The sequence below is a fragment of the Acetobacter conturbans genome (genome assembly GCF_011516755.1).
Lineage (GTDB): Bacteria > Pseudomonadota > Alphaproteobacteria > Acetobacterales > Acetobacteraceae > Acetobacter > Acetobacter conturbans.
This window is the reverse complement of the sequence record NZ_WOSY01000006.1, coordinates 1-115343: the sequence shown is the minus strand read 5'-3', so window position 1 is coordinate 115343 and position 115343 is coordinate 1. Positions and strand designations below refer to the sequence as shown.

At 58.4% G+C, this 115343-nt stretch carries 84 protein-coding genes (1 of these 84 running past the window's edge); 50 read left to right on the top strand and 34 right to left on the bottom strand.

Annotation, left to right across the window (positions count from 1 at the left end; all coding sequences use genetic code 11):
* A protein-coding gene (adhP, locus tag GOB81_RS07975) for an alcohol dehydrogenase AdhP (protein WP_173569860.1) crosses the window boundary here: on the top strand, nucleotides 1-978 show its 3' portion. Its footprint begins 51 nt before the window's first position; the window shows 978 of its 1029 coding nt (coding positions 52-1029); its start codon lies beyond the left edge, outside the window; the stop codon is at nucleotides 976-978.
* A gap of 66 nt (nucleotides 979-1044) precedes the next feature.
* Complete coding sequence (locus GOB81_RS07970) at nucleotides 1045-2436, top strand: NAD-dependent succinate-semialdehyde dehydrogenase (protein ID WP_173569859.1); 1392 nt, start codon at nucleotides 1045-1047, stop codon at nucleotides 2434-2436.
* A 291-nt stretch (nucleotides 2437-2727) separates the two neighbouring features.
* Here the strand turns inward: GOB81_RS07970 and GOB81_RS07965 are convergent, their stop codons facing one another.
* Both GOB81_RS07965 and GOB81_RS07960 read right to left on the bottom strand, forming a co-directional pair.
* A complete protein-coding gene (locus GOB81_RS07965; protein WP_173569858.1) occupies nucleotides 2728-5295 on the bottom strand; it encodes an HWE histidine kinase domain-containing protein in 2568 nt (855 codons plus the stop codon).
* The gene (locus tag GOB81_RS07960) at nucleotides 5292-5873 is read right to left on the bottom strand and encodes a biliverdin-producing heme oxygenase (RefSeq protein WP_173569857.1); all 582 of its coding nucleotides are present in this window, start codon (nucleotides 5871-5873) and stop codon (nucleotides 5292-5294) included. Before GOB81_RS07960 ends, GOB81_RS07965 begins: the two co-directional genes overlap by 4 nt.
* A 192-nt stretch (nucleotides 5874-6065) precedes the next feature.
* On the opposite strand from GOB81_RS07960, the gene GOB81_RS07955 reads away from it, so the two are divergent.
* The 4 genes from GOB81_RS07955 (at nucleotide 6066) to GOB81_RS07940 (ending at nucleotide 10754) form a co-directional block, all read left to right on the top strand.
* Nucleotides 6066-8183, top strand: a complete 2118-nt coding sequence (locus GOB81_RS07955) for a glycosyltransferase N-terminal domain-containing protein (protein ID WP_173569856.1) — start codon at nucleotides 6066-6068, stop codon at nucleotides 8181-8183.
* Nucleotides 8176-9186 carry a tetraacyldisaccharide 4'-kinase gene (gene lpxK / locus GOB81_RS07950; protein WP_173569855.1) on the top strand — a complete coding sequence of 337 codons (1011 nt, stop codon included), beginning with the start codon at nucleotides 8176-8178 and terminating at the stop codon, nucleotides 9184-9186. The genes GOB81_RS07955 and lpxK overlap by 8 nt, the downstream gene beginning before the upstream one ends.
* Nucleotides 9187-9188: 2 nt before the next feature.
* A complete protein-coding gene (locus GOB81_RS07945; RefSeq protein ID WP_242010134.1) occupies nucleotides 9189-10127 on the top strand; it encodes a lysophospholipid acyltransferase family protein in 939 nt (312 codons plus the stop codon).
* A gap of 264 nt (nucleotides 10128-10391) precedes the next feature.
* Nucleotides 10392-10754, top strand: a complete 363-nt coding sequence (locus tag GOB81_RS07940) for a hypothetical protein (protein WP_173569854.1) — start codon at nucleotides 10392-10394, stop codon at nucleotides 10752-10754.
* Nucleotides 10755-10958: 204 nt separating this feature from the next.
* On the opposite strand, the gene GOB81_RS07935 is transcribed toward GOB81_RS07940, so the two are convergent.
* Nucleotides 10959-13397, bottom strand: coding sequence for a TonB-dependent receptor (locus tag GOB81_RS07935; protein ID WP_173569853.1), 2439 nt, complete (start codon nucleotides 13395-13397; stop codon nucleotides 10959-10961).
* Nucleotides 13398-13686: 289 nt separating this feature from the next.
* A complete protein-coding gene (locus GOB81_RS07930; RefSeq protein WP_173569852.1) occupies nucleotides 13687-15111 on the bottom strand; it encodes a penicillin-binding protein activator in 1425 nt (474 codons plus the stop codon).
* Here GOB81_RS07930 and rsmI point away from each other — a divergent pair.
* The 3 genes from rsmI (at nucleotide 15099) to fumC (ending at nucleotide 18350) form a co-directional block, all read left to right on the top strand.
* Nucleotides 15099-16136, top strand: a complete 1038-nt coding sequence (gene rsmI / locus GOB81_RS07925; RefSeq protein WP_173569851.1) for a 16S rRNA (cytidine(1402)-2'-O)-methyltransferase — start codon at nucleotides 15099-15101, stop codon at nucleotides 16134-16136. The two genes, GOB81_RS07930 and rsmI, sit on opposite strands and share 13 nt — an antisense overlap.
* A gap of 115 nt (nucleotides 16137-16251) precedes the next feature.
* The gene (locus GOB81_RS07920; protein ID WP_173569850.1) at nucleotides 16252-16803 is read left to right on the top strand and encodes an HdeD family acid-resistance protein; all 552 of its coding nucleotides are present in this window, start codon (nucleotides 16252-16254) and stop codon (nucleotides 16801-16803) included.
* Nucleotides 16804-16904: 101 nt separating this feature from the next.
* Complete coding sequence (fumC, locus tag GOB81_RS07915; RefSeq protein ID WP_173569849.1) at nucleotides 16905-18350, top strand: class II fumarate hydratase; 1446 nt, start codon at nucleotides 16905-16907, stop codon at nucleotides 18348-18350.
* A gap of 313 nt (nucleotides 18351-18663) precedes the next feature.
* Here the strand turns inward: fumC and GOB81_RS07910 are convergent, their stop codons facing one another.
* Together GOB81_RS07910 and GOB81_RS07905 are read right to left on the bottom strand one after the other, a co-directional pair.
* Nucleotides 18664-20904, bottom strand: coding sequence for a Hint domain-containing protein (locus GOB81_RS07910; protein ID WP_173569848.1), 2241 nt, complete (start codon nucleotides 20902-20904; stop codon nucleotides 18664-18666).
* A 274-nt stretch (nucleotides 20905-21178) separates the two neighbouring features.
* Complete coding sequence (locus GOB81_RS07905; RefSeq protein WP_173569847.1) at nucleotides 21179-23563, bottom strand: glucose/quinate/shikimate family membrane-bound PQQ-dependent dehydrogenase; 2385 nt, start codon at nucleotides 23561-23563, stop codon at nucleotides 21179-21181.
* A 172-nt stretch (nucleotides 23564-23735) separates the two neighbouring features.
* Between GOB81_RS07905 and GOB81_RS07900 the strand changes: the two genes are divergently transcribed.
* From GOB81_RS07900 to GOB81_RS07855, 10 genes are all read left to right on the top strand, one after another.
* Nucleotides 23736-25022 carry an MFS transporter gene (locus GOB81_RS07900; protein WP_173569846.1) on the top strand — a complete coding sequence of 429 codons (1287 nt, stop codon included), beginning with the start codon at nucleotides 23736-23738 and terminating at the stop codon, nucleotides 25020-25022.
* 94 nt (nucleotides 25023-25116) lie between these two features.
* Nucleotides 25117-25806 (top strand): Fe2+-dependent dioxygenase, encoded by a 690-nt coding sequence (locus GOB81_RS07895; RefSeq protein ID WP_173569845.1) that lies wholly within the window; start codon nucleotides 25117-25119, stop codon nucleotides 25804-25806.
* A gap of 206 nt (nucleotides 25807-26012) precedes the next feature.
* Nucleotides 26013-28073 (top strand): AsmA family protein, encoded by a 2061-nt coding sequence (locus GOB81_RS07890; protein WP_173569844.1) that lies wholly within the window; start codon nucleotides 26013-26015, stop codon nucleotides 28071-28073.
* A gap of 89 nt (nucleotides 28074-28162) precedes the next feature.
* On the top strand, nucleotides 28163-29572 hold the full coding sequence (locus GOB81_RS07885; RefSeq protein WP_173569843.1) for a sugar porter family MFS transporter: 1410 nt from the start codon (nucleotides 28163-28165) through the stop codon (nucleotides 29570-29572).
* A 630-nt stretch (nucleotides 29573-30202) separates the two neighbouring features.
* Nucleotides 30203-31600: a replication-associated recombination protein A gene (locus GOB81_RS07880; RefSeq protein WP_173569842.1), complete on the top strand. Its 1398-nt coding sequence runs from the start codon at nucleotides 30203-30205 to the stop codon at nucleotides 31598-31600.
* Nucleotides 31601-31610: 10 nt separating this feature from the next.
* Complete coding sequence (locus GOB81_RS07875; RefSeq protein WP_173569841.1) at nucleotides 31611-32585, top strand: RluA family pseudouridine synthase; 975 nt, start codon at nucleotides 31611-31613, stop codon at nucleotides 32583-32585.
* 2 nt (nucleotides 32586-32587) lie between these two features.
* Complete coding sequence (locus GOB81_RS07870) at nucleotides 32588-34753, top strand: AsmA family protein (protein WP_242010132.1); 2166 nt, start codon at nucleotides 32588-32590, stop codon at nucleotides 34751-34753.
* Entirely contained in the window at nucleotides 34750-35505 is a 756-nt protein-coding gene (locus GOB81_RS07865; protein ID WP_173569839.1) for an ATP12 family chaperone protein, read from the top strand. Before GOB81_RS07870 ends, GOB81_RS07865 begins: the two co-directional genes overlap by 4 nt.
* 171 nt (nucleotides 35506-35676) lie before the next feature.
* Nucleotides 35677-35844 carry a hypothetical protein gene (locus GOB81_RS07860; RefSeq protein ID WP_173569789.1) on the top strand — a complete coding sequence of 56 codons (168 nt, stop codon included), beginning with the start codon at nucleotides 35677-35679 and terminating at the stop codon, nucleotides 35842-35844.
* A gap of 218 nt (nucleotides 35845-36062) precedes the next feature.
* Nucleotides 36063-37409 (top strand): hypothetical protein, encoded by a 1347-nt coding sequence (locus GOB81_RS07855; protein WP_173569838.1) that lies wholly within the window; start codon nucleotides 36063-36065, stop codon nucleotides 37407-37409.
* A gap of 13 nt (nucleotides 37410-37422) precedes the next feature.
* Here GOB81_RS07855 and uvrB read toward each other — a convergent pair whose 3' ends face one another.
* Together uvrB and GOB81_RS07845 are read right to left on the bottom strand one after the other, a co-directional pair.
* Nucleotides 37423-39624, bottom strand: coding sequence for an excinuclease ABC subunit UvrB (uvrB, locus tag GOB81_RS07850; protein WP_173569837.1), 2202 nt, complete (start codon nucleotides 39622-39624; stop codon nucleotides 37423-37425).
* 96 nt (nucleotides 39625-39720) lie between these two features.
* Entirely contained in the window at nucleotides 39721-42558 is a 2838-nt protein-coding gene (locus GOB81_RS07845) for an Rne/Rng family ribonuclease (protein WP_173569836.1), read from the bottom strand.
* Between the two features lie 539 nt (nucleotides 42559-43097).
* Between GOB81_RS07845 and GOB81_RS07840 the strand changes: the two genes are divergently transcribed.
* Nucleotides 43098-44045: an N-acetylmuramoyl-L-alanine amidase family protein gene (locus GOB81_RS07840; RefSeq protein ID WP_173569835.1), complete on the top strand. Its 948-nt coding sequence runs from the start codon at nucleotides 43098-43100 to the stop codon at nucleotides 44043-44045.
* A gap of 46 nt (nucleotides 44046-44091) precedes the next feature.
* The gene (locus tag GOB81_RS07835; RefSeq protein WP_173569834.1) at nucleotides 44092-44562 is read left to right on the top strand and encodes a DUF3465 domain-containing protein; all 471 of its coding nucleotides are present in this window, start codon (nucleotides 44092-44094) and stop codon (nucleotides 44560-44562) included.
* Nucleotides 44563-44595: 33 nt separating this feature from the next.
* On the opposite strand, the gene GOB81_RS07830 is transcribed toward GOB81_RS07835, so the two are convergent.
* Both GOB81_RS07830 and GOB81_RS07825 read right to left on the bottom strand, forming a co-directional pair.
* Nucleotides 44596-45099 carry a DUF2721 domain-containing protein gene (locus tag GOB81_RS07830; RefSeq protein WP_173569977.1) on the bottom strand — a complete coding sequence of 168 codons (504 nt, stop codon included), beginning with the start codon at nucleotides 45097-45099 and terminating at the stop codon, nucleotides 44596-44598.
* Between the two features lie 168 nt (nucleotides 45100-45267).
* Complete coding sequence (locus tag GOB81_RS07825; protein WP_173569976.1) at nucleotides 45268-46617, bottom strand: carbohydrate porin; 1350 nt, start codon at nucleotides 46615-46617, stop codon at nucleotides 45268-45270.
* A gap of 701 nt (nucleotides 46618-47318) precedes the next feature.
* Here GOB81_RS07825 and GOB81_RS07820 point away from each other — a divergent pair.
* From GOB81_RS07820 to GOB81_RS07810, 3 genes are read left to right on the top strand one after another with little or no spacing between them, the layout of a single operon-like run.
* Entirely contained in the window at nucleotides 47319-48245 is a 927-nt protein-coding gene (locus GOB81_RS07820) for an MBL fold metallo-hydrolase (protein ID WP_173569833.1), read from the top strand.
* 41 nt (nucleotides 48246-48286) lie between these two features.
* Entirely contained in the window at nucleotides 48287-49969 is a 1683-nt protein-coding gene (locus GOB81_RS07815; protein ID WP_338421334.1) for a TIGR01244 family sulfur transferase, read from the top strand.
* Between the two features lies 1 nt (nucleotide 49970).
* Entirely contained in the window at nucleotides 49971-50753 is a 783-nt protein-coding gene (locus tag GOB81_RS07810; RefSeq protein ID WP_173569832.1) for a sulfite exporter TauE/SafE family protein, read from the top strand.
* 11 nt (nucleotides 50754-50764) lie between these two features.
* Here GOB81_RS07810 and GOB81_RS07805 read toward each other — a convergent pair whose 3' ends face one another.
* On the bottom strand, nucleotides 50765-50986 hold the full coding sequence (locus GOB81_RS07805) for a hypothetical protein (RefSeq protein ID WP_173569831.1): 222 nt from the start codon (nucleotides 50984-50986) through the stop codon (nucleotides 50765-50767).
* A gap of 493 nt (nucleotides 50987-51479) precedes the next feature.
* On the opposite strand from GOB81_RS07805, the gene GOB81_RS07800 reads away from it, so the two are divergent.
* Nucleotides 51480-51926: a DUF4167 domain-containing protein gene (locus GOB81_RS07800; protein ID WP_173569830.1), complete on the top strand. Its 447-nt coding sequence runs from the start codon at nucleotides 51480-51482 to the stop codon at nucleotides 51924-51926.
* Between the two features lie 250 nt (nucleotides 51927-52176).
* Here GOB81_RS07800 and GOB81_RS07795 read toward each other — a convergent pair whose 3' ends face one another.
* Nucleotides 52177-53262: a glycosyltransferase family 2 protein gene (locus GOB81_RS07795; protein ID WP_173569829.1), complete on the bottom strand. Its 1086-nt coding sequence runs from the start codon at nucleotides 53260-53262 to the stop codon at nucleotides 52177-52179.
* Nucleotides 53263-53566: 304 nt separating this feature from the next.
* Between GOB81_RS07795 and dld the strand changes: the two genes are divergently transcribed.
* Nucleotides 53567-55282 carry a D-lactate dehydrogenase gene (gene dld, locus GOB81_RS07790; RefSeq protein WP_173569828.1) on the top strand — a complete coding sequence of 572 codons (1716 nt, stop codon included), beginning with the start codon at nucleotides 53567-53569 and terminating at the stop codon, nucleotides 55280-55282.
* Between the two features lie 630 nt (nucleotides 55283-55912).
* Here the strand turns inward: dld and GOB81_RS07785 are convergent.
* Together GOB81_RS07785 and GOB81_RS07780 are read right to left on the bottom strand one after the other, a co-directional pair.
* On the bottom strand, nucleotides 55913-60118 hold the full coding sequence (locus GOB81_RS07785; RefSeq protein ID WP_173569827.1) for a translocation/assembly module TamB domain-containing protein: 4206 nt from the start codon (nucleotides 60116-60118) through the stop codon (nucleotides 55913-55915).
* Complete coding sequence (locus GOB81_RS07780) at nucleotides 60118-62094, bottom strand: autotransporter assembly complex protein TamA (RefSeq protein WP_173569826.1); 1977 nt, start codon at nucleotides 62092-62094, stop codon at nucleotides 60118-60120. Before GOB81_RS07780 ends, GOB81_RS07785 begins: the two co-directional genes overlap by 1 nt.
* Before the next feature lie 249 nt (nucleotides 62095-62343).
* Here GOB81_RS07780 and GOB81_RS07775 point away from each other — a divergent pair, with 249 nt between their 5' ends.
* From GOB81_RS07775 to GOB81_RS07755, 5 genes are all read left to right on the top strand, one after another.
* Nucleotides 62344-63435 carry a lysophospholipid acyltransferase family protein gene (locus GOB81_RS07775; protein WP_173569825.1) on the top strand — a complete coding sequence of 364 codons (1092 nt, stop codon included), beginning with the start codon at nucleotides 62344-62346 and terminating at the stop codon, nucleotides 63433-63435.
* 289 nt (nucleotides 63436-63724) lie between these two features.
* Nucleotides 63725-65065, top strand: coding sequence for a tRNA (N6-isopentenyl adenosine(37)-C2)-methylthiotransferase MiaB (gene miaB, locus GOB81_RS07770; RefSeq protein WP_242010139.1), 1341 nt, complete (start codon nucleotides 63725-63727; stop codon nucleotides 65063-65065).
* The gene (locus GOB81_RS07765) at nucleotides 65050-66210 is read left to right on the top strand and encodes a PhoH family protein (protein WP_408736913.1); all 1161 of its coding nucleotides are present in this window, start codon (nucleotides 65050-65052) and stop codon (nucleotides 66208-66210) included. Before miaB ends, GOB81_RS07765 begins: the two co-directional genes overlap by 16 nt.
* Nucleotides 66191-66784, top strand: coding sequence for an rRNA maturation RNase YbeY (gene ybeY / locus GOB81_RS07760; protein WP_173569823.1), 594 nt, complete (start codon nucleotides 66191-66193; stop codon nucleotides 66782-66784). The genes GOB81_RS07765 and ybeY overlap by 20 nt, the downstream gene beginning before the upstream one ends.
* Nucleotides 66781-67716 carry a hemolysin family protein gene (locus GOB81_RS07755; RefSeq protein WP_173569822.1) on the top strand — a complete coding sequence of 312 codons (936 nt, stop codon included), beginning with the start codon at nucleotides 66781-66783 and terminating at the stop codon, nucleotides 67714-67716. The genes ybeY and GOB81_RS07755 overlap by 4 nt, the downstream gene beginning before the upstream one ends.
* Nucleotides 67717-67847: 131 nt before the next feature.
* Here the strand turns inward: GOB81_RS07755 and GOB81_RS07750 are convergent, their stop codons facing one another.
* From GOB81_RS07750 to mutM, 8 genes are all read right to left on the bottom strand, one after another.
* Nucleotides 67848-68510: a hypothetical protein gene (locus GOB81_RS07750; RefSeq protein ID WP_173569821.1), complete on the bottom strand. Its 663-nt coding sequence runs from the start codon at nucleotides 68508-68510 to the stop codon at nucleotides 67848-67850.
* 139 nt (nucleotides 68511-68649) lie between these two features.
* Nucleotides 68650-68994 carry a hypothetical protein gene (locus GOB81_RS07745; RefSeq protein WP_173569973.1) on the bottom strand — a complete coding sequence of 115 codons (345 nt, stop codon included), beginning with the start codon at nucleotides 68992-68994 and terminating at the stop codon, nucleotides 68650-68652.
* Nucleotides 68995-69066: 72 nt separating this feature from the next.
* A complete protein-coding gene (gene gyrB / locus GOB81_RS07740) occupies nucleotides 69067-71511 on the bottom strand; it encodes a DNA topoisomerase (ATP-hydrolyzing) subunit B (protein WP_173569820.1) in 2445 nt (814 codons plus the stop codon).
* 153 nt (nucleotides 71512-71664) lie between these two features.
* Nucleotides 71665-72810 carry a DNA replication/repair protein RecF gene (gene recF / locus GOB81_RS07735; protein WP_408736914.1) on the bottom strand — a complete coding sequence of 382 codons (1146 nt, stop codon included), beginning with the start codon at nucleotides 72808-72810 and terminating at the stop codon, nucleotides 71665-71667.
* Between the two features lie 2 nt (nucleotides 72811-72812).
* Nucleotides 72813-73937: a DNA polymerase III subunit beta gene (dnaN, locus tag GOB81_RS07730; protein WP_173569819.1), complete on the bottom strand. Its 1125-nt coding sequence runs from the start codon at nucleotides 73935-73937 to the stop codon at nucleotides 72813-72815.
* Nucleotides 73938-74091: 154 nt separating this feature from the next.
* Nucleotides 74092-75513, bottom strand: a complete 1422-nt coding sequence (gene dnaA / locus GOB81_RS07725; RefSeq protein ID WP_173569818.1) for a chromosomal replication initiator protein DnaA — start codon at nucleotides 75511-75513, stop codon at nucleotides 74092-74094.
* Between the two features lie 478 nt (nucleotides 75514-75991).
* A complete protein-coding gene (rpsT, locus tag GOB81_RS07720; RefSeq protein ID WP_173569817.1) occupies nucleotides 75992-76261 on the bottom strand; it encodes a 30S ribosomal protein S20 in 270 nt (89 codons plus the stop codon).
* 105 nt (nucleotides 76262-76366) lie between these two features.
* Nucleotides 76367-77287, bottom strand: coding sequence for a bifunctional DNA-formamidopyrimidine glycosylase/DNA-(apurinic or apyrimidinic site) lyase (gene mutM, locus GOB81_RS07715; RefSeq protein ID WP_173569971.1), 921 nt, complete (start codon nucleotides 77285-77287; stop codon nucleotides 76367-76369).
* A gap of 28 nt (nucleotides 77288-77315) precedes the next feature.
* On the opposite strand from mutM, the gene GOB81_RS07710 reads away from it, so the two are divergent.
* From GOB81_RS07710 to GOB81_RS07690, 5 genes are all read left to right on the top strand, one after another.
* A complete protein-coding gene (locus tag GOB81_RS07710) occupies nucleotides 77316-78110 on the top strand; it encodes a class I SAM-dependent methyltransferase (RefSeq protein WP_173569816.1) in 795 nt (264 codons plus the stop codon).
* 3 nt (nucleotides 78111-78113) lie between these two features.
* Nucleotides 78114-79496, top strand: coding sequence for a bifunctional phosphopantothenoylcysteine decarboxylase/phosphopantothenate synthase (locus tag GOB81_RS07705; RefSeq protein WP_173569815.1), 1383 nt, complete (start codon nucleotides 78114-78116; stop codon nucleotides 79494-79496).
* Nucleotides 79497-79533: 37 nt separating this feature from the next.
* The gene (gene dut / locus GOB81_RS07700) at nucleotides 79534-79989 is read left to right on the top strand and encodes a dUTP diphosphatase (protein WP_173569814.1); all 456 of its coding nucleotides are present in this window, start codon (nucleotides 79534-79536) and stop codon (nucleotides 79987-79989) included.
* Between the two features lie 66 nt (nucleotides 79990-80055).
* Nucleotides 80056-81795 carry an ABC transporter permease subunit gene (locus GOB81_RS07695; protein WP_173569813.1) on the top strand — a complete coding sequence of 580 codons (1740 nt, stop codon included), beginning with the start codon at nucleotides 80056-80058 and terminating at the stop codon, nucleotides 81793-81795.
* A gap of 78 nt (nucleotides 81796-81873) precedes the next feature.
* Nucleotides 81874-83277 carry an ABC transporter ATP-binding protein gene (locus GOB81_RS07690; RefSeq protein ID WP_242010130.1) on the top strand — a complete coding sequence of 468 codons (1404 nt, stop codon included), beginning with the start codon at nucleotides 81874-81876 and terminating at the stop codon, nucleotides 83275-83277.
* A gap of 69 nt (nucleotides 83278-83346) precedes the next feature.
* Here the strand turns inward: GOB81_RS07690 and GOB81_RS07685 are convergent, their stop codons facing one another.
* The 4 genes from GOB81_RS07685 to GOB81_RS07670 all read right to left on the bottom strand — a co-directional run bounded on the left by GOB81_RS07685 (nucleotide 83347) and on the right by GOB81_RS07670 (nucleotide 90360).
* A complete protein-coding gene (locus tag GOB81_RS07685) occupies nucleotides 83347-84144 on the bottom strand; it encodes a class I SAM-dependent methyltransferase (protein ID WP_173569812.1) in 798 nt (265 codons plus the stop codon).
* Between the two features lie 126 nt (nucleotides 84145-84270).
* Complete coding sequence (locus tag GOB81_RS07680; RefSeq protein WP_173569811.1) at nucleotides 84271-86988, bottom strand: M16 family metallopeptidase; 2718 nt, start codon at nucleotides 86986-86988, stop codon at nucleotides 84271-84273.
* A gap of 133 nt (nucleotides 86989-87121) precedes the next feature.
* On the bottom strand, nucleotides 87122-87952 hold the full coding sequence (locus tag GOB81_RS07675; RefSeq protein WP_173569810.1) for an SDR family NAD(P)-dependent oxidoreductase: 831 nt from the start codon (nucleotides 87950-87952) through the stop codon (nucleotides 87122-87124).
* A gap of 47 nt (nucleotides 87953-87999) precedes the next feature.
* The gene (locus GOB81_RS07670) at nucleotides 88000-90360 is read right to left on the bottom strand and encodes a DUF3772 domain-containing protein (RefSeq protein ID WP_242010129.1); all 2361 of its coding nucleotides are present in this window, start codon (nucleotides 90358-90360) and stop codon (nucleotides 88000-88002) included.
* Nucleotides 90361-90668: 308 nt separating this feature from the next.
* Here GOB81_RS07670 and GOB81_RS07665 point away from each other — a divergent pair, with 308 nt between their 5' ends.
* On the top strand, nucleotides 90669-92600 hold the full coding sequence (locus GOB81_RS07665) for an OPT family oligopeptide transporter (protein WP_173569809.1): 1932 nt from the start codon (nucleotides 90669-90671) through the stop codon (nucleotides 92598-92600).
* Between the two features lie 12 nt (nucleotides 92601-92612).
* Here the strand turns inward: GOB81_RS07665 and GOB81_RS07660 are convergent, their stop codons facing one another.
* Complete coding sequence (locus tag GOB81_RS07660; RefSeq protein ID WP_173569808.1) at nucleotides 92613-93209, bottom strand: TadE/TadG family type IV pilus assembly protein; 597 nt, start codon at nucleotides 93207-93209, stop codon at nucleotides 92613-92615.
* Nucleotides 93206-93808 carry a TadE/TadG family type IV pilus assembly protein gene (locus tag GOB81_RS07655; RefSeq protein ID WP_242010128.1) on the bottom strand — a complete coding sequence of 201 codons (603 nt, stop codon included), beginning with the start codon at nucleotides 93806-93808 and terminating at the stop codon, nucleotides 93206-93208. Before GOB81_RS07655 ends, GOB81_RS07660 begins: the two co-directional genes overlap by 4 nt.
* A gap of 245 nt (nucleotides 93809-94053) precedes the next feature.
* On the opposite strand from GOB81_RS07655, the gene GOB81_RS07650 reads away from it, so the two are divergent.
* The 3 genes from GOB81_RS07650 to GOB81_RS07640 all read left to right on the top strand — a co-directional run bounded on the left by GOB81_RS07650 (nucleotide 94054) and on the right by GOB81_RS07640 (nucleotide 97192).
* Entirely contained in the window at nucleotides 94054-96420 is a 2367-nt protein-coding gene (locus tag GOB81_RS07650) for a heavy metal translocating P-type ATPase (protein WP_173569807.1), read from the top strand.
* 81 nt (nucleotides 96421-96501) lie between these two features.
* The gene (locus GOB81_RS07645) at nucleotides 96502-96711 is read left to right on the top strand and encodes a heavy-metal-associated domain-containing protein (protein ID WP_173569806.1); all 210 of its coding nucleotides are present in this window, start codon (nucleotides 96502-96504) and stop codon (nucleotides 96709-96711) included.
* 205 nt (nucleotides 96712-96916) lie between these two features.
* On the top strand, nucleotides 96917-97192 hold the full coding sequence (locus GOB81_RS07640) for a hypothetical protein (RefSeq protein ID WP_173569805.1): 276 nt from the start codon (nucleotides 96917-96919) through the stop codon (nucleotides 97190-97192).
* 8 nt (nucleotides 97193-97200) lie between these two features.
* Here the strand turns inward: GOB81_RS07640 and GOB81_RS07635 are convergent, their stop codons facing one another.
* The gene (locus GOB81_RS07635) at nucleotides 97201-97746 is read right to left on the bottom strand and encodes an HNH endonuclease (protein WP_173569968.1); all 546 of its coding nucleotides are present in this window, start codon (nucleotides 97744-97746) and stop codon (nucleotides 97201-97203) included.
* A gap of 216 nt (nucleotides 97747-97962) precedes the next feature.
* Here GOB81_RS07635 and gluQRS point away from each other — a divergent pair, with 216 nt between their 5' ends.
* The 4 genes from gluQRS to GOB81_RS07615 all read left to right on the top strand — a co-directional run bounded on the left by gluQRS (nucleotide 97963) and on the right by GOB81_RS07615 (nucleotide 102932).
* Nucleotides 97963-98841 (top strand): tRNA glutamyl-Q(34) synthetase GluQRS, encoded by an 879-nt coding sequence (gluQRS, locus tag GOB81_RS07630; protein WP_173569804.1) that lies wholly within the window; start codon nucleotides 97963-97965, stop codon nucleotides 98839-98841.
* A gap of 111 nt (nucleotides 98842-98952) precedes the next feature.
* Nucleotides 98953-100257 (top strand): glycoside hydrolase family 68 protein, encoded by a 1305-nt coding sequence (locus GOB81_RS07625; RefSeq protein WP_173569803.1) that lies wholly within the window; start codon nucleotides 98953-98955, stop codon nucleotides 100255-100257.
* Nucleotides 100258-100503: 246 nt separating this feature from the next.
* Complete coding sequence (locus GOB81_RS07620; RefSeq protein ID WP_173569802.1) at nucleotides 100504-101706, top strand: pyridoxal phosphate-dependent aminotransferase; 1203 nt, start codon at nucleotides 100504-100506, stop codon at nucleotides 101704-101706.
* Nucleotides 101707-101723: 17 nt separating this feature from the next.
* Nucleotides 101724-102932: a pyridoxal phosphate-dependent aminotransferase gene (locus GOB81_RS07615; RefSeq protein WP_173569801.1), complete on the top strand. Its 1209-nt coding sequence runs from the start codon at nucleotides 101724-101726 to the stop codon at nucleotides 102930-102932.
* Here GOB81_RS07615 and GOB81_RS07610 read toward each other — a convergent pair.
* Nucleotides 102921-103769 (bottom strand): 2OG-Fe(II) oxygenase, encoded by an 849-nt coding sequence (locus GOB81_RS07610; protein ID WP_173569800.1) that lies wholly within the window; start codon nucleotides 103767-103769, stop codon nucleotides 102921-102923. The genes GOB81_RS07615 and GOB81_RS07610 overlap by 12 nt on opposite strands.
* 196 nt (nucleotides 103770-103965) lie before the next feature.
* On the opposite strand from GOB81_RS07610, the gene GOB81_RS07605 reads away from it, so the two are divergent.
* A complete protein-coding gene (locus GOB81_RS07605) occupies nucleotides 103966-105648 on the top strand; it encodes a M3 family oligoendopeptidase (RefSeq protein WP_173569799.1) in 1683 nt (560 codons plus the stop codon).
* 60 nt (nucleotides 105649-105708) lie between these two features.
* Here GOB81_RS07605 and GOB81_RS07600 read toward each other — a convergent pair whose 3' ends face one another.
* From GOB81_RS07600 to rpsD, 4 genes are all read right to left on the bottom strand, one after another.
* Nucleotides 105709-106509 (bottom strand): DUF3108 domain-containing protein, encoded by an 801-nt coding sequence (locus tag GOB81_RS07600; protein ID WP_173569798.1) that lies wholly within the window; start codon nucleotides 106507-106509, stop codon nucleotides 105709-105711.
* Between the two features lie 132 nt (nucleotides 106510-106641).
* Nucleotides 106642-107445, bottom strand: a complete 804-nt coding sequence (locus GOB81_RS07595; RefSeq protein WP_173569797.1) for an IclR family transcriptional regulator — start codon at nucleotides 107443-107445, stop codon at nucleotides 106642-106644.
* A 164-nt stretch (nucleotides 107446-107609) separates the two neighbouring features.
* Nucleotides 107610-109172, bottom strand: coding sequence for a peptide chain release factor 3 (locus tag GOB81_RS07590; RefSeq protein WP_173569796.1), 1563 nt, complete (start codon nucleotides 109170-109172; stop codon nucleotides 107610-107612).
* A gap of 116 nt (nucleotides 109173-109288) precedes the next feature.
* Nucleotides 109289-109906, bottom strand: a complete 618-nt coding sequence (gene rpsD, locus GOB81_RS07585; protein ID WP_173569795.1) for a 30S ribosomal protein S4 — start codon at nucleotides 109904-109906, stop codon at nucleotides 109289-109291.
* Between the two features lie 391 nt (nucleotides 109907-110297).
* Between rpsD and GOB81_RS07580 the strand changes: the two genes are divergently transcribed.
* The 5 genes from GOB81_RS07580 to GOB81_RS07560 all read left to right on the top strand — a co-directional run bounded on the left by GOB81_RS07580 (nucleotide 110298) and on the right by GOB81_RS07560 (nucleotide 115012).
* Nucleotides 110298-111224 carry a LysR family transcriptional regulator gene (locus tag GOB81_RS07580; RefSeq protein ID WP_173569794.1) on the top strand — a complete coding sequence of 309 codons (927 nt, stop codon included), beginning with the start codon at nucleotides 110298-110300 and terminating at the stop codon, nucleotides 111222-111224.
* A gap of 197 nt (nucleotides 111225-111421) precedes the next feature.
* Entirely contained in the window at nucleotides 111422-111856 is a 435-nt protein-coding gene (locus GOB81_RS07575; protein ID WP_173569793.1) for a flagellar biosynthesis repressor FlbT, read from the top strand.
* Nucleotides 111857-111928: 72 nt separating this feature from the next.
* A complete protein-coding gene (locus GOB81_RS07570) occupies nucleotides 111929-112849 on the top strand; it encodes a flagellin N-terminal helical domain-containing protein (protein ID WP_173569792.1) in 921 nt (306 codons plus the stop codon).
* A gap of 51 nt (nucleotides 112850-112900) precedes the next feature.
* Nucleotides 112901-114619: a hypothetical protein gene (locus tag GOB81_RS07565; protein ID WP_173569791.1), complete on the top strand. Its 1719-nt coding sequence runs from the start codon at nucleotides 112901-112903 to the stop codon at nucleotides 114617-114619.
* Nucleotides 114620-114622: 3 nt separating this feature from the next.
* The gene (locus GOB81_RS07560) at nucleotides 114623-115012 is read left to right on the top strand and encodes a flagellar biosynthesis regulator FlaF (protein ID WP_173569790.1); all 390 of its coding nucleotides are present in this window, start codon (nucleotides 114623-114625) and stop codon (nucleotides 115010-115012) included.
* Nucleotides 115013-115343: the final 331 nt, after the last annotated feature.

The following is a 115343-nucleotide window of genomic DNA, read 5'->3' as shown; positions in this document are numbered from 1 at the left end:
ACGATTGAGGAACTCGATATCCCCACCATCAACCAGAATCAGATTCTGGTGAAGATGGATGCCTGTGGCGTGTGCCACACCGACCTGCACGCCGTGCGCGGTGACTGGCCGACCAAGCCGACGCTCCCCTTCATCCCCGGCCATGAAGGTGTCGGACATGTGGTGCAGGTCGGCAGCAACGTGAACTGGGTCAAGGAAGGCGACTATGTTGGCGTGCCGTTCCTTTACTCTGCCTGCGGTCACTGTGAGCATTGTCTTGGTGGCTGGGAAACGCTGTGTGAGAAGCAGGAAGACACGGGTTATTCCGTCAATGGCTGCTTTGCCGAGTATGTAGTGGCGGACCCGAACTACATCGCCCATATCCCCAAAGGCGCCGATCCGCTTCAGATCGCGCCGGTGCTCTGCGCTGGCCTCACGGTCTACAAGGCCCTGAAAATGACCAACACGAAGCCGGGTGACTGGGTGGCGGTCTCCGGTGTCGGTGGGCTTGGCCAGATGGCGATGCAATATGGTGTCGCCATGGGCAAGAACATGATTGCCGTGGATATTGACGACGCGAAACTGGCCACGGCCAAGGAACTGGGCGCGGCGCTGACCGTTAATGCCAGGAACACGGACCCGGCTGCTTTCGTGCAGAAAGAAGTGGGAGGCGCTCAGGGTGTGGTTGTCACTGCTGTTTCCCGTATCGCCTTTTCACAGGCTATGGGCTATGCACGACGCGGCGGAACAATCGTTCTCAATGGCCTGCCACCGGGAGATTTCCCTGTGTCGATCTTCGACATGGTCATGAATGGAACGACAATCCGAGGATCAATCGTGGGCACACGGCTCGACATGATCGAGGCGTTGTCCTTCTTTGCTGAGGGAAAGGTGAGGTCGGTTGTGAAGGCGGACAAGCTGGAAAATATCAACCGCATTTTCGACGATCTGGAGAACGGTCGCATCGACGGTCGCGTCGTTCTCGATTTCCGGAAGTGAGACCTGCCGCGCCTTCCGGGGCGCGGCACCCTCGTTGCCCGGCATTAAAAGAAAAGGAATCTGGACATGGCTTATGCAACGGTAAATCCGTTCAACAATGAACAGATAAAGGTGTTCCCGAACACGACGGACGCCGAAATCGACACAGCACTCGACACCGCGCATTCCGCGTTCCTGTCATGGCGCACCACGTCCTTCGCTGAACGCGCCAAAGTGATGCAGAAGGCCGCTGACCTCCTGCGCGCCAATCTGGACGAATACTCGAAGCTGCTCACCCTTGAGATGGGCAAGCTGTTCTCCGAGGCGAAAGCCGAGACGGAGCTGTCTGCCGCGATCTTCGAATATTACGCGAAGAACGCCGAGGGGCTTCTGAAGGCGGAAGACCTGCCGGTCGCCAGCAAGGATGAAGGCCGCGCGAAGATCATCCACCAGCCGCTGGGTGTTCTCCTTGCCGTCGAGCCGTGGAACTTCCCGTTCTATCAGGTCGCCCGTATCGTTGCCCCGCAGATTTCCGCCGGCAACACGGTTGTCCTGAAGCACGCCTCCAACGTGCCGCAGTGTGCCGCCGCCATGGACAAGCTGATGACGGATGCCGGGCTCCCGAAGGGAGGCTTCCAGAACCTGTATCCGTCCCACGATCAGGTCTCGCGCATCCTTGCCGATCACCGCGTGCGTGGCCTCGCGCTGACAGGTTCCGAAGGCGCAGGCGCCCGTCTGGCATCCGAAGCCGGTCAGGCTCTGAAGAAGTGCACGATGGAACTGGGTGGCGCGGATGCGTTCATCGTTCTGGAAGATGCCGACCTCGAAAAGGCAGTAAAGTGGGCCGTGTTCGGTCGTCACTGGAATGCCGGTCAGGTCTGTGTGTCCTCCAAGCGCATGATCGTCGTGGACGCCGTCTATGAGGAGTTCGTGAAGCGCTACCGTGAAGGCGTTGCCAAGCTGAAGATGGGCGATCCGATGGATGCCGCCACGACGCTGGCTCCCCTGTCTTCCCAGAAGGCTGCCGACGACCTCAAGAAGCAGGTCGAAGGCGCTGTGGCAGCCGGTGCGAAAGCGGAAGAGATCCCGCTTGAAATGCCGAACAACGGTGCGTTCTTCCGTCCGGTCATCCTGACTGAACTGAAAGACAACAACCCGGCGATGCGCGAAGAGTTCTTCGGCCCGGTCACGCTGCTGTTCCGCGTGAAAGACGAAGCTGACGCGATCCGCGCTGCTAACGACAGCCCGTATGGCCTCGGTGGTTCCGTCTTCACGAAGGACGAGGCCCGTGGTGTCCGCGTGGCTGAGAAGATCGAGACCGGCATGGTCTACATCAACCATCCGACGATGGTGAAGGCTGACCTGCCGTTCGGTGGCGTCCTCCGTTCCGGCTTCGGTCGTGAACTGATCGGCCTCGGTATCAAGGAATTCGTCAATCACAAGCTGATCGACGTCGTGGATATCGACGCACCGTTCTAAGGATCGTCTCGAAGGGTGGGGAGAATGCTCCCTGCCCGTCTCGGGCTAAAGTCCGGTTTTCCTTGAAGGGAAGACCGGACTTTTTCTTTTGGTGGCCTGTATTCTTTACAAACGGCACCACATGAAAACGGCTCGCGACCCCATCTCATCGGGGAAGCTGGGTCTTTTTGATCTCTGTTCATTAAAAATTGTGCGACGACATCTGCATGCTCTTGTTGCAGAGGGGGGAAAGAAGCCGCTCGCTCTGTCCGCTTGGAAAAATACACCGGCTTTTGAAAGCCGCAGCGGACTTTAATTGCCGCAGCCCGAAGAGATCGCAAGTGCCTTTAGAATATCTTTTATTTCATAAGGCTTTTTGATGATTTCAGCCTCAGGGAATGACTGATTTATTTCCGGGTCGTTGTCATATCCCGTTGTAAAAACGAATGGCACACCGCGATCCGCAAGCAGACGGGCAACAGGCGCAGATGTCTCGCCACCGATATCAATGTCGAGAATGGCAACATCCACAAGATATCGTTCGAGGATTTCACATGCCTGTGCGATTGAAGAGGCCGTATAAACATGTGCCGCCTTTTTCTCGGACAAAGCCTGCTCAACGTCGAGAGCGATCAGGAATTCATCTTCCAGAAGAAGAACTGTCTTCCCGGCTAAAGTCTTTTCAGCCTCCATGCCGATGGCAGTGATGCCCTTTCTGGACCCCGCATCAGAAAACTCTGAAAACGTCGCGCCAGCCGGCTGCTCCGGCAGGGTGATTTCAAGCCTGATTCCCTCAGGTAGAAAGTGCCTTACAGCCTTGCCGCCAAGATTGTGAGTGACCGCTCTGTCGAGCAGGAGGCTACCAAATCCCGCCTGCTTTGGAACCACCACTTCAGGGCCACCTTTTTCTTCCCAGAGAATATTCCACGACGCACTCTGGGATTCATAGGCCCACTTCACCGTAAGGCACCCGTGACTTGTGGAGAGCGCCCCATATTTGGCCGCGTTGGTTGCCAGTTCATGAAACAGCAATGCCAGAAACGTCAGGGCGCGCCGGGAGAGGATAAACGACGGTCCTTCCAGCACGATGCTGTTGGCGCTCGTCTCATAGGGGGCCAGTTCAGCCTGCAACAGATCCTTCAGTGTCGTTTCAGCTTTCGCGACCAGAGCCACGTCATGGGCGGTGGCAAGCGAACTGATGCGCCCCTGCAGGGAGCGGCTGTACTCAACCGCGCTGTCACACGCGGTCGGTTCCCGCGCCACAAGCGTCTGCACAATCGCAAGAATATTCTTGACCCGATGATTGAGCTCGTCATTCAGAATACGCTGAAGCTCTTCCGATCGTGTCCGTTCCCGCAGGATGCGCTGATGGGTCACGGCCATGATTTCCATCAGGGTCGATCGAATCTGTCCGGCCAGTTCCAGATCTTCCGGGGTCCACTCAAGGCAGTGGTTGCGCACCTCTTCCTTCCACAGATCAAAGCTGCGGCGTGGTGTAAGGCGAACGCCATGCGGTCCCGTACTGTAGGTCTTTTTGGGATCCCCTCCCCACAGAACAGTCTGGATGACTTCCTGACGGAAAATGACCAGATAATCGTTGCCCTGAGGCCACATGGGAACGACCAGCGCTCCGGCGATCCCCGACATCCGCCCCGCCAGGACAGGACAGTCCTTCAGCAGATGGTCGCTGCACCACATGTCATCGTTACCGTTTTTCTTCACTACCGACAGCAGATCGACAACAGCCGCTTCGTTTAAAGTCTGGCCTTTGGGCGTCCAGTGGCCTTCCATCCAGACACCGCCTCCGTCGCATTCAATGACGGTCAGAAGTTCCTGCACCCTCTCCTGAATGTAAGACGGGCCGTTCTCTTCGGTGGCCTTTCGCAGAAAATGGGACAGAAACAGATGCGTATTCTGTGTGAGATGCAGCCGTCGTGATCGTATGAGCGCGACAAGCTGGAGGGCAAGCATCTCTCCCACCATCTTCGCCATGACGCGTTCAGCCATGGCGGGTTTCTTGACCTCATAATGATGAAAAGCGATCAGCCCCCACAACTCCCCATCGACGACCAGAGAGAGAGACATGGAGGCCCGCACGCCCATATTCGTCAGATACTCGCAATGAATGGGCGAAACCGCCCGGAGATGCATGAACGTCATGTCCAGGGGAAGCAGGCCATCCTGCTGAACCAGCGGCACGGGAGCGAAAGTCGCGTCGGTGATCACGCGAATCAGGGATCTTTTGTAAAGTTCCCGCGCCTGACTTGGAATATCACCACTTGGAAAATGCTGCCCCAGAAAGCTCTCCAGCCCTTCGCGTCGGTCTTCGACGATGACTTTCCCCGACCAGTCCGGCGAAAAACGGTAGATCATCACCCGGTCGTAACCGAAGGCCTGCCGCATGACTGGCGCAGTGGCGCGGAGCAATCCGAGGATGTCGGCAGGATTGCGGATGGTCTCCACGATCCGGCGCTGATTTGCCAGAACGCTCGTGTGAAGCGCCGACGGCATGGCATCCTCGCACTCGACAATCAGCTCATCACCGGAATAATGGACCACGATATCCCGGCGAAAACCCGTCATCAGTTCCAGGTCAAACAGAATAGACGGTTTTCCAGAAGCGCTTTGAGCTGCGCTGGCGAGAATCTCCGCCGTAATCGCCTCCCCGAAACACTCATTCAGCGACAGGCCAAATCGGATTTCGGGCAGACTGAGATATGCCTGCGTATTGGCCGAATATCGTGTGAGGCGGCACTCCTGCGGGGAGAACACCAGCACACAGCCGGCGGGCTGAATGCTTTGCGGAATATGGATGGGTTCGCGATCGCACGACAGCAGGTCAGCCTGTCCGAACAGAACGTTCTCAAATTCCATATTCATGGGCGAACATCATGAAACGGACCCTTCAGATCCGTCAGTCTCATCGCGTCCGTTGCTTCATCAAAGGTGTCGCAAGCCGCTTGCGCCGCCAGAACCCGATCGAAGTCCTCAGCTTTTTCCAGACAGGTCAGAAAATGCTTCCAGTTGTCGACGGAAGAAGCCTGAAGTGAAAGATGCCGGGCACCGGAATGTTCTTCCACTCCTGCTGCCGCAACCTGCCTGACGAGAAACCGCGCCCCCAGCACTGAGCCTTCCAGCACGTAAAGAATACCCAGCAGGCTACTGGTATTGGAGACATCAAGCCGGGAGAGCGGACTGTCGATCGCAAGCCCCAGGACATCGAGATCGGTATGAAGATATTCAGCGAGCCTCGTTGGGCGCCATGTTCCCAGAATATCCGGCCAGACGACGATGTCCGACAGACGCGGCTCAACGGAGATCCGAAATGCGGCAATGCCGCATAAATAACGGTGGTAGGCCTGTTCAGTGGTAATAGGACCAATCAGCTGGTCGAGCGCCGCATGCCGTGAGCGCGTCGCAGACCTGAGATGCTCCCGAAAAGTGTCATAAGCCTGCATATAATCCGTATAGCATCAAATGCTCCTGAACTCAGTCCATATTCAGGTTACGCCCGGACCCTAGAGGCATTGGCGCGACAACTGCAATTAAACCTTGCGTTATTAGCATAGCTGTCAATCAACACAATACTGTTACCAACTTTTACGGCGTGTCTTTGCGCTCCCGACTGCCCATGCTAACCGCCTTACATCATGCAGGCCAGTTCTGATCAGTTGCAGCCCATCGAGAGCCACAGCCGGCGTCAGCGCCTCCTGGAAACCGCCATTCGTGGCTGGCTGAGCCTCGCCCTCCGCACCACGCGCTGGCGTTTCGAGGCGACACCGGAAGCCCGGGCACTTCTTCTTCAGGAACGCACGTCCGGGAGCCAGAGCAGCGGCCTTCTCGTCGCGTTCTGGCATGAAGCACTGGCTCTCTCCCCTGCCCTCTGGTGGTGGACGGAGCCTCGCAATCCTGCAATGCGGCTGCATGTCCTCATCAGCCGCAACCGGGACGGACGGCTGATCGCCAATATTGTCGCGCCTTGGCGCATCCCTCCCATCCACGGTTCTTCCGACAAGAAAGGAAAGAACAAGGGTGGCGCTGCGGCGCTGCGTCAGATCCGCACGGCGCTGGCGGAAGGCCATACCGTCGCCGTCATGCCGGATGGACCGAAAGGCCCACGCCGTGAAGTGCAGGCCGGGATCATCGCTTTGGCGGAAAAAACCGGCATTCCCATCATCCCCGTTGGCGTACAGTGCCGATGTATCCGGGTCCGCTCGTGGGACCGCATGATTTTGCCCCTCCCGTTCGGACGTGGGCGCATCGTCTGCGGAACGCCTCTCCACATTGAAAAAGGAGATGCTCGTGAAACCGCCCGCGTCCTCCTCGGGGAACGCCTGACAGCAGCGCAGGACGAAGCCGGACGGGTAGCCGCCAGCTATCCGGACAGCCTCGCGACCATGCCCTCGGCCGCCGTAGCCGAAGGGCCGATGAAAGCGCCGCACACGCCCGCCCGGCCCTTCAGGGCCAGCGCTCCCTTATTATGGAACCTGTGCGCCTCTCTCCTTGCGCCGGCGCTGATCGTCATGCTCCGCATACGTCTGCGTCGAGGCAAGGAAATTGCCGAACGGCTGCGCGAAAGGCTGGGGCTGGATAAAAGTCAACGACCTCCGGGACCTCTTATCTGGCTGCATGCCGCCAGTGTTGGAGAAACCATCTCCATTCTTCCCGTCATACGGGTTCTTCTGAACGATGAGCCTTCTCTCCATATTCTGGTCACTACCGGCACAGTGACCGCAGCGGGAATACTGGCGCGGGAATTACCTGATGAGATAAAAGCAGGTCAGGTTCTGCATCGTTTCGTGCCGCTTGACGTGCCCCGCTGGGTGAAACGCTTTCTTCGCCACTGGCAGCCAACATGTCTTGTTCTTACGGAAAGTGAACTCTGGCCGAACATGATTGCCGCCTGCAATGCGGCAGACGTGCCAGTCACCGTAGTCAACGGACGCCTGTCCCGCTCGGCGCTGAACGGGTGGCGACGGGTGCCCCGCATGGCGAAAGCCATGATGAGTGGGCTTTCATGGGTCGCGGCGCGATCACCGGAAGATGCGGCACGCTTCCGGATGCTGGGGGCTGCGAACGTGTTCTGTGATGGCGATCTGAAAACAGCGGCGGCTCCCCTCACTGCCGATCCCGACGTCCTCGACGATGCTCGCAAGGCCATCGGAACGCGGCCTGTCTGGATTGCTGCTTCTACACATTCCGGTGAGGAAGCACGGGTGCTGGAAGCGGCGAAAATCGTTGCGGCCACTCATCCCGACCTGCTGACCATCATTGCCCCCCGCCATCCCGAGCGCGGCAAAATGGTTGCTGACGAGGTGTTAAGCGCTTTTCCCTCCGTTGGCACCGTCCCCCGTCGCGCGCAGGCAGCATGGCCAAAAGCACAGGATCCGGTCTGGGTGGTCGATACACTTGGTGAACTGGGCACATTGTTTCGCTTGTCGCCCGTCATCTTCATGGGCAACAGTCTTGTCGTTTCGGGTGGACCGACACCGGGAGGTGGCCATAATCCGTTCGAACCCGCACGCTTGGGCTGTGTCGTGGCGACCGGACCAGCTACAGGCAATTTCGAGGAAGCCTTTGTGGCGCTGGCCGATGCGGTAACGGTCGTCCACACGCCACAGGAGCTGGCCAAATGGGTCGAGACCATGCTGGATAACACGGCGCTGGCCACCTCGCGGGGTGAAGCTGGCAGGAAGGTGGCCACGCGGGATCAAATGCTTCCGCTTCGTCTGGCCCGGTTGATTCACCGCACGATGTCCAATGCCTGAAAAACTGCGGCTTCACGCTCCATCCTTCTGGTTCCGTCCACCGGGACTTGCAAGCAGCCTTCTGCGGCCTGTCGCCTCAATGGTGGCTTATGAGGCGACGCGGCGGCGACGCAAAGCAGGATGGCATGCACCCGTGCCTGTTCTGTGCATCGGCAATCTGACAGTTGGTGGAACCGGCAAAACCACGGCGGTTCTTGACCTTGCCCAACGCCTGCAGGACCGGGGCATGAATGTGCATTGCCTCACACGGGGCTACCGCGCGGAAAATATGCGTCCGGGCGATCCCGTGCGGGTGGATCTCTCACGGCACACAGCGAAAGATGTCGGCGATGAGGCGCTGCTGCTCGCGGCCGTGGCGCCATGCTGGGTCAGTCCGGACCGTGTCGCTTCCGCCGGTGCCGCTATCGGTGCTGGGGCGGACTGTCTGATCATGGACGACGGATTTCAAAATCCCGGCCTCTACAAGGATCTGTCACTGGTGCTCGTCGATGGGGCGGTCGGGTTTGGCAACGGCTGCGTGCTGCCCGCAGGTCCATTGCGGGAAAATCTGGCGGTTGGACTGAATGCGGCCAACGCCGTTGTCATCACGGGCAAGGACAAAGCCGGGGTGAAACAAACGCTTCGTCAATGGCAGCACCCCATCCTGAACGCAGACTTGCAGATGGATGAGACGGTCACGGATCTCCGCGACAAAGCGGTGATCGCATTTGCCGGACTGGCGCGCCCTGACAAATTTTTTGAGGGACTACGGGAAAACGGCGTTCATCCCCTGAACTGCATTCCCTTTCCTGATCATCATCCGTTCAGCGACCTTGATCTCAGCCAACTGACTCATCTGGCACTGCAAGCTGAGGCGTTACTGGTCACCACCCCCAAGGATGCGGCGCGTTTGCCGCCTGCATTCCGCCGAAAAGTGCAGGTCGTCGGGGTCGGTCTTCATTGGACCTCGCCTGAAATGATAGAGAGCCTCCTCGACCATCTTCTGATGGAAAAGGAGCAGTAGGCATGAATGTAACGCCAGACATGGGCTCCGTCCGATGGCCCATGAAACTGGAGGCTGCCGCCGCGCACATATCATTATGGGTGCTGCAGCGACTGAAAGCCGAAGCCGCCTCCAATCTCGGCGGTCGCCTGTGCCGCGCGGTCGGCCCACTTCTGCCGGTTTCGAAAATTGCAGATGCCAATCTCCAGCTTGCCATGCCGGAACTGGATGCGCCTGCCAGAAAAGGCGTCATCAAAGGGGTGTGGGAAAATCTCGGCCGTACGGTCGGAGAGTTTCCTCACATCTCCTCTCTTCAGGAAAACACCGCAGCAGGTCCGGGTTTCGAGGTGGCCGGAGTGGAGCATCTGGTCGCTCAGGCGAAACGGGGAGGACCGGTCCTGTTCGTGTCGGGTCATATCGGCAACTGGGAAATGCTGCCGCCGGGCGTCGCAAAATACGGTGTCGGTTTCGCGTCGTTCTATCGGGCGGCTGGCAACCCACTGGTGGACCGCATGATCCGCGACCTGCGTGATGCCGCCATGGCCGTGCCTCTGCCGCTGTTCGCAAAAGGGGCAAAGGGCGCGAAGGAAGCCTTGCGTTGGGTCGGAGGAGGTCATCGGCTCGGGATGCTGGTGGACCAGAAAATGAACGACGGCATTGAGGCGCGCTTCTTCGGACACCCAGCCATGACAGCCCCCGCTCTTGCCGCGATGGCCCTGCGTTTTCGCTGTCCTGTCATTCCAGGTCATGTGCAGCGTCTGGGACCGGCCCGACTGCGCATTGTGGTGGAACCACCCATGACACTGCCTGACAGCGGTGATCGGCAGGCGGATATCGCGACACTCACGCAGGCGATCAATGACCAGCTGGAAAAATGGATCCGGGCCTGCCCGGAAAGCTGGCTCTGGTTACATCGGCGCTGGCCGAAAAAGGTCATGCCGACGTCGCATCGCGGCTACTGAGAAGACGATTCTGTCCGGAAAATAGTCTTTTCGCCTACAAAACGATCTTTTTCAGGCGTCAATGCCTATTTTTTAGGCTCAAAAACTTACCAGACCGGTTAATTTTTGTGCGGTTTCTTATCAAACCTCTCTCTGTTTGTAGCATTTCCACCACACCTTTAGGGACCTGCCTCTCCAGAAGGCGTATCTCTCCATTTCGATGTGGCAGGCCAGCCGGGAAGGACATACCGTTGGCTCAAGATACGAATGAGGAGTTTTAAAGGGATGTCCCAGGCAATGCAGACCGGACTGTCAGTATTTCCTTCGAATGTCATCCCTTTCCGGATGGCCATCCTGCCGCGCCACAAGGAATATCTGGGCCGGTGGCTTGAAGCCGGAATGCGGATGGGCCTTTGTGATGCCGAGATCTGCATCGATGATGAGGCAAGCTATGCCGATGCCGAGCAGGTTCTGGTGTGGGTCCGTGAGAACGCCAGCCCGGCCTATCTCATTCATCCGGAAGGCAATCGCTGGGTCGTTGTTGATGCACTGCGCGATAACGTGCTGAGCGTCGAACACTCCTTCGAACTGGCTCTGGATTTCATCCGCCCGGCCCTGCCGGTTCAGGGTAGCGTCGCCGCAGCCTGAACTGCGCGTTTCCGAGGAAAGCAAGACTGCCCTCCCCTTCGGCTCCCCCGATAAAATGATAACGGGGCTCAGAATACGGATAACGTATTCTGAGCCCCGTTCTTGTATCTGCTCTATAAACCACCGCGTCGCAATGGGAACGGCTGGTTGCCGTGCCTTCTGTGTCCGAACAGGTTGCAGCACCTGCCCGGACCCGCCTTTTCCTCAGTAGTGAGTGGAAAGGGCGAACAGGAATGAACGTCCCGGTGCTGGCACAGCACGATCGCTGAACAGACTGGTGTAGTTGAGACGATTGGCAAGGTTGTAGCCGTTCATCGCCACACGCCAGTGATTGTTCAGGAAGGAATGAGAAATGACAGCGCTCCAGTCAAAATTGGCTGGAACACGCGCTGTGTTGGCGGCATTGAGCCACACACTTTGCCGCCATGTCAGGCCGCCGCCGAATGTCAGGTTCCATGCACTGCCGGGCGCAACAGTATAGGTCGACCACAATGTCGCAGAATTCTTAGGGACATAGATGACACGATTTCCGACGTTGGATGGGGTTGCCGACCATGTGGTTGTTGCATCGTAATAGGCATATGTGCCGATCACCTGCCAGTTTTTCATGATCTCGCCCGATACGCTCATCTCGATACCCTGATTGCGCTGTCGGTCACTGGACGCGACGACCGAGCTGTCACCATCACTCCCGAGGATCGCGTTCGATTTCTCAAGTCGGAACGCGGAAAGGGTGAAGCCCATCCGACCATGAAAAGCGTTGTATTTACCGCCAACTTCATAAAGATTGCTGCGCTCCGGATGCATCTTCGACGTGGTCGAAGTCAACGGCTCGCTGCTGTTGGTGACATACAATCCAAGGGGTGTCGTGGACTCAGACCAGGTGAAGTACAACATGGCATCATCCGTGGGCGTATACATAAGGCTGACGTTTGGATTGAACGTATTCTGCTGCTGGCCCAGATAGGTGTTGGTTGTTCCCACACCGTCGGTCGCCGAATAATGGCTGTTCCAGTGATCCCAGCGGAACCCGGCCTTGATCGAAAACCACGGCGTAAGCCACGCCTGATCGGAGAAGAAGGCGCCGACATCGGTGGCCTCTCCGGTCTTGTAGAGTTTCTGGCCCACCCCGTTCTTGATGTTTACCAGATCGTATTGATACTGACCCAGCTTACCAAGAACCAGACCCGGCTCAGAAGCCGATGGATTGATCAGGCTGGTCGTGTCCGTCTGCGTGCCGTTCACGCCGTTGTAATTATAGGCGTAGTTTTTGCGGCGATCATAGACATGCATGATATCGATACCGGCCAGAATCTGGTGCCTGATGGAGCCGGTATTGAAGTTGGCCATCGTTGAAAATACGTTCTGAACTGACCAGTCATTCTGCTGGTAAGGTTCTGGACCTCCCAGCGGACCACGTCTGTCAACTGTTGCGGCGGACGGATCGGTAAAGAAATCCAACTGGCAGGTTGCACTACATCCCGGCTGGGAAGCAGAGAAATACCGGCTGTACATTCCCCCTCTCAGATCATCGAAAAACGTGATGTGCTCGTTCATCTGATGCTTGAAACGGGCCGTCAGCATATCAACCGCCGAATCATCCTGATCGTAGGTGGTGCCGTACCAGTTATTGCGATTCAGCCCGTATTCCGTAGCGGGTTTCCCCACTGTGGCACCTGGCTTCGTCACGACGGGCACACCGTAGTCCGGAATGCGGTTGTCGCTCTGATGGAAATATTCGAGCGTGAAGGTCGTCTTTGTTCCGAGCCCAAACCCGATCGAAGGAGCGATACCCCAGCGATGGGAATAAACATCGTCGCGACCGACAACGTCGTTCTCATTCCCCATTCCTGTGATGCGGACGGCGGTGTGCTCGCCGATCTGCTGATTCACATCCAGAGTGCCGCGATAATAGCTGCCCGAACCACCGGAAAAAGTGCCGCCATAGCTATTGCCCAGACGCGCCACCTTCGTCGAGATATTGATCGCGCCGCCTGTCGTGCCGTTACCGAATACTTCCGATGACGGTCCCTTGATCACAGCAACATGGTCATAATCGAAACTGTCACGCGTATAGACGCCGAAATCGCGCAGACCGTTTTCGTAAATGTCGTTCTGTGCCTGAAAGCCGCGGATCAGGAACTGATCCCCGCTCATGCCGCCCTCGCCTTCACCAACGGAGGCAGTAATGCCCGGCACGTTGCGAAGTGCTTCCTCAAGGGATTTCACATTCTGCTGCTCCATCAGCAGCTTTGGCACCACATTCACCGTCTGCGGCGTGTGCAGAACGTCCTGCGGCATGCGTCCGAAACCCATGTCCTCATTAAGAACATTCATTCCACGGCCGCGCACGACAACATCTTCCGAAGCAATGGAAGTCTTGCGAACCTCCGACCCGGTATTGATGGAGCGGGCACCCGTTCCAGTTGCAGTAACCGGGGTCTGGGCTCCCGCCGCAGAAACGGCTGGTGTTTTCGGCGTTTGAGCAGCCACCACCGTTTTATGCACGACCGGCCGATGATGACGGGATTTTGCCGTCGTGGCCGCGTCGGCTGCCTGCGGATGTAATGCCGAGCAGGCCAGAGTGAGGCCGGTTGTCAGCGGTGCAGGCCGGAAGGTATGGCGGATGAAACGATTCGTCATGGTATTTACATCTCGCAGTCAGCTTTTGATGATCCTATGACGCAATTGAGATTAATTCGCAATATCTTCCAGAAAACAGAAATTGTTTGTCACAAAATATCCAAACATGGCACCCAGTGTCATCAATAATGCACTTCATCAGCCAAAAAATGCCTGACCGGCAACATCGATCCACTTCACGAAACAGGCTGACTTACGGATATTGTTACAAAAAAAGCCCGTTTCCTCTATCTGAAACAGACAGGGGAAACGGGCCGCGACAAAGCGAAAACGGTCAGAATTACTGGGGTCAGGAAGAACCCGGCACCAACGGATTTTTTGGAACAGGCGTGGTGATAATGCGCGTTCCCCCACCACTCTGAATTTCGAAAATACCGAGCTTGCGAATTGTCCGGCCATCCTCCGACAAGGTGAAGGCCCCATCGACGCCCGAAAACCCTTCCTTACGGGTCATGATGTCCGTCGGATAACCATTCCCACCGCTGGCGGCATAGACTGATCCAGCAAGCGTTCCGGCATCGTAAGCAAGATCGGCAAGCGGTTTGGGCACACGATGATTCTGTGCGGCGAACTGTTGCACGAACGCGGTGCGCGCCGCCGGATCCGGCGCTGCGTACCACGCACCGGCAATACCGCCGAGCTTGCCTGCGAACGCGGCCCACAGGCCCGGTCCCATCAGGCGGACCTGAGTGCTGCGCACCTGATTGGCTTTGAGAGCGTCAATCACATCCTTCAGGGCAAGTCCCGTGTCGCCCAGCAGCAGGGCATCGAATGGCGGCGCAGACAATGTCGGTGTGGTGGTGGTGGACGTCGAGGCCGGAGAAGCAGCACTGGTGGACGGTGGCGGCACAGCCTTGGGATCGGTCGGTGACTGCGCATCCGCCGCAGTGCTGGCCTTCGATGCCGAGGAGAGAGCCGCCGCGAGATCAGCAGGCAGATCGGGAGCTGGGCCGGTCGCCTGACCGGAGGCCGTCGCCGACCGGCTGTCATAGGCGCTGAGTGTTGCCAGTTCGCTCCTGATCGCTTCCGAACTGGTCTGATGGTAGACGACCTGCGGGGTAGCGAGCCCCATGTTCTGACAGGAACGGATCAGCGCGTCTCCCATCGCCCTGCCGAGAGGCGTATCGGGAAGAAACGCCGCGAACTGCCGACGCCCCTCGATCCGGGCCGCCTCCACCAGACGTGCGACCTGCTGCTGCGGCGTGATGCCGAAGACCCAGACACCGGAGCGGGCCTGCGCCAGATCACTGGTGAACGCCACCACAGGCACGCCTGCCTGAATGGCCTGTGGTGCAATCAGGCCCGTGTCGGCACTGGTCAGCGGCCCCAGAACAATGCCGTCCCCTGCTGCTATTGCGGCCTGCATGGCACCCGTCGTGCCCGTGGCACCGCTTGTGTCATGCACATCCACCTGAGGAGGAGCAACGGTGCCACTCTGCTTTGCCAGCGCCAGCTTTGCCGCCACCACCATTTCATTACCAAGCGCGCCGTTCGCCCCACTGAGCGGCAGAAGCAGACCCACATTGCGTGCGCCCGTCGCCGGGCCGCCATTCGCGGCCGTCCCCGGAGCGCCCGTGCCCCCCGAACTACAGGCCGCAAGCGCCAGAAGCGCCACACCGGAAAGGTGACGGGCCGCGCGTCGGCTGGTATGGCGCAAAGCACCCCGCGTCTTGTGAGCCGCCTCTCGCGACAGGAACCTGCATGTCAGATCCATCTTCCGCCTCTTCTTCTGAACGGTTACCTGCCGGGCCACAGGCGGAGGGTTACCCCGATGATGCTTCCTCCCATAGCGAAGGAATGCGGCCACGTCATGTCCGGGATGATGAAACGGTCCCCACAGAAGATGATCCTCCCCCACACCCGCAGCATGAGGGACTGCTGACTCTCGTCGCGACACCCATAGGCAATCTGGGAGATCTTTCCCCGCGTGCGGTCGCCGCCATGCGCACGGCGGACCTTGTGCTGTGTGAAGACACGAGGGTCACGGCGCGGCTGTTTACCGAGCACGGCATCGGCACGAGGGCGGAACCTCTGCATGAACATAATGAACGTCAGAGAGTGCCGGGGCTGATCGACCGCCTTTTACAGGGACAACGAATCGCCCTCGTCTCGGACGCCGGTATGCCGCTGCTGTCCGATCCCGGTTATCGGCTTGTCCGCGCCGCCATTGATGCCGGAATATGCGTCACCGCCGTGCCAGGACCGAATGCCGCACTGACCGGGCTGGTGCTGTCCGGCCTGCCGCCCCATCCGTTTCTCTTTGTCGGTTTTGCGCCTCCTCGTAGCGCCGCACGCCGGGAAAGTTTCGCCACCCTGCACGCTGCGGAGCGCGCCGGACTGAAAGCCACGCTGATCTGGCACGAAGCACCGCATCGGCTGGCCGAGATGCTGGCGGATCTCGGTGTGATTTTCGGAGAAGAGCGACCTGCCGTGGTCGCACGGGAACTGACGAAACGGTTTGAGGAGGCCAGACGCGGAACCATCGGCTCTCTTGCCGCCTTTTATGCCGAAACGGCACCCCGAGGCGAGATTACCGTCCTGATCGGCCCCTTCGACGAGACAGAGCATAAAACCGACAATCTGGACGACCAGCTTGAGACGGCGCTCACCACGCAGTCGGTCAAGGACGCGGCAGCGTTGGTGGCCACCGCCAACGGGCTGCCGAAAAAGATTGTCTATGCGCGGGCACTCGCACTGATGGCGATACGACGGAAACAGGAAGAACCGTCGGGAAACTGAACTGCGAGCGGCGGAATACTTTCGTCCCGATCTCAATTGACAGAAAACAAGAAGGATACGAGCGAATTGTTGTATGCTTCGTCTTTCTCGTCGCCCGGAAGCAGGATTTACCATCATGAACACACACGTCGGAAACCGCTGGCTCCGGTTCGTCCTGCTGGGTATCGCCAGCATTGCCCTCGGGGCCTTTGCCTGGATCGACGCCATTTCCGTAACACTGGCCAGTACGGTTCTGTTCGGGGTTATCTTCATCATCGCCGGGGCCTTCCAGCTCGCCCATGCGTTTTCATGCCGTGAGTGGAGCAGCCGGCTGCTTTCGGCTCTTCTTGGCTGCCTCTACATTCTGGGAGGCATGCTTCTGATTGAAGAACCCGCGACGGGCTCGGCCTTCATCACGGCCTTCATCGCCATCAGCATGGTTATCGGAGGAGCGGTCCGCTCCATGATCGCCTTCCAGAACCGGGCCCTGTCCGGCTGGTGGATGATGATGCTGGGCGGACTTGTCACGATCGCTATCGGCGTGATGCTCTATGCGACGCTGCCCTGGTCCGGGCTGTGGCTGGTCGGCACACTGATTGCCTGCGAACTGATCTTCGCCGGGATCGGATGGGTGCAATTCGGTCTGGCTCTTCGCCGTGGAACGGTCGTGATCGAGCGTAATTTCTGACACGACCACACAAAGCTGCGTTGTGGTCACGCTTGCGCGAGACCACGCACACGCCCCCGCCTCTGCCGCTACGATGGGGCACACCCGCACGGGAGGCAGGAATGAGCGAAGTTCATACACTACGAAACGTGCCCATCGGCATCAGGGCGACGGGCACGCGCGTTGAAACGGACTCGATGGGCAAAATCGAAGTCCCGGCAGATCATTACTGGGGCGCGCAGACACAGCGCAGCCTCGTGCATTTCTCGATCGGGCGAGATGTCATGCCGATCGAACTGTGTCGGGCCTACGGTATCGTCAAGAAAGCCGCTGCTCTTGTAAATCTTGCCGACGGACGGCTGCCACAATGGAAAGCCGACGCGATCGTCCGCGCTTCCGATGAAGTGACGGAAGGGAAACTCGACAGCGAGTTCCCCCTGTTCGTGTGGCAGACCGGTTCCGGCACACAGACAAACATGAACGCCAACGAGGTGATCGCCAATCGTGCGATCCAGCTTCTCGGCGGTGAGATCGGCTCGAAAAAACCGGTTCATCCGAATGATGACGTGAACATGGGGCAGTCGAGCAATGACTCCTTCCCCACCACCATGCATGTCGTGACGCTGCTGGAGATCGAGAACACACTTCTTCCGCAAATGGAGGCCCTGATTGCGGCCATTCGCAAGAAATCCGAGCAATGGATGAGTGTCGTCAAGATCGGACGTACGCATCTTCAGGATGCCGTGCCGCTGACGGTCGGGCAGGAATGGTCCGGATGGGCTCAGCAACTTGAGGATGCGCTTGATGCGCTGAAAGCGGCAAAACCTGGTCTGGCGCAACTTGCGGCGGGAGGAACGGCGGTCGGCACGGGGCTGAATGCCCCGGCGGGTTTCAGCAAGGCAATCGCAGCAAAGATCGCGAGCCTGACGGACAAGCCTTTCATCACCGCGCCGAACAAATTTGCTGCACTGGGTGGACTGGACGCAATGGTCCGCGCCTCCGCTGGCCTGCGCGGTCTGGCGGTGGCGCTGATGAAGATCGCCAATGACATGCGCTGGCTTGGTTCTGGGCCTCGCTGCGGGCTGGGAGAACTGCATCTCCCTGAAAACGAACCGGGCTCTTCCATCATGCCGGGGAAGGTGAACCCGACCCAGTGTGAGGCGATGGTGATGATCGCCACGCAGGTGATGGGCAACGACACGGCTGTCGCGTTCGCTGGTGCTCAGGGCAATCTGGAACTGAACGTGATGCGACCGGTGATCGTCGCCAATGTCCTGCATGCGATCCGCATCCTTGCTGATGGCTGCAAAAATTTCCGTGTTTTCTCCGTTGAAGGTACAACGCTCGATGAGAAACGGCTGAACCGTTATATCGAGGACTCCGTCATGCTGGTCACGGCGCTGAGTCCGGTGATCGGTTATGACAAAGCCGCCGCCATCGCTCATCGTGCGATGGAAAAAGGGGAAACGTTGCGTGCAGCCGCACTTGCCTCAGATGTGGATGAAGCAACGTTCGACCGGTGCGTTGACGTGAAGAAAATGGTCGGCACAGGTCTTGCCGGAGCCTGAACCGACGGCTGGCATGGCGAGGGCGGAGTATCCCCTCGCCACCATCTGCCCGAACTCCAGTTTTTCTTATTTTCCCAAGATGAAACTGAATGGTTACGGCTGCCATTTCCTTAGAATGGCCTAAGAGACTGTTTCAATATTTCTCCGCTGGTGATCCGATACGCGTTTTCCGGCTCAGATGCTCTCGACCCCCATGCCCGCTTCGCTTCATTACTAAAACACACCGATCGCCGTCGCCCTCTGGGGCGTTCTCGCTCAGCAGAGAACTTTTGAAACAGCTTAAGGCTGGAGAGATTTCGCCAATTTCTGCAACTCAGACAAGATAAAAGTCCTCGACCTCAAGCCGAACTTCGGGAAAATCGAGAATCTTCGCCCTTTGTGCGTATAATTTTTGCAGGCGCCGCACGACTTCCCCTCTTTCGATCAATGGTGCGCAGTAAACAGGCGCAACACATGTTTCACAGTCCTTCGGGCACCTGCTGGCATAATTATCAAAACTGCGCCGTGCGGCATCATCATCCAGCAATGTTTCAGCAGGAGTGTTTTCAGCCAGAATAACGGCATGCACGCCCAGATCGATATGGTGATATTCGACATATCGGGAAGGAGGCTCGAGAAATATGGAACTTCCGTTCACCAGCGCGTTGGCGGGCAGCAGTAATTCCAGCAAATACAGCGCATGGAGCTGTGAAAGGCGCAGATCCCGACGCGGTACATCATCTGCAAGCGCATGTGCCCGCAGTCGCACCGGGCAAAGCGATCTGTCCAGCACCATCTGTTTGTGCGTGTACCGGCGTACGCCACGCCATCGCACAGGCATGAAACGTCCCCCCACCGTGAGAACGCGCGTCCCTGCTTCGATGGTTTCAATCGCCATCGGACCGAATTCCGTTTCGATCAGCGTTCCCCGGCAGAAACAGGCCGCAACGGTCAGCGTCACAAGAACGTCGTTAGGAGAGGCATACAGAGCATCGGCCGATGTTTCTGAAATCGTGAAATCGGCACTACTGTAAATGTCGTCAGCGGATGCCAGATCGATTACCGCCAGAGTAACGCCATTATCGGTGATGTAGAGCGTGTTGGTCGCACTATCGAACTCCAGGGCATCCGTGTCCGACCATGTCGTGCCGACAAGCTCGATGGCCCCGCCGGAAACAAGGGTCGTATCAGTCGTGGTGGCACCACTGTCGATCTGGAGAAGGCCACCGCTGCTGAGAAGGGTGCTGCTGACGATAGCCCCGGAAGCGGCTTCGACAACTGCACCACTGCTCACGGTTGTGCTGCTTACCGTGCCGCCTGACCCGACGCTCAGGCTCGCCCCGGACGCAAGGTTCATGCCCCCGGCCTGACCGCCAGACCCGATCACGGCGCTGGCCCCCGCGCCGAGACTGGTATTGCTCAGATGACCGCCACTCGAAACGATGATCGTTCCGCTGGTGTAAGTCCCACCCGAAAGAATTGCGCTGTTGGCGACAGAAATCCGGCCCTGATTTTCCAGAAGAGTGCCTGTTGCGAGAGCGCCGCTGCCTGCCAGAACCAGCGTGCCGCCATCAATATCGACTGCCGAGACTGTGCCTCCCGCAGCAACCGCGAGCTTACCTCCACTGGCTACAACACCGCCACTCGCCACGCCTGTGGCCGATACGGCAAGCATGCCTCCACTCGCAACCGAGGCGCCACTGACAACGCCGCTGGTCGATACCGTGGCGGTTCCACCGGAGAGCACCTCCGTGCCGACGGCACGTCCACCCTTGCCACTGACAATCTGATAGCCGCCCGCAGAAACAATCGCCCCCGACGCCACTCCCAAAGAGACATACTGGTGTGCGCCACTACTGATCGTGGTCGAAATACTGGAACCGGTATAGTAACTATAATAGACGATTTCTTCAGCGCCGCCTTCGAGAACGGCATCGATGGACACGCCACCCTGTTCGCGAAGTATGCCGCCGGAATTGACGATCGTGTTTTTACCGACGCCCTGACTCTGATAATAGACGTAATTGGCCACACCGCCGGAATTGATGATGACATTGCTGACGGTGCCCGCAACGTACAGCCCCACGCCCGTGATCTGCACACTGGCATATGTCATTGTCGCATTGGGATTACCGGAATTGACGGTGATATCCGCCGCTGATCCGGTCGGGTAGATCGCCAGCCACCCGTCGTTCAGAACGACGCCGCTTGCCGCGCCGCCTGCCGAGATATTGACAAGCCCCTGACCTGTGACAGTCGTGCTGACAGCCGAGCCGCCGGTATAGACAGTCAGCGTCGACCCGGAATCGACATAACTCGAGACCGTCTTTCCACCTTTACTGACATATTCGGTGGATTTCGGCTGGAGCGTGATAGTGCTGACGACGCCGGATGAAGCGACCGTGATGGAGCCGCCGTTGGAAACGGTGACGTCACTGGCGGTTCCCGAAATCGTAGCCGACGCGCCCTGCCCTATTGTGACAGTCGTAACGCTGCCGCCTGACGCAACAACCAGTGGATCCGAAGATGTCGCGGAGACATTACTGGAAGAAACACCGCTGCTGATGGTTGTCACGTTTACCGACTCCTCCCTACAGCCGGATTTCCTCAATACATGTCACGTTGAGAAACCCGCTCCCGCAGGATTAATTTTTTCTTTCCTGACCTCTCCGATGGTTAAATATACAAACTTAATAAAGGGTTACATTTTCAGGCCACTAACAGTGGCAGCACCACGATGCGTCCGAAAAATACTTTTATAAATCAAACATTTTTCCCCATAGAAAAAGCCCGCTGTCCCCCATTATCGGGGCGCAGCGGGCTTTCCGAGCGTTCCTCTCAGAACGAAATCAGGGCGTGGCTTCAGTCTGATCCGGCAACGTATAAGCGATCACGTAATCGCCCAGTTTTGTGCCGAAAGAGCCATGTCCGCCTGCGGCAGTGACAATATACTGCCTTCCATTCTGCTCATACGTCATCGGCGTGGACTGGCCGCCAGCGGGGAGACGATCTTCCCAGATCTGCTGGCCCGTCATCACGTCGTAGGCACGAATATAATAATCCGCCGTGGAGGTCAGGAATGCCACACCACCACCCGTCGTGATCGGACCACCCAGAGAAGGAATGCCGACCTTAAAGCCGAAGGGCAGCGGAGAGCTGTCGCGGGTCGTGCCATTGCGATGCATCCACACGATTTTGTTCGTCTTAAGGTCGATACCCGCGACATAGCCCCAGCCCGGCTGCTTGCAGGGCACGCCGAACGGCGAGAGGAAAGGATTCAGTTCAACACCGAATGGCGTGCCATATTGCGGCTGAACGCCCAGTTCCGATCCAGATGCAGTGCCATTCGCAGCAGGTTGCGCCGGGTTGGTCGGACCGCGCGGAATCAGCTTTGAAACAAACGGAATGGCGATCGGATTGGCAAAAGCAATCTGCCGCACCGGATCGACCGCCAGACCGCCCCACTCGAACATGCCGAGGTTGCCGGGAAAGACGAGTGTTCCCTGCGTCGAAGGCGGTGTAAACGGTCCCTCATAACGCAGCGACTTGAACATGATGCGACAGACAAGCTGGTCCACCATCGTGGCGCCCCACATGTCCGCATCCGTCAGGTTCTTCTTCGGACGGAAAGTCAGTTCGGAAAAAGGCTGTGTGGGGGAGAGATGATCGCCGGGCGCAGCACCCTGCGGCACAGGCGTTTCCGGGGCAGGCACGACAAGCTGTCCGTTCCGGCGGTCCAGCACGAAGATGTTGCCGGTCTTGGCCGGAGCATAGATCGCCGGAACGACCGTGCCGTCCGCCTGATGGATGTCCACAAGGCTGGGCTGCGACGGAATATCCATGTCCCACAGATCGTGGTGGACCGTCTGGTAGAACCAGACCTTCTCGCCTGTGTCGCCGTTCAGCGCCAGAATGCCGGACGCATACCGTTCCTGATCCGGCGTGCGATGACCGCCCCAGATGTCCGGGGTCGCGACGCCTGTCGGGATGTAGATCAGGTTCAGCTTCGCATCATAGGCTGAAGTGATCCATGAGTTGGGCGAATTCGCCACATACTGATGCGTGTCCGACGGAAGCTCGTTCGGATTGGGGTTGCCCGTATCGAACGCCCAGACAAGCTCGCCTGTGCGAAGATCGAAGCCCCGTGTCACGCCGGACGGCTCATGGGTGGAATAGTTATCGGTCACGGCACCGGAAATGATCACCACCTTGCTGGTCACGATCGGCGGAGATGTCGGCTCATAGAAGCCCAGCTCCTTCATCGGCATGCCATCGGTCAGGTTGATCTCGCCGTCCTTGCCAAATGCAGGGCAACGCGCACCGGTCTTCGCGTTGATCGCGAACAGGCGGCCATCATTGGTCGGCAGGAAGATGCGGCTGGCGCAGTCGTCGGTGGCATCGGCCGTCTCGCCGTAGGAAACGCCACGGCAGGTCATATGCTGGAAGCTGGAATTATATTTGAGCTGCGGATCGAACATCCAGCGCTGCTTGCCGGTCGCGGCATCGAGAGCGAACAGTTTCTGGTGCGGCGAGCAGAGATAGACCGTGTCGTTGATCTTGATGGGCGTCACTTCGTCGGTGATCTCACCCGGATCGTTCGGCCCTTTCAGATCATGGGTGCGGAAGGTCCACGCGACTTTCAGGTTTTTCACATTGGCGGGCGTGACCTGCTTCAGCGGAGAATAGCGGTCGCCGAACTGCGTGCGTCCGTAGGCGCTCCAGTCGCTATCGGCCTCCTGCTCCGCATCGCCGGGAATGATGGGGACACCGCTGGAGGCCTCCGGGATAGTTCCGGCGAGATCCTGAGGATCCTGGGTCAGGGCATAACCGTAAACGACAAGGCTCGCGAAAATACCGGCGGCCAGAGGCGTGCGTGCAGCTTTCGCGCCACGGCCCAGATGCGTCGTGATGAAGGGCAGCAGCAGCCACAGACCCAGTGGAAGGATGAGATCGCCACGCGGCGCGAGGGTCCAGAAATCGAATCCGGCCTCGGCAACGGCCCAGATCAGCGTCGCGAACACGATCACGGCGTAAAGCCAGAGGGCCGCTGCCTGACGTTTCCAGAGCAGCGCCGCTGTCAGCAGCAGGGCAAAGCCGCACACAACGTAGTAGACAGAGCCGCCAAGAATGGCGAGCCAGCCTCCGCCAGCCGCAAGGATCACGCCCAGCAAAGCCAGCGCGAATATGGTGAGGGAGAGAATGATTCCGGACTTGTCCGCTCGGTGTGTCGTCAAAGCTTGGGCCCTGTCTATGCATACGTGACCCTACAGAAACAGATGAGAAGGGCATTGGTTGTCAACAAAACACGCGAAAGAAAAATTATTGGGTTCGTTCTCCGCCCTCCCCTATAAGCGCCGTCTGCCCGACACCACGTGCGGTTTCGCGCCCACTTTCATGGATCGCTTAATGTCCTCGTCTTCCGCGACGATGCCGTCGCCTGCCGCCCTCCCGCTCTCGCAACTCCGCACGCTCGCCCTCGCCTCGCTGGGCGGAGCGCTCGAGTTCTATGACTTCGTGATCTTCGCCTTCCTCGCGAAGCTGATCGCAGCCCATTTCTTTCCCGCAAGTCAGGCGGCATGGCTGCGTCAGACGGAGACGTTCGGCCTGTTCGGAGCGGGCTATCTGGCACGGCCCCTCGGTGGCATCGTCATGGCGCATTTCGGCGATATCGCTGGCCGGAAAAAGGTCTTTACCTTCAGCGTGCTGCTCATGGCGCTTCCCACCCTGATGATGGGGCTTCTGCCCGGCTACGACACGCTGGGAGCCGCCGCACCGCTTATCCTTCTGCTGCTGCGCATGGCTCAGGGTGCTGCGATCGGCGGTGAAGCTCCCGGTGGATGGGTCTTCGTGGCGGAACATGCCCCACCGGGACGCACCGGACTGGCGACCGGACTGCTCACCGGCGGCCTCACGGGTGGCATTCTTCTCGGCTCACTGGTTATTCTGGCCCTGAACGGCACGCTCTCTCCGGATGATGTGAACGCGTGGGGCTGGCGTATTCCCTTCCTGCTCGGCGGCATCTTCGGGCTGGGCGCTATGGTACTGCGCCGCTGGCTCGATGAAACGCCGGTCTTTCGGGAAATGCATGAGCGCGCCGAAACGGCAACGACACTCCCCGCCGGAATCCTCCTGCGGGATTATCGCGGCTCGATCCTCTGCTCCGTCCTGACAACGTGGACTCTGACCGCCGCCATCGTCGTCCTGATCCTGATGATGCCGCCCCTGATGCAGACCCTGCACCATGTGTCGCCATCGGAAACCATGATGGCCAGTCTGGTAGCGACGGTGTGCCTTACTCTGTCCGTGGTGACGGTCAGCACCCTGACCGACAGCATGCAGCCGCGCGTGCTGGGACTGATCTGCGGTCCCATGCTGGCAGCCGGCGCCTTCGCGCTCTACGGACTGTCACCGCTCTTTCCGGGCAGGCTCGAACTGTGGGCAGGGCTGGCAGGATTATGCTGCGGTTTTGTCGGAGTGGTACCTGTGGGGATGCTGCGGGCCTTTCCACCGATGGTGCGTTTTTCGGGCGTCTCGCTTTCCTACAACATCGCCTATGCGATCTTCGGCGGATTGACGCCGGCGGCCATCTCGTCCCTGACGCCCTACACGCCGCTGGCTCCGGCGATCTATGTCACTGTGGCGGCGGTGGCGGGCTGCGTCGCGCTGTGGGTCTCACCGGAACGAAAGGGCTGAAGGCAGAAAGATGCGAATGAGCCGCATATGCGGTTTGTTTGTCCGCTCATCCCGCTGGTGATATGCAGAGACTTTTCCAGCAGGGTCTTTCTCCATGTTGCTGCATATTCCAGCCGTCCTGACCGCCGAGGAACTGGCGCATTGCCGGGCGGTGCTCACCGCCGCCCAGTGGGGCGACGGGAAAGTGACTGCAGGCCAGCAGTCGGCGAAGGCGAAGAACAACCTCCAGCTTCCGCTCAATCACCCGGAACATCGCGCCCTCGCGGAGCTCGTTCTGCGCGCGCTGGGCCGCAACAAGCTGTTCAACAGTGCTGCTATCCCGTTGCGGGTCGTTCCTCCCCTCTTCAACCGCTATGATGTGGGGATGGAATTCCGGGCGCATGTGGACAACGCCGTCCGCCCCATTCCTAAATCCGGCGGAATGCGCATCCGCACCGATGTGTCGTCCACGCTGTTTCTCACAGATCCTGATGAGTATGAGGGCGGTGAACTGATCATCTATGATGAATCCGGCTCACGAGACGTCAAACTCCCTGCCGGGGACATGATCCTTTACGACACGACCGTCCTGCATTCCGTCCAGCCGGTGACATGCGGCAGTCGGTGGGCGTCTTTCTTCTGGACGCAGTCGATGGTGCGCAATGACGGCCAGCGACAGGTTCTGTTCAATCTCGATCAGCAGATCATGGACCTGCGCACCCGCCTGCCAGACGACGATTCCGCCATTCTCGGCCTTGTGAACGTCTATCACAACCTGATGCGGCAATGGTGCGACGTGATGTAACTGGAAGAGCGCTTACGAATACATTCATAACCTTCATCAATGCACTTTTATTACTTCAAATTTATTGACGCAATCCACGATCTCCTTGTCAGGCATATCCCGCAGGGAATGATGAAACCTGCTCTTCCCTCCGTCGTTCATGTTGGACATGGCCAAACTTTACGACCTTGACGGCATCTGGCCTTTCACCTGTATCCGTGGACCTCATGACCGGCACTTCCTTTCCCCAGCGACATCGTAAACTCCTGATCGGCGTGACTACGCCTGTCATATTCATCATCCTGCTGATCATGTTCTGGTCGTGGGACTGGTTCGTGCCGCTGGTGAACCAGCAGGCGACGGCGGCGCTGGGACGCAAGACGACAATCCAGCACCTGCATGTGCATGTAGGGTTCGTCCCCAAAATCATCGTCGATGATGTCCTGATCGAACAGCCCGAGGCGTTCAGTTCGGAAAAGAAGGCTTTTTTCACCGCGGACCATCTTCTGGTCAGACTGCGCCTGCTGCCGCTGCTCCACGGAAGAACGGAACTGCCCCGCATCGCCGTCGATACGCCACATGCCGATATCCAGCGCCGGGCAGACGGCACCAACAACTATACGTTTACGTCTGACAGCGACAAAAAGAAGAATACTTCAGCGGACTCAGGGTTCTCGCTCTCCTCGGTGAGGGAGCTGGAAATCAGGGACGGGCTGGTGCGTGTGCGAGACGCCAAACTGCGCGGGGATATGACGTCGCAGGTCCACACGACGCCGCCCACATCTGCTCAGGACCGTGGCACCATCGTGGTCAATACGACGGGACGATATGCCGGTCAGCCTATCATCAGCCATTTTACCGGAGGCGCCCTGCTGTCGCTTTCGGATTCTAAAACGCCCTACCCGGTCGATCTGGATATCCGCAACGGACTGACCCGCGCCACCCTGAAAGGCAGCGTGGATGATCCGCTGGCCTTCAGGGGAACGCGCCTTGTCCTGCACTTCTCCGGCCCGGACATGTCGTTGCTCTATCCGCTGACCGGCGTGCCCATCCCGCAGACCCCGGCCTATCACATCACCGGCAAGCTGGATTATGACCAGCGGCACATCAGCTTCGAGAACTTCACCGGCCAGATGGGATCAAGCGATCTCAGCGGCACGATAACCGTCGATCCGCACCAGCAGGTGCCGTTTGTCGAGGCGACACTGCATTCACATCGCGTTGATATCAAGGATCTCGGCGGCTTTATCGGCGCGAAGCCCGGCAAGGAAACCACGTCAGACAAGAAGGTCGATGCGAAAGACCCGAACATTCTGCCCGACACGCCCATCAATGTGCCGAAGCTGCGCGCCATCAACGCCCACGTCACCTACAAGGGCGATCACATCGAGAACAAAGAGCTTCCGCTTGACGATATTGATGCCGAATTCGCGGTCCAGGACGGTGCCATTGATCTGAAAAAACTCAATTTCGGCATCGGCAAGGGCACACTCGCCAGCACCGCCACCCTCACCCCGGTGAACGACAAAAATTTTGCCGTGAAGGCGAAGGTCGATTTCTCACGCATCGATCTGGCGCACATCATGCGAACGACAACCGGCACGCAGGCGCAGGGCGGCATTATCGGCGGTCGGTTCAGTCTGAATGCAACCGGAAATTCGATAGCGTCCCTGATGGCGAACGGAAATGGCGGCCTGACGCTGGTTCTGGTGCAGGGTGGCGAGATCTCGGCGCTTCTGCCCGCCGCGCTGGGACTGGAACTGGGCGATGCGGTGCTGTCGGCGCTTGGTCTGCCCTCGCACACAAAGGTCGAATGTTTTGTAGCGGACATGCCGCTGCATGAAGGTGTGGCGACGACGAACTCGCTCCTGCTGCGCACGGGCGACACTCGCACGCTGGGCCGGGGGGACGTGAATTTCCGTACGAATCGAATCGATTATTCCCTGACCACGCGCTCGATCGGCCCGACGATCCTGTCTTTCCCCGGCGCGTTCAACATCACAGGCCCCCTGAAATCGCCAAGCGTCTTGCCGGGGGCTGAAATCATTGCCCGGGCGGCGGCGGCAACGGGGCTTGGATTTGTCTTCCCGCCGCTGGCGTTGCTGCCCACCATACAGCTCGGTGTCGGCAAAGGTTCCATGTGCGAACAGGCGTTGCAGGAAGTGAATGCACACCCCGCTTCCGGCCATGCGCCTGGCGGAACCGACGCTGGCCAGACCGGGAAATCCGCCCATCGGATGACGGCCGCCGAGGTACGCGCGGCATGGAAGAAAAAGCGCAAACATTGAGAAAGTATTGACTTGTCAGGACGGCGCGCCGAAAGGTCTGACACGGTTGTGAAATAATCCGGTGCGTCAAAAGAGGTCAGAACACCCTGATGCCTTTCCAAGCCTCGACATCCGTCACGATGGATGCTTCCGCGCGGGTGCGCCGCAAGACCTACATGCTGGCCCTCGCGGCAGGACTGGCTGGCCTCATGTTCGGGCTCGACACGGGCGTGATCGCTGGTGCGCTGGGCTTCATCCGGGAAGAGTTCGCAACGAACGACCGGACCACCGAGTGGATCGTCTCCTCTCTCATGCTGGCCGCAGCCTTCGGGTCTGTCTTTGCCGTATTCATCGCCGATAAATGGGGACGGAAAGGCACACTGCTGATCGCCGGGATGCTGTTCCTGCTCGGCACGGCCCTCTGCGCGCTCGCCGGCAGTGTGACGGCCATGATCGTCGGTCGCGCCTGCCTCGGGCTGGGTGTCGGCCTCGCCGCCTTCGCGGCTCCCCTCTACATCGCTGAAATTGCTTCAAAAGACCGTCGTGGCGGGATGATCGCCTCCTACCAGCTGATGATCACCATCGGCATTCTGCTGGCGTACACGTCCGACAGTCTGCTGACGCCCGGTGGTCACTGGCGCATCATGTTCGGTGTCCTCGCCATCCCCACCGTGCTGTTCATGATGGCGACGCTGCTGCTGCCCTATTCCCCGCGCTGGCTGCTGACCAAGGGACGCCGCGAAGAAGCGCGCACCGTTCTGATGACGCTGCGCGAGTCCGCTGAAGACGCGGATGAGGAACTCTCCCGGATCGACGCGCAACTCGGCCGGGAGGAGTCGGCCGGGGCGGCGCTGCTGATTTCCAGTCCCAGCTTCCGCCGCACCTTCACCCTCGGGATCGCCTTGCAGATGCTGCAGCAGTTCTCGGGCATCAACGTGCTGATGTATTACGCGCCGATCGTGCTTTCCCACATGGGCCTCACTCCGTCGGCCTCTGTCTGGTGCACCACGGCGATCGGTCTGGTGAACACGCTGGCGACTCTGGTGGCCGTGGGGCTTATGGATCGCTGGGGTCGCCGTATCCTGCTGAGCCTGAGCACGTTTTTCTCCGCAGTAGCCATGCTCGGCTTCGGAACGCTGCTCTGGACAGGCTCGCAATCCATGCTGGCCAGCACCATCGCGATCGGTTTCCTCATTCTCTTCATCGCGTCCTTCGCCCTCGGTCAGGGCCCGTTGCCGTGGATCGTCGGCTCGGAAATCCAGCCGCTCCGGGGACGGACATTCGCCGTTTCCTGCTCGACGCTTTCAAGCTGGATCGCCAACTGGCTGATCAGCAATGTCTTCCTGTCCAGCATGGCTGTGATCGGCGATTACGGCGTGTTCTGGTGCCTTGCTGGCTTCAATATGCTGTTCTTCATCGTCGGTCGCCTTTTCGTGCCTGAAACCAAGGGCTGCACGCTTGAAGAGATCGCAGACCGGATCAATTCCGGCGTGCGACTCAGGGATGCCGGACAGCACTGACGCTTTCTTTCCGGTTCGTTGAGTTCAGTGGTGAGCGTGTCGAGAGTATTCTTAAGGTCTGCTTCACAATATCTCTGCGGAGTGAAGCCCACTGATGGGGTGCGACCGATGTGTGTTTTTGAAGCACTGAAGCGCGGGGGCCCGCGACCATCTGAGCGCCGACAACGCGCTACGGATCGCCAGCATAGAGCTTTTCCAAGCTTCTCAATCGCTACCATACCCCCGCCGCCATTCCGGTCATGGTCGGCGGCATCCGGCAGAGGCTCCTTGCGCCGATCGTGACCGGAACCAATGCCGATGCCCACCAACCCGCTGGTGTCTGTCGGGATCGACTGAAATGCGCGAGATACAAAACAGTATGTCCGGACATACCCCACCGCAGTAACGGGATATAATAAAATCGATCCGGGACTTTCCGGCTTCAGGGGAAAGAACTCTTCGCCTCAGATCGCAATGATCGAACGAAGATCAGGACCACATAAGGCCGTTGTGCGGCCCCTGACATCGAAAAGGAAACCATGTCCTTCCATATGGAACCGACCGGGCACATATCGGACACAGCGGTTGCAGAACTCGCCTGTAACTGGCAGCCGCGCTATGAACGAAGGATGAACGGGAAGGAAAGCGGTCATGGCAGCGCAGCGTGAGACCCCGCCCGGCACGGGCAGCGATCTGTTCGGCGGCGGTGCGGACCCGACGCTTCAGGATGACCTGCCGAAAAATGGTGGTGCGTCAGGACATGCGGGCGCGACCCAGCCTCTGGCCGACCGGCTACGCCCCACAAAGCTTGAAGACGTAGTCGGTCAGGATCAGCTTCTCGGCCCGACAGGTGCTCTCACCCTCATGCTGGAACGCGGCACGCTGGCGAGTCTGATCCTCTGGGGCGGTCCGGGCGTCGGCAAGACCACCATCGCCCGCCTGCTGGCCAAGGCCGCCAACCTGCGCTTCGTACAGCTTTCCGCCGTGTTTTCCGGTGTGGCTGACCTCAAGAAAGCCTTTGAGGAAGCCCGTCGCTTTGCAGAGGCAGGACGCGGCACGCTGCTGTTCGTGGACGAAATCCATCGTTTCAACCGCGCCCAGCAGGACGGTTTCCTGCCCGTGGTGGAAAACGGGACGGTGGTTCTGGTCGGCGCCACGACCGAGAACCCGTCCTTCGCGCTGAACTCGGCTCTGCTGTCGCGCTGTCAGGTCATGGTGCTGCGTCGTCTGGACGACCCGGCTCTGGAAGCCCTGCTGGCGCGCGCCGAGGAGGAAACAGGCCGCACGCTGCCGCTGACCGAGTCCGGACGCGCCACGCTCCGCGCCATGGCGGACGGCGACGGTCGTTATCTGCTGAACATGGTCGAGCAGGTCCTGAGCCTGAAAACCGAAAAGCCGCTCGACCCGCAGGAACTGGCACGCGTTCTGGCAAGACGCGCCGTGCTCTACGACAAGGACCGGGAAGAGCATTACAACCTCATCTCGGCATTGCATAAATCGCTGCGTGGCTCGGACCCCGACGCTGCGCTCTACTGGTTCGCCCGCATGCTGGAAGGCGGCGAAGACCCCCGCTACATCGCCCGTCGCCTGACCCGCTTCGCCGCCGAGGATGTGGGCATGGCCGACCCCTCCGCGCTGCCACTGGCCATCGCCGCATGGGAAACCTACGAGCGGCTTGGTTCGCCAGAGGGTGAACTGGCGCTGGCGCAGCTTGTGGTGCATCTCGGCACCGCACCGAAATCAAACGCGGTGTACAAAGCCTATGGCGCGGCCCGACGCGCCGCAAAGGCGACCGGCAGCCTGATGCCGCCAGCCCACATCCTCAACGCACCCACGAAGCTGATGAAGGACATCGGCTACGGCGATGGCTACCAGTATGATCACGACACGGAAGAAGGCTTCTCCGGCCAGAATTACTTCCCCGACGGCATGGAACGACAGACATTCTACAATCCGAAAGGCCTCGGATTTGAGCGCGAAGTGCGTCGCAGACTGGACACATGGGGCGGAATAAGGGCAAGCCGCGCAGTACAGGGCAAGGAAATGTGAGGCGCGGATTATGAGTGTGACCATGCTGACGGTCAGCGAGGATGAGGCGGAGATTCGTCTCGACCGGTATTTCCGCCGTCATTACCCCCATCTGACGCAGGGCGCGTTGCAGAAACTCTGCCGGACAGGACAGATCCGCGCGGATGGCAAGCGCGTCGAGGCCAGCACACGTCTCGTGCCTGGTCAGTCCATCCGCGTGCCGCCCCTGCCCATGGCCGCGAAAGCCTCCCGCGATGTTCCGCGCCCGCTGGACGTGAAGCTGGCGAACGAGATTCGCAAGATGGTGGTTTATTCGGACCAGCAGCTTATCGTGCTGAACAAACCTTCCGGACTCGCCACGCAGGGCGGCCCCGGCATCACCCGTCATATCGACATGATGCTTGAGGGTCTGCGCGAAGGCGACGACCCGCGCCCGCGTCTGGTGCACCGTATCGACCGCGACACGTCCGGCCTTCTGCTGCTCGCACGCACGCCGGGCGTGGCCGCCAAGCTGGCCGCCGCCTTCCGGGGTCGTGACGTGAAAAAGACCTACTGGGCCGTCGTGGTGGGGCGCCCGGACCCGATGTCCGGCGAGATCGACCAGCCTCTCGCCCGCCTCGGTGCAGGGCCCGGTTCGATCACCATTGCGGCGGATCGTGACGATGAGGATGCGCAGTCGGCCCGCACGGATTATGAAGTACTGGACTCGGCGGCCCGTAAATTCTCATGGCTCGGCCTTTCCCCCCTGACAGGCCGCACCCACCAGCTTCGCGTGCATTGTGAGTCGATCGGCACCCCGATCCTCGGCGACCCGAAATATGGTGGCGACAAGGTGCATGTGGACAGTTTCGCCGACCGTCTGCATCTGCATGCCCGCAGCCTCGTCCTGCCTCATCCGGCTGGGGGATGGCTCGAAGTCAGCGCCGAACTGCCGCCGCACATGAAAGAGACGTTCAAAGCACTCGGCTTCATCGCCGGCTCAACCCCGGCGCCACGCAGGAAATGAGCATGAAATTCAAGACAAAGCTCGGTCTTGGTGTCGGGGGCATTGCCGTGCTGCTCGGCGGCACGGGCCTCGCTTCTGCCCTTATGGACGCGAACTGGATGCGGACCCGGCTGATCGAAGCCGTGGAGCACCAGACGGGTCGCGGCTTGCGGATCGACTCGCTGCATGTATGGCTGCTTCCCTATCCGTGGATCAGCGCGCAGGGCGTCGGCCTGACCAACATTCCCGGCGGCTCCAGCCGTGAAATGTTCGTGGCGAACGAAGTGCGAGCCCGACTGGCGCTTTCACCCCTGTTCCATCACCGCGTCGTGCTGGAGGATGTGAGTGTTTCCAACCCGCGCCTGACGCTGGAACGCACGCCTGACGGGATAGCCAACTGGATCATGACGCCGCCGCCGTCTTCCGGCAGTGGTGACGGAACATCCTCGGGGCCGGGTCAGCACTGGAATCTTGCCGTCGCATCGCTGCATCTGCGTGACGGTGCAACCTCATGGAACGATGCCCGCAACCATGTCACCGGCACGGTCGACCTCGATCGCGCCGATCTGACTGGTCTCGACGGGACGCTGACCAAACTCGATATTCGTGGCCATCATGGAGTTGGCGGTTTCACCGTGACCGGCACCACCGGCCCTCTCCCACCTGTGACGGGGCAGCCCTGGCCTCTCAATCTGACAGCTACATTTGCGGCCAACAAGCACAAGGCCGGACAGCTCCAGATCGGCGGTGTCGTGGCCGATCCGGTCAATGATGCAGGTTACGATCTCCAGATTAACGGCACGCTCGACCAGCTACATGATCTGGAAGCGCTGTTCCCTCACGCAGGATTGCCCGACGCAGCAGCGATCTCGCTTCAGGCGGGGATCACCGGCAGCGGACGAGACCCCGCTTTACGGATGCTGCATCTGCGGACCGGTGCTGCCAATCTTGACCGGGTGATGACCGGCCTGCGTGCCAGCAGCTTCTCGCTCGATGCGGACAGTCCTGACGATCGCGTCGCCGTGGCCCTCGACGGACAGTTGAACGGGCAGTCGCTGTCCGTGCGCGGCAAGCTCGGCACACTGGGCCAGACTCTGCTTGCGGCAAAAGCGCCTGACGCGGCTTCCCTGCCCGTCACCCTATCCCTCATCAACGGGCCGTCCTCCATCACGCTCGACGGCACGGCGGGCGGCGGTAAAACCTCTCTGGATATCCACGGCGCGCTTCCGGAGCTTACTTTCGGCGCAGGCAAGCCAGCCCTTCAGGGGCTCAAGGTAGATGGTCACATGACCAGCACTGCCCCCCTTGCCGTTCTGGAAAAAGGCGAACCGTCATCCCTTCTGCGCACGTCTCAGGCCACACTGGACGTCAACGCCCAGAGAATGACCTGGCAATCCGTCGCATGGGATGCCGTTTCAGCTCATATCACTCTGAATGACGGCAAGCTGGTCGCAGACCCGCTTCATGGCACGGCCACAGGCAATGCGCAGGGCATGGCCCAGTCGGGACGTGTGACTTATGACGCATCCGGCGCCGTCCCCCATCTGAGCATCACAGCAGCCCCGTTTGTGCTGCCCACACAGGTGATTCAGTCCTGGAGCGGCATGCCTGAACTGGTGAACGGCTCCATTCAGGTTGTCGGCAGCATCACGGCAGACGGGTCCAATCTTGATAGCTGGGAGCAGACCGCCGTCGGCCATGTCGGTCTTTCCATGGTGGGCGGCCGGGTTAACGGCAAAGCGCTCGAAAGCATACTGGGACGCAATGTCCCCGTTCGGGGAACTCTGGCCTTGCGCTGCTTCGGCACGCACCTCCAGCTTGCCGGAGGAACGGCGAACATCGGACGTCTTGGTCTTGAGGCCGACCTGCTGTCCCTGACCGGGCACGGCACGGTGAATCTGACGAATGGCGCTCTCGACCTGCATCTTGCACCGCGTATTGGCGTTGGAGGGGCAGCAGCCTCCTCACCAGTAGCGGTGAGCGGCACGGTGGATACCCCCCAGCCGCGCCTTGAGCCAGGTTCTGACGGACGGTTTGCAATCTCGATCGGCGGCGCAGGAAGCGAGAGCGATCAGTGTCCGGACCTGCTAGCCACGGCCCGCGAAGGTGCTCCCGGACCTGCGGCCGCCCCTGCTTCGACCAGTAAGGCAGGCGGCCTGATGAACATGCTGAAGGGACTGCTGCGATGAGCGGACAGAAACGGTTTTCGGCGGATGGTCCGGCCCCCCGCCGTCGGTTCTGGACTCACGCCGCAGTCGAGATGACGCAGCGCGGATTTGCCGTCACACTGGATGGCAAGCCCGTCATGTTGCCGGACCGCTCTCCTCTCGAAGTCCATTCCCGAGCTCTGGCCGATGCGCTGGCTGCGGAATGGCAGGCGGCGGGCGCAGATGATCCGCAGAAGCGTTTTGGACCTGATTCACTGCCGCTTACACGCATTGCCGGCACGATGATCGAGCGTGTGATGACAGACCGTCAGCACTCCGTAACCACGCTGGCCGGTTATGGCGAGCATGACCTCCTGTGCTACCGCGCCGAAGCTCAGGAACCGGTTCATGCGCGCCAGACTGAACTCTGGCAGCCTTGGCTGGACTGGCTGCGGTCACGACATGGCGTGAACCTAGCCGTCACAAACGGCATGATGCCGATCACGCAGTCTCCGGACGCTCTGGCGAAACTCCAGCATGCGCTGTCGCGTTACACTGATGCAGAGCTTGCAGGGCTCGGCGTCGCCGTTCCGGCGCTGGGCAGTCTCACGCTCGGCATGGCTGTCGCGGAGGATGCACTGGAAGCCGAACGCGCCGTTGATCTCGCCACTCTTGACGAACAGGCGCAGATGCAACGCTGGGGCGAAGATCCGACGATATTGGATCGTATCGCTTTAGTCGCCGGGGATGTGGCTGATGCAGCCCGCTTTATGGAACTCGCACGCGAAAAATGACGCGGGGCCTCTCCGATTTCGGCGATCCACTCAGGTAACATTCCGAGATTTATTAAAAAAGCTTTTTACGTGAAACGCCTTTATTTTACCGCAATGGAGGCCTTTTCTCAGCGGGTCAATCCTGCCTGTATCCGCCATAACCAAAATAAGTCTGGGAGAAGGAAAATCCCCATGAGCCAGACAACATCTGTCGAGCAAAAAATCTCCGCCTCGGCACAACGCTCCCTTTCCACCAGCATCAGGCGGAAAGCCGGTCATATCTTTGCCACATGCGCGATGGGTGCATGGATTATGCTGGCGGCCGTCCCAGTTCTGGTTGTGCTGATTGAACTGGTCTAACTGCGCCGTGCTTTATCGAGCCAGCCCTCTCACGGCCTTCTGCTAAAACAGGATTTTTCTTTTCCCATCACGCTTAATCTCTCTCAGCAATAGAAACATCTCAAAATGTTTCTATTTTTTTATTTCCTATGTATTTAACGTCTCGTGAATTGTTTAAAATATAAAACTCATCCTAATGAATACATACGCCAGTATTAATTTTAAAGCGTTGGTGCATTATGGTGATCTTCGAAGGTCAGGAACTGGTTCTTCACCATGTCACTGGTGACAGTGATTATCTGCTGGTAACCTTTGAAGGTGCGTGGAAAACACATATAGCCACGACTTCTTTTCTGGGTGCTACACCCATTAAAAAAAACCGGATCAATGCTATCGGCGTCACGGCAAAAGTGGACCATTGGTATATCTCTCCTGAAACTGAAATAATACTTGATAAAATCAATCAAATTGCGCGGAATTATAAAACAATCATTCTGATCGGCCTCTCCATGGGTGGCCATGCTGCGATTTCCTTTTCAAAACAGCTTAATGCCACGGCAGTTTTTGCCGCCGCACCCAAATGGTCTCTGGACCCTGATGAATGTGATATTCCCGGGGAATATGTGGAACGAAATTTCCGGTCTGGCATGGAAAGGATGGGTCTCAGACAATCTCAGGTTCAGGGTGAGATATTCGTCGCCTACGATCCTGCTGAAACGGTTGATTATTACCATGCCCACAAGATAGCGGACGCAATAGAAGCGATTCATCTCGTCCCCACGTTCCATACGGGGCACCTCATTTTCGACCATATCTGTGGCTCAGAGAATTTTCGGTCTTTACTTGAGGTATTGCGTAGTCCGCAGGGCGTTACGGAACTGCCCGGAACCGTCTCGAAAATCCGCCGTCAGCATCCGACCAATATCAAGCAGCGGCTACGAAAGGCAACATCATCACATCCATGCCTTTGCAAGGATTTGTATGAAAGATGCCTTCAGGATGAAGGCCCTTCCCTAAAAACTATTGATAATGACAGGGAACTCAGCAATCGCATTCTTGCGGCGCTGTGCTGGCATGGATACATGCAGGAAGCGTCTGACTATCTTAGGACTGTTACGTATTTTCGGGTGACAGGCAGCTTTCCCGTTCCTGCATCACGTTCTTCGCAGATCAGGGCGAATGTAGAAAAAATCCTGACATATCACGGCAATCTTCTGGCTTACGACGCTGAAAACCACCACTTCACCTGTCAGAACAGCTTCCTAGCGGACAACAGTGCAATTCCAGTTTTAAGAGATCCAGGCAGCGAGAGAAATGTTCTCTGCATTTCTTTGCATGGCCAGATATTTTACATCAGAGAAACAGAAGATGGCCTACTTCTAACATCAGAGATGCAGGACAGGGACATTCTTGCCCTAACAATATTCGATCCTGCACAAACACATGACAAATTTTTATATTCACATCATCCCGGTTACTGTATCCGCACCAGAGAGGGCTACCTCTGCTCCTCCCCTGATTATACAGTATCTCTGGACTCTCCCAATTCACTCGAATGGGAAAGCTACACCTGCATACCAGATTAAAAACGATCTATCCTTACTTGCGCTTGCCAGATCGTTTTTTCACTTTCGAAGGATCATACCCACCACCTCCCGGCCCAAGCGGCACAGGGGCCGTCGCCTTTTTCCGGACGGCACCTGGTCTTGGAACTGAAGATGATGGTGGTTCGATGCCAAGCTGTAGCGCTTCCAGTCGTTTGACCTCATCTCGCAACCGCGCTGCCGTCTCGAACTCCAGATCGGCAGCCGCAGCCCGCATCCGCTTCTCCAGATCCGCTATGGTTTCATCGAGATTCTTGCCGACAAACTCATCCGCCTCAGCGCCTTCTGTCGGCGTAACCGTTACGTAATCCTGTTCAAAGACTGAATTGACGATCTTACCAATGTGCTTGCGCACGCTCTGAGGGGTAATGCCGTGTTCTTCATTCCATGCCGCCTGCTTCTCGCGTCGGCGCGCTGTCTCCTCGATGGCATAGCGCAGACTCTCTGTCATTTTGTCGGCATACAGAAGGACACGGCCGTCCACATTACGGGCCGCACGACCAATGGTCTGGACCAGCGACGTTCGTGAACGAAGGAAACCCTCCTTGTCGGCATCAAGAATGGCGACAAGCGAACATTCCGGAATATCCAGTCCTTCACGAAGAAGATTGATCCCGATCAGCACGTCGAAGACACCCAGCCTCAGATCACGAATGATCTCGATACGCTCCAAGGTGTCGATATCAGAATGGAGGTAGCGCACCTTGAGGCCAGCTTCATCAAGATACTCGGACAGATCCTCGGCCATCCGCTTGGTCAGTACCGTGACAAGAATACGGCCTCCCTTCCCTATCGTATCCCGACACTCAGCCAGAAGATCGTCAACCTGACGATCCACGGGCCGCACTTCGGTCACCGGATCGATCAGTCCTGTTGGACGGATCACCTGCTCGCTGAAAACACCTTCCGTACGCGCCACTTCCCACGGCCCAGGCGTCGCACTGACAAAGAGAGTCTGCGGACGATAAGCCTCCCACTCCCCGAATTTCAGTGGCCGGTTATCGAGACAGGACGGCAGGCGGAAACCGAACTCGGCCAGAACTGATTTGCGGGCATGATCTCCCCGTTCCATTCCGCCGATCTGCGGCACCGTCACATGGCTCTCATCCACGATCAGCAATGCATCTTCGGGCAGATATTCGAAGAGTGTCGGAGGCGGCTCACCCGCCTGGCGCCCCGAAAGATAGCGGGAGTAGTTCTCGATGCCTTTGCAGACACCGGTCGTTTCCATCATCTCGAGATCGAAGGTCGTCCGCTGTTGGAGCCGCTCGGCTTCCAGCAGTTTTCCTTCCTCGATAAATTTCGCCAGTTGCTGTTTCAATTCCTGCTTGATGCTGACGATCGCCTGATTGAGCGTGGGACGCGGTGTCACATAATGGCTGTTGGCGTAGAGGCTGACTTCCTGCAGGTCGGCCGTCTTCTCCCCCGTAAGGGGATCGAACTCGATGATCTGATCAATTTCGTCGCCAAACAGTGAAACACGCCAGGCACGATCTTCGTTCTGAGGAGGAAAAATATCGATACTTTCGCCGCGCACACGAAACGCACCACGCACGAACGCCGCATCGTTACGACGATACTGCAACTCCACCAGCGCCTTGATCAGTCTGTCGCGATCGATTTCTCCCCCAACCTCCAGCCGCACGACCATGCGGGAGTAGGTTTCAACAGAGCCGATACCGTAAATACAGGAGACGGATGCGACGATGATCACATCATTGCGTTCCAGCAGCGCCTGTGTGGCGGCGTGCCGCATCCGGTCAATCTGCTCGTTAATCTGGCTGTCTTTTTCTATGTATGTGTCCGAACGCGCGACATAAGCCTCGGGTTGGTAATAATCATAATAACTGACGAAATATTCGACCGCATTGTTCGGAAAGAACTGCTTCATCTCGCTATATAACTGTGCAGCGAGTGTCTTGTTGGGTGCGAGAATGAGAGCGGGCTTCTGCGTTGCCTCGATCACCTTCGCCATTGTGAAGGTCTTGCCCGAACCGGTTACCCCAAGCAGAACCTGATCACGCAGTCCGTCCTGCACACCCGCCGATAACTCCCGGATCGCCGTCGGCTGATCACCCGCAGGCTCATATTCCGCGACAACCTCCATCCGAAAGCGCTTCTCTTTCGGAGGCAAGCGTTCCGGTTGAAACAAGAGCGCGGGGTTACCTTCGAGGGAAGATCGGGTGCGGGAAGCCATTGTTAGAAGATGGGCTTTCTAGCCAGTGGCCGCAAGAGACGGAAACGGGAACCATGAAGGTTCCCGTTTCCCATACTCACCAGAAGAAGATGGCGTTTACTTACGCCACCATCCTGTGCGCGGTTTTGCAGCAGGCGTCTCGTCATCAATCACAGTTGGCTTGACGACCACTGCTGGCTTACGGGTGCTTTTGGGCTTCACCGCAACGGCTTCCTTGACAGCAGCAGGCACCTCGGCTTCGGCCTCAGTAGCTGTAACTGTAGCCACCTCACCGTCATTCGTCTCAGCAGGCTTACGACGCGGGGAACGACGACGCCCACGAGCAGGCGCTTTCTTTTCCTCATCCACAACGGCAGCGACCGGCTCGCTTTCCGGCACCGCTACGATTTCCTCAGCAGCGACAGTGACTTCAGGCGTCTCCATCACGGCTTCGGTGCGTGGCGCATCCCGTCGGCTACGGCGACGGCGACCCGCACGCGGTTCCTTCGTCGCTACGTCGTGAGTGACCTGCTCCTCAGCATGCGCTTCTGCCGACACGACAGGCTGCTGCTCTTCTTTCTTCTCGGCAACAACCGGAACCTTCGGCGGCGTAGCGGAAGACGCGAACTCTTCCTGCTCCATCATGTCGAAGATATCGAAACTGCCTCCGAACGGATCCGCCGGAGTAGGGCCACGCCATTTCGGAGGAGCTGGAACTGGAGCAGCCACAGGGGCAACCGGAGCACGCTCTTCGCCTGCACGGTTCTGGCGGGGAGCGCCTGTCCCGTTCTTGCGTGAATAGCGAGTCCGCGCGCGTCCCGGCACCAGGTTCTCACCGTCAGCGGCGACGTCCTTGCCAACTGCCTGCTGCTTCCCTTCCGCTCTCGCTTCGATTTTCGGAGCAACCGTTTCGTCCGCATCGTCGGAAGCTGCGACCTGTGCATTTCCAGCGGTCTCTTCACGCGAACCCCGACGCCGACGACGCCGACGACGCCGACGGGTCGGTGTTTCCTCTTCAGTGCGGTCCTCTTCCGGAGTTTCGTCCGCTCCATCAGGATGACTGACCTGACCAACAGGCGCCGCCTCCACGGGAGGCGTATCGCTTATGGCGATAGAACGGCTGCGTGACGGCTTTGGCTCTGCGCTTGGCTCATCTGCGACCAATACCTGCTGATCCTCTTCAACCGGCAGCAAGGCATCCTCACCCTCGGATGCAGGAGTATCAAAGACAGCAGTCTGGGCACGTCGACGTTCGATCCGGATTTCCGGAGCTGGCAGTCCGGCGTCAGCCGCGAAGACCACATGCATCTTGTGCCGTGTCTCGATGGCAGTCAGCCAGTCACGCTTGTTGTTGAGGATATAGAGGGCGATTTCACCCGCCACATACACAGCGATCTCCGCAGCGCGGCGCTGGCCGCCTTCGTCCTCAATTGCCCGAAGAACGTGCAGGGCAGAACTCTCGATGCCGCGCACAATGCCGGTGCCCTGACAGTGCGGGCACGACATGAACGCTGATTCCGCCACCGACGGACGCAGCCGCTGCCGGGACATTTCCAGCAGGCCGAAATGCGAGATACCACCAACCTGAATCCGTGCCCGGTCATGACGCAGGGCATCCTTCAGACGACGCTCGACCTGCGCATTATGGCGGCGGGCCTCCATGTCGATGAAGTCAATGACGATCAGCCCCGCGAGGTCACGCAGACGAAGCTGTCGGGCCACTTCATCGGCGGCCTCAAGGTTCGTCTTGACCGCGGTTTCCTCGATGTTGCGCTCCCGGGTCGCACGACCGGAATTGACATCGATGGCCACCAGCGCCTCGGTCTGGTTGATCACCAGATAACCGCCAGAGCGAAGCTGCACGGTCGGCGACAGCATACCGTCAAGCTGACCCTCAACGTGATAATGGCTGAAGAGAGGCTGGTTCTCCTTGCGCCACAGCTTCACTTTAGGTGCGCTCTGCGGCATCAGCATCCGCATGAAGTCGCGCGCGGAGCGCCAGCCGGGCTCACCGTCGACCAGAATTTCATCGATATCGCGGGTATAGACGTCGCGGATGGCGCGCTTCACGAGGCTGGCTTCTTCGTAGATCAGCGCCGGAGCCACGGAGTTGATCGTGTGCTCGCGGATCTGGTCCCACAGATGAAGCAGATATTCGCAGTCCTTCGTCACCTCCGGACGTGGGCGCTGGGCCCCGGCCGTGCGGACGATCATGGCCATGCCACGAGGCAGTTGCAGGTCTGCGATGATGTCGCGCAGACGCTTACGATCGGCCACGGAGGTGATTTTGCGGGACACGCCACCGCCACGCAGGGCGTTGGGCATCAGCACACAGTAGCGACCGGCCAGTGAAATGTAACTGGTCAGCGCGGCGCCTTTGTTGCCACGCTCTTCCTTGACGACCTGCACCAGTAGGATCTGGCGGCGGCGGATGACTTCCTGAATCTTGTAATTGCGCAGGAAGCGGGCCATGCGCTTCTGCACCATATCTTCTTCGCCGGTGTCAGTCTCTCCACCGACATAATCCGGCGTCTGAGAGTTCTGGCCGTCGGACTCTTCATCCGCTCCGCCGGAGGCCGCCTGAGCCTCGCCTTCACCGCCATCAGATGAGTCCGCCGTGGAATCAGCCTCGATAGCCTGCTCCGCGCGCTCTTCTTCGAGAGCGGCCTCTTCTTCCTGAATAGCGAGCAGTTTTTCCCGATCCGCTACAGGGATCTGGTAATAGTCAGGATGGATTTCGCTGAACGCGAGAAAACCATGCCGGTTGCCACCGTATTCGACGAACGCCGCCTGAAGGCTCGGCTCGACCCGAATAACTTTGGCTAGATAGATATTACCCTTGAGCTGCTTCCTGTTGGCGGCTTCAACGTCATAATCTTCAAGACGGTTTCCGTCCATCACGACGACGCGGGTTTCTTCCGCGTGGGTCGCATCTATCAGCATACGCTTGGTCATAAAAAGAGAAACTCCGGTGTCCCGGCGCTCTTCCAAGCGGGCGCAGCCGACCAGTTTCAGGCCGGGCGCCGCGCGGGAGCGCTGCGGGTAAATCGACTATACGATCTGGGATAAGAGGCGTGAGCGACGCACGGGAAACTGCGATACAGGCTTGACGGCCCAGCAACGACAACTGGCCAGCGATGGAAGACTTTCGTTTCCCGCTTGTGTCCCGTCGTATCGTACTGTCCAGACCTGCTCTCATCCGCCCCTGTCGATCAGCGTAAGGTGAACCCTGATCCAAAGCGAGACCGACCTTAATCATGCGGTGCGATCGACCCGGATCCGGGCGGCGCGGACAATCGTCACAAATGGTCCACGTCTTGCCAAACATGACCTAAAGAAAGAAAGGACGCAAGACACCAGCTGTGACACCGTGCAACAGCGCCTTTGCGCACCGCAGCATACAATCCACAACATCCTGACATAATTGACGTTCATTAATGACTTCCCAACACCGACATGACAAAATCCATTAAATTTCGCCCGGGATGCGGCTGATGGTTCACGACGGAAAGAACGAGCTGAAAATTTTGTCTGAAAGCCCCCTGCTGCCTTGCGGGACATTCCGTCAGGGTGTGACCCCCGACGCATCCTCCAGCCCACTCGACTCACCTTTCAGGCGCAAGCTCCTGCTGCTTGCCGGACTGTCTTCTCTACTGCCCATTTCGGCCGTCGCCCGCACCGCAGCAGCAGCCCATACGAAGCCTCACACGCCGCTCCACGCTCCAGCGATCCTGCGAAATGTCAGGCCGCCCCCGCCTCTGGTGATGCTTGATCCCGGCCACGGCGGCAAAGACCCGGGCGCGATCGGCTATTCCGGCACCTACGAAAAACATGTCTCCGAAGCCGCGGCGGCGGAACTGGAGCGTCAGCTTCTTGCCACGGGGCGTTACCGTGTCGCCCTCACACGTTCCAGCGATCGCTTCATCCCTCTCGAAGGCCGGGTGGAAATGGCGCAGGCGCATAAGGCTGCCCTTTTCATCTCCATGCATGCGGATGCCCTGCACGATCCTGACGTCCGTGGCGCAAGTGTTTACACACTGGCGAGCGCCGCCTCTGACTCACAGAGCGCCCTGATCGCGCAGAGCGAGAATAGTGCGGATCTGTTCGGTGGGCCGCATGTTCACGCGACCTCTCCGGCCGTGCAACAGATCCTGGCCAGCCTCGTCACCGAAGAAACCCGTCGCGGTTCAGCTCACATTGCAAATTCGGTGGTTTCGTCCTTCCACTCGCGGATTGCCCTGCTGCCCCATCCGCAACGCCACGCAGCGTTTGTCGTTCTGAAAGCTGCGGACATTCCTTCCGTGCTCGTGGAGATGGGTTTCATGTCCAACCGGAACGATGAAGCAGCTCTGAGACAGGCAGGGCACCGCGCCATGGTCGCGGGGGCGATGCGGGACGCGGTGGATCGTTATTTCGCCACAACCCGCATCGGGATAGGGTGATGGCCCCATCCATAATCTGTACCCGCTTCGAAGCTTAGGAAAACTAATGAATTTGTTCGCTCAACCGCCTGCCCGTCTGCTTGCCGTCCTTCTTGGTGTAACGACCCTGGCCACCACGCCCGTCTGGGCCAGAACTGTTTCTTCCGTATGTGACAACAGCGGCTTTCTGGATGCCCAGAAGAATTACGAAAATGGCGGGCGACGGGGCAATGTGCCCGTTCATATCTGCGGTCAGGTTGTCGCAGTTTCAGAAAAAGCGAAACATACGCGCAGCGGATGGCATGGATACTTCTATGTGAATGTGGGTCAGGGGGTCTCCATCCGCATTGTTTCCAATCTGGATGAGATTAGCGGCGCGAACTGGCCCTGGGTCCGTGATGGAGACATGGCGGACGTTGTGGGCCGCTACTATTATGATTCCCCCCGTCGTCAGGGGATCGACTGGACCCATCACGGCACTGGCCGCTCATGGGATGTGCCCGGCTATGTCATCGTCAATGGCAAACGGTTCGACTGAAGCGCCTGCCAGCTGACGCGGGTCGCGCCTGCGTCAGCTCGTTTTCACGTTCACGCTTTGCTTCACGTTTTTCGGCAACGGACCGTCCCTGCGAAGATTGTTCCATGACAGGAAGCAATCGCAGAGAAAAGTGGCCAGTGCCGCCACTGTGCTGAGCAGGGCCGCGCCGAACAGCAGGACCAGCCACAGCGCGATCGAAGCGTCGCGAACGCTGCCCAGAAAAAGAACAAACGCCGCTCCGCAGGTCATGGCGCCAGCCAGTCCGCCGAACATGATAGCGACATCCAGCACCATCATCCGTCGCGCCAGACGATTGAGATGGTGAGAAAGATTACGGCGAGCATGCTTGTCCTGCTCGGAGTCCAGCAGATCCGATGCTTTTTCGATCTGATCGGCGACACGGCTGGAGCGTGTATTCAGCAGGTTCAGCAACGTGCCAACACCTGACAACATGAAAACCGGGGTCAGGGCCGTCTCGATCAGATGAGCGACATCCCCTGCGGAATCAGAGGCAAGAGCAGAAAGAGGGAGGGCCATAGAAAAAGCAACCAGTCGCAGCAGAAAGGTCGGTTCGTAACGGGTGTTGCCCTGAAGTTCAAACCGCGAGGCAGCGGTGCCCCCGCACCCATCCGTCGGAAGACAGAGAATGCGAGGGGGAAACATGCCAGCAGACGCGTGGAATTTCGGCGTCTGCCGGGACGTCGATTACAGCGCCGCCAGAACCTTGATGCCACCCAGAATAGCATTCGGAATTACCGAAGTTTCGCCCGGACGCATTATGTATTCAAAGACCGGCTGGATCACGAGCCCGGGCACGACCGGGATACCGTAATAGGCTTCCAGTGTCGCGGCGTGCGTCTGCGGCCCATTGACGAACGATCCGAGGGACAATCCCGCCATCTGGTTTAAGCGTTGCCCTTCAGTCATGCGGTTACTGATCTGATAGTATGAATACATCACACCGAAACGATCAAAAGGCCGATAGGGCAGAATACCCAGCAGGGAAGCGCCGAAATAGACCTGATCTGACCAGATGGACACGCTCGGCGTATTGTGGATGTAGCCAGCCAGCAGATATCCGCCCGCCATCTGATGATCTCCGCCCTTGCGGTAAACCATCTGATCGGCCTCGAAATAGAATGTATCACGAGGACGATCTTCATGAACGGAGGCCACATTGCGGTAGGCGGAGGGCACTGAGCCTATGATATCATCATAACGGGTCGTGTCATGACCAAACCCGATCTTGTAATGACCCGGCAGTTTTTCGCGACCGAAAAACGGCTCCCACCCCAGTTCGATCGGCAGCATGACGCCTGTATGCTGTTCGCTGCCCCACGCCCATCCCGAGGGATTAGACGTGAGAGGTCCCGAGGCATAGACGCCCGTCGTGAGAATAAGATCGCGTGTCGGACGCACGCGCACCGTGCCTCCCCATGACGCCTTCGGATAAACGCTCCACCCGGCCTGCGATTTGAGCGCGACAGGCGCGGAACACTGGATCATGAAGGTGCAGAGCAGCACGGAGGTCGCATATGTATGCGTGAGCGTGATGCGACCGATATTGATGTTGACCTTATTCTGGAGAAGGGCCTTTTCCAGATAGATGTCGGCCAGATGAGCGGCCATGTGACCGGACAGGCTGTACACCTCGGAGAGGAGGATGCGGTGTTCGCCCACATGGTCGTAGCTGACCTCGCGGCCTGCACGCTCCATCATCACGGCATGCAGCATCCACCCGTTCCAGCCAATAAGTTTTCCCAGATCGAACCGGGTCGTCAGGGTCAGTTCGTGAGCATAGGACATGCCCTTCGTCAGACCGCCACCCGTATTCGCGAGCGATTCCTCCTTATAGGCAAACTGAAAACTGAAACCCCGGTCCTGCAACCATTTACGACCGGGCTGCAATTGCGGAACAAGATTGCCGAAGGTCTGGGCCGGAACGTAGTAACCTGCCGACAGATCGCGCTCGCGCAAAGCATCCTCGTTGCTGTTCAGGAGAGACGAAATACTCTCCGTATCAAACAGGGCCTCCAGCCGCTCGGCTGGCGTCATCGGCGTTTTTTTAGGCGCCTTGTGCGCGGGCGCATCGTAAGGACCGACCTTCGCTTTTCCGCCGCCCACATTCACGACAGGCGTGATGACGGGCTGCACGGCAGGCGTGATGACGGGCTGCACGGCAGGCCCCTCCTCCGCTCGTGAGGATGAACACGATACGTAAAAAATACCTGCTGCCAGCAGGCAAAAAGACAGCCAGCGGGGGCTGCGGGATGAACGCAAGACAGACTCATGGCTGTCGAGGTGCGGCGTTGTTTTTTTGTTTTTCATTACCACTTTCTCGCCTCGAGACTTCAGCGCGTACAATGGTTTCCAAACAAATCCAACATACCGGCTTATTCTTTCAGCAATCTTCCGTGACTCTGTTGCAAAGGAAACACAGAGAATGCCTCACGAATAAAAGCTGAAAACCGTAGTAAAAAACTCCACCTCCACCTTATTCAAAAACACGCTTCCAAAGCATGCGAATGGAAATCGATATAATTTTCATTAAAAGTTAAATTATACCATTCACAAGAGCGCCTATACACGCGCTCCAAGCATCAGGTAATTTTTTGCCTGTATTGGCTAATTTCCTTAAAACAATTACCATTCATGCCTCACCCGCCCTTTCCCATCGCCACTTTCTCCTTGACTCCCTGCGGCCGCAACTCCTATCCATTACATAATAACTTTCATAAACTATGAAAGATAAAATCATGTCAGATACTGCTCTTGCCGCTGCCACGGCTCAGATTGAGAAAGCCCGCCGGGACAGTGCGCTCCGTCCCGTTGTCCGGACTTTTTTCGATGAGGAAACTTTCACCGCGACGCACGTGGCGTATGACCCGACGACCCGCAAGGCGGCCGTCATCGACAGCGTCCTGAATTACGAAGCCGCCTCCGGTCGCACCCGTAACAGCTCGGCGCAGGCCGTGGTGGATTATGTAAGACAGGAAAAGCTGGAGGTAGGCTGGCAACTTGAAACGCATGCCCACGCGGATCACCTGTCCGCCGCTCCCTGGCTACAGGAGCAGATCGGCGGCAAATTGGCGATTGGCGCTGATATCCGGCGCGTGCAGGACGTGTTCGGCAAGATTTTCAATGCAGGCACAGCCTTCGCGCGCGACGGTTCGCAGTTCGACCAGCTTTTCCATGACGGAGAAACGTTCACGGTCGGCTCCCTGCCCGCGATAGCATTGTCCGTTCCCGGGCATACCCCCGCAGATATGGCGTATATCATCGGAGATGCGGCCTTTATCGGCGATACGCTTTTCATGCCTGACTATGGCACTGCCCGCGCCGATTTTCCGGGAGGAGACGCCCGCCAGCTCTACCACTCGATCCGGCGGCTGCTTTCACTTCCCCCGGAAACACGTCTTTTTCTCTGCCACGATTACAAAGCGCCCGGACGTGACCAGTTCGCATGGGAGACAACAGTCGCAGCCGAACGCAGCGGTAATATCCATGTGCATGAAGGCGTCCCGGAAGATGAGTTTGTCGCCATGCGGACAAACCGGGACAAGACGCTCGGCCTGCCAAACCTGATCATGCCGTCAGTCCAGATCAACATACGGGCTGGACATATGCCGGAACCCGAAGACAATGGCGTCAGTTATATAAAAATCCCGGTAAATCGCCTTTAATTTATTGATCCATAATATTTTTTCAGACTCAGGAAGCCTCCATGATGACACCGCGTTACCTTACGAACTCATTCGCCGTGACCTCCCAGCTTTCGGTGGAGGACATCGCCGAAGCCGGGCGGCAGGGATTTCGTGGCATCATCTGCGCACGGCCTGATGCGGAAGAAACCGGGCAACCGACCGCAGCCGCCCTCGAACTGGCTGCAGTCGAGGCTGGCCTGACTTTCGAAATGATCCCCGTAAGGACCGGCACACTTCCAGAATCAACGGATATCGACCGGGCGCGGGTCACACTGAAAGGCGTGGACGGCCCTGTGCTCGGCTATTGTCGCAGCGGCAACCGGGCCGGGCAGCTTTGGGCCCTTGCCATGGCAGACTCTTTGGCCGCCGATCAGATCCTTGCGGCAGGCCGTCAGGCAGGCCTGGATTTTTCTCCACTCACCACGCATCAGCAACATGCTTCGGCCACCCGGGCTCCTGCGGCAGGAAGCAGCATGCGTCGCTTCGATGTGGTCGTCATTGGCGGTGGTGCGGGCGGACTGGCGGCAGCCTCCGGAATGCTGCGCCGCCGCCCGCGCACGTCTGTTGCTGTGGTAGAGCCATCAGAAGAGCATTTTTATCAGCCTGGCTGGACACTGGTCGGGGGTGGCATTTTTCGTTCAGCCCAGACGCGCCGCGCCGAAGCCTCGGTCATGCCAAAGGACGCGGACTGGGTAAAAGCACGGGTCGAGCGTGTCTTTCCGGATGACCGGCAGGTTCTGCTGTCGGACGGCACCACCCTGTTCTACGAGATTTTAATCGTTGCCGCTGGCATCACGCTGAACTGGGCGGGCATCGACGGACTTTCCGAGACGCTTGGCCGCAACGGAGTGACCTCCAACTATCGCTACGATCTCGCGCCCTACACATGGGAGCTGGTGCAGTCGATGAAAGGCGGCAACGCCATTTTCACGCAGCCGCCCATGCCCATCAAATGTGCGGGTGCACCTCAGAAAGCCATGTATCTGGCGTGCGACGCATGGCGCAGGAAAGGCATCCTGAACCAGATCAATGTGGAATTCGACAATGCCGGTGGCGTGCTGTTCGGCGTGCCTGAGTTCGTTCCGGCGCTAATGGAATATGTCCGGACTTATGGGATTGGTCTGGAGTTCTCATCGCGCCTCACAGCCGTCAATGGCACCCGCAAGGTGGCGACATTCGAGCGCAAGACCGAGGCTGGCATCGAGCAGGTCGAGCGTCCTTTTGACATGCTGCACGTCGTGCCGCCGCAAATCGCTCCGTCCTTCATCCGGGAAAGCGGCCTGAGCGATGATTCCGGTTTTGTCGCAGTCGATCCCGGAACATTGCGTCACAAAAGCTATCCCACCATCTTCGCGATCGGCGACAGCGCAGGGACAGGCAACGCCAAGACGGCGGCTGCAGTTCGCAAGCAGGCTCCCGTTGTCGCGCTGAACGCCATTGCCGCGCTGGATGGAAAGCCGCCAGTCGCGACCTATGATGGTTATGGCGGCTGCCCTCTGACGGTGGAAAACGGCAAGATCGTTCTGGCGGAATTCGGCTACGGCGGAAAACTGCTGCCGACCCTGCCGAAATGGCTACTCGATGGCACTCATCCTTCGCGTCTGGCGTGGTATCTGAAAAAGGACGTCATGCCGCTTCTCTACTGGGAGATGCTGAAAGGCCGCGAAGTCATGGTCCAGCCGACCAAAATCTCCCGAGGCTGACATGCCGATCGATGCCGCGCATGTAGCGCTGGAGTTGCTATCCGGCGTGCTCGTCGGCTTCACACTGGGCCTCATTGGCGGTGGCGGGTCGATCCTTGCCGTCCCGCTGATGGTCTATGTCGTTGGTGTGCGTGACCCACACGTGGCGATTGGCACCAGTGCGCTTGCGGTCGCCGCCAACGCCCTCATGGGGCTGGCGCAGCATGCCCGGCAGGGAACGGTCAAATGGAGATGCGCGGGGGTGTTCGCCTCCTGCGGCATTGCGGGCGCTTTCCTCGGGGCGCGTCTGGGCAAGGCCATGGACGGGCAGAAACTGCTCATCCTGTTCGCACTCCTCATGATCGTCGTCGGCATTCTCATGTTGCGCGGGCGGCACAATGTGGGATGCGAGGGCGCCAGCTGTAATCGGGAAAATGTCGGCAAGGTGGCCCTCTTCGGGGGCGGCACTGGCCTTTTATCGGGGTTCTTCGGGATTGGCGGCGGTTTCCTGATCGTCCCCGGCCTGATGGCGTCCACCCATATGCCGATCCTGAATGCGGTCGGCACATCGCTCGTTGCCGTCGCCGCATTCGGTGTCAGCACCGCACTGAGCTACATGCTCTCAGGCTATATCGACTGGAATCTCGCGGCGCTGTTCATTGTTGGCGGACTTCTCGGCGTGTGGGGAGGAAGCCGCGCCAGTCGCATCGTCGGCGGTAAGAACGGACAACTCACGACAATCTTTGCCGGAATCATATTTGTCGTGGCGTTTTATGTCATCTGGCGGAGCATCCAGGCGTTCTGACACCTGAAACGTCAGGACGATGGCGGTCGATTCAGGCGCCATGCGCTTTCCAGCGCCTCCACCATCGTCATCGACGTTTCGCTCCAGGTCCCCTCGGTACCAGCAGGTCGAACCAGAGCGCGCCAACTACCGGCCCCGCGTTCAATCTGCACTTCCCAGTCTTCCGGCACTCTTCCCAGCACACGCTCAAGACGCTGCGCCGGAGTGGCTGGTTTTGCGTAATTATGCCCCATCCGTCATGTCTCTCCGGTTTTTCCCGCACCAAACTCGGCTCTGTAGTCCAGAAATGTCGCCACCCCTCTTTCCAGACGCACCTCAATTCCTGCTGGCAGCGGAATTGTCAGTGTGACCGGAAGCACGGCTGGCGCAATGTTGCCCATCATAAGCTGGTAACGGACATTGCGTCATCGCATCCGACAAGCGATGCTGTTCCCGAAGCGCCGCAACCCTGCCACCAAACCCACTTTGACCCCGTCCGGCGTAAGTTAGCTCTTGCATCTGCTCAAATCCTGTGATCAAAGTGCCACCGGGCTTGACGGAGCGTTGGCGAGGGCAGCCATACGAACGTTCCTGCGTAGCAGGTGACTTTCTTGCCTTCCGACAACCGAGTAATCTTGGTTACGAAGCGAGCAGCCTGAAACTCCTTGATCGAGGCGTGATTCAAGCTGCTACCAGCCGTTCAAGGAACAAACTGATCAAAACGCAAGAAGGTCTCGTGGTAACGCCATGAATATAAAACGCATGCGCAGCCGTCATAATCGTCCAAGCGGAAGCGGAAGTAGCAGCGGTAGCAGCAGCGGACGCAGCTTTAATGGTCAAATCCCGCTAAACCGCAATCATGTGTTCGACAGCAATGGACCGGAAGTGCGGGTGCGCGGAACGGCACAGCAGCTTTTTGAGAAATATCTCCAGCTTGGACGAGATGCGACCAGCAGTGGTGACCGCGTCACGGCAGAGGCATATTTCCAGCACGCCGAACATTACTTCCGGATTCTGAATGCTATGAATCAGGCGGCGCAGCAGGCGCAGCAAGAGCGTCAGGAACGCACTGCCCGGCCACGCACCCCTTACCAGCAGCAGCAGCAGGACGCCGAAGCACCTTCGGAAGAGGAAGGTGGCAACAACAACGGCCAGCCCGACAATACTGCCGAGGCTGAAGAAGCTTCTCTTTAGCATCGCCTTCAACACCCCCAGCATGAGCTTCGCGATTGAAGGATTCTTCCTGTGCGAAGCTCATGCTGGGGGTGCAGGTTTTCATGTGGCATCTGGTAGACACTTGAAGAGATGACCAGTGCAAACACGTGATTGTAAAGCTTTACTTCTGCTCATCACTGGCCGGTAAAGCTTGTTCTTCATGAAAATACCAAGAGAGCAGAGCATCCAAAAGGATGAATCTCCACTCCTTACTTTGTGATTGCGGTTCTTATGCCTCGGCCTGTTTCAGGATGATGGGTTCAGCAGACACGGCATTTGGCAAACGCCCCTCCTTCCATCCGTTCATGACGTAATGCACCAACGGCCATCGGCCGTAAAAATTGTCGGTTGCAACGTCCGGGTTCGCATGCGCGTAAAATGCCGCATCGAATTGCTCGAAACGATGGACGCTTTCGCAATCTGCTGAAGAATGAACGAGATAACCGGCAGGCGGTCGCAACGGAAGCTGAACGCCGCCTTCTCCAAGCAGCAATCGCCAGTCCACGCCGAGGCGTTCGAAATGTTCCCGAATACCCGGAACATAGACATCCGCGTGATCGCGATACTGCTGGACGAACTCTTCTTCCGTTGATTGAAAGTAGGAATAGAGATGCTGTCCCTCCAATGTGGGGGTGACAGTGGCCGGATCGGCATCACCGATGAGATGACGTAGCTTTTCAAGGGCTGCGGCCTGAATATCACTGAAGTGTGGACGATTATGGAGATGCAGACAGGCAAGCGGCGCCTGCACCCAGTGATAAGGATAAATGGTCCTGGCAGAATGAAAGCCGTGGTCCAGCGAAACAATGGAACCGGCTGCCAGAACGGGACGCGTCACGATCTGCGGCAGGAAATAACCCGGTCGGGAAGGCACGTTCAGCAGGATGCGGTCATTTATGAAAGTCGCCTGCCTCCCCGACATTGTCTCGAGTGCTGACAGCACAGTTCGCTGATCCCACGCCAGATGATCGGTGAGAGCCACGATGAATTCGTCGCAATCGAGCGGGAAAGCAAAGTCATATCCGCCTTCCCGATCCCACCTGCGGATCACGTCCGCAATCACGTCTCCCTTATGAATAAAGTCATCCCTTGAGGTGCGATCCCATATGACCGTTACACCACGCTTTTCGTAGCGACGGAGGATATTGCGCACGACAGGATCATCGGAGCCATTGTCAATGACCGTCAGAGCAGAAAACCCGAAAAGGGAAGCATGATGCAGCAACCAAGGCTCCAGCAACGTCCGCTCGTTTTTCTGCATGGTAATGCAGCGGGCAACGGGAGATGCGTAAGCGGACTGCAAGACCTGTGACATGGAAAACTGCCTGCAATGGAAGAGAACTGAGTGGACAGGCAAAACCGGGATGGCTGTCCCTCTCCCCTGTCCTCTCGAAAATCACTATCTGGTGCTCCAGCAACATTCTTTTCTCAACACATGCATAATAACAGCCTCTCTCCGGCCTTCACCTGACAGACTCCAATATCCACCCAATGCACGCCAGCCATATCGAACAGATATACATCTCACCGCCCTGGCCTCTGCCAACGCCTCGCCGTCCGCTCTATGGTGAAAGGCAAGACTGGCTTCTGCCAGAGAACAAAGGACATTCCGGTTTCCCATGACTGTTCAGCCTTCAGCCAATCCAGACCTCATTTCGTCCCTCCAGACCATCGTTGGCCACGCCCACGTTCTGACGAGTGATGCCGCGACCTATCGCTTCACGCACGGTTTCCGCTTCGGTGCGGGGAAAGTGCTGGCCGTGATCCAGCCCGGCTCGCTCGTCGAACTGTGGCGCGTGGCACAGGCCTGTGTGGCGGCGGACAAGATCATCATCATGCAGGCCGCCAATACCGGCCTGACAGGCGGCTCCACGCCGGACGGCAACAATTATGACCGTGACATCGTCCTTATCAGCACACTGCGCCTTGATCGCGCCCATCTGATCGGAGATGGCAAGCAGGTCGTCTGCCTGCCCGGAGCAACATTGTACGAGCTTGAGAGCAAGCTGGCCGCCGTAGGGCGGGAGCCGCACTCCGTCATCGGCTCGTCCTGCATCGGCGCCTCCGTCCTCGGCGGTGTGAGCAACAACTCCGGCGGCGCACTGGTCCAGCGTGGGCCTGCTTATACGGAAATGGCGGTCTTCGGGCAGATCGGCGTGGACGGGCAGCTTCGTCTCGTCAACCACCTTGGCATTCAGCTTGGCAACGATCCGGAAACTGTTCTGACCAAGCTGGAGGCAGGTGCTTTCACGGATGCCGACATCGACTGGAACGCCGGTCGGGGGCATGACGGGAATTATATCAACCACGTTCGCGAGATCGACGCCGACACCCCTGCCCGCTTCAATGCCGATCCGCAGCGGTGGCATGAAGCGGCAGGATGCGCGGGCAAACTTGTCGTCTTCGCAGTGCGCCTCGACACCTTTCCGGCAGAGAAAAACACCAGCGTCTTCTATATCGGCAGCAACAACACCGAGGAACTGGAAGACCTGCGCCGTCATGTTCTGACTGGCTTCGACACGCTTCCCATCGCAGGCGAATACATTCATCGCGACGCCTTCAACATTGCTGAAAAATACGGCAAGGATACGTTCGCAGTGATCCGGTACTTTGGCACGGAGTTCCTGCCGAAGATGTTTGCCATGAAGTCGCGCTCCGATATCTTTGCCCAGAAGTTCAGCTTCCTCCCCGACCATCTCAGCGATCGGCTGATGCAGGCGTTCAGCCATTTTCTGCCGCAGCAGCTTCCCAAGCGGATGCTGGAATATCGTGATCGCTTCGAGCACCATCTGATGCTGAAGGTGTCGGCCGAACTCACGGAACCGATGCAGGCCTATCTCAAGGACTTTTTCGGAAAAGCGACGGGCGAGTATTTCGAGTGCACCGCCGATGAGGGTAAACGTGCTTTCCTGCATCGCTTTGCCGCCGCCGGTGCCGCAGTGCGTTACCGCGCCGTTCATCACAAGGAAGCCGAAGACATCGTGGCGCTTGACGTTGCGCTGCGTCGTAATGACCGCGACTGGTTCGAGCATCTCCCGAAGGAGATCGAGGACAAGCTGATCGTCAAACTCTATTACGGTCACTTCCTGTGCCATGTGATGCATCAGGATTACGTGGTGAAAAAGGGTTATGACGCCATGGAGGTCGAGCACTCCATGCTGCCGGGCCTTGACGAACGGGGGGCGAAATACCCGGCCGAGCACAATGTCGGTCATCTTTATTATGCGCCGAAAGAGATGCTGGACCATTACCAGTCACTCGATCCCTGCAACTGCCTGAATCCGGGCATCGGCAAGGCGACGAAGAAAAGAAACTGGGTCGCGGAAAGCGTTTAACTTAAACCAGAGTATGGTCAAAAATCAGTTCCGGAAAATATTTCGGAACTGATTAGGTCACGTTTACGAAAGCTCTCTTTGAGATCTGCTTCAGAATAAGAGCGGGCAAGCTGAAGAAATATAGTCCGCTCTGAATCAGGTCTTTTGTCAACGCGCCCCAGAGCATTTCTTCTGAACTCAGGTTCAGAAGAAATGCTCTAATCCATTGTTTTCGGAGCATCTTTATTCGCTCAAATGATTCCATTTAAACAGGATCTGCTCTAGATTAAACCTTAATTTTTACACTGAATAAGAAATATCACTCTTACTTTTCCGTAATTACCATAACCATTATGCTTAATAAAAACATGCTTAGCAGCATCAAAATGCTCCGCAGTTTTATATCCCCATACCTGACACAAACAGACAGATTCGAAATCGGATATCGCCTTATTTACTATGAGATTTTAAAGCACGCCCTATTCGTAACTCATAAAAATATTACCATTTTCTCGGCTCCCCTGTAGATAAAAGTGTAACGTCGATAGAATACGCTATTAAAATAAAACAGTCTTTAAGAATAGTTCTTCAATTTTACATTATAAAATCTACCTTGAAACGATTTTTATTTATCAAACTAAAATAATCATCTCAATACCGATACTGCCACAGCACGCCCACACTACTTCCCGGATCATTCTCCGGCGTGGTGAAGCCCGTCACGTTGCCACCCGTTCCGACAGTCGTATTCAGCTTCAGGTGCTTTGTCAGATCGACCTGCACCTGCGCCTGCGTGCCGCTGCCGGAGGTCGCCTGTTTGGCGCCGACATAGACCCCCTTCATCACGTATTTGCCCGCCTCGATACTGGCTCCGCCATTCCCGACGCCGGAACCGCCCCCGAGAGCGAGCCGGTCCAGCCCCAGCGTCTTACGAACCGTGCCGAGAGGGTCGAAGCCCGAACCCCCGGCCAGCGTGGCCAGCGCGGCGCCAAGTTCCGCCATCTGCGTGGTGGAGAGAGAATGTGCATCCGTGCCGAACAGGAGCATCGCCAGAATCTGGTCCTGAGGGAGTGAGGGTACGGACTCAAAGCTGATCTTCGGATCGCTGGCATAGCCTCCGACTTTTAGCATCGCCGTCTCTCCACTGACATTGCGTTCGGCCACGAAATCCAGTGTCGGGTCCAGTTTGTGAGAAACACCCGTCCCATCGAACCCCACACGGCCTTTCGTGAAGTTCAGGGTGATGCCACCAAGACTGAAGAGGCCGCGCTTCATGTTGAAGCCGCCTTCCACAACAGGCTGGGCCGCCGTGCCCTTCACACTGAGAAGACCGGCCATTTCAGCATCCAGACCATGACCGCGCACGAAGAATTCGCCCGGCGACGTCACTTTCAGATCAAGACCGATGACCCGCGCACTGGTTTTTTCTTCCATTTCGGGCGGTTTCTCGCCCGGTCGCACGACGGTCAGCGTGGCAACGGAACTGGGCATCGAATTGGGAATGTTGATTTCCACATGCGGCAGTTTGATCGCGCCCGCTACATCGACGCGCGTATCGGCCTGCCCTTTCACAGTCAGATCGGCATCCATGATGGCGGTCAGAAGGTCGCTTGCCACCGGCTGCGCCTTGCTGGCCGTCAGGTGCAGGTCAACCGGCATACCGGGCGCGAAAACACCGACATTCCCTGTCACGCCAATGCTTCCCTTACCGGCCTGAGCCGTGAAGGACTGGATGATGAGTTCCTCACCCTGCGCCAGAATAGTGGCTTCGATATTCGAAAGATGCAGCCCCTGTGCGAAGTCCTGCACATCGCCCTTATGCAGGGTCAGCGATCCGCGAGCCGCCGGACGTGCCACCGTCCCCTGCACCGTCATGTCAAAAGCAGCGAGTCCGAGAGCCTGCCTTCCGCCAGCGCCAAGGACGCCATTGGCCAGCGAAAGATCAAGAGTGCCGTGCGTTCTAAGATTGATGGGTCCGGTTCTGGATGTCGGCACAGTGCCTTCGGCCATGAGGCTGGCCTTCGAGCCGACAGTGGCGCGCGCATTGATCTTTCCGGAAGCACCTGCCAAATCCGCCGTTGCGTCGATCTCGGCGGCTGGCAGGGCAGCGGCATCTCCGGTCAGTACCTTCAGCCCGCGACCGGTCAGTTGCACATGGCCACGCGGTGCTTCGAGCGAACCGGTCAGCTTCGCGTCGGCCGCGAGTGTACCAACCGCTTTCAGCGTGGGGGCAAAGGGTTTGGCGAGCGCGGGAGTGATGTTCTTCAGGGAAGCGGTCAGGTTGAGAGCTGGTTTGGCCGTCCCAGCAATATCGATGCTGGCGGGGGCGACACCCGGCGGTGCAAGAGTGGCACGCAACCGATCCACCCCAAGCGTCTTGCCATAGGAGACGTTGACCGGCGCTTCCAGACGGAGCGCCTCCCCTTTTGCGGTGGCGGTCAGGCGACTCACACGCACGGTCTGTCCCGGAATATCGGCGAGGGCCGACACGTCGAGCGCCCCCGGCGCGCCGTACATCTGTGGAAACCGACCTGTGGCCTCCACAGCTACCGCGTTCTGTGGTCCGTTTACGGTCGCCCGCAGGCTGCCCGCGACAGACGGGGCCGTCAGCCGGTCGAGAAGCAGGGACAGACCGGCACGGGGCGAACCCTCCGGATCGAGAACTGAGCCGCTCAGTTTCAGCGTGCCTACGCGATAGGGGGCCATCGCCACATCGCCCGTGACATTGATGGTCGTCTTCAGCGGGCTGCTGTCCGTGGCCACCGCGCTTTTCAGCGACGCCACGAGCGAGCCGGTGATGGGTTGACCAATCAGGTTCTTCAGATCCGCCAGCCGGGTTACTTTGAGATCCAGCGTGCCAAGCGGAATTTTCCGTTTAGCGGGCATTTGCAGATCACCGGTGCCGTGGACACTGTTCCACTCCAGTTTGGTGATCTGCACTGTCCGATTGCCGTCCTTGTCCTGACCACCAGTGAGATCGGCAGACAGCGGCGCATGGTCGACCGTGCCGCTCGCAGTGAGATGCGCCGTGGGTGCGGCAGGGAGGTGATCCGCTGTCAGATCGAGAACAACCGGCCCGCGCGGCATGGTAGCCGTTCCGAAATCACTGGCGAGATGCGCTTTGGCCGAAAGATCGTCCGTCGGCCCGGAGGCCGTGAGATCGAGTTTGGCATTGCCACGCAGCATTTTGGCCGCTGCGGCCAGATCCGTGAGGCTAAGGGTGGCCTGAGCCTCATCCAGCGTGGTTTTGGCATTCTGTATCGTGGCGGCGGCCTTGGCCGTGAGATGAAGGCTGCGTCCGTCCAAAGTCAGGGTATCGAGCCGGAGGCTCTGTCCTTCCCCGCTCGTTTTGTCACCTGTCTTTTTGATCGTGGCATGAGCGGCAAGTTTCCCGTTCGGCCCGATCAGCCCGACTGCCTGTTCCAGACCACTGAGCGCCGCGATATTCCCCGTAAGACTGACCGTTGTGGTGTCACCAGTTTCAGCAGGAAGTGCAAAATCGGAAGCGAAATCGGCATGTCCGCCCAGCTTCTGGCCAGCCGCCGCAGCGAGCGGAGCAAGATCAGGGAGCGTAAGGTTGGCCGAACCTTTTATGGCGGGTTTCGTGTCCGCCTGCGCCGTCAGTTGCAGGAACGGATGGGACAGCGCGAGCGTGGCCGGACGGTTTTCACTGTTCGGCGCATAGGTCGCATCAAGCTGAAGGGGAGCACCGGCCAGCAAGGTCGGGCTGCTGCCTGGAATACGCAACCCGGAGGCGATAGCCCGCAGATGCAGCAGGTCAAGCTGCTCACCCTGCCCCATGCCGTCGAAACTGACATTCAGGGCACCGACCTGCGTGCTACCGACGGCGAGGTTGCTGACCGTGAGCGTGCCGGTTCCGGCAGGCGCGGTATAAGGCCCCTTCAACTGCGCGGCGAGTGCGATCGACTGCCAGCCTATGCTGTTGCTGAGCGACATTGCGGGCGCGTTAAGGGACGCTGTGATATCGGCAGTGCCGGCGAGCAGGTCGAGCTTACCCTTGACGGCGCTGGTGATGCTGCCGGCCTGAGCCCCGAAATCGAGAGCGGCCCCGCTGGTCGGTCCGGCGAGGTGAAGAGTCAGCGTGACGGGGGTGATCTCCGGCATCTTGCTCAACCCGGCAATGATCCCGTCCTTACCGTCCTGTGCCGTCAGATCCAGCGTGAGGGCATGAGGCTCCGTCTGGGCCGCCACCCTGACCGCCCCTTCGGCGTCGAGACGTTTCAGATCGACCAGAATATCGGCTTTCGGCAGATTCCTGAAGGAAGGTCCGTTGATCAGCGCATCAAGCTGGGGAGCCGCCGCATGGCCCTGAAGGGCAAAGACCGCCGCCAGACCGGCGATAGGGGCACCGACCTCGATCCGTTTGGCGTCCACGGCCTTTATGTCGATTCCAAGCCCGGTTTTCGTGGGGCCGCTGGAGGTCTTTTTCGAACTGTCGCTTTCCGGCAGACGGGGCAGCGCAAGCCGGTCGAAGCTCAGCAGATCGACATGGACCGTGCGCCCGCCCATCTTCAGCGGCGACCAGTCGAGGGCCAGATTCTCGATGGTGAGCCATGCCCCTTTCGTATCACGCAATTCGATCCTACCGATCCGCACTGCATCGGGAAAGCGTCCATGCAGGCCGGACACGACGACTGTACTGCCGGTCAGGGATTGCACCTGACGTTCGATGAACCGGCGACCGGGATCGACATTCGCACCGATCAGGACGACACCGACGGCCAGCACGGCAAGCCCCGCGACTGAGCCAACAGCGATGCCGGTTCCCTTCGCGATGCGCCGTCCGAGGGAACGACGCGGTGGAGGAGAAATATCAGGAGGCGTGGTGCCAGCCATCAGAACGTCTCTCCCAGACCGATATAAAGTTCCCACTTGTCGCCACGCTGCTCACGGTTGAGCGGCACAGCGACATCAATACGGATCGGCCCGATAGGCGTGAAATACCGCGCCCCCGCTCCAGCTCCCACACGAACCGTACCGGTGAAGGGCGCACTGCCCGAACCAACCTGTCCCGCATCCATGAACGCGGCCATGCCCCAGCTTTTGAAGAAGCGCTGGCGGAATTCCACGGTGCCTGCATCAAGCGACGTGCCGCCAATGGCATATTTCGAATTGGGAAACTGCGGCCCCACGCCCTGATAGCGGAAGCCGCGGATAGTGGCCGTGCCACCGCCATAAAGCCGCTGATCGGGAGGAATGGCGTAAGTGGAGGCTCCCTGCACGCTGCCAACGATAGCCCGAAAGGCGAAAACGCTGCGTCCGGGATTGGAAATGCCGAATCTGGCGAGATCGAAATAGGTCGAGGCATTCGCCTGCAAAAGCGCGAAGAAGCTGGTTCCGTGATTGAAAGAGGCGGACGGCGTGACGCTCAGGGACACCCGCACGCCATGCGTTGGCGGTTGCAGCGGGGACGGCAGGTCGGTGTTGTCGTAATTGGCGCTGACTGGCGCGAACACCATCGTGTAGTCTCTAGTCACGCCAAACTGCGCGATTTTCTCCTCCTCGGCAGCCATGCCATAGGACAGATTCCAGCGGCGATTGAGCTGGCGCACAATACCGGCGCGCAGGATCAGGGCGGTCTGGCGATAGGAATAGAAAAGCTGACGGATACCTTCGACGCGAAAACTGGCGTTCTGGTGACGACCGGGGAAATCCGGCTTGAACAGGTCGGCATACACGTCATAACCAAAGCCCTGCTGAGCCGTGCCGCCGACACCCGTAACAAGCGCTGTCAGCTTGAGACGCTCGGCATTCCCGAACAGATTATGATGTGTCCAGGTACCCCCGACACGTCCACCAAGATCTGTTGAATAGCCGACCTCCGCACCGATCGTATGCCGCTTCGCCTCGCGGAAATTGAACGTCAGGGGCATGGAGCCGTCAGGGGCCAGCTTCGGCGCGTCCTTGACGCCGACGGTCGAAAAGATCCCCAGCGACGCGAGATCCTGACGGGCATCCTCGATCTTCGACGGCTGGTAGAGCTGGCCGGGCGCAACATTGAGGCGTTTCCGGACAAAGTGCGGATGCGTGTAGTCCAGTCCGTCGAGCGTGATCGGGCCGATATTCGCCAACGGGCCGATCGTCACCGGATAGGTGACGTTGAGGGTTCGGGTCTCGGGCTGGAGATAGGCAGTGGGCGTGTCGACTTTCGCCAGCGGATGCCCCTCTTCCTTGAGCGTCGCGTCAAGAGTGGCGCCCGCTTGCAGAACGGCTGAAGCGATGGCGGGCGCGCCGGTTTTAAGGCCGAACGCCTTTTCCTGCGCGGCGGAGAGCGCCACGGGTTTCCGGGAATCGGGCGCGATAACCTGCACGGTCCCGACGTGATAGAGTGGGCCTGTGCGGGTCGTGATGTGGATCGCCAGCGTCTCTCCCGAGGGCAGTGACGCCAACCAGAGCGGCAGGCCGATATCCTGCCCGTCCATCGAAAGCTGCGGGGGGGCTTTCGAGGCTGCGGGGCGCGTGACAGTGATGGTCACTTTCCCATCGTAGTAACCGAAACTTTCCAGTGCGGTGTTGAGACGATCGTATTCGTTGCGGATGCGGCCTGCGAGCGCGAACGGACCGACCGCGTGGGCTTTCTGCAGGCCGAGAAGATCCGATGAGGACGTCAGGGCGGCATCAAGATCGCCATTGCCAGTTGGATCGATTTTCGTCGTGTAGGGCACCGTGGGGCCAACGGCCGCAGATGTCGTCGCCTTCTGCTTCTTCTGGCTATCACGGGCGGCCAGCGCAGGCTGAGCGCACACGAGCAGAGCGAGAAGAAGGGCGACGCCATTTCGACCGACATCGCACGGCAAACGCTTCCCTGACATGATCGGGCTGTCCGGCCGGCACGACGCCACGCAACGGCGACGGGCAACAGATGGTGAGGCAACAACTCCTGTCATCAAACCCTTAATGGCAACATTTCAACAAACAGACGAGCCGGGAACGCCGTTTTTTTATTGCTCTCTGTGTCGATTTTGGGGCTTTTTCAGCCTGCGTTGTCGAATTTCCCGATTTGAGGCTATGAAAAGGAATGCACCCATTCATAGTCCTTCCCCTGCCTGACGGAGAGGCGTATGCGCGCCGCCGCTAAAAAGCTGCCATCCCCGCTCCCGCTGCTGAAAAGACGGATTCCGCCTTTCCGCATCGATCCTGTCGAACTGGACCTGATCGACGCCCAGGAACGCAGGCAGGCGGCCCGCAGCATCTCCCGCCGTGTCCGCGCCGTCGTCAAGCTGATCGCGATTGGCATCTGGACCCCGCTTTCCGTGGGCTTCGAGGCTGTCCTGCTGATTGTTCCCGGCACCGCCAAAATCCGCTGGACGCGCGTGATCTGGGGCGTGCTGTGCCGCCTGCTCTCCCTGAAAATCAGGGTCATCGGCCGACGGGCCGGAGGGGTGGGCGGAGCGAAAGCGCGGGCACGCGGTGAACGTCCGGTGATTTACATCTCCAATCATTCGACCTGGCTCGACGTGCCCGTGCTCGGAACGATTCTTCCCTCCGTCTTCGTCGCGAAAGGGGATATCGAACACTGGCCCGTCATGGGGCTGGTCTCGAAAATCGGGCGCACCATCTTTGTCAGCCGCCAGCGCAACACGACGGGGCGCGAGCGGGACGAAATGATCACGCGTCTGGCGGACGGCGACAATCTGGTGCTGTTCCCCGAGGGCACGTCCTCCGATGGATCGCGCGTGCTGCCCGTCATGTCCGCCTTTTTCGCCATTGCGAAGCCGCCGCGCCTGCGTGGTGCGGAAGCCGAGACCATGCCGAAATTCCGTAAGGGCATGACACCGCTGATCCAGCCCATATCGCTCGTCTATGACGAACTGGATGGCTTCAGCATCGGCAAGGCACGGCGTCCTGTTTTCGCATGGTACGGTGACATGGATCTGGGGCCGCATGTCTGGCAACTGGCTCAGTGGCGTTCCATGCAGGCGACGGTGATCCTGCATCCTCCGCTCGATCCCGAAGACTTCCCGAGTCGGAAAGCGCTCGCCGTGGCGACGTGGCGCGCGGTGACGGAAGGCGCAGCCCGTCTGCGCCAGAATGACGAGCCTGAGGCTCCGGACTGGAAAGTCCGCCTGATGGGGCCTCCGTCCGCTTCACGGAAGCGTGACAAGGCTTCCTCGAAAGGTTCACTTGACAACTCACCCCCCTCTTTTGCCTGATGTCAGATAGCAGCCACCGGTCCTGTTGACCGGTCGGACATCCGAAGCGAAAGAGAGGTTCCCGGCTTGACTGGTTACGGCTCATTCCTTGCAGTGCCGTCCGGTTTTTCCGGTCAGACCGGCTTCAGGTCTTGACCCCGACGCCTGCAAACAGGATTCCTCCCCATTCCGTCGCGCGGAATGGTCCGGCGGCGCTCCGGAACGAGCCTGAGCTGTGACGACTGATCTCTCCCCCAAAGCCGATATCCTGACCGCGGTCGACTCACGCCCGAACACGCGGGGTCTGCATATGATCACGTGGGGCTGTCAGATGAACGTCTATGACAGCGCCCGCATGACGGATGTGCTGCGACCGCTCGGCTTTGCTCCGGTGGATGATCCCGCACAGGCGGACATGATCATCCTCAACACCTGCCACATTCGTGACCGGGCGGCGGAGAAGGTTTTTTCCGAACTCGGACGGCTGCGCCTCATCAAGGAGGAACGGACGAACGAGGGGCGTACTACCGTCCTGGCCGTAGCCGGTTGTGTGGCGCAGGCCGAAGGCGAGCAGATTCTCAAACGCGCGCCTTATGTGGACATCGTGCTGGGTCCGCAGACCTATCACCGGCTGCCGGAAATGGTGGCCAAAGCCGCCCGGGCCGGTGGCTCCGTGATCGACACCGACTTTCCCGCCGAACAGAAATTCGACTTTCTGCCGGACACCGAAGCGCCGCAGACCGCCGGAAATGTCACAGCCTTCCTCACCGTGCAGGAAGGGTGCGACAAATTCTGTTCGTTCTGCGTGGTGCCCTACACGCGCGGCGCGGAAGCCAGTCGCCCGGTCACCTCCGTTCTTGCCGAAGCCCGTCGCATGGTCGCGAGCGGCGTGCGGGAGTTGACCCTGCTCGGCCAGAACGTCAACGCGTATCACGGTGAAGGACCGGATGGCGGCACATGGAGCCTTGCCCGGCTGGCCTATGCGCTGGCCGCCATCCCCGGTCTGGAGCGCATCCGCTACATGACCTCCCACCCCCGCGACATGGGCGATGACCTGATTGCCGCCCACCGGGATCTGCCCGCGCTGATGCCGTTCCTGCATCTTCCTGTGCAGTCCGGCTCGGACAGCATCCTGCGGGCCATGAACCGGGGGCATACGGCGGACGACTATCGCCGTCTGGTGGACCGGCTGCGCGATGTGCGGCCGGACCTTGCCCTTTCATCGGATTTCATCGTCGGCCATCCCGGCGAAACCGATGCTGATTTCGAGGCGACCATGCAGTTGATCCGCGATGTGCGGTTCGCTCTGGCCTACTCGTTCAAATACTCCGTGCGGCCGGGCACACCGGCGGCGGGGGCACCCTTGCAGGTGGCGGAGTCCGTGAAGGACGAACGTCTTCAGGCATTGCAGGCACTGCTGCGCGAGCAACAGGACGCGTTCAACGAGTCCGTTGTCGATGTCGTCGCGCCGGTCCTGTTCACAGGTCGGGGCCGCAAACCGGGCCAGATGGTCGGGCGGTCCCCATGGCTTCAGCCGATCCATATTGATGGGTCGGATGATCTGGTCGGCACGATTCGTCCCGTGCTGATCACGCAACGGCTCAGCAATTCGCTGGTCGGAATGCTTGTCGAGGAGTGTGTGCCCGCTTGACCCAGCCCTTCACATCCGGAACCTCCAAACCCCGTCACGCGGGGTCCCCTCCCTCTTCTGCACGGAGTGCGTCCAGAACGACGACGCTTCAGTTCGGCGACAATGCGCTACTGGCGCAACTGGTCGGTGATCACGACCGACATTTGCGACACATGCAGGACGCTCTCGGGGTTACTCTGGCACGCCGGGGAAACCGGATTGCCATCAATGGAGAGCCGGGACGAACGGCCCTCGCGCATTCGGCCATCACCACGCTTTATCGCAAGCTTGAACGGGGTACGCCGATCGACACGGGCGAGATCGACGCGGCGATTCGCCTCTCCGATATCCATGCTGCCCTCAGGGAGCAGGTTCCGGGACAGGCGCCAATGGCCGCCACCGAAGTCGAGACACGAGCAGCCGGTCCGCGGCTCATGATCAACGATCTTCCCGCCATCCGCACCCGTCGCGGCGCGATCGAGCCGCGTTCGCCGGGGCAGGCCGCCTATATGGAAGCGCTGTCCCACAGTGAAATGGTCTTCGGAATCGGTCCGGCGGGCACGGGCAAGACCTATCTCGCTGTGGCGCAGGCCGTCGCCATGCTCCAGTCGGGTCAGGTGGATCGCATCGTGCTCTCGCGTCCCGCTGTCGAGGCCGGCGAACGGCTCGGCTTTCTGCCGGGCGACATGAAGGACAAGATCGACCCGTATCTGCGCCCGCTTTACGATGCGCTCTACGACATGATGCCGGGGGATCAGGTCGCGCGCCGCATCGCCACCGGCGACATTGAGGTCGCCCCGCTGGCCTTCATGCGCGGCCGCACTCTGGCCAATGCCTACGTCATTCTGGACGAAGCCCAGAACACGACACCGGCTCAGATGAAGATGTTCCTCACGCGCATGGGCAATGGCACGCGCATGGTGGTGACGGGGGATCTCAGTCAGGTCGATCTGCCGCGCGGCACCGTCTCCGGGCTGCAGGATGCCCTCCATACGCTGGAAGGCGTACAGGGCATTGCGATCAATCGCTTTGACGCCGGGGACGTTGTGCGGCACAGACTGGTTTCGCGCATCGTCGAAGCGTATGATGACAAGAAGACGGCGGAACGGGATTCCTCCCATGACAGCAGGTTCCGCCGGGAGCACAATGGAACCGCCAAGTACTGACGGCCGCCCTGCAAAAGGTGCGGCAGACTATGAGCCCTCCCCTTCCGGGGACGGGCTCTTCCCCTTTCCTCCCTCCAACTGGGGGGAGGATGCCGGAACAAACGGCGATGGTCCTGCGATCATTGTCGAGGATGCCAGATGGCGGGCCGTTGTGCCCAACGTCGAGTATCTGGTGCGCCGTGCCTGTGCCGCAAGCGTGGCATGGGCTGAGCGCCAGAGCATGGGTGAGCCCGTAACCGTTCCGGAAACCATTGTCCTGTCTTCCGACAGGGTCGTGAAAAGGCTTAATGCCCGCCATCGGGGTCGCAACAAACCCACCAATGTCCTGACATTCGAACCGATGCCCGGCTATCCCGGCAGTGAGATCATTCTGGCGCTGGGTGTCGTGCACAGAGAGGCGAAAGCCGCCCGCAAGCCGGTGTCGCATCATCTGGCGCATCTGGTCGCGCATGGCATCCTGCATCTTGGCGGCCACGACCACCATGAAGCGGGTGAAGCGCGCCGCATGGAAATGGAAGAGGCCCGCGTGCTCGCCATGATGGGTATCCCCAATCCATGGAAACCCCGCGCATGAGCGAAACCGACACGGTCTCCGGATCGAACGGCTCGCAGAAGCCGAAAAAAAGTCTGTTCGCCCTCTTCAGTCGCAAGAAGGACCACGGCGTTCGTCACTCCATCGCGGCCCTTGTTCAGGAAGCCGCCGACGCTGGTGACAGCGGCGATGAAACGCCCGAACTCGACCGGCAGGAACGGGCACTGATCGCCAATGTCCTGCGACTACGTGAGACGAGTGCCGACGATGTCATGGTGCCGCGCGCGGACATCGTGGCCATGCCCGTGGACATCAGCCTTGATGATGCGCTGGCCATGATGCGGCGTGAGAACCACTCACGCATGCCGGTCTATCGCGGACAGCTCGACGACATTGTCGGGATGATCCACGTCAAGGATTTGATCGCCTATGTCGGCACGAGTGAGGCGTTCAATCTTGAAGCGCTTCTGCGTCAGCCGCTGATGATCGCCCCACAGATGCCCGTGCTTGATCTGCTGCTGATGATGCGGCAGCGGCAGGTTCATCTGGCTCTGGTGATTGACGAATATGGCGGCATCGACGGGCTGGTGACCATCGAGGATCTGGTCGAGACCATTGTCGGCGACATCTCGGATGAACATGACGAGCCGACTGTTGCTATGATTGTCGAACGCCCCGACGGTTCTTTCGACGTGGACGCCCGCTGCCCCGTCGAAACATTCGAGGAACAGATTGGACCGATCCTCACGGAATCCGAACGCGAAGCTGAGATCGAGACGATCGGCGGTCTGGTGTTCCGTCTCGGGGGACACGTTCCAACACGCGGCGAAGTCCTGAATCACGAAAGCGGTTTCGTATTTCGTATTCTGGACGCTGATGCACGGCATATTCGCAAGGTGCGCGTGAGAAAGCCTCCGGAACTTAAGACTTCGCCTTCAGGCCCGACAACCGGAAACGGTGAACCCCGCGAGTAAAATCATCTTCGGCGGACACAGGCCTTTTCAGGAGGCATTGTCCGCCGGAGATCATCAGCGCTTCAAACCGGGAAGCCCGCTACACGGCGATGTTCTCCGCTGCCAGGCTTCCCCATCCGAAACTCTCTTGCTCAATACAGCAGGTAACTACTGATTTCGGCTTCCGGCTGAAGGTAATACGGAACGAAGAACTCCGGATAACCTTCAGAATAGACGTGTTCCATGCCCGTCGGAGGCACCGGTGACTTCACACCGTGGCTAGCAAGACAACTGTAAAGCGTGCTGCGAAGCTGTTCCGATGACAGTCCTGTCTGACGAGTTCCCTGAAACAGGTCCTGAGCATAGGGCATGCAGGGGGCTGGTGTATGAGCCAGCTTGCTGGCGATCTGTTTCTGCTTGTAGGCCGCGATATCGCTGTCAGACGCCCATATTCTGAGAGTTTCCGATGACGATGGCTGGAGCCACAGATCACGCCATCCAACAGGTCCCCCATGCAGGCGCGTTACGGCTATCCCTGCCTCTTTCGTGCCATCGGCCCGCACGAGCGTACCATGACAGGCCATGACCTGATACTGGGAGCCGAAGAGATGCCCCTTGATCGTGCCATCGGTAAAACCTGTGGCCGGACTTGCCGGTTTAGTGGTCACGACATCGGGAATGACTGTCGGCGCGTTGGCGATTGCGACAATCGACTGGTCCACGGCAGGCTCGGCGCAATAGTTCTGCAGCGGGTCAATCGTGTAGGAACATCCGGCCAGAAAGACGGTCAGAACAACAGGAATATAAGATTTCATCGGTTTGACTCGCGGAAATATCCCTGTCAGGCGACAGGAGAAACCCCGCTGCCATTTTGACTGCGAGGCGGCAAAAACCTGTTTTCTGCGTAACCTTCAGGGGCCGGTTGGTCAATCACTCCCTGCCAAGGGGAGCCATTCACTCTCCGGCCAGAGACCGGAACCGCGCAAAGTCCGGCTGTCCATCGAACAAAAACAGCATGTAATAATCGAGGTAATGTCGCCGGTTGCGCGCAACCTTCGTATAGAAGGGATAGACGTCAAACGGTCCGGTCATACCTTCTGGTCGAGGCTCGCTCTCCAGAATACATTTAGCCCTGAACAAAGGGGCATACAGGACCGAATCTTCAGTGTCGCGTCTGCGCACATGATAGAGATTTTTCCGGAAATGCCTCAGCCTGTCAGGCAGAATGAACACAATGCCTTTTTCGATAAATGGCCGGGGAAGCTCCTCGGCCATCATGTAGCGCAGGCTTTCCGGCATGTCGCAAAAGCAGGGATGATCCTGAACGATCACAGATCACCCCGCTTCGTGCATAAAGAACCTGTTCATGCCTCAGACGTCGAGATTGGCAACCTTGAGTGCGTTGCCGACAATGAAGTCACGACGTGGTTCAACCACATCACCCATCAGTGTTGAGAAGACCTCGCTCGCCTCCTCCAGATCGGCGACACGCACCTGAAGCAGCGTGCGGGTCGCCGGATCAAGCGTTGTATCCCAGAGCTGGGCGTCGTTCATTTCTCCGAGGCCTTTGAACCGGTTGATGGCCAGCCCCTTACGACCCTGAGCCAGCAGGCGGGTAAAGGCGGACGCGGGTCCGGCGACCACGATATCGGTATTGCCATCGAGCTTCATCTGGATGCCGTTGCCGTAATCAGTCACCAGACGATCTGCATTCCCTGCCAGCCAGCGTGCATCGGAACCGGCCAGTGAGGACGCATCGAGACGATAGGTTTCGCCGATACCACGCACGCTGCGTCCCATTTCGAGACCGGTATCGTTGAGGGATACTTTCCAGCCACGCTCGGTTTCACTAGAAGCCTGATCCAACCGTCTCTGCAACTCAGGAACGCGGGACTGCGAGAGATCGCGATCCGCATTGAACACGCCCGCAATGGCGGCCTGCTCGACGACCCAGGCAGGTGTGCGGACACCCAGACGAGTAATCACTCGTGAGGCATCCCGCATGAAACCGATTTCGCTGTCCAGCACATCAGCTTCCAGCACACGCCCCGTGCCCAGAGTCAGCGTTGCATTGGCCAGCGCCTTATCGAGGAGATACTGCTCCAGCGCAGCATCATCCTTGAGATAACGCTCTTCATTGCCACGCTTGGCGCGATAGAGCGGCGGCTGGGCGATATAGAGGTAACCCCGTTCAATCAGTTCCGGCATCTGACGGAAGAAGAATGTGAGCAGCAAAGTACGGATATGTGAACCGTCCACGTCAGCATCAGTCATGATGACGATGCGATGATAACGCAGCTTGTCGATGGTAAAGCCGCCCTGATCGGCCTCACCGCGCCCAATTCCTGTCCCCAGCGCCGTAATCAGCGTGCCGATTTCCGCCGAGCCAAGCATGCGATCGAAGCGTGCGCGTTCGACATTCAGGATCTTGCCTTTCAGCGGCAGGATCGCCTGAAAACGCCGGTCCCTTCCCTGCTTGGCGGTGCCACCTGCGGAGTCACCCTCAACGATGAACAGTTCGGCCTTGGAAGCGTCACGCTCCTGACAATCGGCCAGCTTCCCCGGAAGGGAGGAGATGTCGAGCACGCCCTTGCGCCGTGTCAGCTCACGCGCACGACGCGCTGCCTCACGGGCGGACGCCGCATCGAGCACCTTGGAGACGACCAGCTTCGCCTCGCGTGGGTGCGTCTCGAACCAGTGCCCGATCATGTCGGCAGCAGCGGTGTGAACAACCGGCTGCACTTCGGACGAGACGAGTTTGTCCTTGGTCTGCGACGAGAATTTCGGATCTGGCACCTTGACCGACAACACGGCAGTCAGACCTTCACGCATATCCTCGCCCACGAGAGTGGCTGCGTCTTTTTTCGCGATGCTTTCAGCATATTTGCCGACCATGCGCGTCAGTGCCTGACGGAAACCGGCCAGATGCGAACCACCATCCCGCTGCGGAATGTTGTTGGTGAAGCACAGCATAGTCTCGTGATAACTGTCGTTCCACGTCAGTGCGAACTCGACCTTGATACCGTTGGCCGGGTTTTCCAGACTGCCCGAAATAGGCGGCGTCAGGATAGGCGTGCGCGAACGGTCCAGCCATTCCACGAAGGCGACCAGACCGCCATCATAATGGAACACCTCCTCACGCACGGGATCGGTGCGAGCATCCCGCAGCGTGATCTTCATGCCTGAATTGAGAAATGCCAGTTCCCGCAGACGACGTTCCAGAATTGGAAACTCGAAGACTGTTTTCGCGAAGGTCGAACTGCTGGGCATGAACGTGACCTGCGTGCCACGCTCGGCATCGGACTTGCCCACCACGCTAAGGGCTTCCACACGTTCGCCGCGCGCAAAGCGGATCATGTGTTCCAGTCCGTTGCGCCAGATGCGCACTTCCATCCAGTCGGAAAGCGCGTTCACGACCGCCGCGCCGACGCCATGCAGGCCACCGGAAACCTTGTAGGAATTCTGGTTGAATTTGCCGCCTGCGTGCAGCTTGGTCAGCACCACCTCGGCGGCGCTAACGCCCTCTTCCTCGTGCACGTCCGTCGGAATGCCACGCCCGTTATCACGAACCGTCACGCTGCCGTCGGCGTTGAGCGTTACCTCGCAATGGTTGGCAAAGCCTGCCTGCGCTTCGTCCACGGCATTATCGATGATCTCGAACGCCATGTGATGAAGGCCGGAGCCATCGTCCGTATCGCCGATATACATACCCGGACGTTTGCGAACCGCATCCAGTCCCTTGAGCACCGAAATGGAGGACGCGCCGTAGTCGTCATTTTCGGCGGAAGAAGACGCAGAACTGGCAGAATCGATCATAACGGGATGAGTGCTCCGATGGTTCGCTGAAATGTCACAAGCGTTAGGATTGTTATAGCCGCTTATCTCGCTCCCGACCAGCATGACGCCTGCTCTGAGGCCGCCTTTCAGCAAGGTTTTTCCGCCTTCGCGTCATATCCGGTACGGGTGGTTTCAGATGGTTTTATCCACAACCAGCGAACCTTCACGCAGATGCACGAACGACGCCCGATTGGTCAGCGGTTCGAATGGTGCACGATCAGTTCCCGTCAGGAGAACGGGCGTGCGAAAATCCATCACGGTTTCCAGAAGTGCTGCCCGACGTGGGCGGTCCAGATGCACGAGCGGCTCGTCCAGCAGCAGCATGGGCGTGAGGCCCCCGCTTGCCGCCATGAGACGGGCATGGGCAAGAATGATGCCGACCAGCAAAGCCTTCTGCTGGCCGGTGCTCGCCTCGGAGGCGGAACGACCCGTCCCCAGATCACGCAGGGCGAAATCCGTGCGCCCCGCCCCGCATGTTGCCTGACCACGCTGACGATCCACGGATCTGACCTCCTGCAATGCGCTGCGAAGCCAGTCTTCAACCGCCAGAGCCGGTTCGACGTCAAAGCGTTCCGCAACGGGACAGACCAGCGACAGATGAGCGGAAGGGAAAACACCGCGCGGGTCCGCACCCACAGCGTTCAGGCGGGTCACCAGATCACGTCTTGCCGCAACGACGGCGACCCCGTGCCGGGCCATCGCGTCTTCGATACCGGCAAGCCAGACCTCATCACTGCGGCCCTCGGACAGAAAACGATTCCGCTGGGCCGTGGCCCGTTCGCAGGCTGCCAGTTCGCGTGCGTGATGCGGCAAAAGCGCCACCACCAGACGATCGAGAAAACGCCGTCGTCCACTGGCGCTTTCACCAAACAGTCGATCCATCTGAGGCGTCAGCCAGACTGCCGAGAGGCTGTCCGCCACGGCATCCCGCACCCGCGTCTGCACGCCATTCAGCAGGAACTTGCGTGCCCCACCCTGCCCGGCTTCCATGCCGGTCGAGATTTCAAACGCACCGCGCCTGTCGCTGAAACAGGCACATACCCCCCAACCGTCCGGGGAGACCTCACCGGTTTCCGGTTCTCGCAGAGGCAGTTCCACATTACGGGCACCGCGCAAGCCACGACCGGGAACAAGCAGGGAAAGAGCTTCAAGTAGATTGGTTTTTCCGGAACCATTATCGCCCGTGATGACCACGGGAGAGCCCGTGGGCTCCCAGCAGAGGCGATGATAGTTCCGGAAACCCGTCAGGGTCAGACGGTCGAGATGGAGTTCCGTCAGGATCAGACCCGCATCGGCATCAGAACATACAGCGCGGAGGGGCTGTCCACATCACGCACGATCGTCGGCGCGGCGCTATCCGCAAAGACGAACTCGACGTTCTTGCTGACCTGATCGGTGATGTCATTGAGATATCGGGCCTGAAAACCGATTTCCATGTCATCGCCGTCATAGCTGACACGGGTGTCGTCCAGTTCCTCTTTCGCGGTTCCCTGATCGGAACTGGTCGCGGAAAGGATCAGCAGGTCTCGTGACAGGATCAGCTTGACCGGACGCGAACGCTCCTGACTGATGGCGGCCACGCGCGCCACGGCATCAGAGAAATCCTTTTTCCCGACGCGCAGGATACGGTCATTCGCTTTCGGAATGACGCGCTCATATTCCGGGAAGGTGCCGTCGATCAGCTTTGAGGTCAGGGTGACCGAACCGACAGTGAACTGAATGCGGGTGTCGGAAACCGACACCTCGACCTCATCCGGGCCTTCATCCAGCAACTTGCGGATTTCGGCGACCGTCTTGCGCGGGATAATCACGCCCGGCATGCCAGCAGCGCCTGAAGGCACTTCGGTCTCGACACGGGCCAGTCGGTGACCATCGGTTGCCACGGCGCGCAGAAGACCGCCCCCGTCGCTTTCCGTCACATGCATGTAAATGCCGTTCAGGTAATAGCGCGTTTCCTCTGTCGAGATCGCAAAGCGCGACCGGTCGATCAGGGATTTGAGAACACCGCTGTTCAGGCGGAACTGATGAGGCAGATCGCCCGCGACCATCGAAGGGAAATCATCGACAGGCAGCGCATTCAGGCGCGTCGCATAGCGCCCGGCCCGAAGATCAAGCTGCGCTTCTCCGCCGGGGTGGCTAAGTTCGACATCGACGCCATCCGGCAGTTTGCGCACGATCTCGTAAAGGACTGCCGCCGGAGCGGTGACGGAACCGGGAGTGTGGATTTCCGCCGGCACGTCCTCGACGATGGCGATTTCCATATCCGTGGCCGTAAGGCTCAGACTGCCATTATTGGCGTCGAGCAGTACGTTCGCGAGAATGGGGATGGTATTACGCTTTTCGGCAACGCTCTGGATGTGCGCAAGAGCCTTGAGCAGCGTGGCGCGACCGGCCGTAAACTTCATCGACACCTGTTCCCCTGTCGGGCGGAGGGAACTCCCTCCGCATCCCGGCCTCAATCAGCCGGGTCAAAAATCAAGGGGCACAAATTAGCAGGCGGCGGCGGTGGGGCATAGAGTCCGGAACGGCTTTCTTTTCAGAAATCGCGTTTTCGGAAAGTCAGCTCTCAAGCATGCGCCGCAGCAGTTCCACATCTTCGGCAAACGCCGCATCCCGTTCCATCAGTTCCTGCACGCGAGAGACGGCATGCATCACGGTGGTGTGGTCACGATTGCCGAACTTGCGCCCGATCTCCGGGAGCGAACGACTGGTCAGCTGCTTTGCCAGATACATGGCGACCTGACGCGGACGGGCCACAGCACGGGCACGGCGAGCCGACGACATATCGGTCAGGCGGATATTCCAGTGTTCGGACACTTTGCGCTGGATTTCCTCAATGGTCACACGGCGGTCGTGTGCCTTGAGAATATCGTGCAGAACATCCTGCGTGGACTCCAGCGTAATGGGACGTCCGAACAGGTTGGCATGGGCGATAAGCCGGTTCAGCGCGCCTTCAAGCTCGCGAACATTCGTCGTGATCTTGTGCGCGAGAAATTCGAGCACCTTGCCCGGCACGGCCACGCCGGACGCCGTAGCTTTGGCTTCAAGAATGGAGATACGCAGTTCGAACGTCGTGGCGTGAATATCCGCGACCATGCCGCAACCCAGACGAGTCCGAAGGCGGTCCTCAAGTCCGGAGAGGTCTGAAGGCGACTTATCGGCTGAAACAACGATCTGGCGTCCCGCATCGACCAGCGCGTTGAAGGTGTGGAAGAACTCTTCCTGCGTGTTGTCCTTGCCGATCAGAAACTGGAGATCATCGATCATCAGCACGTCAACGGAGCGCAGGTGATCCTTGAACTCGACCGTAGACTGGGAGCGGATCGCGGCGATGAAGCGGTACATGAACTTCTCGGCCGACATATAGGCCACGGAAATCCCGCCCCGCCGTAGCAGTTCCGCGCCGATTGCATGCATCAGATGCGTCTTGCCGAGTCCGACGCCCCCATAAAGAAAAAGCGGGTTGAAGCCGACACTCGAAGGTTTTTCCGCCACCCGACGCGCACACGCATAGGCAAACTCGTTCGGCTTGCCCACGATGAACGTGTCGAAGGTGAAGCGTGTATCGAGCGGAGCGGCCAGATCGGCGCGCGTATCAGCCCCCCGATCCAGCAAGGGCCGATCAGACATGGAAGATGCACGGGTGGCGGCAACTGGAGTGGGTGCCACCTCAGGTCTGGACTCCGGAAGGTTATCCATCGCTACGGCTGGAGCGACGACGGCATCCCCAGCCCGCATGACCTGCAGTTCGACTCGCCTGATAGCCGGGATTTCCTGATTCCACAATGTGCTCAGCCGGTCGCCATACTGACTGCGCACCCAGTCACGCAGGAATCGCGTCGGAAGCATGAGAGTGACTTCATCACCATCGACAGGACCCAGCACGATCTGCTGAAGCCAGGTCCGGTATTCGACATCGCCGACTTCGGCGCGCATCCGTCCGGCGATCCGAACCCATGCATCAGCGAGAAGTCCCGACATACCACCCGATAGAGGCTGTGATCCGGCACCTTCTGCAGAAGCCGGAGGCATTTCGGAAGAGGGCGTTACCGGCATCTTTTCTGCACACTCGCTTTCCCGGAGTTAGCATCCGCCAGACCAGCCCCATGGCCGCCGGCAACTCCGAAGATCAATTCTTCGCACGTCTTCCCGGCAAGATCTGGCCGGATTTCTTACAATCCAGTTGTAAGTTAGGAAACGCGCTACTCAATCCGTTCAGCTACTACAGGCAAGCTAGAGAAGCAGCCCTGCAAACGCAACGGGTTTCTTGGTCAGGAAGACAGCCGCCGTGCATTACGAAAAACAGTCCGAATTATGCATATAGGCAAAAACTGTTCTTCACGTTCTCCAACAAATAAGCCGGATTTCCTTTTATCGGAAATCCGGCTTATTTTCAAAACACTCTGAATACCAGAATGGTGCGCGGAACTCTGCTTGCAGACAACCGCGCCGTCAGGCTTCAGGCTGAAGCCAGAGCCTTGATACGTGACGAAAGACGCGAAATTTTGCGAGCCACGAGGTTGCTGTGCACAACACCCTTCGTCGCGGCGCGCTGGATTTCCGGCTGAGCAACCTTCAGGGCTGCATTTGCCTCGTCCTTGTTGCCGTTTGCAATGGCCGTCTCGACCTTCTTGATGAAGGTGCGCATGCGGGACATGCGAGCGGTGTTACGGGCAGTGCGGCGCTCCGTCTGACGGATGCGCTTACGGGCAGATGCGATGTTCGCCATTGTTTATGTCTGATCCAGCAGGTCGATATGGTTAATGCGCGGGCCGCCGTAAAAGCGGACGCGCCGAATTAGGTGCGGTTCTCTAAGCTACCCGAAGGGCGGACGTCAAGCAGAGTTCTTGCTTTTCCGGGCTTTCCCGCCACGCCCTGCATGCATGGAAAGCTCGCTGGCCACGGAGGGTTGCAACCGGGAGCAGAAAAACGTCGAACGCCCGGACTGCGTGATCCTCGTCACACCGGGACATCCGCCCGCCGGACATTCGGGGCATGGCTCACCCTCACGGCCGTAAACCCGCCAGGCATGCTGGAAATAGCCAAGTTCGCCGTCGGGCTGCACATAGTCCCTCAAACTGGAGCCGCCCGCGTCGATGGCCTCCTGCAAGACGGCATGAATGGCTGCGACCAGCTTTTTGCAAGGGCCACGTCCCAGCAGGCCGGAAGGCGTTTCAGGATGAATACGCGCCCGGTATAACGCCTCGCACACATAGATATTACCAAGCCCCGCGACGATCCGCTGATCCAGCAGCAGCGTTTTCACCGGACTCCGGCGCCCGGCGAAAGCCTCTGCCAGCCGCTGTGCCGTGAAAGCCGGATCGAAGGGCTCCGGGCCCATGTTCGCGACAAGGAAATGAGCGTCTTCCGCTTCGGTCGGCAGCAGATCGACCGCTCCGAAGCGCCGTGGATCCACGAGACCGAAACGCTGGCCGTTTTTCGTGGTGAAGGCGACATGCTCATGAGGAAGTGTTCCCTCCCCCACCTCCAGACTCGGAAGCGCATCGTCCAGCATGACACGCCCGGACATCCCCAGATGCAGGAGCACTGACTCGCCGCCGGACAGGCGCATGAAAATATATTTCCCTCGCCGCCGGAATCCCACGATTTCCCGTCCTTCCAGCGCTTCAGCAAGCCGGAGGGGCAACGGCCATCGCAGGTCGGGACGACGCACAGCAGCGGCGTGGATATGCTCGCCGAGAAGGCGCTTCGTCATTCCACGCATCACGGTTTCGACTTCGGGGAGTTCAGGCATGACACCAAACACGCTATAGAGTGTGGCCATGACCGACAATGCCCCCAATGACCAGCACGCCGAACCGCACTCCACCGGGAACGCGGGCGAAAACACGACCGATTTCGGCTACCGCGCCGTCCCTAGAGAGGAGAAGAAGCCTCTCGTGAGGGCCGTCTTCGACAGCGTGGCGAGTCGCTATGATGTGATGAACGACCTGATGTCGCTCGGCGTCCATCGGATGTGGAAGCGGATGTTCAACGCGGAACTCGCGCCACAGCCGGGCCTCAAGCTGCTCGATCTTGCCGGGGGCACGGGCGACGTGACGTTCGGCTGGCTTGCTGGCGGCGGTGGTCCGGCCATCATGACTGACATCAACGAGAAAATGCTCGCTGTCGGTCGCGATCGCGCCATTTCGCGCGGATATGTCTCGGATCTCTCCTTCTGCGTGGTGGACGCGGAGCAGATCCCCCTGCCCGACCGCTGCATGGATCGCGTGACCATCTCCTTCGGCCTGCGCAACTGCACCGACAAGATGGCGGTTCTGCGTGAAGCACGCCGCGTCCTGAAGCCGGGCGGACGTTTCCTCTGCCTCGAATTTTCCCGCGTCCAGATCGCCGCTCTCGCACCGATTTATGATGTGTGGTCGTTCAAGGTTCTGCCTGCCATGGGGACGTTCATCGCCAAGGATCGGGAGAGCTACCAGTATCTGGCCGAAAGCATTCGCATGTTCCCGGATCAGGAAACGCTGGCGGACATGTTCCGCGAGGCCGGTTTCTCGCACGTCCGCTACCAGTCCCTGTCCGGTGGCATCGCAGCGATTCACTCCGGCTGGAGACTCTGAGCCATGACCGCCGCCACGAGAGCTGGACAACCGCGCAAGCGTGTTCTTCTCATCGTCAGCGGCGGAATCGCGGCTTACAAATCTCTCGAACTCATCCGCCTGCTGAAGACTGCGTGCGTGGATGTTCGCTGCGTGCTGACAAAGGCAGGCGCTGAATTCGTCACGGCGCTTTCCCTTCAGGCCCTGAGCGGCGAACCCGTCCATCAGGATCTGTTCTCTCTCACCGATGAGCAGGAAATGGGCCATATCGCCCTTTCCCGCTCCGCCGACCTTGTGGTCGTGGCGCCCGCGACGGCCAACCTCCTTGCTAAGATGGCGGGCGGTCTTGCCGACGACCTCGCCGCGACCCTCCTTCTCGCAACCGACACACCGGTCATGGTCGCGCCCGCCATGAATGTCCGGATGTGGGAAAACGCTGCCACGCGCGCCAACATGGCGACCCTCGCGCAACGTGGGGTGCTCGTCGTCGGCCCGGACGAAGGCGAAATGGCGTGCGGGGAATATGGGCCCGGTCGGCTGGTCGAACCGGATGTCCTGCGGGACGCCATTCTGGCTCACCTCAACCCATCCTCCCCGTTTGCTGAAAACCCGGTCGCCTTTACCGGCTCGAAAAACCAGCAAAAGCGGGAGAACGGGGTTGCATGCCGTGATACCGCGCCGCCGGCGCAGGTCAGCCCGGACGCCAGAACGCCGCACTGGCTTCCTCTTCTCGGGCGCCACGCGCTCGTCACAGCCGGCCCTACCCATGAGCCGATTGATCCCGTCCGCTATCTCGGCAATCGCTCCTCGGGCCTGCAAGGGTACGCCATTGCCGGAGCACTTGCGCAATTGGGGGCAAACGTCACACTGATCAGTGGCCCCACTTCGCTACTTGCTCCTTCCGATGTTTCCCTCATTCGCGTGGAAACGGCGCGGGAAATGGAACAGGCAGTGATGTCTTCGCTGCCCGTCGATATCGCCGTCTGCGCGGCCGCAGTGGCGGACTGGCATGTGGTGAATGCCGTGACGTCCAAGATCAAGAAACAGGCCGGAACACCGCCGCCGTCTCTTTCACTCGAACCGAATCCGGACATTCTGGCCCGACTGTCTGCCGCTGGTCCGCGACGTCCGGCGCTCGTGGTCGGGTTTGCGGCTGAGACGGATGACGTGGAAGCCAATGCCGTTGCCAAGCGGAAGAGAAAAGGTTGCGACTGGATCCTGGCCAATGACGTTTCCGAAGGCACGAACGTAATGGGCGGCACACACAACACGGCCATCCTGATCACCGAAGACGGCGTGGAACGGTGGCCGCTGATGACCAAAGCCGATCTCGCCCTGCGTCTCGTCCGGAAAATTGCCCTTCGCTTCGGGGCTCCGGCGCTTGCATCACATGGAGAAGCACAGTGATCCTCGCTCTTTCGTCACTCCTGAGGAAACGTTCTGTATGATGGCCTCTCTCGTTCAGGTCGCAGTACGCCGCCTCCCTCGTTCGGAAGGACTGCCTTTGCCTTCCTATGCAACGGATGGGGCGGCAGGCATGGATATTCTCGCCGCCATCGACTCCTCCGTCACCATTCCTCCGGGCGGACGGGAACTGATCCCGACGGGTCTCTGCATTGCCCTGCCTGCTGGTTACGAACTCCAGATGCGTCCCCGCTCCGGTCTGGCGCTCAAGCACGGGATCACGTTACCCAACTCGCCCGGCACCATTGATGAGGATTATCGTGGCGAACTGTGCGTTATTCTGCTGAATACAGGGCAGGAAGCCTTTACTGTGGAACGGGGCATGCGGATCGCACAGGCTGTCATTGCCCCTGTCTTTCGTGTTGCATGGAATGAGGTGGATGACCTTGACGCGACCGAGCGCGGCACAGGTGGATTCGGCAGTACCGGAGCCTGAATCTCTGAGCGGTGAAGAGGCGACTGAACGAACAGGGCGCCTGCAATACGAGGAGATCGGGGTTTCATGAGCGCGTCGGCTTCTTCGGGAGTGACGGACAGATCCACTCACCCCGTGAGCGCGTGGCCGGGTCTGTCGATGAGTGTCGCCGTCCTCTGTGTCACCGGCCTGATACTGGGCTTCGGCAGTAACATTCCGTTTTCGCCCGGCTCTTTCCCTTTATACCCGGCTGCACTGAGCCCTTCTGCCTCGATCACCGCGTTGCCAGCCGCTTTTGTAGTCACCGCGTTACGCATGACGGGATGGCTGATGTTGTCCTTTCTGGTCGCAATCGTGGGTTCAGTGGTTCTGTTCGGCAGGAAACAAGCCGGAAATGTCGTGCTGGATCTCCTCGATGTCCTGCAAGCCGTACCGCTGCCCGCCTTCGTGCTCCTTACCGTCCCTCTCTGTACCGGATCAGGGGGATGGCTGGGATCGCATGCCCTGACCGGAGAAATCCTGACAGGCGCACCCCTTTTCGCAGCGTTCACCTTTCCCATACTCGCCTCGACGATCAGAGCGCATCGTCGCGTTCCGCCTCCGCTCATTCTGGCGGCTCGCAGTTTCGGACTGCGCGCCTGGCCGCGATTCTGGCGTCTCTATGTCCCGTTCGGCATTCCCGCTGGTATGAAAGCGATCAGTGACGCCATGCCCAATGCGTGGCTGGCTCTTGCTTTTGCGGAATTCTTCGCTGGCATGAAGGGATTACCGGTTATAGAGGGGATCGGCGGCTATTCCGCGGCTGCGGCGAAGCAGGCATCCGCGACTGACTCCGCGCTGGCCCTTCTGTTTATGGCAGTTCTGGTCATCGCATTTGACCGACTGGTAGTGCGTAACCTGCAGGAATGGGCTTCCCGTTTCGATGCGCGCGCTTCCAGCAAAAATGGTGTGACCCGGCGGTTCTTCAAAGACGTTCCTCTGATGATGAAAGCTGTAATCTCGGCCGGAATCCACTGCATCCGCATCCTTGGCAGTCTGCCGCTCGGACCTGCCGTCCGGGCGCGTTTTATCGATGAGCCGAAAAAGGACGCTGGCCTCCCCGCCCTCCTGATGGCTGCCATTCTCGGCGTGAGCGGCTTTGTGGCCTGTGCAGTTTCGCCTTACGGACTGCCGGACATCACCACCAGCTTGCGGATGATCATGCTGGGCGTTGCTGAACTTATTGCCATCCTTATCCCTCTGTTCGCTTACTCAGTGCTGTTCCTCCCTGTGGCCGTTCGGCTGAAACGGCATGCCAACAAAGTGCTCCCTCTTCTGCGTATTCTGACGCTGTTTCCGGCAGTTCTGTTTTTCCCCGTTGTCGTTGCAACGACAGGGACGAACACGCCACTTTCACCTCTTCTCTTTGCAGGCCTTCCTTTTTTCGTGGCGCAACCTCTTTTCGCCGGCATACGCACCTTTCCGCGAGGACTGCTGGAAGTCGCACGAGCCTATCGGATCCGGGGATGGCAGCGATGGCGGAGCGTAATCCTGCCTGGCATGGGGAAATCATGGCTTGAGAGTGCCCATCAGGGATTTATCTGGGCGTGGAATGCCGCCATCGCAGCTGACATAACGGTATGGGGACAGCATGTTTCGCAGCATGGCTTCATCGGCAGGGCCATCATGGCAGGATCGAACCATGGTGGAATGGCATACGCGGCTTTGGGTATTGTCATCATGACCCTGCTGGCACTGGGCATGGAGTTCTTTTTCTGGCGCCCACTGGCGGACTATGTCCATCGGCGCACAACAGGACGGTCTCAACCGGCAATTGTGGATGAATGAAAACAGGTCGTCTTCAGGGTTTCTATACTCTCCATGAAACGTTAGGCTGAGGTTCTCGCCTCCTCGCTCGGACCTCAAATGCAAACGGGCACAATGACCAGCATGGTTTCTTTACAGACCGGCTTCAGCAATGAAGCGGGCGACCCTCTTTTAGCACCGGACAGGCGCAAAACACTGCTGTCCCTGAATGATGTCAGCCAGTCCTACCATCGGGATTCTTCCAATGATGTGCAGGTTCTCGACACCGTCTCGCTGAATATAAAGGAAGGGGAAGTCGTAGGGCTTCTCGGTCGCTCCGGTTCAGGAAAATCCATGCTGCTGCGGATCATGGCGGGGCTGCTTATCCCCACCAGCGGCACAGTGATCTGGCGTGACACGCCCCTGAAAGGACCGATCTCGGGGCTGGCAATGGTGTTTCAGTCGCCTTCCCTGTTTCCATGGCTCAGCGTGCAGGACAATGTGGAACTGGTCTTGGAAGCGGAAAGCATTCCGCGCCAGGACAGGGAGACGCGTGCGCGGGAAACCCTCGACCTGATCGGGCTTGGTGGATATGAGAATGCGTGGCCGCACGAACTGTCGGGAGGGCTGGCGCAACGCGTCGGACTGGCACGCGCTCTTGCCGTTCACCCCGACCTGTTGCTCATGGATGAGCCCTTTTCATCGCTTGACGTTCTCGCTGCGGAAAACCTGCGGACAGATCTGGTGGAACTGTGGTGCGAGCGAAAGTTGCCGGTGAAATCCATCCTGATGGTGACGCATAGTATCGAGGAAGCGGTGCTGATGTGCGACCGCATTCTCGTTTTCACTGCCAATCCGGGACATGTGGAGCATGAGGTCAAAGTCGCGCTTGAGCATCCGCGGCTGCGCGACGATCCTGTCTTTCAGGAAACTGTTGATCATATCTATACATTAATGACGCGACGGGTGCCCGTCGTATCAGAAGCTGATCTGCCTGAAACCATGACGGCGTCCCCACTTCCGCAACCGGTTCATGCGCCGATCGCACCTGTGACTGTCGGCAGCATGATCGGCCTGGTCGAGGCGCTCGCCGCTCCGCCGATCGATGGACGTGCCGATCTGCCCCTGCTCGCCGCAAGGGCACAACTGGAGCTGGACGCCCTTTTCCCTCTCGTCGAAGCGCTTCAGACACTTGGCCTTGCGGAACTGGAAGATGGCGACATTCTTCTGACGGAAGAAGCCAGCCGTTTCGCGGAAAGCGATTTTGATGAGCGTAAGACGATCCTGCGCCACGCTCTGCTGAATGAAATTCCGCTGGTCAAATCGATCTGTGTGGCTCTGGATGAACGCCCTTCGCATGCTACGGGCGTTGACCGCTTCCGGGAGGAATTATGCGAAAGCATGTCCCCGGTCTATGCCCAGCAGACGCTCCAGACCATTGTGTCATGGGCCCGCTACGCCGAGCTTTTCGACTTTAATGAAGAAGCCGACCAGTTTTACCTGAACAAGGAAAATGGCAGCTGAAGTCGGGATTCAACCTCTTTGACTGGCTTTCGAGGCCATTCAAAGAGGTGAGTCGGAGGCTGAATGGCCTTACTGAACCGGCTTACGAAATTTGAAAACAGCCTGATCCGTATGACCCTTGATGGATGGATCGAAAACGACTGTTTCATGAGAGTCCGAAGGATTTTTCAATATGGAACTCTCACTCTCCAGAACGAACCCGGCTTTTTCAACTTGCGCGCGGATCAGGGCCGGATCGATCCGGTGCAGAGATCTGGTCGGGGTCTCCCCGCTTCCCGCGACGGCGGCATGATCGATGACGATAAATACTCCGCCGGGACGCAATGCCTTAAAAACTGATCTGTCGAAAGCCAGAGCCGCGTCCGCACTACGCCCATATACATCGTGATAATTCTGCGATGTCCATACGACATCCACCGGCGACGACAGGGAAAGCGCCGTCATCGGTTCGGTCAATACCGTGACGTTCGAGAATGCCGGGTCTGAAGCGATGGCCTTCACCGGATCGGCGGCGTCCGGTTTTTCAGCGACACGCTCGGCCGCCACCACAGCGTAAACATGGCCGTTCTTTCCAACTACATTGCTGAAAATACGCGTGAAATATCCATGTCCCGGCATCAGATCCGCGACTTTCATGCCGGGCGCTATACCCGCAAATGCCAGAAGAGCCGCAGGCTTACGGCTGGCATCCATCGCACGATCAGACGCCGGACGGTCTCTGTTAGACAGAGCCACGGCTAGAGGCAATGTCCTCATCTGGCTGCTGCCCTTTAACGAAGACTGGGCATAGGCTCCATGAACCGAGAAAAGACCAGCAGCCGTTGCGACCGACAGCAATGCTCCTGCAATACGACCCTTTTTCATCATCTCAATCTCTTTTCAGCATAAAAACCGGTTGTTTTCAGAACGTAGGGAGAAGCATTCAGTTCAGAACAAAGAGTGGAAAGGCGTGAGTGCCGCCATACTGACAGATGGAAGCACTCGCTGTTGCCTTTACCATTTCGGCACGGGGCCTTTTACGATTTCTGCCAGATCGTCAGGACGTATCCACTTGCGAAACGCTTCCTGCACATCCGCTGCGGATGCTTTGTAGTAAGCATGCGCCGCAATATCGAGCGTGTTCAGGGGCAGGCCCAGTTCCACGAGATGCAGATATTCTCCGGCAATAGCGCTGAGGCTGGCCTGACCCAGTGGAATACCGCGCAGCAGGGATGACTTGGCGATGGTCAGTTCATCGTCTGTCACAGGGGCCTTCTGCATGGCCCGGATATCGCGGATGGCGGCCTTGCGGGCGTCTCCCACCTTATCAGGGTCAGCTCCATAAGAAACGGAATAGGCACCCCGCGTGCGGCCCCAGTCGAAACTGCTGCTGACATTGTAAACGTAGCCGGTTTTTACTCGCAGATCGCGATAAAGCCGGGAGGAGAACCCTCCTCCAAGCACTTCATTGCCAAGCGTGAGCAGAAAATGTTCCGGGTTGGCTGCGGTAAGCCCGAGGCTTTCGGGCATGACTACAGTGTCCTGCACATTGCTGCGGTCCGGCACATGCGAACGCGAGGCCTTGCTGTCAGGACGCACAGGCAGATCAACGTCAGGTTTCGCTCCTGTCGCTTTCCATGCGCCAAAGTTCTTTTCCACCACGGCGCGAGCCTGTCCCGGCGTGACATCACCCGTGACGACGATTGTGGTCATGTCAGGCCGCCAGACGGTGCTGTAATAGGCTTTCACATCCGCCAGAGAGAGACTCATGATCGTTTTGGGTGTCGCCTCGCGCAGTGTCGGATCATTCTTTGGAGACACGGCGGCTTCGACAGCGCGACCGAAAAGATAGCCGGGCGATAGTAACTGACCGCTCTGCTCCTGCGCGACCTGCTGCCTCACAACCTGAAACGCCTGATCGGGAAATGCGGGACGAAGTTCATTCTCGGCCAGCAGCGCCATGCCCTGTTCGAATTTCGCCGCAGGCACACGCAGGGAGAATTCGGCTCCCGCGCCTGCCCATGCCGGGATATCGTCCAGCGCCTTGCGGAATGCGAGACGATCGTGAACTTGCGTGCCGTAGCCAAACAGTTCCTCGGTTACGTCACTGATACCTTCCTTGCCCTTTGGTTCCTGCAGGTCTGCGCTATGGCGAACCAGTCCTGCAACCTCGATGGTATGGCTGACATGGGAGGGATGGATGATCAGTTGCAGCCCGTTGGGCAGTATCTCGACATCAGGTGCTGGCGGGGGTGTCGGCACATCCAGCCGGGCAAGGGCTTTTTCGGCCCATTCCGGTAGCCTGACAGGTTTGTCCGGTGAGGACGCAAAGGATTCAGCACCGCCAAACCCTTTCCCCTCACTCGGCTTGCCGGATTCTTCGGGTGTAAGGATGGCCGTGACCGCCCGTTCCGGGTCGAGGAGTGTCGCGGCGAGACGATTGACATCTGCGGGTGTGACCGAGCGATAAGCCGCGATCATGTCATCGGGAGAAGAAAGATTTTTGAAAGCGAGCGCTTCGGACCAGCTTTCCGCCAGACCGCCCACGGAATTGGCCGAAAATTCCAGTTGGGCGATTTCCTTGGTTTTCGCGGCCTCAACAAGCTCAGACGGCAGGCCATTCTTGCGGATATCTGCCAGAATAGTTTTAATGTCATTCAGCACTTTTGAGGCGTCACCGCCTTTCGGAAAGGCCGCCAGGGCCAGTCCGAAACCCGCCTGTTTTTTCGGGGCAAATTCAAATCCCGCATAAAGCGCCTTTCCAGCAGGCACAAGCTGATAGAGCGCCCCACGCTGGCTTGCCAGTACATCCGAAAGAATATCCGCTGTTGCGAAATCCTTCGATGTCTGCCCCGGCATTGGAAAAGCGAGTGTAGCGAAACCGACCGGGTAATCCGTGGGGAAGGACAGCGTCCGGGCAGGTGCGGGAACCGGTTTGACCGGAGAGCGTTCGGGCAACGTCTTTTTTGGGATACCCCTAAAAATATCCGTTACTTTTGCAATTGTCGCCTGAGGATCGACATCCCCGGCGATCACGAGAATGGCGTTATTGGGGGCATACCATTGCTCGTAAAACTTCCTGAGCATGACAGAATCTGTCTTGTCGAACGAGGATCTCGTTCCAAGCGCATCCTGTTCATAGGGGGTGCCCTTGAACAGGATGGACTGCAACTGTGAAATGTAGCGGTAAGCGGGACTGGACAGGTCTCGTGAGACCTCCTGCTCGATCGCGCCGCGCTCCTTGTCCCAGTCGGCCTGAGAAAGGGACAGCCCTTTCATGCGCAGGGCCTCGATCCGGAGCATGACATCCAGATCTTCCGCAGGGGCCGTGTAATAATACTGTGTAACGTCTTCTGTGGTGTCGGCGTTATAACTCCCCCCCAACCGAGCGCCCAGTGCGGCGAGCTGGTCCTTGTCGAGCCCGTCGCTGCCACGGAACATCATATGCTCCAGTGCGTGGGCGGTGCCCGGGAAACCGGCCGGAGCCTGTGAGGAACCGACGAGATAATTCAGTTCCGTCGTCACTACCGGCGCCAGCTTGTCCTGCACGACGACGACACGCAGGCCGTTCGGCAATGTGGCGCGCGTGACCCCTACCGCCGGACGTGCCGTGTCCACCGCCTCGCGGGCCCCTGCGTCATGAGGCAGGAACGTCAGGCCACCGAGGGAGGTTCCGGTAAGTAGCGCGGCGCAAAATAGCGGGCGAAATGTCCGAGAAATCTGAAGGAACATTGTGCAGTTGCAATCCCATAGCGTCGAATTGCCCGGATCATGCAGACTGCACGGCCATCTGTCACGTCTGCGGCGTGACGCAGGCCGTGTTATGAAACATTGTTCACGTGAAAAGCGATAAGCGGCGCGCTCTTCAACCCACGCCCGCGCGCCCCCGATACTTTCCGGCACCGCGACGCCCTACCCATGTGAAAATGGGGAGCACACACCGCAGAAGCGCTGGCCAGAACATGCAAAGACGTCCGAACACGCCATCCAGTTCAGGCCGGAAATACTCGCCGCCGTTTCTCTGGATCGCTTTCATGACGACTGCCGCCACGCTCTCGGGGGAGACCGGTGGATTGACGAAATTGAGCACGGACCCACCATGGCTCATTTCCTCCCGCAGCATGGCCGTATCGACCGCTCCCGGAAAAATCGAGGAAACAGCGATTCTACGTGGTTTTGCCTCGATTGTCAGGGACAGGGCGAAGCTGCGGAGAGCGGCCTTGGTGGCCGCATAAACCGAACTCTCAGGCAGTGGAAAAATGGCGGCGAGAGAATTGAGAAAAACGATATGCCCACCGTCCCTCACAATGGAAAACAGTGACGAGGTCAGGAGGACAGGAGCAGTGAAATTGATGTCCACCTGCTGCTGGATGTCGTTTTCTTCCATAGTCGCCACGGACCGGGGGAAGATAACGCCAGCGCAATGAATCAGCACATCGACCGGAATACCTTCCGCCACAATCGCTTTTCCGACAGCCGTGATCTGTGCCGCGTTCGACAGATCACACGCAATATGTCTTACCCGTTCATGCGTCACTTCTGGCGGTTTGCGCGTAAGTGTCAGTACTTCGTAACCAGTATCAAGAAGCTGTCTGACGATAACACACCCGATTCCCCCGGAACCACCCGTGATGACTGCGCGGGGCGACCGCGCAGTGCCGCGAATGTTATCGTTGAATTCAGCCGTATTAGTCATATCGCGTCCCTGTAAGACTGACCCGGAAGGGTCGTCCGGAGGGCACCTTAGCTGCTGCTTTCCATGCTGGCGACTATCCCGTTTTTCTTGAGTGCGTCCCAGACTGCCAGTCGCGCATCATTCGCGATACGGTCCACACTGCGCGGTGAAGAAGTTTTCCCGGAGATTTTCAGCGTGACTGTGTCAGCCTGAATATCCGCGATGGAAACGGAAGGTGCTGGCTCGGTCAGAAGCTCCCCTACGCCTTGCAGTGCGGAAGCCATGACGGAAATCGCCTTCGACAGATCGGTGCCGAGTGGGAGGCCCACCGTGAACGCCATCGCTCCGGAAGGGCGGCCGAACGTGGCGTTCCGCACAGCCGATGTGATGAACTGGGAATTCGGCACGATAAGGGTGGAGCCATCCGACAGGGCGATGTCGGTTGAACGCACGCTTATACGCCTGATGTCACCGGTTTTTCCGCCGATTTCCACCATGTCACCGATGGTCACAGGACGTTCGGCGAGCAGAATGATGCCTGAGACAAAATTCTGCACAATTGACTGGAGACCAAAACCGATCCCGACCGACAGGGCACTGACAACCCATGTCATGCTGCTGACCGTCACGCCGATGGTCCCCATGACGGTAAGAATCACGCCGATCCATGCAGCATAGGTGAAAATGGCAATGATGGAGGTCTGTGCGCCCAGATCCAGCGCGGTTGTCGGGAACAGGCACTTCTGTAGCCAGTACTGCACAAGTTTGATCAGGTAGTGGCCCAGAACGGGCACCGCGATACATTTCAGCAGCACATCGAAGGACAGGGTCACGCCTCCGATCTTCTGACCGAAGACCACCTTACCGAGATTATCGAAGATGACCCCGAAATCGAAGTCTCCCCCCGATTGGGCGACGGCAACGGCCACGAACAGCAGGAACACACTGAACAGGCCGGTAAAGACCGTTATGCCCTGATCGACGACACGGGCCGATAACCCGAGAGAGACAAGGTGCCGCCCAATGCGACCACTACTCAGAAATTCCGTGCGACCGAGATCATTCGCCAGCAGGAAAATAAGGGTGAGGGCCAGTAATGTGACTACCATCGAGCAGACCCATGACAGCGTCGTATAACCAAGCGGAATATAGCCGATCAGCATGGCGGCCACGGAGAACAGAGAGACAAAGAGCGCCATGACGCGCACAGCACGGCCGATCATGCTTTGCAAGGTAACGCTCTGATCCGTCTGCGGGAGCGGGTATCGGAGAAGTTGCATCGGGGCACAGAAAAGGAGTGGTGCAGCAGCGAGAATGAACACAACGTCCGCCAACTGGATGGTATTGGGGCCGATGCCCGCTTCCGTATCGACGTAACGCAGGATGCCTCGCAGGATGAGAAGCAGTGAGAACCAGATGGAAAAAGACTGAAGCGCGCGGGCAGCGGCATCGCTGATTGGCGCAAGACGCCAGTCCTGATTACGGGGAGAAAGGATGGTCGCCCCCGCTCCCAGCACAAAACCGACAAGAGGAATCTGGCCTCCGACTGCACCGGCCAGCCTCATCAGCGAAGTGCCATCGATATCCGTGCTTCCTGTGAGTCCCAGCCATACCATCCAGACGAAGAGACCGGCGCACAGGGAGCACAAGCCTGAGAACAGGGCGATTGCAGTGATCTGGCGCACCCGTCCCACGGGAAGCAGGCGGGCAGCGGCACGTCGGGTCTGTCGCAAAAGAAAAAATGGAGCCGCAGCGAAACAGCATCCGGCCGCAACGCAGCCGAACAGGATCGCCGGTCCCCATCCCTTCATGGCCTGCCCGATCCCTTGGCCGGCATCGTTTACGACTTCCTCGACCTGATGGCGTGTCGCGGGAAACTCACCGCTGATCAGTTTCCAGAAACCAGGGCTCAGTGGCGACGGGAAGCGCTGCAACAGAAGCGCCTGCTGGGCGGCATTGGTTTTCTGGCTCAGGGCGGCTGCGATCTGGTGAGCTTCCAGCATATAGAGGCGCGCCCGGACGAGGCGTGTGCTCAGGTCATGCTGAGCCTGTAGCAGCCGGGTGCGCTGCTGGGTGATGGAAACAGGCTCGGGAGGCTCCCCTTTCCCGGGAGCTGTCCCCAGCACATCGAGCAGGCTTTTGTAGATTTTCTCATAGGGTTCCAGCTTGGAGACCATGCCCTGTGCGGTTGTCTCATCCGTGGACGCCTGCTGCACGAGGTCATTCACGAGAAGAGAGCTTCCGTTGGCGGCGGCTTTCTCGTCTACACGCGCCTGAAAAACGGTACGGATGGATGTTTCGAGCGCATCCAGCGCCTTGTCCGGCACGATTGCTGCTGGAACAGCGATCAGGGAGTCATGATCCTCGGCGGCCTGTGCGTGCACCGTCATAGAAGAAAAAAGGGAGACCGCCATAAGACAGACGGCCATCAATCCGAGAATATTATTCCTGATGCTGGAAGATTTCAGCACCCTGCGCCTGCGCAACCCGACCATATACAATCCTGCTCAAATTTTCCGGTGACGTCTTACAGAACCGGACTATCGGCCCTAATCGTGAACGCCTTCCATTATTTAACTCACGAACCGCGCTTGCGTTCTTTCATGGTGTGGATGCCGTTTCCAGATGATGGTCTTTACGGCATGATGAGGTCGTCCGCACCACACCCAAATCACGATGCGACGACAAGCGCCTGATCGGGCCATGTGTTTCTTTTTCTATCCGGCTGGGAGGCCTGATGCAGCACCCTGAAATGTCGCGGGAGCTCACTGTGCGAGGGCTCATTCTCGGTGCCCTTATCACTGTTGTGTTTACAGCCTCCAACACTTACCTCGGCCTTAAAATCGGTCTTACCTTTGCCTCCTCCATCCCGGCCGCCGTGATCTCCATGGCGGTGCTGAGGGCACTCGGGGGCGCATCGATCCTTGAAAACAACATGGTCCAGAGTCAGGCCTCGGCCGCCGGGACCATTTCAACGGTGTTCGCTGTTTTTCCGGCCCTGATTCTGATCGGTCACTGGAGCCGCTTTCCGTTTCTGGAAACGGCTGGTCTGACGGCGGCAGGAGGAATGGCAGGCGTGCTGTTCACCATTCCCCTGCGTCGAGCCCTCGTCACCGATAGCGACCTGCCTTATCCGGAAGGTGTGGCCGCGGCGGAAATCCTGCGTGTGGGACATGAAGCCGGAGACAGTGAGACTTCCAGGCGAGGGCTCGCCGCTCTCATCAGCGGCGCGGTTGTGTCGGCGGCGTTTTCTTTGGCATCCGGGCTACGCCTGTTGTCGGACGGCGCATCAGCGACTTTTACGCTTGGCTCCAGTGTCGTGAAGCTTTCGACCGGGTTTTCCCTCGCCCTGCTGGGTGCCGGTTATCTTGTCGGCATCGCGGGCGGCATGGCGATGCTGTTCGGATATGTGCTGTCCTGGCTCATCGCCGTTCCCTGGCTGACCGCCGTGCTTCCCAATTCCGATAATCTGGACGCAGCCTCCTTCGCGACCTCCGTCTGGATGCACAAGGTGCGTTTCATTGGCGCCGGAGCCATTGGGCTCGCCTCTCTGTGGACGCTTGGTGAACTGGCTGGCCCTGTGTTGCGGGGGGTGAAAAACGCCCTAGCAAGCTCTCCGGCGGCCAGTCTGACCGAGCGGGACCTGTCGCCACGCACCATCGCGATAACAGGCGGCTGTTTGCTGGCGGGGTTGTTTGTCCTGCTCGCCGTTTTTCTTCTGCCCTTCACGTCCTCTGTTTTCGTGGCCGCCCTTTTCGGCACCTTTTTCGTCGCCATTTTCGGTTTTCTGACGGCCGCGACATGCGGTTACATGGCGGGGCTGGTGGGCTCATCGTCCTCGCCCATTTCAGGCATCGTGCTGATCGCAACGGTTCTGGTATGTTCGCTTCTGCTGCTTATGGAAAATTTTGGGCTTCTTCCGGCGGCTCTGGCAGCGGACAACCATCACCTCGCCATCGCGTTCGCAATCATCATTCTGTCCGCCATTGTTGCCGCGGCGGCGATCTCCAATGACAATCTTCAGGATCTGAAAACCGGCCAACTCGTGGGGGCGTCCCCCTGGCGACAGGAGGCCGTGCTCCTCCTCGGCTGTGGCGTCGGAGCGCTGGTTGTGCCCCCTGTCCTCAATCTTCTTTATCAGGCTTATGGCTTTGCAGGAGCATTGCCACGCGCGGGAATGGACCCAACGCATGCGCTCTCTGCCCCGCAGCCAGCCATTATCGCCATGATTGCCTCGGGCATTTTCACCCAAAGTCTTGACTGGACCATGCTCTCAATTGGCGTTGGTGTTGGTGCGGCACTGATCATTCTGAACAAACTTCTTTCCCGAGAGGGTTTGTCCCTTCCCCCTCTGGCCGTCGGGATCGGCATTTATCTTCCCCCTTCCGTTTCCACCACCATTGCCATGGGTGCGGCACTGGGCTGGATCGTGAATAAGTCCAGAAAACATCGCGACAATCAGACGGAAGAAGGCACCATGGTCGCCTCCGGGCTCATCGTCGGCGAAAGCCTGACAGGCGTTGGTCTTGCGGCCCTTTCAGCTCTGACGGGCAGCGACACAGCCTTCGCCATTGGCGGGACATGGCTTGCCCCGTGGGACATGATCGCAGGCGTGATCGCCTTTGTCTGTGTGTGTCTGTGGTTCTTCCGCAGGCTGTCGAAAGACTGAGTGCCCGGTGCCTCAGGTTGATGACGTGGTGAGCGGAATGGAATCCGATCTTCGCGGGACCATGAAGAGACTTTCGGAAAACTGGATACCTGAAATATATGCGTTCGCCATACGCGGCGTGTAGTCATAGGTGACTTCGCCGTAGATCAGGTAGGTCGTGGTCGATGTTGTTGACGAGCTTGACGAGGAATCCGAACTCGAACTGGACACAGCCGTCGCCGGAACGGAGATCGTCGACCCGACGGCGCGCGCCGTGGTGTTCACGGCGTTGCTCCAGACGACGGTGCCTGTCCCATCCGATGTGACTGACAATTCCGAAACAATGAGCTTTGCGGGTGTCGAGGGATAAGGCTCAAGCACAAGAGTGGATGCAGAGAGCACCAGCGAGAGATCGTCGGTGGAAACCGAAGTGTACTGCGTGGTGACGTTTGCAAGTGTGTGAGCAGCCGCCGTCACCTTGCGCGATACGACGATCGCCTCCTCCACCGTGGCTCCGCCGATGATCATGACGATCAGGATCGGCGTCAGGAGAGCAAACTCGATTGCGGCGACACCGTCCCGGCAAGCCCGGAAATGCGCCCACCGCTTCCTGAATACAGAGCGCTTCATGAAGAGGGCTCCACCTTGATCACAGACGTGGAGACGATGAGGCGCGAGCCGTTGGTGAGCGTGGCGGCGGTAAAGCCGCCGACCGATCTCAGGACAGGAAGAGCATACATCAGTTGCATCACGACAACGCTTTCCGCCGTTCCCGGATCATAGTTTGTCGAGGCCGAAACCTCCCCGCTTGCGCCTACGGTGATCTGAGGCGTCGCAATATTTGCGTCTGCCAGACTGCTGACTGACTGAACGTTGATCAGCAGATTGGAACACGACATGTAGGAAGGCAGCAGCGAACAGGCAGTGCTTTTGAACTCTCCGGCATCTCCGGCGGCAGGCGCCTGTCCCGTAAGGATCTCGCGGGACATCTGGTCGGAAACGGCATCCAGAGCACTTTGGGTGAAATATACGATGCTCATGATAAGAGAGGCCAGAATCATGGCTGTCAGAGGCAGTATGAGGAGCGCAAATTCGACGATGACCACGCCGCGCTCGTCAGACAGAAAGCGGCGTTCCGGAAACTGCTCAGCCCCCTGCACAGGAGCGCAGAGACTGGCGCAACGGAAGGAGACATTCACGTCTCCTGAAGGGTCAGATGTGCTGTTCATCTTGTTTCCGTGGCAACGACAGCCCAGATCTCATCCCGATAAACACAGTCATCCCTGTCCCGATGTGCCGCAGGATCATCTACTCGGCTTAAAATAGTGTTTACGAATGCCCTTCAGGGCTCGAGGGAAAGAAAAGGACTTTCCCCGCCATCAGGCATATGATCCCCACGGGATGATGAGAATGTCTCTCAACACGAAAAATCACCTTTTCCGAACCAAAAAGCAGGCTCGCAGGAACTTCACCCATGACAACGACATTGTCTCTGCCCGTTGAGGGAATGACCTGTGCGGCCTGTGCGACACGACTGGAAAAAGTGCTGAATCGTCTTCCCGGCGTGAAAGCGCAGGTCAGTTTCGCCACACGAAAGGCTGCCATAGATCTGGGCACGGAACAGACTTCGCTTTCAGACCTCGAAGGCGCTGTGGAGAAAGCCGGTTTCAGTGTCCCGCATGAACACATCACACTGGCCATCGACGGCATGACCTGTGCGTCCTGCTCGGCACGGATCACCCGGGTTCTCGACCGGATTGAAGGCGTTTCCGCCAGCGTGAGTCTCGCCACCAACAGGGCTGAAATCGATTTTATTCCCGGCCTTTCCTCGGCGAACGATCTGATCGGAGCTGTGTCGCGCGCAGGCTACACGGCCACCGTGGCAGGCACGGATGAAGATCAGCGCCACGACAGGCGCAGGCGGGAAAGACTTCGTCTGAAGATCGAGTTTGTCGCTGGTGTGCTCCTCACTCTTCCTCTTCTGCTGGATATGGTTCCCGGCGCTCATGTGATGCTGCCGCGAGGGGTACAACTGGTGCTGGCGACGCTGGTGCAGTTCGGTCTTGGAGCGAAATTCTATCGCAGTGCGTGGGCCGCCGTGCGCGGTGGGGGCGCGAACATGGACGTGCTCGTCGCGCTGGGCACGACGGTCGCATGGCTCGCCAGCGTGATTGTCACGGTGTTTCATCTGCCGGAACAGGTGTGGTTCGAATCCGGCGCCACAGTCCTGACGCTGGTCACGGCCGGACGGCTGATGGAGAGCAGCGCAAAGGATCGGGCGGCGGCTGGTGTAGAACGGCTCATCAGGCTTCAGCCTGCGACCGCCCATATCGAGACGACGCACGGCGTCGAGGATCGACCGGCGGCTTCGCTGGCGACTGGAGACATCTTCATCGTCCGAGCCGGTGAAGCCGTGCCGACGGACGGTCAGATTCTGAACGGAGAATCGAGTCTCGACGAGGCCATGCTGACCGGCGAGAGCATGCCCGCCTCGCGTGGTCCCGGCGACGCGGTGAAAGGGGGAACCATTAACGGGGCAGGCGTGTTGCGTGTGAAAGCCACGGCGGTTGGTTCCGACACGGCGCTGGCCCGGATCACCCGCATGGTGAGCGAAGCCGAGGGCTCCAAAGCGCCGATAGAACGGCTTGTCGACAGGGTTTCCAGCATTTTCGTCCCGATTATCCTGGTCATCGCGGTGCTGACATTGGGAGGCGGCTGGCTCGCCACGGGATCGTTCGCGCGGGGTCTGATCAACGCTGTCGCGGTCCTTGTGGTCGCCTGCCCCTGCGCGCTCGGTCTTGCTACCCCGACGGCGATCATGGTCGGGGCCGGGCGCGGTGCGGCGGCCGGACTGCTGTTCCGTTCGGCCGAGGCGCTGGAGCAGATGGGGCGTATACGGGTCCTGCTCATGGACAAGACCGGCACGCTGACTGAAGGAAAACCGCAGGTAACGGGACTGTTCCCCGCCTCGGGCGAAACGGACACGCATCTGCTCGCCGTGGCGGCCGGACTGGAAAGTGACTCCTCACATCCGCTTGCCGGAGCCGTGCGCGATGCCGCCGTGGCTCGAAATGTGCAGCCCGTCGCGATCACGGAGAATACGACCAGCGCAGGTCATGGGCTGGCAGGCTTGTGCGATGGCGTTCCTGTGCGCCTCGGTTCAGCCCGTTTTCTTGGCGAGGAACCCACAGGCGCAGCGGCTCAGGCCGCCCTTTCGGGACAAACGCTCATCGGTGTGGAGAAGAACAGCCTGCTTCTGGGATGGATTGCTGTCGCCGATACCCTTCGTCCGGATGCGGCACGCTGCATCACGCTGCTCAGGAGCTACGGCATACGCCCCATTATGGTGACGGGGGATACGGAAGCCGCCGCGAAACGGGTTGCGGCGTCGGTCGGGATTGACGAGGTGATTGCGGGTGTCCTGCCCGGCGACAAGGCGGCAGAAGTGAAAAAGGCCCGGCAGTCTGCTGCGCAAGGGGCGCTTGTCGGCATGGTGGGTGATGGGATCAATGATGCCCCTGCGCTGGCGACGGCGGATGTGGGGATTGCCATGGGAGGCGGCACCGATGTCGCACTCGAAACCGCCGATGTAGTGCTGATGCGGTCGCAGCTTCTGGCGCTGGCGGATGCCATCCGGTTATCACGGGCGACGTCGCGCAAGATCCATCAGAATCTCTTCTTTGCCTGCATCTATAACGTGCTGGGCGTGCCGCTGGCGGCGTTTGGTGTACTGCCGCCGATGGTGTCCGGAGCAGCCATGGCGATGAGTTCAGTCTCGGTTGTCGCCAGCGCGCTGATGCTCAATCGATGGAAACCTCTCCCCGACAAAGAAACGGAGTGAAGGGTGGACAATAGCGATTGAGCAGAGGATGGTCGTGATGAGCGGTAACGCAAAACGGAGCTCATCAGGGAGTAAGGCATCATGACGACCACGACGCTTATCGTCCAGGGAATGACCTGTGACGGATGCGTGACTGCGGTAAAGCGCGCGCTTGAAGGCATTCCGGGCGTGAAGGAAGCGACTCCTTCACTGGAAAAAGGGGCCGTCAAGGTGGACTATGACCCATCAGAGACAAGTCCTTCCAGCTTCACCCCGTCCCTCGAGGCTGCGGGCTTCGAAGTTCTGAGCTGACACGGCACACCCCTGCAATCAGAAGCAACGCCATGCGGACGACACGCGGGGGGAATGCTGTTGTCCGCCTTTTTCCGCTCCATCAAACATGGCAGAGTGCCGCGTCGTCCCGATCGGGGCGCGTGAAAACCTGTCTGCTCAATGCAAAGACGAACGAGGAACTGCTGTGACGTCTTCAACCGCTTTCAATTTGCGCAGAAACGTCATGCAGCGCCTGCTTCCGGCGGCACTGTTATGTCTTGGAGGGTGTTCGGCGGAAATGGGACGCACCCTGACTGACACGGACATCTCCTGCCTGCGCAAGCAGATGAGCAGTGAAGTGCGTCTTTCCTTCCCGATCGCCGCCAATACCTGCCAACGTCTCACCAATCACAACATGATTTTCGGTGAAAGCAACGCCAAGGTCATTCCCTTCAATCTGAAGGGGGCTCCCGACCTGCAGGCAATGGCCGACGAATACGGCTACAGCTACACGAAGTAAGTTCGGCCTCAGCTTTCCAGTTCGACATCCCAGTAGAGATAATCGCGCCAGCTTTCGTGAAGGTGGTTCGGCGGAAAGGCGCGTCCGTTGTCCTGTAGCTCCCAGGACGAGGGCTGGGCGGGATTTCTACGCGGGAACATCCGGATCTCGTGCGGCATCCGCGATCCTTTCAGCAGATTGCAGGAACTGCAGGCCGTGACGATATTTTCCCAAGTCGTCCGCCCTCCCCGGCTGCGGGGCACGACGTGATCAAATGTCAATTCCTGAGTGGGGAGTTGATCATTGCAGTACTGACAGGAAAAATTATCGCGCAGAAACAGATTGAAGCGCGTGAACGCCGGGCGCCGGGCTGTGGGAACATATTCCTTGAGCGCGATCACGCTCGGCAACTTCATCCTGCAGCTTGGAGAGCGAACTTCTTCATCGTATTCGCTCAGCACTGATACGCGATCAAGACACACAGCCTTGATGGTGTCCTGCCATGACCATAGTGACAGGGGGAAATAGGAGAGTGGACGAAAATCTGCATTCAGAACGAGTGACGGATAGTGCATACTGCCGACGGACAAGGCGCGCTTCCTTTTTCCCGGAGACGGCTCATGATCCACTTGGCCAAACTCTTAACTGCATGCCATGGGCCACGCGTCGTCGAGAAGTCTTTCTCAACTATAGGCTCAGCTTTTTCCAGACTGCAAGAAAACTCCAGCCTGCCTGCCATGAGATTTCCATGACAATTGGAAAAACACCTTCCCCCTTCCTATGATGACATCATGACGGCCTCTCTTTTTTCCGATGACAGTCAGTGGGTTACACGCTTCGCTCCCAGCCCCACCGGCTCTCTTCATCTCGGCCATGTTGCATCGGCTTTCTTCGCCCGACAGCATGCGGGACAGGACGGCCGCTTCCTTCTGCGCATCGAGGACATCGACACCACAAGATGCCGGGAAGCCTTAATCGGCGAAATGCTGGACGATCTTGCATGGGTGGGTTTGCGCTGGGAAGGAACCGTTTTACGCCAGTCCCATCGCATGCCGCTCTATCGCGAGACACTCGACACACTTCAGAAACGCGGCCTGATCTATCCATGCTTTTGCACCCGCACCGATGTCGCGCGGGAGGCGGCGGCCTCAGGTTCCGCTCAACATCATGCCCCCGATGGCAGTCTGATTTATCCCGGAACCTGTCGACACCTCACTGATGCGGAACGAACGCAACGGACCGATTCCGGTGCTCCTTACGCTCTGCGGCTGGATGTGAAGACAGCACTGCTCCATGTTGCTGCGCCTGCCCTGACCTATTGGGAGCAAGGACGCGGACTCGTGCCGTGTCGTCCGGAAGCGTTCGGCGATGTCGTTCTTGCCCGTAAGGATATCCCCGCTTCCTACCATCTCTGCGTCACTCACGATGATGCGGCACAGGGCGTCACGCTTGTCACGCGGGGGGAAGAACTGCGTGCGGCCACAGCCATTCACCGTTTACTACAAACGGTTATGGGGTGGCCTGAGCCTGTCTACGCTTTTCATCCCCTGCTGAGGGACGCAACCGGGAAGAAGCTTTCCAAACGTAACGGGGCGCTTTCCCTTCGGACCATGCGTGAGGCTGGCATGAGTCCTCGTGAGGTCCGTCAGGCGGCGGGTGTCGCTATCTGAGAGAGCCTTTTTCAAAGAAAGAACAAAGAGGGGGCTCCTTCTGTCGTAAGGACAGTCATTCTCCGCCGTGTCGTGGCCCGACATGGAATAATCTGGAGAATTAAAAACTAAATGACTTCTTATACGTCACGTTGGACTATTGCCGACGCTTTGAAAGTCCACGCCGACGACCCGACCACGACCATGCCGGTTATCGATCAGAACTTCCCGACGATGGATGAGGCGGTGATGATCTGGGATACGGGTGCGCTCCGGAACATTCATGGCCAGACCGTCACTTTTAAGGGCTGGTATGTGATCTGGTCGCTCGCGGTGGACAAGGTTGATCTAACAAACTCTAATATTTACGACGAATGGCATTCCCGCAATAACGGCGCCTATATCGGTTACTGGTATTCCCGCACGGGCAATGGCGCTGACTGGCAGTGGGGCGGTCGCCTGCTGGAGACGTCTGCCGACATTCGTCCACATGAATGGTCCGGTGGACTGATCATGCGCGAAGGCATGGGTAACGTCGTCGACATGTTCTATACGTCGGAAGCCGATTCACCGGTCAATCAGTCGGTGCCTTCCGTTGCCAGCGGTCAGATCTATGCTGACGCGAATGGTGTCTGGTTCGGTGGTTTCGAGACCACGACTGAGATGTTCTCGGCTGACGGCGTGCACAACGCCAATGCGCAGCAGGACGCATATTTCGACTTCCGTGATCCGCACCCGTTCGTAAACCCGGACGATGGTCGCGTTTACTGCCTGTATGAAAGCAATGTCGCTGGCATGCGTGGCCAGTTCACCATCGGCAGTGAAGAAGAGGGGGTTCTGCCTCCTGGCTTCAGTGTGGATGCGGGGGCCCAGTATGGTGCGGCATCGATCGGCATCGCGGTGCTGGATGATGGCGCTTATAAAAGTGGCGATTTTTCACGCGACCGCTGGACACAGCTTGACCCGCTCCTCACGGCTCTTGGTGTGAACGACCAGATGGAACGGCCTCATATCGTGTTTAGCAACGGCCTGACCTACCTGTTCACCATCAGCCATCACAGCACCTATACCGGCAACCTGTCCGGTCCGGATGGTGTTTATGGCTTCGTGTCGGAGAATGGCGTGTTTGGCCCTTACAAGCCGCTGAATTCCTCCGGCCTGGTGCTGGGCAACCCGTCGTCCGCTCCTTACGAAACCTACTCGCACTTCGTGGACCCGGCCGGATATGTGCAGGCGTTTATCGACACGCTGCCGGCTCCTGGCACAGATCCGAACAATCCGGACACATACCGCATCGGCGCGACGCTGGCGCCGACCGTCAAGATCGAACTCGACGGAGATCGAACGTTCCTGTCGGAAGTCCATGGTTATGGACAGGTCTATGCTCAGGCAGCATGGCCCGTGGGCAAGGCGTGGGATCATCGTCCCGCTTCCTGAACCAAAAGACCATTCCGGGTTGAAATGCCCGTTATGATCTGAATGTGCCGGGGCCGGAACAGGATGACTGTTCCGGCCCTTGCCGTTCTCTCTCCGCTCAGTCCCTCACGGTCACGGGATTTACTGCCCGCGAGGAAGCGGTTCCGCTGGCGGGAAAAAGATTCTATCTTCCCTCGCCGTCGGCGTGGGGCCGACCCCCGGAGACCAGTGAGATGTTTCCGGCCTGCATTTCCCGGGATCGAACCTATGCCCTTCATCGCCGACCGCCTGAACAAGATCAGTCCGAGCCAGACGATTGCCATTACGGCAAAAGCGCGCGCGCTCAAGGCGTCGGGACGCGACATCGTCAGCCTCTCGGCGGGTGAGCCGGATTTCGACACCCCTGCCAACATCAAGGCCGCGGCAATCCGGGCCATCGAAACCGGACAGACGAAATATACGGACGTCGCGGGCACTCCTGCCCTGCGCGCCGCCGTCGCCGAACGTTTCCGTCTGGATTCGGGGCTGGATTACAAGCCTGAGGAAATCATCGTTTCTACCGGCGGCAAGCAGGTGATCTACAACGCAATGGTCGCCACGATAAACAAGGGCGATGAAGCGATCATTCCTGCCCCATGCTGGGTATCCTACCCGGATATTGTGGCGCTGGCGGATGGCAATCCCGTCATTGTTCCGTGTCGCGCCAAAAACGGTTTCAAGCTGACGGCGGAGGAACTGGAAGCGGCCATTACGCCGAAGACCAAGTGGTTCTTCCTGAACTCGCCCTGCAATCCGACAGGCGCGACCTACTCCGCGGAAGACCTCCGGCCGCTCTGCGATGTCCTTCTGAAGCATCCGAATGTGTGGATCTTTACCGACGATATCTATGACAAGCTGGTTTACGATGGCTTCCGGCCCGCCACAATCGTGCAGGTCGAGCCGCGTCTGCGTGACCGCACCGTCACCATGAATGGGGTGTCCAAGGCCTATGCCATGACCGGCTGGCGCATCGGTTTTGCGGGAGCGCCGCTGGAACTGACTAAAGCCATGAACAAACTGCAGGGGCAGTCCACCTCCAACCCATGCTCCATCGCGCAGGCGGCGGCGCTTGAGGCTGTCAGCGGGCCGCAGGATTTCATTGCCACCATGTGCGCAACCTATCGCGAGCGCCGGGATCTTGTCGTATCAATGCTCAATCAGGCATCGGGCATTACCTGCGCCCGTCCTGAAGGTGCATTTTACGTGTTCCCGTCGATGAGTGGCTGTTTCGGCAAACGCACCGAAAACGGCACAGTTATCGACACGGACGAAGCATTCGTGACGGCGCTGCTGAATGACGAAGGCGTAGCCGCCGTGCATGGTTCGGCTTTCATGTTCGCCGGTCATTTCCGCGTGTCGTATGCAACGGACACTGACAGCCTTCGTGAAGCCTGCACCCGCATCCAGCGCTTCTGCGCCGGGCTGCGGTGACTGGAAGAGAGCGCCCCATGACCGGACCGACCCTTGCCACACGGCTTGATGGGCTCCCTGCCCCAGCAACCATCGAGATGGCGCGGCGCGCACGGGAACTGAAGGCCGAGGGACACGACATCATCTCTCTGGCGCTGGGCGAACCCGATTTCGCCACCCCGGCGGCTGCCGTGGAAGCCGCACATCAGGCGGCGCTGGCAGGCAAGACCAAGTATCCACCGGTCGATGGCACACCGGAACTGAAAGCCGCTGTCGCCCGCAAGTTCAGCCGCGAAAACGGCCTCGACTTCGCGCAGGATGAACTGCTTGTCTGCAATGGCGGCAAGCAGGTGATCTTCAACGCCTTCATGGCGACGATCAATCCGGGTGATGAAGTGGTGGTGCCTGCGCCCTACTGGGTCAGCTACCCACTGATCGCCCGCATGTTCGGGGGCGTCCCGGTCCATCCGGTGTGCGACGAGACGGACGGGTTCAGCCTGCGACCCGAGCGCCTTGCTGCCGTCATGACAGCACGCACGAAGTGGCTGGTGCTGAATTTCCCCAACAATCCGACCGGCGGCATCTGCTCGGAGGAGGATATGAAGGGGATTGCCGAAGTTCTGCGTGACTATCCCGACGTATGGATTCTGTCGGATGAGATCTACGAGCATCTCGTTTTCGACGGCAACCGATTTACATCGTTTGCGGCCATTGCTCCGGACCTGCGTGACCGGGTTCTCACCATGAATGGCGTTGCGAAAGCGTATGCCATGACCGGCTGGCGTGTGGGTTACGCGGGTGGTCCGAAGCGCCTGATCGCGGCGATGCGGGCTGTGCAGAGCAATGCCACGTCCGGTGTCTGCACCGTGGCACAGGCCGCTGCTGCCGCCGCGCTGGATGGGCCGCCGGACCTGATCCGGGAAATGGTCACGACATATGAGCGTCGCCGTGACCTGATGGTCTCCGGCCTGCGCGAGATTCCCGGCGTGACCTGTGCCAAACCCGCAGGAGCCTTTTACGTTTATCCCGGTATCACCGGTCTCATCGGTCGCAAGACGCCCGGTGGACGAGTGCTGGATACCGATACCGCCTTCTGCATGGCTTTGCTTGAAGAAGCGCATGTAGCGACAGTTCCCGGCAGCGCCTTCGGTCTTGCGCCATACGTCCGCCTGTCCTGCGCCACCGCGGACACGGTGCTGGACGAGGCCCTCAAACGCATCGCCCGGTTCATCGCCTCACTGGTGTGAGGAACCCCCTTTCCGTTCCCGCCATTGATGGACAAGGTGGGAACGGGCGCGACGCAGGGTGGTGACCAGAGGTTTCGGCAGGTAATCACGCATGACCATCTGGATATGGCGGTCCAGCGGCAATCCCGGCCGACGCAGATAATGCGTGTTATACATTGCCTTCTGGGAATCCTGCTTATCTCTTGTGTAGAAATAAGTAATCAGCGCACGCCGTTTTCCGCTGGCAAGTGGTCTGGGATACCCGTGCAGCGCGATTTTTGACTGGCTCATGATCAGCGTGCGCCCAAAAAGCGGCGCAACTTTTGCTTCGGGCTTCCGGGTCACCGCATTCCAAAGTTCCAGTTCGCCGCCTTTTCCTTCCTGCCAGTCCGGATTGAGATAAGTGATGACGACAAGCGCATTGCTGAGTCGCGTTACCGGATGGGTCTGGAAATCGAGGTGAATTTCGAAATGGCCGTCTGGGTCGGCTTCATGCAGTCCTCCGCCGAAAAGACTGGCATCGGACTGCAGACCGGACAGACCCGTTAGTTTTTCCAGACAATTCATGAAATCCGGAGAATGAGTGAGCGCGAAATACCGTGCGAGCGATGGCGGCATTTCCGGCAGGCTGCGCGCAACCCGTTTTCTTTGCAGCCGTGTGTAATGCGGCTCCCAGGCAAGTTCACTGGCAGATTCAGTGTCATGCAGGATCTGAGTGAGGCCGTTCCGGTCAAACAGATTGTCCAGAACCAGGTAAGGAAAAGGTTTTGCTTCGCGAAACTCGCGATTAAGCGTGGTGATATCGGCTGGAGAGGGCACGTTCCAATCAGGACATAGCTCTTCCTGCAACTGCGGCATGCACAGGGAGCTCTGATTTTGGAAATTTTCGTTGGGCACGTCCAATTTCAGGCGCCTCTCCGAGTTTGAGACGTTCAACTGTCTACAAAATGTCTAAGATACCATGAAAATGATACAAAAATCGGCTCGACTCCTGAAATACATCTACTCACAAACAGGATGGACGCCAAGCCACGCTCCATGCACGATATGAGACATGACCCAAACCTTTGCCAGTCTTACCTTTCCACGCCCGACCGAGGCCAGTCTTGCCGAAAGCTTCGGTGTGGTCGCCTCCCTTCTGGATGCTGGCGACATTGCTGGCGCCCTGAGTCGCTTTGACCGGGAGAGGCGCACTCTGGACAGCTGGAGCGCGCTCGTTCATCTACGGTTCGCTCAGGACACGACGAGCGAAAAGGCGAAAGAGGATCGGGATTACGCCGACCATCTCTCGCCAAAAGCCACGGCCCATGAGGTCAGCATCAAGAAACGCCTGCTTGCAGAGCCTCTCATTGACAGAGCCCGCTCCGTCGTCGGCGAGCATGTTATCGCTCTCTGGAAGAGTGACATCACCACTTTCGACACCCGTATTGAACAGGCGCTCGAAGAGGAGGCCAAGCTTACAAGCGCATACACGGCGCTGTTGGCCTCGGCACGGATTGAGGTCGGCGGCGAAACCGTCAATCTCTCCGGTCTCGCTCCCTGGCTTGAACATGCGGATCGCTCTGTCCGACACAAAGCCGAACAGGCGCGCTGGGCTTTTTTCGCTGAAAACGGTGCGACACTTGACGACCTGTATGCCCGGCTTGTCGCGCTGCGCACGGATATGGCCCGCACGCTGGGTTTCGAGACCTACACGCCCCTCGGATATCGTCGCATGCGGCGCGTGGATTATGGACCGGAGGACGTTGCACGCTTCCGCGAGGAAGTCGCTACCCATGTCACGCCGCTGATCGCTTTGCTGCTGGAACAACGCCGCACCGAAATGGGATGGCCCGACCTGCATTATTGGGACGAGAATTTCATTGATCCGAAGGGCAATCCCAAGCCTGCCGGAGATTACGATCTGCTTATTGAACGCGCAGAGAACATGTTCGATCGGATGTCCGGTGGGCTTGGGCCATTTTTCAAAACCATGGTCGAAGGGGGATATCTCGACCTCAAGAACCGGGACAGCAAGGCTGGGGGCGGTTTCTGTACCGCTTTTCCTGATGTTGGCATGCCGTTCATTTTTGCCAACTTCAACGGCACACATGGCGACATCAGTGTTTTCACACATGAAATGGGGCACGCCTACCAGAACTGGCGCAGTCGCGATCTTCCGACGATAGACGAACTCTGGCCCACCATGGAAGCTGCTGAAATCAACTCCATGGGACTGGAGTTTCTCACATGGCCTCATATGGACCTGATGGTGGAAGACGGTGCGGCCGATCGCTTCCGGCGCATGCATCTGATCAGTTCGCTGAGTTTCCTGCCTTATGGGGTGTGCGTCGATCATTTCCAGCATGAGGTCTACGCCAGACCCGACATGACGCCAGAAGAGCGCCACGACACATGGCGACGTCTGGAGCAGCATTACATGCCTTGGCGTGATTACGGTGATCTAGCCTATCCGGCAAAAGGCGGCCGCTGGCAGGCTCAGGGGCACATTTACCGAAACCCACTCTACTACATTGATTACACGCTGGCTTTGTGCTGCGCGATGCAGTTGTGGCTGCTGTCGCGACGGGATGAAGCGGCTGCCATGACAGCCTATGAAGGTCTGTGCGCCCGAGGCGGAGCAGCGCCTTTCACCACGCTGATCGCTGATGCCGGTCTGGTGTCACCTTTTGCACCGGGGGCTCTCGCGGACGTCGTCAGGGAAGCGGCGGCCGAACTCGGCCTTTCCGCCGACTGATCTCACAGAAACTTGGTGGAGGGAACGCCGGGAGTTCCTCCCGGCGTTCCCTCGCCTCCCCTACTTCGGCACGTTTTTGATCTGCTCAAGCTGAACAGTCAGATGCCCGACATGGGGATGCTCCATCTCCGCACGAACGGGTACCGGACCGAACCCTGCAACACTCTCAAACCAGATCATCCCGCCGTGGGGTTCCCGTAACGATTTTGCCTGATGCCCGATGATAAATCCGGCGACCTGATAACCACTGAAAGCACATCGTAAAGCCGAAACTTTTTTCTCGTTGAACACATCCGGGCGCATGTCGCTGCCATCTGTTCGAAGCGTGAAACGGGTCAAACGGACACCATCGAAAATGTCGAAAGTTCCGTCACATTTTCCGGTATCGCGAACTTGCAGCAATATTTTCGTCATTGTCGAAAGAATATCCGCCGCTCCCTGAGCCAGCGCAGGCGCAACTTTTTCGCGATCCGGTTCCGCCGGGTCCTGCAAGGCAAGATAAGGATGACCTTGCGGATAATCGACGATCACATGCCGCTGGGCATGCCGACTCCAGCCGCTGCTGTCGTAGCGGGACGGCGTCACCCTCTCGCCACTGATGGCCCCATGCGCGACCGATTCCACATTCAGGTTTGAAAAAAGGCTGAAGAGACCCTGAGCCCGCGCGGTCAGATCAACGTCATAGTGATTTTCACCAAGACGAAAATCCGTCCCTACCTTCATGACGGGCAGCCAGTGCGAATAGACGGTGTATGTGATGGCAACCTGTTTGCCGAAAGTCACAGCCCCCTCTGGCGCTATTTGCGCGGGCGCGGGCTCATCCGCCCACCCTGTTCGGGAAACGCCGGTCAGGATAGTCATGAAAACAAGAGCGACGCCGCAACGGGCAAGACCCTTTCTTTTACGGAGACGGTCGCCATGTGTTTTCGAATTGTTCAAAACAGGCCTCGGCTTACTGTCAATCATGGAGAGGCAGTCTAGCCGTGTGCGAGGTCACTCGCCAGTAGCACCCCAACGTCCGCGATACCCGAGGCGCCCCGAGAGCACGCGCGCAATCGACCGCACGAGGTGGCCGATGGTCTCCTCGGTCTCCTTGCTGTCTTTCGGTTTCGGCTGACTGATCCCCAAACCGGCGATGACAGCGCCCGCAAGATCATGCACCGGGGCCGCGAAACACCACACGCCCATGTGAATCTGCTCATCGTCCACCGCATAGGCTTTTCGGCGCACCTCCGCGATCTCATCCATCACGACAGAAGGAACAAGCGACTTTGCCGTTGCAGGAGGAGCCGGCCAGGAAGACAAAGGATACAGCGTCAGCCACTGACGCAGGACAGCAGGTTCCATCGCCCCGAGCTGCGCCATCCCTGTCGCCGTGTACATCGCAGGCAACCTCAGGCCCACATTATAGTGTACGCCAAAGCCCTTTTCGTTATCCCTACTTGCCACATAGACAACGTCCTCACCGTCCAGCGTGCTGAGACTGACCGTGTAGGCGCTCAGCTCAGGATGCTCTCCCACGACCTGATGGAAGGCATTCAGCAGATCCTGACGGGGACTGACCTGGATCGCCCAGTCAAGAAGACGCGCCCCCAGTCGGAAGCCTGATCCAGCCCCTCCTGTTGCCTCAAGAAGTCCCAGTTCCGTCATCACTCCCACCAGCCCGTGTGCCGAACTGCGGGGCAGATCAAGCATCCGGGCTATGGAAGCAGCGTTGAGAGGTGTGTCCTGAGAACTTACCAGATCGAGAATTTTGACAGCGCGCCGAAGGGCCGGAACGGATTCATTTTCTTTCATGCTGACGACCTACGACTGTCCTTGACGGCGCTTCCGAGAATCGGGTATATCCGAGATACGGGATCGTGTTCAATATAATGAACAACAATAAGCCGAACACGATCTCGTTCTCCACCGGCCCGATACACGAATTTTTCCTTCATATCGACCGGCCGCAGCCTCCCTTACCCGACTGCCAGACCTATCTGTTTGACGTCATGAAAGGCGAGATCAGGGTTCATCTCTTCCGTGCGCTTCATCATGAATGATGAGCTGGCGAGGAAGACCGGATCGCCATCCAGATCGTCCGCCATTGAGGAACGATTTGAGGCCATGAACGTGTCAATCTTCGTGCGTTCGCCTGTCACCCAACGTGCCAGCGAGAACGGCGTCGAATCAAAGCCGATCCCAACCCCGTATTCTCCCTTGAGGCGCTCCTGCAGCACATCGAGCTGAAGGGTTCCGACCACGCCGACAATCGGCTGTGCGCCATCCTGCGGGCGGAAAAGCTGCACGACGCCTTCCTCGGCAAGTTGCTGCAGAGCCTGCCGCAGTTTCTTGGCCTTCATCGCGTCATCAAGACGGACTCGCCGCAGGATTTCGGGGGCGAAGTGAGGGACGCCCGTAAAGCGGATCGCCTCCCCTTCGGTCAGGGTGTCACCAATCCGGAGCGTGCCGTGGTTGGGAATGCCCACCACATCACCAGCGTATGCCTCTTCGGCCAACTGTCGATCACGGGCAAAAAAGAATTGCGGTGTATGCAATACAAATCCCTTGCCGGTGCGGGTGTTGAACAGACGCATGCCGCGAGAAAGCTTTCCGGAACACACACGGGCAAAAGCGATGCGGTCCCGGTGGTTCGGATCCATGTTGGCCTGAATCTTGAACACAAGCGCCGCCATCTGCGGCTCATCAGCCGTGACTTCGCGTGTCTCGGTACTCTGGGCGCGCGGGGCCGGACCAAACGCCACCAGGGCATCCAGAAGATCGGTGACCCCGATTTCCTTCATTGCACTACCGAAGAACACGGGTGTCAGATGGCCTTCGTCGAAGGCTTCCCGTTCGAAGGGCGGAAGCGCCGCGTCGACGAGTTCCAGTTCCTCACGCACCTGAATCATACGGGGATCGGTTTCCTCAACCGGGACCAGCGTATGCGTTTTATCGTTCCGGATGTCGTAAGTGCCGATAAACGTGGCAGCCCGACCGATCGGCCAGGTGAGCGGCGTTGTATCGAGCGCAAGGGAAGATGAAATTTCATCGAGAATTTCGAACGGATCACGTGATTCCCGGTCCATCTTGTTGATGAACGTGACAATGGGGATATCGCGGAGACGGCAGATTTCGAACAGCTTGCGTGTCCGGTCTTCGATACCTTTAGCCGCATCGATCACCATCACGGCAGAATCGACCGCCGTCAGTGTACGGTAGGTATCCTCGGAGAAGTCTTCATGGCCCGGGGTGTCGAGAAGATTGAAGACGCAGCCGCCATATTCAAAGGTCATCACCGAGGTCACGACGGAAATTCCGCGATCCCGCTCGATCCCCATCCAGTCGGAGCGTGTCCGCCGCCTCTCCCCTTTTGCCCGCACATTACCGGCCAGCTGGATTGCGCCACCGGCCCGGAGAATACGTTCGGTAAGTGTCGTCTTACCAGCATCAGGGTGGGAGATGATTGCGAAAGTACGGCGCCGACTGATCGCATCAGCGAGAGAAGACTGGTTCACCGGTCTGTCATGGCTTTCTGTCATCGCTGTCGGGCTCTGCACTTGCTACTTGGGTATGAAAACAGGAACGCCGGGCAGAGAAGATCTCCGCCCGGCGCCTGAAAAGGAATCCAGCCCGCAAGAGCCGGATTGTTCTGAAATCAGCGAGAGTAGAACTCGACCACCAGGTTCGGTTCCATCTGCACCGGATATGGCACATCGGACAGCTTCGGAGCGCGCAGAAACGAGCCCTTCATCTGGCGGTGATCCACTTCCATGTATTCCGGAACATCGCGCTCGCCACTCTGCGCGGCATCCAGAACGGCAGCAAGCTGCTTGGACTTCTCGCGAACTTCGATCACGTCACCTTCGCGAACGAGGTAGGACGGGATGTTCACCTTCTTGCCGTTCACCATCACATGGCCGTGGTTCACGAACTGACGCGCCGCGAACGGTGTGACAGCGAACTTCAGGCGATAGATAACAGCATCGAGGCGACGCTCGAGCAGACCGATCAGGTTCTCGGAGGTATCGCCCTTACGACGCACGGCCTCTTCGTAATATTTGCGGAACTGCTTCTCACTGATGTTGCCGTAGTAGCCCTTCAGCTTCTGCTTCGCCATCAGCTGGACGGAGAAGTCGGAAGGCTTGCTCTTGCGGCGCTGACCGTGCTGGCCGGGGCCATATTCCCGCTTGTTGACCGGCGACTTGGCGCGGCCCCACAGGTTTACGCCGAGACGGCGATTAATCTTGTACTTGCTCTCAAGGCGCTTACTCATGGTGCGCTCTTTACCTTCATCAAAACAGCGACAAATAGGACTGCTTTAACAGCCCCGGTCGCCTATGGCACCGGTAGTCCCCGATCCCGAACAGATCGAAGCGGGCGCGTCCCGTATCACTGGCTGGGGGGAGCAGGCACCCCAACAGCCAGCCGGTCCGTCCACGTTCCCGGCAATGGGTCGGGCACCTAAGCGATACCCCCCTTCTTGTCAAGGGAATGTAGGAGTTGACTCGGGTTTTCAGCCTTATTCGCGAGCGCTTCATACAGACATCCGCACCCTGCGGCATCAATGGCCAGAAGCCACTCGGGCATTCAATTCTGGCTATCCCGGCATGCAGGGGATACGGAAACAGAATACCTCCTCTATTTGAGAAAGTGATCCCATCGCCATGGAGTTGAGGCAGCTTCGATATTTTGTGGCCGTGGCTGAACACGGCAGCTTCACAAAGGCCGCCATGAGTCTCGGCATGGAGCAGCCACCGCTCAGCCAGCAGATCAAGCAGTTCGAACGCCTTATGGGCGTGACGCTCTTTCATCGGCTGACGCGGGGAGTGGAACTGACAGACAACGGGGCTGCGCTTCTTGGGCAGGCAAAGGCCATGCTGGCCATGGAGGAAGACTTCATTTCCCTTGCACATGGACTTGCTCGCGGCGAAAGGGGTCATCTCAGAGTGGGTCTGGCTGGCGCGGTCTCGCTGCTGCCAATCATTCCGCAGACCATTCGTCGCTTTCGGGAGGCGTGGCCGGAAGTGATTGTTTCTTTTGAGGAGAGCAACACGCCCGCTCTGTCGGCAGCATTACATGACCGGCGAGTCGATGTGGCGATTGTCCGACCGCCAGTAACGGATGAACGGGAACTCGCCGTCTATCCGCTGCTTGACGAACCCACGGTAGCCGCTCTGCCGAGTGGACATGTGTATGAGGGCAACGGAGCCATCCATCTCGAAATGCTGGCCAACGAACCGCTGATTATTTTTCCCCGTGAACTTGGTCCGGGATTTCACGATGCCATTTTGTCGGCATGTCAGCATGCTGGCTTCACGCCCCGCATGGGTCAGCAGGCCCCACAGATCGCAGCGACAGTCCCACTGGTCGCGGCGGGTCTTGGGGTTTCCGTTGTGCCTCAATCTCTTTCGCAGATTCATGCGGGAGGTGTGACTTTTCATCCGATTAAAGAACCCGCCCCTAAAGCCACCCTGGCGATAGCCCTGCTGAAAGGACGCCCTGCCCCACTGGTTGGACGATTTGTTTCCGCGCTAAAAGAAGCGTGTGGCGAGTGGGAAGAACAAGGACAAGCCGTTCAAACGGTCGGCTGACGAGACTCTCCGTTTTAACTCAGATAGACCTTCGCAAGCTTTGCGGGCCTAAGATTACACAAACCATGTGTCGGCAAAGCCCGAATTCTTTTATTCGAAACCGTTACTACCCGGCCGTTCACGGGACAATATAACTTTATGTAAACCTTTTCCTGCCAAATTTCTCCACAGCGAAACACGCATGGAGAGTGCACAAAATGGCAGGACTTGGAATTCGGCTTGAAGCTGGAGATCGGATGATTCTCAACGGAGGAGGCATCCATTTTCTTAGCGCAGCTCAAATCAGGCTGACCAATCGCGCGAATTTCCTGTTTGGTCGCCAGATCATGCCACCTGAAGAAGCCAATAGCCCTGCACGCCTTATCTATTACGCTTTGCAGACAGCCTACGTGGGCACTCCGGAAGAAAAGCTCACAGCCCTTGCCGAGGCGACGTACCACATTACCACTTTCATGCAGGAAACGACCTCGACCACGGCTCGTGTGCTGCTGAGTGATGCCATGAAAGCCGCTGCTGAAAATAATTTTTACAAGGCACTGAAAATCGCACGGAGAATCATTCGCCATGAGGATGCGGTGCTTCAGGATGTCAGCCCATCATCCAATTGTCTGAACGAATCAGAGAACCATTAACTCTCCATTAGTGTTTTTAGTCTTTTATGAGATCACTGCAAAAAATGCAGTAACCTTACTGGAGAAAATCCGATGTCACTTTCGATCAACACCAACAGCGCAGCAATGGTCGCTCTTGAGAGCCTCAATGCGACCACGAATGCCCTGAACAACACAGAAAACGTCGTTTCAACTGGCCAGAAAGTTTCCAGCGCCAGCGACAATCCGGCGGCTTATGCCATCGCTGCGTCGATGAACGGCAACATCTCGGGTCTGTCTGCTGTTAGTGATGGCCTCAGCTTTGCGGCTCAGATTGTCACCACGACATCCTCCGCAACGTCGAGCATCATCAGCACGCTGCAGCTGATTCAGAGCGCTGTCACCTCCACTGGTAATACGGGCGTCTCCGTATCAACCGTGCAGTCAGAAGTTGATGGTTATCTGGACCAGATCAATACCATGGCACGTAACGCCACGGTGAACGGTGTGAATCTGCTGGACGGCACCAATGACGTTGCATCTGCAACGGGTGTGTCCTCTTCAACGCTGACCAACACCATGCAGTATGTGACAGGTCTTCAGGGTGCGGCCAACACCGTCACATCCGTTACAAGCTCTGGTGCACTGACGGACAGCCTTGGCCTGACAAGCAGCACGACTCTTGGCGGTTCAGTTTCCTCACTCGCCTCAAATCTGAGTGCTCTGTTCAGTTCGTCTACCACCCCGACAGCAACGGTCCTGCAGTCAGCCATTCAGGCTGTGCAGTCAGCTATCACGTCGATGACGTCCAAGTCGGATGTCTTCGCGGCAGCATCGCAGACGATTTCGGGTATGACGACTTATTCGTCCAACCTGTCTGACTCCCTGACGTCGGGTGTTGGTGCTCTTACGGATGCCGACATGGCGGAAGAAAGCGCTAAACTGACCTCACTGCAGACCAAACAGTCGTTGGCGATTTCTTCGCTCAGCGTGGCAAAGTCTTCGTCCCAGAATATTCTCAGCCTTTTCCGCTGAGAATAAAGAGGAGGGGTAAAACCCTCCTCTTTTTATTTATGTGAACGGCAAATGAATAATTACTTCAAAAAATCTAAAAAATTACAGAAACTAGGGCAAGAACTAAACCTTGCATTAAAAAACAACAATTACTCTTTAATAATAAAAAAAACCAATGAGGCTATACGGCAATATCCGACTTGGCCTGAAGCATGGCTTTGTCTGGCCGCTGCTCAATATGCAAAAGGTGAAATCCAGGCGGCTTACGTCAGCCAGAAACGCGCCGCAGAACTAAATCCGGACAACGTTGAATGGCGTATCACCTTTCTGCATTACCAACTTGAAGCTCGGCAGGACCGTAACAAGGCCCTCAGTCAATTGCTGGAGCTTTTCGCTTTACATGCCTCTGACACAGAGATTTCTCTAAAAATCGCTTTGGCGCTGGTTAGCACAAAGTCTCCTGAGGTTACAGTCTCAGCGCTAAAATGGCATCGAAAACATCATCCTGAAAATGAAGATATGATGGCTTTATTAGCCATGGAATTAATCAAATCAGGAGAAGTTTTTGAAGGCTGTCAAATTTACCAGCAGCTCATTCTTCGAGACAAAAAAAATATCATTTGTTCCGAAACACTCTGTATAGCTTTAAATAATGTCGGAGCATTCGAGGCAAGCGCAGCGATCGCGGAAGCCGCATTATCTGCCTTACCCAATCTCAAGATTGGTCTCTTAAATTCTTACGGCCTCGCGCTTGTGGCCCTTAATCGCTCCAACGACGCGGCGGCGGCATTCCGTGAATTATTGTCTCTCACGCCCAATAACCGCCCTGTAATGTTTAATCTAGGGTTGGCGTTGCTTAAAGCAGGACAATTCCGGGATGGCTGGCGTTACGCTGAATATGTGACAGAAGAATTTTGTACACAAACGGAAAAATGTCCATGGCGAGGCGAACGTTCAATTCGCGGCAAAACTCTTTTATTGCTGCCTGATCAGGGATTGGGTGATACCATCCAGTTTCTACGGTACGTTCCATTTTTAGAAAGAAGTGGAGCAGATATTGTTCTTTCCGTTCCTGACCCTCTCAAGCGCATAACTTCCTCCATCGTTCCGCAAGCAACGGTCATCGGGCTAGATACTTCCCACATCAAATACGATGTTTCGTGTCCCTATCTGTCGCTCCCCGTGGCTCTCGAGGAACAATTAGGAACCAATATTCCATCTTCAGTTCCTTATTTGCGGCCACGAGAAGAAACCATACAGCGCATGGGACAGTTCCTCCCACCAAAAAAACACCTACGTGTTGGATTCGTGTGGTCTGGAGCGACCAGAAAACATCTTGGAATTTTCTACAAAAGTCGATCTTCAACTTTAGAAGGATTTCGTCCAATTCTGGAAAATAACAATATTGATTTTATAAGTCTCCAATTGGGAGATAATCGCCAAGAGCTTCTGAATTGGAGCGGTCCTTTTTTGCATGACCCCATGGATCACGTGACTGACATGGAAGATACGGCAGGCCTCATGACCCATCTGGACCTGATCGTCAGCGTTGATACCTCATGCGCCCATCTCGCTGGTGCAATAGGAAAACCAGTCTGGATGATCACCAGAAGCGACTGTTGCTGGAGGTGGCAGGAAAATCGTAACGATTCACCTTGGTATCCGACCATGCGTATTTTTCGTTCATATCCAGGTAGTTTGACCCATGCTATTCGAGAAGTAGCTTCTGCACTACCGGACTTTGTGACAACCCATCAGTCTCGTTTTCTTACCTCACCAATGGAGGTTTAAATAATGAATTACGGTATAAAGCGTTACAACCAAAATACGGCTGCCATTATGGACTCTCGCCAAGTTGAAATTATGGCTTTTGGACAGAGTATTGTCCTTTTGAGAGGTGTGAACAACAAAAAAACGCGCCTCCATGCTCTCAATATGAATCAAAAACTCTGGTCAGCTATTCTACGCGAAACAGGCATAGAAAATAACGGAATGCCAGAAAATTTAAGGCAAAATCTTTTCAAATTATCTGTGTGGGCTACGCGTTATAGCATTCGGGCCATGCTGCATGACTTACCTCTTAAACCTCTGATAAGCATCAATCAGGACATGCTAGATGGTTTGAAAAATAAAAAACCTGATCTTTTAAAATCTGAAAACTTCGATTCACATCTTATTTCTTGAGATAGCAAAGTGTAGGTAGATATAATCTGGATTATTCTATCTACAGAATTTATTTTTCATGAGAGAGTTGGAATGGGTGCTTGGGCTTTTGTTTTGACTGTTCGACTGCAGAGTATCCCGTGCTGAAGGTCTGAATGTCGGTCCTTCAGCCTGTCGTATCTTGGTCTATGCGACTTGGATGCGGGCGAGGAAGAGCATAAGCTTGAATTGTAGACAAGATAGAGGTGGACCCGTCCGTTCGGACAGTTTTGTGGGCTTGATAAGCTATACCCGGTTGTCGTTATGCCGCCATTCTGACGGCGCTGCTGTTGGCCATCTGGTCCGGGGTTAA

What these genes read in the sequence shown, in the direction of transcription:
- GOB81_RS07870 (WP_242010132.1), top strand. Translation starts at nt 32,588, where the DNA reads ATGAAATTCAAGACAAAGCTCGGTCTTGGTGTCGGGGGCATTGCCGTG.
- uvrB (WP_173569837.1), bottom strand. Translation starts at nt 39,624, where the DNA reads ATGGCTTCCCGCACCCGATCTTCCCTCGAAGGTAACCCCGCGCTCTTG.
- GOB81_RS07830 (WP_173569977.1), bottom strand. Translation starts at nt 45,099, where the DNA reads ATGGCCCTCCCTCTTTCTGCTCTTGCCTCTGATTCCGCAGGGGATGTC.
- GOB81_RS07580 (WP_173569794.1), top strand. Translation starts at nt 110,298, where the DNA reads ATGGAGTTGAGGCAGCTTCGATATTTTGTGGCCGTGGCTGAACACGGC.
- dnaA (WP_173569818.1), bottom strand. Translation starts at nt 75,513, where the DNA reads ATGTCGGGACTTCTCGCTGATGCATGGGTTCGGATCGCCGGACGGATG.
- GOB81_RS07635 (WP_173569968.1), bottom strand. Translation starts at nt 97,746, where the DNA reads ATGCACTATCCGTCACTCGTTCTGAATGCAGATTTTCGTCCACTCTCC.
- GOB81_RS07815 (WP_338421334.1), top strand. Translation starts at nt 48,287, where the DNA reads ATGATGACACCGCGTTACCTTACGAACTCATTCGCCGTGACCTCCCAG.
- GOB81_RS07840 (WP_173569835.1), top strand. Translation starts at nt 43,098, where the DNA reads ATGGTTCACGACGGAAAGAACGAGCTGAAAATTTTGTCTGAAAGCCCC.
- GOB81_RS07745 (WP_173569973.1), bottom strand. Translation starts at nt 68,994, where the DNA reads ATGCCGGAAAGCCTGCGCTACATGATGGCCGAGGAGCTTCCCCGGCCA.
- GOB81_RS07670 (WP_242010129.1), bottom strand. Translation starts at nt 90,360, where the DNA reads ATGGCCGTCTGTCTTATGGCGGTCTCCCTTTTTTCTTCTATGACGGTG.
- GOB81_RS07645 (WP_173569806.1), top strand. Translation starts at nt 96,502, where the DNA reads ATGACGACCACGACGCTTATCGTCCAGGGAATGACCTGTGACGGATGC.
- GOB81_RS07945 (WP_242010134.1), top strand. Translation starts at nt 9,189, where the DNA reads ATGAATGTAACGCCAGACATGGGCTCCGTCCGATGGCCCATGAAACTG.
- GOB81_RS07605 (WP_173569799.1), top strand. Translation starts at nt 103,966, where the DNA reads ATGACCCAAACCTTTGCCAGTCTTACCTTTCCACGCCCGACCGAGGCC.
- fumC (WP_173569849.1), top strand. Translation starts at nt 16,905, where the DNA reads ATGAGCGAAGTTCATACACTACGAAACGTGCCCATCGGCATCAGGGCG.
- GOB81_RS07695 (WP_173569813.1), top strand. Translation starts at nt 80,056, where the DNA reads ATGAGCGCGTCGGCTTCTTCGGGAGTGACGGACAGATCCACTCACCCC.
- GOB81_RS07675 (WP_173569810.1), bottom strand. Translation starts at nt 87,952, where the DNA reads ATGACTAATACGGCTGAATTCAACGATAACATTCGCGGCACTGCGCGG.
- GOB81_RS07665 (WP_173569809.1), top strand. Translation starts at nt 90,669, where the DNA reads ATGCAGCACCCTGAAATGTCGCGGGAGCTCACTGTGCGAGGGCTCATT.
- mutM (WP_173569971.1), bottom strand. Translation starts at nt 77,287, where the DNA reads ATGCCTGAACTCCCCGAAGTCGAAACCGTGATGCGTGGAATGACGAAG.
- GOB81_RS07600 (WP_173569798.1), bottom strand. Translation starts at nt 106,509, where the DNA reads ATGACTATCCTGACCGGCGTTTCCCGAACAGGGTGGGCGGATGAGCCC.
- GOB81_RS07875 (WP_173569841.1), top strand. Translation starts at nt 31,611, where the DNA reads ATGAGTGTGACCATGCTGACGGTCAGCGAGGATGAGGCGGAGATTCGT.
- GOB81_RS07710 (WP_173569816.1), top strand. Translation starts at nt 77,316, where the DNA reads ATGACCGACAATGCCCCCAATGACCAGCACGCCGAACCGCACTCCACC.
- GOB81_RS07750 (WP_173569821.1), bottom strand. Translation starts at nt 68,510, where the DNA reads ATGAAATCTTATATTCCTGTTGTTCTGACCGTCTTTCTGGCCGGATGT.
- GOB81_RS07615 (WP_173569801.1), top strand. Translation starts at nt 101,724, where the DNA reads ATGACCGGACCGACCCTTGCCACACGGCTTGATGGGCTCCCTGCCCCA.
- rsmI (WP_173569851.1), top strand. Translation starts at nt 15,099, where the DNA reads ATGTCAGATCCATCTTCCGCCTCTTCTTCTGAACGGTTACCTGCCGGG.
- GOB81_RS07565 (WP_173569791.1), top strand. Translation starts at nt 112,901, where the DNA reads ATGAATAATTACTTCAAAAAATCTAAAAAATTACAGAAACTAGGGCAA.
- GOB81_RS07890 (WP_173569844.1), top strand. Translation starts at nt 26,013, where the DNA reads ATGACCGGCACTTCCTTTCCCCAGCGACATCGTAAACTCCTGATCGGC.
- GOB81_RS07935 (WP_173569853.1), bottom strand. Translation starts at nt 13,397, where the DNA reads ATGACGAATCGTTTCATCCGCCATACCTTCCGGCCTGCACCGCTGACA.
- dnaN (WP_173569819.1), bottom strand. Translation starts at nt 73,937, where the DNA reads ATGAAGTTTACGGCCGGTCGCGCCACGCTGCTCAAGGCTCTTGCGCAC.
- rpsT (WP_173569817.1), bottom strand. Translation starts at nt 76,261, where the DNA reads ATGGCGAACATCGCATCTGCCCGTAAGCGCATCCGTCAGACGGAGCGC.
- GOB81_RS07900 (WP_173569846.1), top strand. Translation starts at nt 23,736, where the DNA reads ATGTCCTCGTCTTCCGCGACGATGCCGTCGCCTGCCGCCCTCCCGCTC.
- GOB81_RS07775 (WP_173569825.1), top strand. Translation starts at nt 62,344, where the DNA reads ATGCGCGCCGCCGCTAAAAAGCTGCCATCCCCGCTCCCGCTGCTGAAA.
- GOB81_RS07785 (WP_173569827.1), bottom strand. Translation starts at nt 60,118, where the DNA reads ATGGCTGGCACCACGCCTCCTGATATTTCTCCTCCACCGCGTCGTTCC.
- GOB81_RS07920 (WP_173569850.1), top strand. Translation starts at nt 16,252, where the DNA reads ATGAACACACACGTCGGAAACCGCTGGCTCCGGTTCGTCCTGCTGGGT.
- GOB81_RS07620 (WP_173569802.1), top strand. Translation starts at nt 100,504, where the DNA reads ATGCCCTTCATCGCCGACCGCCTGAACAAGATCAGTCCGAGCCAGACG.
- GOB81_RS07650 (WP_173569807.1), top strand. Translation starts at nt 94,054, where the DNA reads ATGACAACGACATTGTCTCTGCCCGTTGAGGGAATGACCTGTGCGGCC.
- GOB81_RS07825 (WP_173569976.1), bottom strand. Translation starts at nt 46,617, where the DNA reads ATGACGCCAGCCGAGCGGCTGGAGGCCCTGTTTGATACGGAGAGTATT.
- gluQRS (WP_173569804.1), top strand. Translation starts at nt 97,963, where the DNA reads ATGACGGCCTCTCTTTTTTCCGATGACAGTCAGTGGGTTACACGCTTC.
- GOB81_RS07880 (WP_173569842.1), top strand. Translation starts at nt 30,203, where the DNA reads ATGGCAGCGCAGCGTGAGACCCCGCCCGGCACGGGCAGCGATCTGTTC.
- GOB81_RS07895 (WP_173569845.1), top strand. Translation starts at nt 25,117, where the DNA reads ATGTTGCTGCATATTCCAGCCGTCCTGACCGCCGAGGAACTGGCGCAT.
- GOB81_RS07780 (WP_173569826.1), bottom strand. Translation starts at nt 62,094, where the DNA reads ATGTCAGGGAAGCGTTTGCCGTGCGATGTCGGTCGAAATGGCGTCGCC.
- GOB81_RS07805 (WP_173569831.1), bottom strand. Translation starts at nt 50,986, where the DNA reads ATGGGGCATAATTACGCAAAACCAGCCACTCCGGCGCAGCGTCTTGAG.
- GOB81_RS07610 (WP_173569800.1), bottom strand. Translation starts at nt 103,769, where the DNA reads ATGCCGCAGTTGCAGGAAGAGCTATGTCCTGATTGGAACGTGCCCTCT.
- ybeY (WP_173569823.1), top strand. Translation starts at nt 66,191, where the DNA reads ATGGAACCGCCAAGTACTGACGGCCGCCCTGCAAAAGGTGCGGCAGAC.
- GOB81_RS07640 (WP_173569805.1), top strand. Translation starts at nt 96,917, where the DNA reads ATGCAGCGCCTGCTTCCGGCGGCACTGTTATGTCTTGGAGGGTGTTCG.
- GOB81_RS07855 (WP_173569838.1), top strand. Translation starts at nt 36,063, where the DNA reads ATGGTGATCTTCGAAGGTCAGGAACTGGTTCTTCACCATGTCACTGGT.
- miaB (WP_242010139.1), top strand. Translation starts at nt 63,725, where the DNA reads ATGATCACGTGGGGCTGTCAGATGAACGTCTATGACAGCGCCCGCATG.
- GOB81_RS07970 (WP_173569859.1), top strand. Translation starts at nt 1,045, where the DNA reads ATGGCTTATGCAACGGTAAATCCGTTCAACAATGAACAGATAAAGGTG.
- GOB81_RS07660 (WP_173569808.1), bottom strand. Translation starts at nt 93,209, where the DNA reads ATGAAGCGCTCTGTATTCAGGAAGCGGTGGGCGCATTTCCGGGCTTGC.
- dld (WP_173569828.1), top strand. Translation starts at nt 53,567, where the DNA reads ATGACTGTTCAGCCTTCAGCCAATCCAGACCTCATTTCGTCCCTCCAG.
- GOB81_RS07795 (WP_173569829.1), bottom strand. Translation starts at nt 53,262, where the DNA reads ATGTCACAGGTCTTGCAGTCCGCTTACGCATCTCCCGTTGCCCGCTGC.
- lpxK (WP_173569855.1), top strand. Translation starts at nt 8,176, where the DNA reads ATGCCTGAAAAACTGCGGCTTCACGCTCCATCCTTCTGGTTCCGTCCA.
- GOB81_RS07860 (WP_173569789.1), top strand. Translation starts at nt 35,677, where the DNA reads ATGAGCCAGACAACATCTGTCGAGCAAAAAATCTCCGCCTCGGCACAA.
- dut (WP_173569814.1), top strand. Translation starts at nt 79,534, where the DNA reads ATGATGGCCTCTCTCGTTCAGGTCGCAGTACGCCGCCTCCCTCGTTCG.
- GOB81_RS07940 (WP_173569854.1), top strand. Translation starts at nt 10,392, where the DNA reads ATGTCCCAGGCAATGCAGACCGGACTGTCAGTATTTCCTTCGAATGTC.
- gyrB (WP_173569820.1), bottom strand. Translation starts at nt 71,511, where the DNA reads ATGATCGATTCTGCCAGTTCTGCGTCTTCTTCCGCCGAAAATGACGAC.
- GOB81_RS07595 (WP_173569797.1), bottom strand. Translation starts at nt 107,445, where the DNA reads ATGAAAGAAAATGAATCCGTTCCGGCCCTTCGGCGCGCTGTCAAAATT.
- GOB81_RS07690 (WP_242010130.1), top strand. Translation starts at nt 81,874, where the DNA reads ATGCAAACGGGCACAATGACCAGCATGGTTTCTTTACAGACCGGCTTC.
- GOB81_RS07680 (WP_173569811.1), bottom strand. Translation starts at nt 86,988, where the DNA reads ATGTTCCTTCAGATTTCTCGGACATTTCGCCCGCTATTTTGCGCCGCG.
- rpsD (WP_173569795.1), bottom strand. Translation starts at nt 109,906, where the DNA reads ATGAGTAAGCGCCTTGAGAGCAAGTACAAGATTAATCGCCGTCTCGGC.
- GOB81_RS07590 (WP_173569796.1), bottom strand. Translation starts at nt 109,172, where the DNA reads ATGACAGAAAGCCATGACAGACCGGTGAACCAGTCTTCTCTCGCTGAT.
- GOB81_RS07960 (WP_173569857.1), bottom strand. Translation starts at nt 5,873, where the DNA reads ATGCAGGCTTATGACACTTTTCGGGAGCATCTCAGGTCTGCGACGCGC.
- GOB81_RS07705 (WP_173569815.1), top strand. Translation starts at nt 78,114, where the DNA reads ATGACCGCCGCCACGAGAGCTGGACAACCGCGCAAGCGTGTTCTTCTC.
- GOB81_RS07625 (WP_173569803.1), top strand. Translation starts at nt 98,953, where the DNA reads ATGACTTCTTATACGTCACGTTGGACTATTGCCGACGCTTTGAAAGTC.
- GOB81_RS07810 (WP_173569832.1), top strand. Translation starts at nt 49,971, where the DNA reads ATGCCGATCGATGCCGCGCATGTAGCGCTGGAGTTGCTATCCGGCGTG.
- GOB81_RS07820 (WP_173569833.1), top strand. Translation starts at nt 47,319, where the DNA reads ATGTCAGATACTGCTCTTGCCGCTGCCACGGCTCAGATTGAGAAAGCC.
- GOB81_RS07955 (WP_173569856.1), top strand. Translation starts at nt 6,066, where the DNA reads ATGCAGGCCAGTTCTGATCAGTTGCAGCCCATCGAGAGCCACAGCCGG.
- GOB81_RS07575 (WP_173569793.1), top strand. Translation starts at nt 111,422, where the DNA reads ATGGCAGGACTTGGAATTCGGCTTGAAGCTGGAGATCGGATGATTCTC.
- GOB81_RS07845 (WP_173569836.1), bottom strand. Translation starts at nt 42,558, where the DNA reads ATGACCAAGCGTATGCTGATAGATGCGACCCACGCGGAAGAAACCCGC.
- GOB81_RS07800 (WP_173569830.1), top strand. Translation starts at nt 51,480, where the DNA reads ATGAATATAAAACGCATGCGCAGCCGTCATAATCGTCCAAGCGGAAGC.
- GOB81_RS07965 (WP_173569858.1), bottom strand. Translation starts at nt 5,295, where the DNA reads ATGAATATGGAATTTGAGAACGTTCTGTTCGGACAGGCTGACCTGCTG.
- GOB81_RS07865 (WP_173569839.1), top strand. Translation starts at nt 34,750, where the DNA reads ATGAGCGGACAGAAACGGTTTTCGGCGGATGGTCCGGCCCCCCGCCGT.
- GOB81_RS07655 (WP_242010128.1), bottom strand. Translation starts at nt 93,808, where the DNA reads ATGAACAGCACATCTGACCCTTCAGGAGACGTGAATGTCTCCTTCCGT.
- GOB81_RS07685 (WP_173569812.1), bottom strand. Translation starts at nt 84,144, where the DNA reads ATGATGAAAAAGGGTCGTATTGCAGGAGCATTGCTGTCGGTCGCAACG.
- GOB81_RS07570 (WP_173569792.1), top strand. Translation starts at nt 111,929, where the DNA reads ATGTCACTTTCGATCAACACCAACAGCGCAGCAATGGTCGCTCTTGAG.
- GOB81_RS07835 (WP_173569834.1), top strand. Translation starts at nt 44,092, where the DNA reads ATGAATTTGTTCGCTCAACCGCCTGCCCGTCTGCTTGCCGTCCTTCTT.
- GOB81_RS07755 (WP_173569822.1), top strand. Translation starts at nt 66,781, where the DNA reads ATGAGCGAAACCGACACGGTCTCCGGATCGAACGGCTCGCAGAAGCCG.
- GOB81_RS07560 (WP_173569790.1), top strand. Translation starts at nt 114,623, where the DNA reads ATGAATTACGGTATAAAGCGTTACAACCAAAATACGGCTGCCATTATG.
- GOB81_RS07885 (WP_173569843.1), top strand. Translation starts at nt 28,163, where the DNA reads ATGCCTTTCCAAGCCTCGACATCCGTCACGATGGATGCTTCCGCGCGG.
- GOB81_RS07930 (WP_173569852.1), bottom strand. Translation starts at nt 15,111, where the DNA reads ATGGATCTGACATGCAGGTTCCTGTCGCGAGAGGCGGCTCACAAGACG.